Raw genomic sequence first — 115,343 nt, 5'->3', positions numbered from 1 at the left:
GGCGTGAGCAAAGGCATGACATCACGCATAAAGGTTTGGTACGCCCACTCCCGTTGAGCCTGCGTCCAGTGCGCCGTCAACAACAGCCCGATCCCTTCATCCATCAACTTGGGCAATACATCGGCCATCAAGAGCTCGTTCTGTCTATCGATCAACTGATGTGTCGCAGCCTGAACTTTGTCAAAAGCCTGTTGAGGCAAAAACCCATCATCTCCCACCTGATGAGGATTTTGCAAAATCTGTTCTTTCAGGCTGGAAATACGAATTTCAAAAAATTCGTCCAGATTAGAGCTAACAATACAGATATAGCGCAAACGTTCCAGCAAAGGCGTAGTGGAATTTTCGGCCATGGCCAGCACTCGCTCATTAAATTTGAGCAAGGACAACTCACGGTTTAGCAAGGTCGAATCGGGAGAAGGCAGCATGGTGAGATCGTTAAAAAGCCAAAAAAGAAGGATCGTGAGACTTTTACTACATGAATATTACAGTGCGATGACCTGGACGCATGGCTACCCCCCTCACAAGCAGACAGAGCACTTGCACACATCACACCATCGCTGTGGCGAGGTTTTTGATCTAACTTTTCTTAATTTTGCGGTTTACGAAACAAAACCCATGATTAATGTCCTTATAATCGCACAGTAATCATCCCGAGCAATGCCTCATGGAACAACTTCTTGCCGCTGTGGACCTGGGCTCCAACAGCTTTCGTTTATCCATTGGACGAGTCGTTCAGCACAACGGTCATGCCCAGATCTACACCATTGACCGCCTTAATGAATCTGTCCGACTTGCCGCCGGCATGGGCCCGGACAAGTACATCAGTCCCGACGCCATTGAACGCGCTGTCGTCATCCTGAAACGCTTTAACGAACGTCTGGCCGGTTTTCACCCCAATCGCGTTCGTGCCGTGGCCACCAACACCTTTCGAGTGGCACGCAATTTAAGCGAGGTTTTGCCGGCTGCCGAGGCAGCCTTTGGCTTTCCCATCGAGGTCATCTCCGGCCACGAGGAAGCCCGTCTGATTTTCTCCGGCATCAGCAACGAACTGCCCCCCTCCCCCAACCGCCGTCTGATGATTGATATAGGTGGCGGTTCGACTGAAGTGATTATTGGCAAGGGCTTAAAACCCTTGCTGCTGTCCTCCCTGTACATGGGCTGTGTCAGCTATACCGACAAATTCTTTGCCGATGGCGTAATTACCGAAGAGCGCATGAACAATGCAATTCTGACCGCTCGTCGTGAACTGGAAGGCATTACGCGCCAGTACCGCAAGACAGGCTGGCAAGAAGCCTATGGCTCCTCCGGTACCGCCAAGGGTCTGGTTGCTATCTTGCAAGAGAATGGCATGTCCAAAAAGGGCATTACCCTGGAAGGCATGGAACTTTTGCGCAAACGCCTGGTACACGATGGCAAGGTAGACATGCGCAACCTGAGCGGTATCAAGCCTCATCGCGCGCCGGTGCTGGCAGCCGGTCTGGCCATTATGATGGCCGCCTTCCAGGAGCTGAAAATTCGCCAGATGTTGCCCGGTGAAGGCGCTTTGCGAGTAGGGGTGCTCTACGACATGCTGGGTCGAGAGTCCGAGCACGATCAGCGCGACCAGACGGTGCAGCAAATGATGAAACGCTATCAGGTCGATACGCGCCAGTCGCATCGTGTGCACGACGCTGCCATGCGGTTCTTCGGACAGCTGAAGCTGCCCGATACGCCAGAGGTACAGGAGTTGCAACGTCAACTGGGTTGGGCCGCTGATCTGCACGAAGTAGGCCTGAGCATTGCCCATGCGGATTACCACAAGCACACCGCTTATGTGCTGGAACATGCCGATATGCCCGGCTTTTCCAATGACGATCAGATGTTGCTCAGCTTCCTTAGCCTGGGTCATCAAGGCAAGCTGGGCAAGCTCAAACGCTTTGAAAGCAATAACACCTGGTGGCTGACATTATTGAGCCTGCGCTTGGCGGTCATGTTGATGCGCCGCCGTGAAGACAGAGAAACCTTACCGCTAAGCCTGCGGACTCGTGGAAAAACCGTCCAGATTCAGCTGGACCATGAGTGGATGGCCAGCCATCCCCTGACCCAGGCCTCTTTGCTGGCCGAAGTACAGGCCTGGCAAAGTGATATCAATGATCTGAGCCTGGAGCTGGTCTGAACAGGACGCGCTAAGAGTGTAGAGGCTGGGTGGGCTGTCGAACAACAATACACCCGGCCTGTAGCTGCTCTGGCCCAGGCTGACAGACACATTGACTGGCGTGTGGTTCACACTAGCCGGCCAAGCAATAAGTGGGCTGAGCGATACCCAGCAAAGCCACAAGCCAAGCCAAGCCAAGCCAAGCAGATCATCAAAACCTAAAAAACCCCCGAAAGTTGGATTGCTATCCAACTTTCGGGGGTTCTTTTTATTCACAGGCCCTATTCAGGCCCGATTTGCTCCGGCCTGAGCAGTACGCAATCAGACCAGGCCAAAGTGGCGTTTATAGCGTTCGTCCATGGCCTCCAGATCCAGCAAGACAGGAAAGTCTGCCGTATTGAAATCCGGATCCCAGGCTGGCGCTCCACAAATCGTGGCACCCAGCTTCAGGTAGCCTTTGATCAACGGCGGGATACGCGCTGGCAAATCGCTGTTCAGTCGCTCAACCGGATAGCGATTCAAAGGCTGCACATGCGGGATGTGCTTGTTGTCCTGCATGGACTTTTGGGCCACACGCCAGACCTCGGCGGCTGTGACCCCATCATCGCGCAGGCTGACGCTGGCGCAACCCAGCAGGTAGCGATAACCACCGACACGCGTCAGAGCAGCAATACCGCCCCACAGCATCATGATGGCTGAACCAGTACGATAGTCGGGATGGATGCAGGAACGCCCCACTTCGACCATGCTGGGACGCAGCACATCCAGGGCACTGATATCAAACTCAGATTCCGAATAATAACCACCCGCTTTACTTGCGTTTTCAGGGGTCAGCAAGCGATAGGTCCCTACAACCCGGTTCTCCCCGGGCTCGGTAACCATGAAATGCTCGCACCAGGGGTCAAAGCGGTCTATATCCAGACCATTATGCTGGTCTGGAAAGACGGCGTTCATTTCCTGGGTGAAAACCTGAAAACGCAAGCGCTGAAGGCATTCGAGTTCTGCCTGGGTACGAGCCAGACGCAAGGCCAAGCCTCCAACAGTATGCCCTGCCCAAGTATTTCCCCAATCCACTTCAGTACGTTCGCGCTCAAGATTTAGCATCGTGATGACTCCAAACACTTTTATGCATCATGCACAAACAATGTTTCAGGTATTTGATAGCCACATTACTATTTCATTAAATCCACTGCAAGCAAGGTATCAATACCGGCTTGAGCCAGATCGGCTTGCTCGGCCTCTACCATCAAGCGCAGCTTGGGTTCAGTCCCCGATGCGCGAATAAGCACCCGGCCACGGTCACCCAACATTTTCTCCACGTCACGGGTTGCCTGTTGCAAACCTGCATGGTTTTTCCAGTCCTGGCCCGGCTGCAACGGCACGTTGACCATAATTTGTGGGTACATCTTCAAGCCTTCCGTCAGTTCTGGCAGGCTTTTACCGCTATGGCACAGGGCAGTCAGCACTTGCAGGGCGGCAATAATGCCGTCGCCTGTCGTGTGCCAATCCAGGCACAGCAGGTGACCCGAGCTTTCACCACCAAAGACCCAGCCTTTTTGCTGCATCAATTCCAGCACGTAGCGATCACCCACTTTGGCACGCGCAAATTCCACGCCCAATTCCTGCATTTTCTTCTCAAAGCCCAGGTTGGTCATCAAGGTGCCAACCACGCCTTTGACAGGCTGAGACTGCAGATGATCCGCAACAATTAGATACAATAGTTCGTCGCCATTGTAGATGCGTCCCTGGGCATCAACCATTTGCAGGCGGTCCGCATCCCCATCCAGAGCGATACCCAAATCGGCACTGTGCTTGCGCACTTCCTCAGCCAACTTCTCCGGATAGGTCGCACCGACTTCCTGATTGATGTTGAAACCATCAGGCTGAACACCCACGGCAATGACCTCTGCACCCAGCTCACGGAACACATGTGGGGCAATATTGTAGGCAGCGCCATGAGCCGCATCCACCACGATCTTGAGCCCATTCAGGTTCAGGTCGTTCGGGAAGGCACTCTTGCAAAACTCAATGTAACGACCAGCCGAGTCGGCCAGGCGACGGGCACGGCCCAGGGACTCAGACTTCACCCAATGCATGGGCTGGTCAATGGCCTGCTCAATTTTCAGCTCAATCTCGTCAGGCAGCTTGGTGCCCTGTGCGGAGAAAAACTTGATACCGTTGTCGTAATACGGGTTGTGCGAGGCAGAGATCACGATACCGGCCGTCAGGCGCAAGGTGCGCGTCAGATATGCCACAGCAGGCGTAGGCACAGGGCCAGCCAGCAACACGTCAATCCCCGCAGCCGACAAGCCGGCTTCCAGCGCCGATTCCAGCATATAGCCGGAAATACGGGTGTCCTTGCCAATCACTACGGTAGGACGGCCCGTTCCTTCATATTGGGCAGCCAGAACTTGACCGGCAGCGTACCCTAAGCGCAGGGCGAATTCGGGGTTAATGGTCGGGCCACCTACTTCACCACGGACACCATCGGTGCCGAAATATTTACGATCGCTCATTCAGAGACTCCACATTCAACCGCGTTCCACACATCCAGCGCTTCGCGCGTGGCGGCGACATCATGGACGCGCACAATTTTTGCTCCCCGTGCCACACAGGCAAGGGCTGCCGATAGACTGCCAATCAAACGCTCACTGGCGGGTTTTCCCGTGACATGGCCAATCATAGATTTACGCGACAAACCAATAAGCCAGGGGTAACCGGGCACTGCCGCCTGCTGCAAATCCCGTAGTAACTGATAGTTATGTGCCGCTGTTTTACCGAAGCCAAAACCGGGATCCAGCATGATACGCTCGGATTGAATGCCTGCGCTGACTATGGCCTCACATCGTTGTTGCAAAAAATGACGTACATCAACGACCACGTTGTCATAGTGAACCTGTTCTTGCATGGTTTTGGGCTCGCCTTGCATATGCATGATACACAGGCCGCAATCGGAGTCCTTGACCGCCTCTATGGCGCCGGGCATGCGCAAAGCATAAATGTCATTGATCATGTCCGCGCCGGCCGCCAGGCTGGCACGCATGACGTCGGGCTTGAATGTATCCACCGACAAGGCCACACCACTGTCGCGCAAGCCTTCAATCAGAGGGATAACGCGCTCGAGCTCTTGTTCCAGGGAAACGGGTTCGGCACCAGGGCGAGTCGATTCGCCACCAATGTCCAGAATGTCTGCGCCCTCGGCGATTAACTGACGGGCGTGGTCCAGCGCCCGAGGCAAGTCATTATGAGCATTGCCGTCATAAAAGGAGTCTGGGGTGACATTCACAATCCCCATAACCAAAGGGCGCTCCAGCCCAAACTGGAAGCGCCCACAAGACCACTCAGGGTAATTCATGAAATAGGCTTGGCCTACGTAAGTTAAGCAACTGGCGTTGTCGCCGCGGCACCCTCGTCATCGGCTGGTTTAGGACCAGCGGCTGGCGGCGTAGAACCGTCGGAGGAATTGCTGTCATTGCTGTTGGGCACATGAGGAGCCCGTGGTGGCAAACCTTTCATGATGTCGTCGATCTGGTCGGCATCAATGGTTTCCCACTCCAGCAAGGCCTTGGCCATAGCATGCATCTTGTCGCTATTGTCCTCGATCAGCTTGCGGGCAACGGCGTACTGCTCGTCGATAATCTTGCGAATCTCGGAGTCCACTTTCTGCATGGTGGCTTCGGACACGTGCGTTGTCTTGGTAACGCTGCGGCCCAGAAAGACCTCGCCTTCATTCTCGGCGTAGACAACAGGCCCCAGGGAGTCTGTCATGCCGTAGCGAGTCACGATGTCACGAGCAATTTGCGTTGCACGTTCAAAGTCGTTCGATGCGCCTGTGGTCATCTGATTCATGAACACTTCTTCAGCGATACGGCCACCGAACAGAACCGCAATCATGTTCAGCAAGCGCTCTTTATCCATGCTGTAGCGATCGCCTTCGGGCAATTGCATGGTGACACCCAAAGCACGACCACGAGGGATGATAGTGACTTTGTGAACCGGGTCCGTCTTGGGCAGCATGCAAGCTACCAAGGCGTGACCGGCTTCGTGATAAGCAGTGTTGCGACGCTCTTCCTCGGGCATGATCATGGTGCGGCGTTCTGCACCCATGATGATCTTGTCCTTGGCACGCTCAAAGTCTTGCATATCCACAGTCCGACCATTACGGCGCGCTGCGAACAAGGCAGCTTCGTTAACCAGGTTGGCCAGATCAGCGCCAGAGAAACCCGGTGTACCACGAGCCAGCACCACGGCGTCCACGTTGGAGGCCAAAGGCACTTTGCGCATGTGTACTTTCAAAATCTGCTCGCGACCACGAATGTCAGGCAAGCCAACAACGACTTGACGGTCGAAACGGCCAGGACGCAGCAAAGCGGGATCCAGTACGTCAGGACGGTTGGTAGCAGCAATAACCAATACCCCTTGGCCGGTTTCAAAACCGTCCATTTCCACCAGCAACTGGTTCAGGGTCTGTTCGCGTTCGTCGTTACCACCGCCCAGACCTGCGCCACGCTGACGGCCCACAGCATCGATTTCGTCGATAAAGATGATGCAAGGCGATTGCTTCTTGGCTGTCTCGAACATGTCACGCACACGCGATGCGCCCACACCTACAAACATTTCCACGAAGTCGGAACCGGAAATACTGAAGAAAGGCACTTTGGCCTCGCCTGCAATGGCACGTGCCAGCAAGGTTTTACCAGTACCAGGCGAACCGACCATCAAGATGCCACGCGGGATACGGCCACCCAGACGCTGGAAGCGGGTGGGATCACGCAGAAAATCCACCAGCTCCTGCACATCTTCCTTGGCTTCATCGCAGCCAGCCACATCCGCAAAAGTAACAGGATTGGTATTTTCGTCCAGCAAGCGCGCACGCGATTTGCCAAAACTGAATGCCCCACCCTTACCACCACCTTGCATCTGACGCATGAAGAACACCCAAACGCCAATCAAAAGCAGCATGGGGAACCAGGAGATGAACAGACTGGTCAGAAAAGAGGGCTCTTCGCGGGCTTTGCCCGATACCTGCACACCGGATTTCACCAGCTCAGGCACCATCCACAGGTCACCGGGGGACGTCAGCGTGTAGCTGCGGCCAGAGTCCGGCGTGACATGCAGGGTATCGCCCTGAATATCTACCTTGCTGATGCGACCAGAACGGGCATCATTCATGAATTGCGTATAAGTGACGCCATCAGTGGCTGGTGGCCGGCCGTCAAACTGCTTGAAAACAGTAAACAGCACCAGCGCAATAACCATCCAGATCGCGACTTTGGAAAACGAATTGTTCAAAGCCAATCTCCTGCGATTGCGATAACTTGCCAAATACGCTTACACGTACCTGAACAAGCGCCATACATAGTTCATTCTACCCGATTCGAGGGCCAGCAAGTCATAAATTACCTGCCCTTCAAGCCTCGGGCAACGAGAAAGGTTTCGGCGGATTTATCGCGCGAAGCCTTGGGTTTACGCTCGACGACTCTGACAAAATTCTGCTTGAAAGATTCCACGATCTGGGAAAACCCGCTGCCATGGAAGGCTTTGACGATCAGCACACCTTCATCGGTCAGATGCTGCAGGGCAAATTCCTGTGCCAGCTCGCATAAATGCTGGATGCGGGCGGAATCGGCCGATGCCACACCCGACAAGTTGGGGGCCATATCTGAAATCACAAGGTCTACGGCTGCACCCTTCAAGGAATCTTGCAATTGCTCCAGTACCGAGTCCTCGCGAAAATCGCCTTGCATGAACTCTACCCCGGCAATTGGTTCCATTTCCAATATATCCAGTGCGATAATGCGACCATTGAGCACGCCACCGGGGCCGACCATGCGCTCACGTATCAGCTGCGACCAACTGCCCGGTGTAGACCCCAAGTCCACCACCACCTTGCCCTGAACCTGAATCTTCTCCAGATCCAATATTTCACTGAGTTTGAAGGCCGCGCGCGCGCGATACCCCTTTTGTTGCGCCAATTTGACGTAAGGGTCATTTATATGCTGCTGAACCCACTCTTTAGAGAATTTTTTCTTGGCCATTCCCGTACAATCTCTTTATGCCAAAACTCAACCTTACACCTCATGAGCGCAGCGAACTTCGTGCTGCTGCTCACGCTCTGCGCCCAGTTGTCCTGATTGGAGACAATGGCCTGACCGACGCCGTGATCAAAGAGATCACCGTCCACCTGCAGGCCCACCAGCTCATCAAGATCCGTGTGGCCGGTGATGACCGTCAGGCTCGTCTGACCATGTTAGAACAAATCTGCGATGCGCTCGATGCTGCCCCTATTCATCATCTGGGCAAAATCCTGACCATCTACAGACCCAATATTGAACGCCCCCCTGTTTTGGGAGCGCCTGTAGAAAAACCAACCCGTGCGGTGCGTAAACCCTCGGAGCCCTACACGCCCAAGAAACTGGCCGCTTCCGGTGTCCAGCGGACTCGCGGCACAGAGCGTGCCCGCCGTGCAGAAATGAAAGCTGAACGCAGCAGCACCCAGGAGAAAAAAGCCTCGGCCGCACCGCGCAGCGTTCAAAAGTTCTCGACGGGCAAACCGGCTGCTGCACCTCGTAGCAATACCAACCGTCCTGGCAGTGCCATGTCCTTGCGGGCTGGCGCACGTCGCGGACTGGGTGGTTCGGGCAAACGCTAAACTGCCGTAAATTATAAGGCCCCCGCACGATGTACAGGGGCCTTTCTTTTGCGCGCTTGACGGAGCAGCAGAACAAGTCTGCTGCTCAAGGCAAGATCACACGTAGTTGACCGTCAGAATTTCGTATTCACGAATACCGGCGGGCGCCTTGACCTCGACCACATCCCCTTCTGTCTTGCCAATCAAGGCACGAGCCACAGGACTGGAAATGGAGATCTTGTTGGCGCGAATGTCGGCCTCCACATCGCCGACGATCTGGTAAGTCACGGTATTGCCGGACTCCAGGTCCTCGATCTCGACGGTTGCACCAAACACGATGCGGCCATCAGCTTCCAGCGTGGCCGGTTCGATAATCTGGGCATTGGACAAAGTGCCTTCCAGCTCGGCAATGCGGCCTTCGATAAAGCCCTGACGCTCACGCGCAGCATCGTACTCGGCGTTTTCGGACAAATCGCCTTGTGCTCGCGCCTCGGCGATAGCGTTAATTACATCTGGGCGTTCCACCGTCTTGAGGCGGTGTAATTCAACTTGCAAACGTTGTGCGCCCTGCGCAGTCAATGGGATCGCAGACATAGTATTCCTGCTTAACAAGTAAAAGACGCTCCGTAGCGGGAGCGCCTGGAAGATAGGGGGATAACGATGATGGGACAAACAATCAAACAGGTTGAATCGGCCGACTTGAAAGTCCTGCTGACCCTACAGCGCACATTCAAACACACTGCTCAAGCCAAACCTGCCGGCTGCCCCAATATGGCTTTTCCGACACAGTGAAATTCTGTGGCAGAAAAAAACCCCGCGAAGAACCGGGGTGTGAGAGCTATTGTCGGCAAACTGCCTGAAAATAGCAAGCCCCTGGAACTCCTGTGCATAAAAACAGAAGTCGGCAGGGGCGGCTGTTTACAACAAGCTGCCGCACAGCAACTGGCGAAGGAACAATCCCCTTGTCCAGCCCGAGCCAGCATGGATCAGCATTGGGACGACTACACCATGTTCTGGCGACGGCCTCGCAGCAAAGCGTGCAGCAAAATAGCACCAAAGGTGGCACAACCGATACCATCCAGACGGATAACACCGAACTGCAAGGAGAAGTTACCAGCCCCCAGAATCAAGGTGACGGCCGCGACCAGCAAATTACGGTTGTCGCTGAAATCCACCTGATTCACCACCCAGATACGCGCACCAGCAATGGTAATCAAACCAAATACGACGATGGACATGCCACCGAGCACAGGGCCGGGGATGGACTGGATGACGGCGCCGAACTTGGGCGAGAAGCCCAGGAAAATGGCGATCACCGCCGCAAAGGCAAACACCAGCGTGGAGTAGATGCGGGTAGCGGCCATCACGCCGATATTTTCAGCATAGGTTGTCACACCGGTACCACCTACCGAGCCAGACAGCATGGTGGCCACGCCATCACCCACAAAGGCACGACCCAGATAGCCATCCAGATCCTGGCCGGTCATGGCACTAACCGCCTTGATGTGCCCCAGGTTCTCGGCCACCAGAATAATGGCGACCGGCACAATCACCGTCATGGCGTGGGCCTGGAATACAGGGGCGGAAAAACTGGGTAGCCCCAACCAGGCGGCTTGAGCAACAGGAGCAAAATTGATCGCCGTGCCGTAGCCCATCACATTGGTAAATACCCAATACAGCACGCAGGCCAAAGCCAGACCCACCAGAATCAACAGGCGCTGGGCAAGCCCACGGGTATAGACCGCAATACCACCCACACACAACACAGTCATCAAGGCCATCATGGAATCGAAGGTGCCGCTCCCCATGGCGCCCTTGGCAGCGATGGGTGCCAGATTCAGGCCAATCACCGCCACGATCGATCCGGTGACAACAGGAGGCATCCAGTGGTTGATCAAACGCGCTGCGCCACCCTGAGTACGGGCATTGAATACCCAGACCAGAACACCGATCAAGGTGTAGACCAGACCGCAGATAATAATGGCCCCCAAGGCCACGCCAATATTGGGATTGGGGCCACTGCCGGCATAGCCGGTAACGGCAATCACACCACCGATAAATGCAAAGCTGGAACCCAGGTAGCTGGGAACCCGGCCACCGACAAACACAAAGAAAATCAGCGTACCAATACCGGACATCAAGATGGCCAGATTGGGATCAAAGCCCATCAACAAAGGGGCCAGAATCGTGGAGCCAAACATGGCCACCACGTGCTGAGCACCCATGGCAATGTTTTGCGGCGTGGCCAAACACTCGTCGGGCTGCACGACCGCACCGGGTTCGCTGCCGGATACACGGCGCCAACGCGGAAAGTAAGACTGAGACATAGAGGGTTCCAGAGAAGGAAGAAAGAAATACAGCGCAATTCGTTATACGTTGGCCCAGCACACCTGCAAGAGACGGGCCGATTCGTTGAGGCATGATTTTAAACGTGAAAGCCTCAACAAGGCACCTGAAAATAAGGCGGTAAGCGGTAAACCCCAACATAGAGCTGGCAGGTGAACATGCCCAAACGCCTTTGAGCCTCGATGTTCGTGTTATATGCGATATATACCCAGTCTACCTGCCTGCGCTTGACTGGCCCATTACAATAGACAATCAGCCTGCCTTTGGCAGTCCGATTCCCTAGCAGAGTGATTACACCAGCATGAGTACGTCTATTTGTCTGATCCGCCACGGTGAAACCGCCTGGAATGCCGTACGCCGTTTACAAGGCTGGCAGGATATAGAACTGAACGAGACCGGCCGCGAACAGGCCCGTGCCCTGCAAAACTACTTGAGGTCCCCGGCGTTTCGCCTGCCTGTGGACGCCGTCATCAGCAGTGATCTACAACGCGCCTCGGAGACGGCGGCGATTGCCTGTCAGCACTGGGAGATTGAAATTCAGCAAATCCGAGGACTGCGCGAGCGCGGCTTTGGCACACTGGAAGGCCAGGCCTGGGATGCAGTAGGCCGCCATGGCCCGGATCAGCCCGACGATAGCGTCGATATCGACTACGCCGTGGAAGGGGGCGAATCGCTACGCCAGTTTCAGACTCGGGTACTGGGATGTTTTGAAGGACTGGCCCAGGCGCATGCTGGCAAGAGCCTGCTGGTGTTTGCACATGGTGGCGTTATTGATATGGTCTGGCGCAAGCTGAACCAGCAGGCACTCGGTGCCAAGCGTACTCACGCAATTCTGAATACCAGCCTGAATTTCTTCAACATTGATGCAGACTTGAACTGGAGCTGTACCTTGTGGGGCCAGTTGCCACATCTGGACACGGCACTGGACGAACAAACCTAAGCCATACATCGCCATGATCAGGCTGGTATCCGCAGATCGGATCAGCTGCAGCGTTCGATAAACCAGCCTGAGACTTGTGCGGAGTCCTCTCCGCCTGACTCACCTCATCAGTTCCTGACAGTGTTTCCAGCGCCACGCCCGCAAGCTTTATCCTTACGATAGCGACAGCCCTATACCAAGAAGAGCCACAGGCACTCTTGCGGTTGCGGTTGCGGTTGCGGTTGCGGTTGCGGTTGCGGCCAGAAGCATAGCCACGCTGAAGCCAACAAGGACTTCAAAAATCAGCTACAGGGGCAATGATCAGCTTTTTTTATTAAGTCGCGGCTTGCGCGGTGCCTGACGAGCCAGACGGTCATACAGCCAATTAGGCAAAAGACGCATCAGGCGCGAGACAAGTCCCATCTGCCACGGAATGACTCGATAGGACACGCCCTGCTCGATGGTCTTGCGGGCTTTGCGGGCAAAGTCCTCAGCAGGCATCAAAAACGGCATGGAGTAAGGATTATGCGCCGTCATGGCCGTACGAATATAACCGGGCGTAATGGTGACAACAGAGACACCGTACAGCGACAGCTCTAGCCGCAGGCTCTCGCAATAGGCAATCACCGCCGCCTTGGAACTGCTATAAGCCCCCGCGCCGGGCAAGCCCCGTATACCTGCCACACTGGCAACCCCCACCAACGAGCCCTTGCCCGCCGCTTTCATGGTGCCGATAAAGGGTTCGAAGGTCGCCACCATGGCCAGCAGATTCGTATCCACAATGGCTTTGAAAACCGCGAAGTCCTCGGTTTCCTCCGTCAAGGTGCCCGCGCTGATCCCCGCACTGGCAATAACCACATCAATCTTTTGCCCAGTGAACTGTAAAAAGTCCTGAGCGGCCAGATGCAAAGCGTCCCTGTCGCGCACATCCGCTACATAAATACGGTGCTCTCCAGGCAAGCTGTCGGCCAGCGCCTGGAGTTCTTCCTGACGTCTCCCCAGCAAACCCAGGCAGGCACCTTGAGCCGCGTACTCCTGGGCCAGCGCTTTACCTAAACCGCTGCTGGCACCCGTGATAAAGACCGTTTTCATCTCTGGCTGCGCCCGATTATTACAGGAAGATCAAGGCAGCAATACCCAGCACCAGCAGCCATTTAAGGATGTAGTACAGGGTTTCGTTCTTTTTCTTGATGGCCTTGCCGAAACGACGTACCGCGTAGACTGTACCAAAAATACGGTTGATACCGCCGGTACGGTCGCCTTCCTGGTTCGGAGCGGCAGCGGCACGCAATAAGAAGCCACCCACGGCGTGGTTTACGGCTTGTGCCCAGCGATAACGCATGGGACGTTCTACGTCCGCAAACAAAATAATACGGTTCTGATCCGTTTTGTTTTCAGCGTAGTGAATAAAGGTTTCATCAAACACCACGGCTTCACCGTCACGCCAGTGATATCTCTGGCCGTCCACTTCGATATAGCAATCCGGGCTATTGGGCGTCATCAAGCCCATATGAAAGCGCAGCGAACCCGCGTAAGGGTCGCGGTGGCGCGGCAAACGGGCACCCGGCGGCAAAGAGGTGAACATCGCTGCCTTGATCGACGGAATATCCTTGAGCAGGCGAGTCGTCACCGGGCACAGCTCACGCGCCGAAGGGTGGTCGGCGTCATACCACTTCAGGTAAAAACGCGTCCAGCCGGTTTTGAAAAAAGAGTTAAAGCCCGCATCGTTGTACTTGTCAGAGGCCTTGATATGGCCTTCACCAAATAGCTGCTCGGCCTCGGCACGGATTTCGTCGCAGTGCTCGAGCAACTTGTTTAGCTCGGGAAAGTGTTTCAAATCCAGATACGGCTCATTGGGCACTGCCGAAAAACCATACATGAAGACATTCAAAGGGGCCGTGAACGTGGAATGGTCCAGCAACTGGCGGGAAAAGCGGTGCCTGACTCGACCCCTGAAGTGCACAATAACCGTGCACACAATGAACAAGGCAAGAATGAACCATTTCACGACATGATCTCCAAAGAAGAAAACTTCTGCGCTGTGCTGGCCTTGGCCTGCGTGCTGCCCCATGGCCTTGTCTGATACACGAATAAAAAAAGGCGCACCTTAACGGTGCGCCTTTCTGACATGGAGCGACTTAGTGTTTCGCCAGCAGAGCGTGCAGCTCTTGAAGCGCGTAAACCTTCAAGCCATCACCATGACGCAAATACTGCAGGCCTTGTACAGCCGCTACCGCACCAGCAATGGTGGTGTAGTAGGCCAGATTGGCAGCCAGCGCATGTGTACGGATTGTACGCGAATCAACGATCGCGTTGCGACGCTCTTCAACCGTATTGATGACCAGGGAAACCTCGCCGTTCTTGATCATGTCCACAATGTGCGGACGACCTTCGGTAACCTTGTTCACCACTTGAACAGCCAAACCGGCCTGTTCGATGGCGCTTGCAGTACCACGGGTGGCGACAACCTTGAAGCCCAGCGAGATCAGGCCGCGAGCCACTTCCACCGCTTGCGGTTTATCCTGGGCGCGCACACTGATGAAGGCCAAGCCCCCTTCGGGCAGGGTCACGCTGGCAGCCATCTGCGACTTCACAAAGGCTTCAGCAAACGAGGTGCCCACACCCATGACTTCGCCGGTGGACTTCATTTCTGGTCCCAGAATCGTATCCACACCCGGGAACTTCACGAAGGGGAATACGGCCTCTTTCACGCTGTAGTAAGACGGCGTGACTTCTTCGGTAATACCCTGCTCGGCCAGAGTCTGACCTGCCATGGCACGAGCGGCAATCTTGGCCAGTTGCAAACCGGTTGCCTTGGACACGAACGGCACAGTACGCGAAGCACGTGGGTTCACCTCCAGCACGTAGACATCGCCGTCCTGAATGGCGAACTGCACGTTCATCAAGCCCTTCACATTCAAAGCCTTGGCCATGAGTGCGGTCTGACGCTTGATTTCAACCACGGTTTCGTCGCTGAGCGAGTAAGGAGGCAAGCTACAAGCAGAGTCACCGGAGTGAACACCTGCCTGCTCGATGTGTTGCATCACACCGCCCACAAAGACGCGTTCGCCATCGGCCAGGCAGTCCACGTCCACTTCCGTGGCGTTGTTCAGGAAATGATCCAGCAGCACAGGCGAGTCATTGCTGACCTTGACCGCTTCGCGCATGTAGCGCTCCAGGTCTTGCTGTTCGTGCACGATTTCCATGGCACGGCCACCGAGCACGTAGCTTGGGCGTACCACCAGGGGGTAACCAATTTCGGCAGCCAGAGCGATCGCTTCGCCTTCGGTGCGAGCGGTACGGTTTGGCGGCTGACGCAAGCCCAGCTTGTTCAGCAGTTTCTGGAAACGCTCGCGGTCTTCAGCCACGTCAATGGACTCAGGGCTGGTACCGATGATCGGTACACCATTGGCTTCCAGAGCACGTGCCAATTTCAAAGGCGTCTGGCCACCGTACTGAACGATGGTGCCCACTGGTTTTTCGATGTGGACGATTTCCAGGACGTCTTCCAGCGTCAGAGGCTCGAAGTACAGACGGTCGGAGGTGTCGTAGTCGGTCGACACGGTTTCAGGATTGCAGTTGACCATGATGGTTTCGTAACCATCTTCGCGCAATGCCAGCGCAGCGTGCACGCAGCAGTAGTCAAACTCGATACCCTGACCAATACGGTTAGGGCCACCACCCAGAACAATGATCTTCTTCTTGTCCGTAGGATTGGATTCGCACTCTTCCTCGTAGGTCGAGTACATGTACGCCGTATCGGTGGAGAATTCAGCCGCACACGTATCCACGCGCTTGTAGACAGGGCGAACATTCAACTGGTGACGCAGCTTGCGCACTTCCGATTCCACGGTATCCAGCAAGAAAGCCAGACGGCGGTCGGAAAATCCACGGCGCTTCAGACCGAACAAGGTGTCACGGTCCAGATCGGCCAGCGTCTTTTGTTCCAGGGCCAGTTCGATGTCCACGATCTCTTTGATCTGGGCCAGGAACCAGGGGTCAATCTTGGTCAGGTTGTGAACTTCGTCCAGGCTCAGACCTTGAGCGAAAGCGTCGCCCACGTACCAGATACGCTCTGGGCCAGGCTCGCCCAACTCGACCTGCAGTTTTTCGCGGTCGGTGGTTTTCTGGTTCAGACCATCCACACCCACTTCCAGACCACGCAGGGCTTTCTGGAAGGATTCCTGGAAAGTGCGGCCAATCGCCATCACTTCACCCACAGACTTCATTTGGGTGGTCAGACGCGAGTCGGCCTGAGGGAATTTTTCGAAAGCGAAACGTGGCACTTTGGTAACCACGTAGTCGATGGTGGGCTCGAACGAAGCGGGGGTCGCACCGCCGGTGATTTCATTGCGCAGCTCGTCCAGGGTGTAACCCACAGCCAGACGCGCAGCGATCTTGGCGATAGGGAAACCGGTGGCTTTGGAAGCCAGCGCCGAGGAACGGGACACACGTGGGTTCATTTCAATAACGATCATGCGACCGTTATCGGGGTTCACTGCGAACTGCACGTTCGACCCACCCGTATCCACACCGATTTCGCGCAGTACGGCGATCGATGCATTACGCATGATCTGGTATTCGCGGTCGGTCAGGGTTTGGGCAGGAGCCACGGTGATGGAGTCACCGGTGTGCACACCCATGGGGTCCAGATTCTCAATGGAGCACACAATGATGCAGTTGTCGGCGCGGTCACGCACCACTTCCATTTCGAACTCTTTCCAGCCCAGCAGGGATTCTTCAATCAGCAGCTCGTTGGTGGGCGATGCTTCCAGACCACGGCGGCAGATCGTTTCAAACTCTTCCGGGTTGTAGGCAATTCCACCACCCGTACCGCCCAGCGTAAAGCTGGGACGAATAACGACGGGGAAACCGGCTGTGCCGATTTCTTCAGCAATACGCTTTTGAACCGCCCAGGCCTCGTCCATGGAGTGAGCCACGCCGGACTTGGCGGACTCCAGACCAATGGAGGTCATGGCGTCTTTGAACTTCAGGCGGTCTTCAGCTTTTTCGATAGCGGCAGCATTAGCACCGATCAGCTCAACACCATATTTTTCCAGCACGCCATGCTTGGCCAGATCCAAAGCGCAGTTCAGCGCCGTTTGGCCGCCCATGGTAGGCAAGAGCGCATCAGGACGCTCTTTTTCAATGATCTTCTCGACAGCTTGCCAGGTGATGGGCTCGATGTAGGTGACATCAGCCGTATCTGGGTCCGTCATGATGGTGGCCGGGTTGCTGTTGACCAGCACAGTCCGGTAACCCTCGGCCTTCAGGGCTTTACATGCCTGGGCTCCCGAGTAGTCGAATTCGCAAGCCTGACCAATGATGATCGGGCCGGCGCCAATGATAAGAATGCTTTTTAAGTCTGAACGCTTTGGCATAGTGCGGTTTATTTATTGGCCTGGTGAGCAGCCATCAGGCTGATGAATTTGTCGAACAGCGAGGCAATATCGCGCGGGCCGGGAGTCGCTTCAGGGTGACCCTGGAAGCAAAACGCGGGGCGATCTGTCAACTCGAAGCCTTGCAGGCTCTGGTCGAACAAAGAAATGTGCGTGACCTTGGCATTGGCTGGCAAGGTGGCGGCATCGACCGCAAAGCCGTGATTCTGGCTGGTGATGAACACGCGGCCACTAGCCAGTTCCTGCACAGGATGGTTGGCACCGTGGTGACCGTTTTTCATCTTCAAGGTCTGTGCACCAACGGCCAGGCCCATGATCTGATGCCCCAGGCAAATACCAAACACAGGCAGCTTGCGCTCCAGCAAGCCCTTGCAGGCTTCGATGGCGTAATCGCAAGGCTCTGGATCGCCAGGGCCGTTGGACAGGAACACACCATCGGGCTCGTAAGCCAGTACATCGGCCAGTGGCGTTTGCGCCGGCACGACGGTCACTTTGCAGCCACGGTCTGCCATCAAACGCAAGATGTTGGCTTTTACGCCAAAGTCGTAGGCCACCACGTGGAAGCGGTCTGTTGCAGGCTTCCCAAAGCCTTGGCCCAGTTCCCACGAACCTTCGGTCCAATTGTAGGTTTGGTCGGTAGTAACCACTTTGGCCAGATCCTGACCTTTCAGGCCAGGGAAAGAGCGGGCCAGTTCCAGTGCTCGTTCGGCATCATCACCCACCAGAATGCAAGCACCCATGGAGCCTTTCTCACGCAAAATGCGAGTCAGCTTGCGGGTGTCGATACCGGAGATAGCCACAACGCCCTGATCTTTCAGGTAGTCAGGCAAGGACTGGGTGGAGCGGAAGTTGGACAGGCGGGCGGGACAATCGCGAATGACAAGCCCGGCAGCGTGGGCCTTGTTGGATTCGGAGTCCTCTGGATTGACACCGGTATTACCGATGTGCGGATAGGTAAGCGTAACAATTTGACCGCTGTAGCTTGGGTCTGTCAGGATTTCCTGATAGCCCGTCATGGCTGTATTGAAAACGATCTCAGCAACACAGTGCCCCTCGGCACCGATTGATACCCCTTTGAATAGGGTTCCATCCGCCAGGGCTAGGACGGCACTAGTGATAGTGCGGGACTCCTCAGGAAATAAAGACGGCAGCACGTTAAAAACCCCGGATTCTGAAATTAATATTAAACCTTCTAATTATATGCTCAAACGAGGTTTTTCCGGTAGTTTATCGGTAGTAACACTGAAACCAGGCACGAAAACTTGGAAAATCGACTACAGTAATCGATTGGTTTGATGGCTTTGCGATGGACTAGTAACAGACATGACTACTCAGCTTGACTCTCTGCGCCAGTGCACAACCGTAGTGGCCGACACAGGCGATTTTGAAGCGATGCGCGCGTATCGCCCTACCGATGCAACAACCAATCCTTCCCTGATTTTAAAGGCTGTCCAGCAGGCGGCCTATCGGCCTTTGCTTGACCGTGTCATCACCGACCACCCTCATGCCAGCCTGGCTGAAACCAGCGATCTGCTGCTGGTCGCCTTTGGTCGACAAATTCTGGATATTGTGCCGGGCCGCGTCTCTACCGAAGTCGATGCCCGCCTGTCCTTTGATGCCCTGGCCAGCGTCGAGCGCGCCCGCCATATCATCCAGCATTACGAAAAAGCCGGTATCGCCCGCGAACGCGTGCTGATCAAACTAGCCAGCACCTGGGAAGGCATCCAAGCTGCCCGTACATTGCAGGCCGAAGGCATCAACTGCAACCTGACCCTCTTGTTCTGCCTGCCGCAAGCCATTGCCTGCGCCCAGGCCAAAGTCACCCTGATCTCGCCCTTTGTGGGCCGCATCTACGACTGGTTCAAGAAAACTGCCGGCCAGGAATGGGACGAGAGCGCCAACCAGGGCGAGAACGACCCCGGTGTGCGCTCGGTACGCAGCATTTACGAATACTACAAAACCTATGACATCCCCACAGAGATCATGGGTGCCAGCTTTCGCAATGTCGGCCAGATCAAGGCGCTGGCCGGTTGCGATCTACTGACCATCAGCCCCGAACTGCTGGGCCAGTTGGATGCAGCCCAAGGCGAGGTCCCGGCCATGCTGGATGTGGCACGTGCCAAGGCGGTTGCCCCTGAATGGCGTGCCAGCAACGAAATCACCTTCCGCACCGACCTGAACCAGGACGCGATGGCCACTGAAAAGCTGGCCGAAGGCATCCGTCAGTTCACCGCGGACGGTATCAAACTGGATGCCCTGATTCAACAGGCGCGCCAGCAGGCCTGACAAGCCGCCAGGTCCGATTCAGTAAAACAGGCCGCCTATCTTGCGGCCTGTTTTACTATCTATTAAGCATCTAATCGTTTGCTGGCCTTCTCTTTGCTGGGAATGAACGGACAAAAAAAACCGGCTCCTGTTTCAGGAGCCGGTTTTCTTAACACTTGAGCCAAGCAGCAATCAGAGCTTTTCCGTACCGCCACCTTGTGGCCGCCAAGCCAGCAGGCGGTCTTCAAACACACTGACCAGACCGTCCAGGATCAGCGCAAAGACGGTCAGCACCACAATACCGGCGAACACCGTATTCACATCCAGCGTGCCCTCTGCCTGCAGGATCAGATAACCGACCCCACTGGCTGAGCCCAGGTATTCACCCACCACGGCACCCACAAAGGCCAGACCGACCGAGGTGTGCAAGCTGGAAAATACCCAGCTAGTGGCCGAAGGAATGTAGACGTGGCGCAGCAGTTGACGACGGCTGGCACCCAGCATGCGGGCATTGTCCAGCAGTGTGGTGCTGACTTCACGCACACCTTGGTACACGTTGAAGAACACGATAAAGAACACCAGCGTCACCGCCAGAGCTACTTTGGACCAGATACCCAGACCGAACCACATGCCGAAAATCGGCGCCAGAATGACGCGCGGCATGGAGTTGGCAGCGGTCAGATACGGGTCCAGCAAGGCCGCCGCACGGGGCGAGAGCCCCAGCCACAGACCGCAAGCCAGACCAGCAATCGTACCAATGGCAAAAGCCAGCAGTGTTTCGCTCAAGGTCACGCCCAGGTGCAGGTAAATATCACCGTTGGTGACAAACCAGGCCCAGATCACCTTGACCACTTCCAGTGGCTGCCCAAAGAAGAAGGCCACTTTGGGGTCCAGCGTGAAGAAATGCCAGGCGGCCAGAATGACGATGAGCAGCGAGATTTGCCAGCCGCGCAGGGCCAGCTTGGATTGAGTAATAGATTTAGACATATCAGGCACGCTTTTGCTGGGCATAACCCTTCAGGACCTCATCACGCAAGACGGCCCAGATTGCCGCATGCAATTCGACAAAACGGGGGTCGTTGCGCACTTCGGCCACGTCACGAGGGCGTGGAAGATCGACATGAAATTCGCCGATGGGATGCGTGCCCGGCCCAGCCGACAAAACCACCACCCGGTCGCTCATGGCAATGGCTTCGTCCAGGTCGTGAGTAATGAACAGCACGGCTTTACGCTGTGCCATCCAGATCTCCAGCACTTCGTTTTCCATCAACTGACGGGTCTGAATGTCCAGCGCCGAGAACGGCTCGTCCATCAGAATGATGTCGGGATCACGGATCAGGGTCTGGGCCAGCATGACGCGTTTGCGCATGCCACCCGACATTTGATGCGGATAACGATCCTCGAAACCACCCAGCCCAACTCGCTTGAGCCACTCCTGGGCACGGGCGCGAGCCTGATCCTGCGGGACGCCGGCAAACTCCAGACCGGCCATCACGTTGGATTCGGCACTGCGCCAGGGCATCAGTGCTTCGCCCTGGAACATGTAGCCAGCACGCTCGTTCACCCCTTGCAGGGGTTTGCCAAACACTCGGACTTCGCCCGACGAAGGGCTTAGCAAGCCCGCCCCTACGTTCAGGAGCGTGGACTTGCCGCAGCCCGTTGGGCCTACAACCGACACAAACTCGCCTGGAGCAATACTCAGGCTGGCGTCACGAACCGCTGTGTACGTACCTTTGCCATCCCGGGAGGCAAAAACACAGCTGATGTTATCTAAAGAAAGTGCTGCCTCAGACATTGGGGTACTTCTTGTTGGCATTGTCAGCAAATTCATTGGTGTAGATTTTGCTGATATCAATCTTGGATGCGTCCAGATTCGGCACAAAAGCGGCCAGTGCATTCAAGGCGGTAGCAGGACCATCAGCATCTACCAAGCCGTTGGGCGAGAGTGCTTCTTTGTTGGCATCCAGACATTGCTTGTACAGTTCCACGTCACCGAGCAGATAGGTTGCGGGCACGGTCTTGGCAATGGTTTCGGCATCATTGGCCTGAATCCATTTGTCGGCGCGCACGATGGCGTTGGCCAGAGCCTGGGCCGTGTTCGGGTTCTGGGTGATGAAATCTTCAGAAGCGTACAAGCAGGCCGAAGGCATATTGCCACCAAAAATAGCCTTGGTATCGGCAAGGGTACGAGTGTCAGCAATAACACGCACTTCGTTTTCTTTAAGCAAGGTGCCGATCACCGGATCCAGATTGGCCATGGCATCAATCTGGCCCGTACGCATGGCAGTGACGGCACCGGCGCCCGCGCCTACACCGATAAAGGCCACATCCGACGGTTTCAGACCGTTTTGCTCCAGATAAAAGTTGACCATCATATTGGTCGAGGAACCCGGTGCGGTCACACCAATTTTCTTGCCTTTCAGATCGGCTGGCGACGTATAGTCAGCCATCGTCTTGTTGGACACCGCCAACACAATAGCCGGCGCACGCCCCTGCTGCACAAAAGCGCGGTACATCTGCCCTTTGGACTGCAGGTTGATGGTGTGTTCAAAGGCGCCCGACACCACATCGGCACTACCGCCGACGACGGCTTGCAAAGCTTTGGAGCCACCAGCAAAGTCCGCCACTTTGACCTTGAGACCTTCGTCTTCAAAATAACCATTGATCTCGGCAATGGACAATGGCAGATAGTAGATCAGCGCCTTGCCACCGACGGCAATGGTCAGATTTTTTTTCTCGATTTCTTGCGCACGGCCCAGCGATGGCAATGACAGCGCCAAACCCGATGCTCCAACCAGTTTGAGCGCATGACGACGAGTCAGTTTCATGGCAATCCCCTTCTTGTTGTTGGTCATTAATTATTTAGGTTTGATACTTATACTAAAAAACAAAAGGGGGGTATCCCCCCCTTGTCCACCAAGCGGTCAAACCCGATTACGTGGCGCGACGCTCCATCAAGGCCCAGGCAATGGTGCTGGGGTCTACGTACTCCAGCTCGCTGCCGGCTGGCACACCGCGGGCCAGTCGAGTCACTTTCAAACCTTGGCTAGTGAGCATTTCCGCCAGATGATGGGCGGTGGTTTCGCCCTCTGCGGTGAAATTGGTCGCTAGAATCACTTCCTGCACTTGGCCATCACTGGCTCGCTCTAGCAAGCGGTCAAATTGCAAGGCATCCGGCCCTATGCCTTCCAGTGGCGTCAAACGCCCCATCAGCACATAGTAAAGGCCTCGATAGCCATGCGTAGCCTCGATCATGTTTTGATCGGCAGGTGTTTCCACCACACACAACAACGCCGGATCACGGCGGGGATTGGCACAGGTTTCACAAATAGCTTGGACTGTAAAACCATTGCAGCGCTGACAGTGCTGCAGTGCCGTCGTGGCATGTTCAAGAGCCCGGCTTAATTGGTCGGCACCTACCAAGTCATGTTGCAACAAATGGTAGGCCATGCGGCGAGCGCTACGCTCACCCACACCGGGCAGCCGACGCAGAGCCTGGATCAGAGCCCGAAGCGGTTCGGGCTCTGCGATCTGCGGTTCGTTCATTAGAACGGAAGCTTCATACCGGGAGGCAGTGGCAGGCCAGCGGTGACACCCGCCATTTTTTCCTGCGAAGTGGCCTCGGCTTTGCGCTGTGCATCGTTAAAAGCAGCAGCAATCAAATCTTCCAGCATCTCTTTTTCGTCTTCCAGCAGGCTGGGGTCGATAGAGACACGGCGCACATCGTGGCGGCAGTTCATGATGACCTTGACCAGACCACCACCGGAAACGCCCTCGACCTCGATATCGGCCAAGGCTTCCTGGGCCTTTTTCATGTTTTCCTGCATTTGCTGCGCCTGGCGCATCAAGCCGGCAATCTGACCTTTCATCATGGTTTGGTTTTCCTGATTGATAGAAATTGACAATGGGCCATTCAGGCGGCCCGAACCAAAGGAGTGGCCTTGATTGACCCGGCTTTGACGCTGCCGTCAAAGTCCTGGATCAGGCTCAAGACAAAGGGATCCTGGGCAACCTGCTCTTCGGCCTGTCGCTGACGCTCGGCCAACTTGGCCTGCTCCACGGCATGCGCGGTAGCATCGCCTGTATCCCCGTATTCGATCACCAACTGAATGGACTGGGCAAAATATTCCGATAGAACAGTGCGCAAGCGCGCTTTGCCCTGACTGCCTTCAGTAGCCTTGATTTTGGCACGCAGGTGGATTTCCTGGCCTTTCACGCCCAGCCATTCGCTCTGGCGGGCCAGTTCGGCGGCCCAGCCGCTTAAGGGCAAGCTGGTTGCCACGTCGGGCCAGGTTTCCGGTTTCATGCCGCCCAGTCGCACGGTGCGCGGGTTGTCCGAACCGCTCTGCGGCACGGGCAGGCCCAGTTCGGTGTCGGGCATGAAGCGATCAGACATGGACACAGACGGTACATCGCCGTCTTCTTCGGCACGAGCCGCGTCCATATCCAAAGGCTGGTAATTCTCGAATTCTTCGTCCATGCCCTCGGACAACCAGGCGGGCTCCTCCGGGCCGTCCTGGGTAGAGGCGGCTGGCGGCGCTTCTTCTGCCACCGGGTCTACTCGGGCGGCGGCCTGGGCTTGAGACGACATCAGGGGCTGAGCACTGCTCTTGCCCTGGGCTTTGGAGGATTCTGCAGCGGGATCGGCAGAGGAGTCTGCCTGGTCTGCGGAAGTGGACTCGACGGCTGGCGGAGCGGATGGCGTTGATGGCACTTGGGCGGCTTGAACAGCGCTACTGTCAGCAACTGCGGTCGCCGCTTCTTGAGGCGAACTGGTCGCTGAACCGGCTTCAACGCTTGCGTCCGCTGGGGCAGATTCTGAAGTGTCATAGCTGACCCCCGCGCCGGCAGGCTCGGGAGCATCTTCCCAGGCCGGGACAAAGTCGTCGTCAGCAGGGATGGATTCTGCGACTGGCGCTGCTTGGGCTGCATGTGTACTGGCAGGGGCGGCTGCGGTGGCAGAGGCCTGTGCCTGCTCAGATGCGGCCTGTGGATCAATCGCAGGCTGGGGTGTTTGTGTTGCCTGTACTGCTTGTGCCGTTTGCCTTCTCTGTTCTGTTTGCGCCCCCTGCTCAACTTGCTGTGCAGGCGCAGCAGAAGCGGCGGCCTCACGGGGGGTTGCAGAAGCAGCCGGTACCGACGCAGCCTCTGAGGCAGCGGGGGCTGTCGCAGGAGCGGGAGCAGCCTGAGCCGCGCCAGCAGTATCAGACCCCGAAGGCCCTGCTGGCGGTGGCACATACGCCGAGACGGGCTCGGGCAGCAAGGCCAGCATGCGCAAGCACGCCATCACAAAACCGGCGTACTCATCCGGAGCCAAAGACAGCTCCTGACGACTGTGCACCGCGACCGAATAAAACAACTGCACATGATCGGGCGAGAGTGTGGGTGCCAATTGCCGCACCGCCTCCGCCAACGGATCATCATCTGAAATCGTGCCAGGGATGCGCTGCTCGATCGCGATACGGGACAACAAGGTTGCCAAATCCGCCAGAGCCCCCGAATAAGACAAACCACGCATGGCCAGATCATCGGCCACACCCATAATGGCCTGCGCATCATAAGCGACCAGCGCTTGCAGCAATTGCGCCAGGTGGCGTTGATCAATGGTGCCCAGCATGGCTTGCACAGCCTGGGCGCTAAGATCGCCCGCGCTATAGGCAATGGCCTGATCGCTAAGCGATAAGGCATCCCGCATGGAACCATCGGCTGCCTGCGCCAGCAGACGCAAGGCAGGCAACTCGAACTGCATTTCTTCCTGGGTCAGAATGTCCTGCAGGTGGCCCACAATCGCAGGCACGGTCATCTGCTTCAAATTGAATTGCAGACAGCGCGACAAGACGGTGACCGGAATTTTTTGTGGGTCTGTGGTCGCCAGAATGAATTTGACGTGCGCTGGCGGTTCTTCCAGCGTCTTGAGCATGGCGTTGAAGGCGTGCCCGGTCAGCATGTGAACTTCGTCAATCATGTAGACCTTATAGCGGCCCGAGCTGGGGGCGTAGACCGCCTGTTCCAGCAGTTGGGTCATCTCTTCCACACCCCGGTTGGAGGCGGCGTCCAGCTCTACATAATCAATAAAGCGGCCAGCATCAATCTCGGTACACGCGCGGCAAATGCCACAGGGCTTGGAGGTGATGCCGGTTTCGCAGTTCAGCGACTTGGCCAGAATACGCGACAAGGTGGTCTTGCCCACGCCGCGTGTGCCCGTAAACAACCAGGCATGGTGCAGGCGCTGGGTATCCAGGGCGTGCGTCAGAGCGCGCACCACGTGGTCCTGACCAACCAGGGTGTCAAAGGAGCGAGGGCGCCACTTGCGGGCCAGAACGAGATAGGTCATGCGAATTCCGGACGGCGTGAACCATCAATACAAATAAGCGAAAGGAAAAGTGTACCGGATTCGGTGCTGAAGGGAAGCAGATAGACCGGGCGCGCATAACCCGATAAGCAAATGAAGTGGCGAGCCTGACTCCGGCACTGATTCTGCACGGCTGTGGCTGCTTCGTTCCCGACCTGACCAGATTCACCGCCGAACCATGCGGAGGGGCCCGCCGACAAGTAGTGTAGCATTAATACGGCAGCCAAAGATCGGCTCTCGGGAAATAAAGCGCCGCCCGCGCCGGTCGCCCATCCAGAGCCTGCACCTGCTCACAATAACGCTGCAATTGCGGTGCGTAGCGCTCCAACATACGCGCTGCAAAATCATCCTTACTTTCATGCTCGGCGGGCCGCCCCGTCTTGTAATCCACCACCAGCCAGTGATCTTCCTGGGAAATCGCCAAGTCGATAATCGATACCCGACCACTGACATCCAGCAAGGACCACTCCCGGTAGGCGCGGCTGACACCCAGCAACCAGCGACCACGCTCGGTCTGCACGGTTGCGGCAATGGCCTCAAACAAGGACTGGGCAGCCTCATCCAGGTAGGCGGCAGGCACCCCGGCCCGCAGCAACTGGCGACGCATGACGACGCGACCTTGCTGCAAACGCTCTACCGGCCACTGGTCCAAACCTTCACGACCCAGCTTTTCCAGCCAGTCGTGGGCAACCGTCCCAATGGCTTTTTCATGAGTCGTATCCAGGGACCACTGCCAGCTTTGATACTGTGGGCTGGCGGTCTGCAATTGCTCGGGTGGCGCAGCAGGCAAGCTCACCACGCGCTGCAACAATGCCGCAGAACCTTGCCCCGACTCCTCTTGCTGCCTGCCCTGCTCGGCTTGCCAAACCGGCGCCTGTGGCTGCTCCAGGACAGGCCAGACACGGCTTAACAAGGAGCGGCCATCCGGCTCGCGCAGACCCTTGTCCTGGGTAATGCTCAGCTCCGCAAACAAGTGCAACTCCTGACGGGCACGCGTCAGAGCCACGTATAAAAGACGGTGGCTTTCCTGCTCGGCTCGGATACGTTCCCGCGCTGCCAGAAACTGCGACACCGGATCGCGTTGCTCGCTGCCCTTATGGCTGATCGGCCCCAGAATCAGGCGCTCGGCGCTGTGTTCCAGACGAATCAAGGGCTCGGAATCGGCTGCCGACTGCTTGTGCAAGCCAAACAAGATAACAGTTTCAAACTCCAGGCCCTTGGACTTGTGAATCGTCATCACCTCCACGGCCTTGCCCGTCCCTTGCGGGGTGGCATACAAAGACTCCACGCGGGCCTGCAATTGCTGCTGATCGGGCGGTCCATAGGGACACAGCTCCTCCAGCAGCCGCAAAACTTGTTCGGCATCGGCCTGATCGGCCAGGCTTGGATAAACCTGCGGCCCGCCCAAGCGCGTCCAGCATTCCTGCACCCAGGCTGCAAAAGGCATCAAGCCGCTGCGATTACCTTTATCCAGCAAGATCTGGCAAGCGAACAGCAGCCGGTCGCGCTCATTCGCATCCCAATCTTCAAAATCCTGATTGTGTGTGAAGAATTCCAGCCTGGCGGCCGGAGCTTCTCCGCCACCATCCGGGGGCGCCTGTGGCGTCATAGTCATCTTGCCTCGCTTGACCTCGCCGTCAACGGCGAGGTTCGCTCTCAGGCTCGTGGTCAGCTCGGCCAGGGTCTGCGTGGGATGCAAAGCGCACAAACGATGCAGGCTCTCCAAACGCAGGCCGATCAATGGCGAGCGCAACACGGACAGCCAAGCCAGTCGATCTGCCGGGTGAGCCAAGGCACGGACCAATTGCACCAAATCCGCCACCACCGGGCGCTGCTGCAAGGGCTCCAGCTCTACCGCTCGGCACGGTATGCCCTGCTCGCCCAGCTTGCGCACCAAACCCTGCAAGTGCGAACGTGCTCGCACTAGAATTGCCACCGGATGCTCACTATCCTGATAACGTTCCAGAGCTTGAGCCGCGCATTGCACCGCCTCTTGTACCGCACGTTCCTGAGCCGCTTGCTGCGACGGCACGGCATCCTCTCCCCGTGCCACCCGGAAATGCCAGGACGGATGAAACTGCACCGCCCACTCGGGAATATCAGGTTTGAAGGCAGTCGAGTGTTCATACGTGACCATGCCCAGATCCGGATCAGGTCGAGCCGGAAACAGTTGCGCCCCCACCCTATTCACCCACTCCACCAAACGCGGGTGCGAGCGGAAGTTATTGCTGAGATTGAGCGGCTCCAGCTCCACTTCACCTAAACGTCGCGCTTGCCAGACCTGCAGAAACAAACCCACTTCCGCCTTGCGGAAACGGTAAATGGACTGCATGGGGTCGCCCACCAGAAACAGGCTACGCCCATCACCCGGCTCCCAGCCACTGGTCAGGCGCTCCAGCAATTGCACCTGGGATTGGCTGGTGTCCTGAAATTCGTCCACCAGCAAATGACGTATGGACCTATCCATACGCAACAGCAGTTCGCCCGGCTCATCGGCATCGCCCAAGGCTTGCAGAGCACGTTGAGCAATCTCGGTGAAATCGACCTCGGCTTTCTCGGCAAAGCGCAGTTTCAATTGCGCCGCAGCCAGCCATAAAACCTGAATCAGATTGGACAGGACTTCTTGCTGCTGAGGGGAGTATTGTTCGGGCAAAAGGCGTGCACTGGCCAAGCGCGCAATCCAGGGCTCTGCCCCCAGACAATTGCTCAACCATTCAGTCAGAATTTCTTTTTGCGCTGTTTTTGGCGGAAAGCCGTTACGCACGGTCAGGCTTTTGCGCAGATCGCCTTTATCCGTCAGCAACAAGGCTGCCAGACCACGCCAGCGCGGCAAATCGTCCATAACCGGGGCCAGATTGTCGCCTTGCCAATCGGCCAGGGCCAGTACATCGCCGCTTTCCAGATTCGAGGCCGCAAAGCAGGCCAGGGGAGCCAAAGTCCGCGCCCAACCGGGTGGCAGTGAATCGCTTAGCTGCTGCAGTTGCTGCTCCACCACCTCGCGCAAGCTGTCTTGTAACAGCGCCACATCACCGCCCTGCCCCACGGCTGGCAGCCACTGATCGCGGCTGGCCAACATACCGGCCAACAGGGCTTGCGCCTGCAGCAAGTTGACATCCATATGCTCCAGAAAGCGCGCCACGCTAGGGACGCTTTCCGCCATTTCCAGCGTGGCCCAGGCCGCCGCTTCGTAATGCTCCTGTGCCTTATCAGTAATGGCCGGCACCCCGCCCAGCCCCGTAATCCAGGGCATGGCACGCACCAGGTGCGCACACAAGGAGTCAATGGTACGGATACTCAAGCGTGCCGGATAGGCCAGCAAATCCCACTGCTGTTCCTGATTGCGCTGCATGGCCGCGCGCGCCAGCTCCCAACTGCGTACGCGATAGGACTCGGCAGGCCGTTCCTGATTGGCAGCGGCCAGCTTCTCCAGCACTCGCGCATGCATTTCAGCCGCAGCTTTACGGGTGAAGGTAATGGCCACAATTTCTTCTGGCCGCTGCACGCGAGCCAGCAAAGCCAGAATTCGGTCGGTCAGCAGCTCTGTCTTGCCTGAACCGGCAGGGGCTTGGACCAGAAAGGAGGACTCGGGGTCCAGTGCCCGTGCACGGGCGGGGCTATCGCTAGGGACAGTCAGCATGACACCTCTCCTCCATTGTCTTGGAGGTCTTCCTGGAACAAACGTAAAAAGGGCAAAACATCGCAGTACAGCAAATCGTTGCGGTTCCAGATCTGGTTGGCGGCCTGCCCTTGCAGGAACTCATCCGCCAGACCTTCCACCGCCTGTTTCCACTGCGCGATTTGTGCGGTCCACTGCTGGGCACTTTCCAATTCGGTCAGGCCCTCAATATCCATGCCGGGCGCGGCCAAACCACTTAAGCCCACCTGACGAGCATGCAAGCGCACAAAAGCCAAGCCACTGACGGTTCGACCTTCATCCTGCAAGGCCGCGGCATAAAACGGCAATTGCAGATTCACAGGTCTGGGCCGCAGCCAATCTTTATCGGGTCTGAGTTCGCCTATGCCAGTTTTGTAGTCCATCAGCAACTGCTCACCATCGGCCAGATCATCCAGACGATCCAGACGCAGGCTCAAACGCAGTAAGCCACGGCTCCAGCTCAATTCCTGTTCCGTCGCGCCCAAGGCAAACGGCGGACGCTGGGCTTCCTGATGCGCGTATTGACTCAAAACAGCCAGACCCCGCTCCATTTCCAGGCTGCGCAGCACCGGGCCGTAATCGGCCAGCTCTTCCTGAGCGGCCTGATCAATACACACTTGCACCACGTCCAACAGCGAGTCCTCGCCAATCAGTTCGTGCAAGCTGTCCTGATCCTTCACACGCAGCCAGAACAGTTCGACGGCGCGGTGCAGAAACACCCCGCGTGTATTCATATCACCTACACGGGCGTAATCAGGCAAGGCCTGACCATGCAAACGAAACTTCACAAAAGCCCATAAGGGATTGCGGGCCTGCGTATCCAGCACGCTGATTCCGCCGCGTATGCGCTCTTCCAGCTTCAGGCTGGGGCCTTGCTCGTCCAGCAAGGCTTCCTGTGCGACGGCCTGCTCTGCCTGCACCGCCCAAGGCATTTCCAGCACAGGCCAATGCGCGATCAAAGGGCTGGGTCTGAGCTCTTGCTCCCCCTGATTCAAAGGCGCACTGAGCAAGACCTGGTTGCCACAGCGCAGCAAGGCGCTCAACATCCAGCGCGCCCACTCCAGCTCCCGCTCTGGCGTACTGCGCGGGGCTTGCACCCGGCGCAGCACTTGGGCGGGGATCAGGGGATTCGGTTTGACGGCAGCGGGCAAAATATCATCGGTCAGGCCCAGCACCCATACGGCATCCCAACGCCCGCCTTCCGCCTCCAGAAAGCCCAGCACATCCAGACGGGAGCGCGGATCACGCTGTGGCTGGAACAGATTTTCACGGGCCATGCGCGCCAGAGCACTTTGCGCCTTCAAGGCACTGATACGGCCCAAGACAGGGGCTTGCTGCGCCAGTTGCAGCAGCAGGGCCTCCAAAGCTTCCAAGGTTTGAAACTGGGCGCTATCCAAACGATTGGTTCCGGGAAAACCCAAAGCCTCCAGGCATTGACGCATCACTGAAGCCCAGGTATCCACCCCTTGAGCGCCGGCCGACACGGACTCGAAGCGCTCCACCGCCTTGGCCCAGGCCAGGGCCAGTTCGGGCGTATGAAAGCTGAGCATGTCGGCAAATTCTTTACGGCTCACTTGCGTGATGCGATTGTCGCGCCAGGCCTTGTCAATGCGGGCACGGCCGCCCGCTTCAGACTGTTCCGCCTGACACGCTCCCAAACGCAGGGCTTGGCCCAGCATGGCCGGCTCGGCCTGCCCCTTGGTCGCCAGGGTAAACAGGGCTTTCAACCAGGCCAGGGCTGCTTCAACCACGGGCCACTCGGCCAAGGATCGGGCCGCTGCCACGTTATAGGGCAAGGCGCCTTGATCCGTGTGCATGGCTTGCCGCAAGAGGCGATGCACCAGCGGCAGTTGCGTTTCCAACTGCGCCGCCACAATGGCTACCGTGCGATCCGGGTCCTCATCCAATTGACGACGCGCCCATTGCACCGCCAGGCGCCATTCCGTATCCGCATCCTGCGCCTGCACCCGATGAACTTCCGTGGCCTGCGCCTCTTCGTGCTGCAACTGCAGAATCTCCACTCCCATATTCTGCAAACCCATTAAAAGGCTTTGCAGACGCGGCGAGTATTCATGAAAACCATGCAGCACCATATAGCGATGACGCATGTGCAAGGCGCCGGCCTGCACCGCTTTCAGCACGCGCTCGGCAGCCAGATTCGCGTCATCCAGATCCGCCTGCTCCAGGCTTTGCCGGTAGTGAGAGCGCCATTGCATGAAGCGTTCAAAATCTATGCTGGCCTCGCCGGGTTTGAGCTCAATATTCCATTCATCCAGCAGGGTATCGGCTTCACAGGCCAGACGCGCTGCCTGGCCGACATCCAGGAAGTAGCCCTCTTCCTCGCACTGCTCGATGCTGTGTTCCCAGCGCTGCAAGGCGGCGAAGCGATCCATCTGGTGCGCAGCCGGTTGCCATTGCTCGGAAAAGCAGAGCTGATCGCTGGCCTGTGCCAGCCACGCCCCCAAGGGCACGATTTCCGGCACGGCGACCGTCCCGCCCGCTCCAGCCAGACGGGCCGACAAATGTCCCAGCAGGCGGCGCGCGTAGCGCTTGTTCACGGTTAACACAACCGTTTCGGCACTATTGAGCTCCTGCAATTGAGCCATGGAAACAGCAGGGGTGTCATACATAGAGAAAACCAGTTAAGGTTGCAAGGAAACAGGATGGCCAGCAACGCTGATCCGGCCATTGTACCGGCGCTCTATCCCTAGATTGTTCACGCCCTTACACTTATCGCCATGTCTAGTTCAAACACCCCCAATACCGAATTAACCGGCAGCCTGTCGCTGCGTACTGGCGAGCATACCTGGGGTAGCGCCCGCCGTATGGCCTTGCTGGCGGCGATCGCCGAGCAGGGGTCGATCTCTGCCGCCGCCCGCCATATTGGCATCAGCTACAAAGCGGCCTGGGACGCCATCGACATCATGAACAATATGGCGGGCGAGCCTCTGGTGCTGCGTAGCACCGGCGGCCATCGTGGTGGCGGCGCCACCCTGACGCCCAAGGCCATCGAACTGCTAGAGCTGTACCAAACCTACGACCGGCTACATCAACGCTTCATGAGCCGTATTGGTCGTTTAATGCCTTCCGTGGCTACTCAGATGGAGTTACTCCAAACCATGATCATGCAAACTTCGGCTCGCAACCAATTGCCCGGTATCGTTACCACGATCAAGACCGGTGCCGTCAACGACGAAATTCATGTGGATATTGGCCAGGGCCAAACCGTTGTTGCCTCCATTACGCGGGAAAGCACGGAAAACCTGGGCCTGCGTGAAGGGCAAAAAGTTCTGGCCTTTCTGAAAGCATCGTCAATCATGATTGGCACGGGCGACACCCGCAATTCGCTGTCCGCACGCAATCAATTACCCGGCACGATTACCGATGTCATCACCGGTGCCGTCAATGCAGAAGTCCGTCTGGAGCTGCCACAAGGCCTGACAGTGACCGCCAGCATCACCCTGGACAGCACCCAGCGTTTGCATCTGGAAGCGGGCCAATCCGCCTATGCTCTGTTCAAGGCATCCAGCGTAATGATTGCTACGCTGTAAGGGCTTCCAGATCCGCGCTGCGACAACACTCCAAGACGCGTCCGTCGCGAATGCGGTAGACCTCTTGGGCCAGGACTCTGGCATCTTCAGGATCGTGCGTAATCAAGATCGTGGGAATATCGATCTGGCTTTGCAACTGCGCCAGTTCAGCCCGCAAACGAACACGCAAATCCTGATCCAGGGCCGCCAAAGGCTCATCCAACAAGAGCAACTGAGGCTCAATCGCCAAGGCTCGCGCCAAAGCACAGCGTTGCTTTTGCCCGCCCGACAACTGGGCGGGGTAGCTACTTAATACCGACTCCAATTCAAACGCGTCTACCCAACGCTGGGCAGCCGCAGGCATGGCCCGCACGGAGCGGTTGAACAAGCCCCTGTTCAGACCAAAGCAAATATTCTGTGCGGCGGTCAGATGTGGGAACAGGCCGTAGTCCTGAAACAGGTACGCCACCCGACGCTCGCGCGGCTTCAGGTTGATGCCTTTTGCTGAATCAAAGTAGACCTGATCGCCAATCTGAATGCGGCCATGATCGGGCCGCAGCAAGCCCGCCACGCTTTGCACCGTCAAGGACTTGCCCGATCCTGATGGCCCATACAACGCAATATGACGAGCCTCGGTTTGAATCTGAATGTTCAATTCAAAATGACGAGCCTCGCTGACTACGGTGCGTTGAATCTGTACCTTCAGGCTCATTGCATCCCTCTTTTACGGCGTACGTGACGGGGTGACAAAGCACGGGTACTCCACAAAACCAGCACACAGGTAATCGAAATAATAGCAACCAGCACTAAAGCCTGCTGATCTTCCCCTGCCTGCACCGCCTCGTAAATGGCGATGGACATGGTTTGGGTACGCCCCGGTATGCTGCCCGCAATCATCAAGGTTGCACCGAACTCGCCCAAGGCACGGGCAAACGCCAGCAAAACCCCGGCCATAATGCCACGCGCCGCCAAAGGCAGGCTGACACGAAAGAAGATGGCCAAGGGCCTTAAACCCAACACACTGGCGGCATCTTCTAATCGTGGGTCCACATCCTCAAAAGCCGCACGCGCTGCCTTCAATATCATGGGAAAGGCCACGACTGTGGCGGCAATCACCGCACCCTGCCAGGTAAAGATCAGCTCTATCCCCATACTGGAGAGCCATTGCCCTACGGCACTACGCCGACCCAATAGAACCAGCAGGTAATAGCCGATAACCGTAGGCGGCAAGACCATGGGCAAGGTCAGGATGGAATCAAGCAGGTCACACCAACGCGACTGCCAGCGCGACAGCGCATAGGCAATGCCTATGCCCAATACACAAGCGAACAAGGTCGCCCAGCCGGCGACCTTGAGCGATAAGCCCAGGGGAATCCAAAATGAAGTCATCCGGCGATCAACATCCTATCAAGGCTTGGCAAAACCGTATTTTGCCAGCACTTGCTGCCCGGATTCAGACATGACGAAATCTTGAAAGGCCTGAGCCTTGTCACTACGGCCTTCACGCTGCACCAGAGCGATGGGGTAAGTGACAGGTTCAGTCGTCTTGAGCACCTCCAGCACGTGCACCTTGTCTTTCATGATGGCCGCGTCAGTCGCAAACACAAAACCGGCTTCCACCTCACCACGGGCGACGTAATCGAGCACCTGGCGTACGTTCTGACCCAGGATTTCTCGCTGTTTCACGGCATCCCACTGACCCGCTTTTTCCAAGGCAGCCTGGGTATAGCGGCCCACCGGCACCACGGCCGGGTTACCCAAAGCCACACGTTTGACATCTGCTTTGTCCAGATCACCCACGTTTGTCACATTGGCAGGGTTGTCGCTTGGCACAATCAGTACCACCTGATTCTGCACAAAATTCTTGCGGGTAGCAGGGTCCACGACCTGGGCTTCTTCCGCCTTGTTCATGGCCTTTTGGTCTGCCGAGGCAAACACATCGACAGGAGCGCCGTTGACGATTTGCTGCAGCACGACATCCGATGCAGCGAAACTGGTCAGCACTTTGGTGCCGGGATGCTCTGCCTCAAACTGGCCAGCCAGTTCCTTGAAGGCATTGGTCAGGCTGGCAGCGGCGGCAACCACCAATTCATCGGCTTGCGCAGTGCCTTGCAAAAACAGGGATAAGGCAGCGACCGATACGACTCGTTTGAACATTGTTTTCTCCTCCAGGACGGGTGTAACGAATGAGTATAATCAGGAAATATATATAGGTATATAGCGTATATCTACCCATCTGCTGAATGAAGCTCATCACCCCGGAGTGATAGCATGATGGCTTTCCTGCTTCATTCCGGCTCCCAGAGGCACGCTGACAGCCACGCTTTCCGAATTTTTCATCCCCATGACGCAAGCCAGTCTGATTTCCGATTTCATCACCATGCTCTGGTTGCAGGACGGCCTGTCCGCCAACACGCAGCAAGCGTATCGGCAAGACCTGGAGCGCCTGAGGGAGTGGGCTCAGCAAGAGCGCAAAGGCAAAGCGCTGGAGCAACTGCAAGCCAGCGATTTGCGCGAATGGATGGCCAGCCAGGCCGGTCAAAGCAAGGCCAGCACGGCCAACCGCAGGCTGGCCACCTTGCGTCGCTTTTACGATTGGACGGTGCAAGAAGGCATGCGGCAGGACGACCCCTGCCTGGAACTGAGCAGCGCCCGACAAGCCCCGCGTGTCCCGCATACCTTGTCTGAAGAACAGGTAGAGCGCCTGCTGGCCGCACCGGACATACATAATCCCTTGGGGCTGCGTGACCGCTGCATGCTGGAAACCCTGTATGCCAGCGGTTTACGCGTCACCGAACTGACCGAGTTGCCTTTGCAAAATCTGAGCCTGAGCGATGGCGTGCTACGCATAGACCAAGGCAAGGGTGGCAAAGACAGGCTGGTGCCTCTGGGGCAGGAAGCCTTGCACTGGATTGAACGCTATATGCAGCAATCCCGCCCTGCCTTGCTGGGCCAGCGTCGCAGCGATTTTGTATTTATTACCGGGCGCGGCACCTGCATGAGCCGCCAGTCCTTTTGGTTGATCGTCAAGAAATATGCGCTGCAAGCCGGAATTCTGGCCCCCTTGTCCCCGCACGTTTTACGTCACGCTTTCGCCACCCATTTGCTCAATCACGGGGCCGACCTGCGCGTGGTACAGATGCTTTTGGGCCACGCCGACATTTCCACAACCCAGATTTATACTCATGTGGCACGTGAGCGCTTGAAAGCCTTGCACGCAGCCCATCATCCACGCGCCTGAGCGCACTACCAAGATATGGCTAAAGAAAAACACGTCAGCGAAACACCGGCCACGCAGTGGCTACGTAAAAATGGCATTTCCTTTACCGAACATAGCTACAACTATGTCGATCATGGCGGAGCCATGGAAGCAGCAGCCCAACTAGGTCTGGACCTGCACCGGGTGGCCAAGACCCTGATCATGGAAGATGAAAGCGCCAAACCCTTGGTCATCGTGATGCACGGCGACCGAGAAGTCTCTACCAAGAATCTGGCTCGTCAAACGGGCGCAAAGAAAATCGCCCCCTGCAAGCCAGAGGTGGCCCAACGCCATTCGGGCTATATGGTCGGTGGCACCTCGCCTTTTGCCACTCGCAAAGCCATGCCTGTGTGGCTGGAAGAAGAACTGCTGGAGTTCGACACGATTTACATCAATGGTGGCCGACGCGGTTATTTGCTGGGTATCAATCCCCAGGTTCTGATCGACAAACTGGGCGCGCGCCCAGTACAGGCTGGCCTGGAAAAAGGCTGATCCCACTTAGCGGCAGGTATAAAAAAGACGGCGCTGTCAGCCCGTCTTTTTTATATTCCGCGCTTGCTTGAACCATCAAACGCCGCAATAAACAGCCTAGTTCTGCTCCCTGCACCACCACCACCACCACCACCACCACCACCACCACCACCACCACCACCACCACCACCACCTCCTCCTCCTCCTCCTCCTCCTCCTCCTCCCGCAACTGGAACTGGATAGCCGCGCACTGGCAACACTGTCCGCCCAGTCGCTTTTCACCAGACAAGGTGATTGCACCGCTTTGACATTTCGCCAGATAATTCAAATCTGAATAATAAGAGGGGACCCCATGTTTCAATCCTTGCGCCAGCCCGCCGTAATGACGGTGACTTTGGCAGCGGCTGGCATCCTGATGGTTACCATGGGGATACGCCAATCCTTTGGCCTGTTCGTCGGCCCGATTGATAAGGCAAGCGGCATGGGCATTATGTCCATCAGCTTTGCCATGGCCGTGGGCCAGCTTACCTGGGGGGCGATCCAGCCTATTGCCGGTGCCTGCTCCGACCGCTGGGGCCCGGACCGGGTTCTGATCGCGGGCCTGCTGATTCTGGCATTGGGCTGTGCAGTGACTCCCTTTATAGGCACAGGCCTGGGACTGACCTTGACCTTGGGCCTACTGGCCAGCGTTGGCTCGGGTGCGGCCAGCTTCTCTACCTTGATTGGCGCGGCCGCCCAACGAATTCCTGAGCACGCACGCGGCCAGGCCTCTGGCCTGATCAATGCCGGCGGCTCCTTCGGACAATTCGTCTTTGCTCCCGTCGTGCAAAAGCTGATCGGTTGGGTGGGCTGGATGTCGACCTTTTGGGTTCTGGCTCTGACCGCCCTGCTAACCCTGCCCCTGATCCGCAAACTAAGCCCTGGCAGCAAGGCCCAAAAGACAGCCGCCGCCCCCCGCCCCGCTCCTGTTAGCAGCGGTCCGGGACTGGCCGAGACATTGAAAAACGCCATGACAGATCGCAGCTACTTGCTGCTGAGCCTGGGCTTTTTCACCTGCGGTTTTCACATTGCTTTTCTGGTCACCCACCTGCCGGGGGAAATCGACCTGTGCGGACTGCCGCCTTCAGTAGCAAGCTGGTCCTTGGCCTTGATCGGCCTGGCCAATATCTTTGGCAGTATCGCCGCCGGTTCCTGCATTGCCCGCTGGCGCAGCAAATATGTGCTGGCACTAATGTATGCCTCGCGCGCCGTGCTGATCCTGTGGTACTTGATGATGCCTAAAACCGATCTGGTGTTTTACATCTTTGCCATCGGCCTGGGTCTGACCTGGCTGGCGACCGTGCCACCCACCGCCAATATCGTCGCCAAACTGTTTGGCACACGTTATCTGGCCACCCTATTTGGCTTGGCCTTGTTCTCGCACCAGATCGGCGGCTTTTTGGGGGCGTGGCTGGGCGGTATTGCCTTGACTCGGTTTGGTGATTACAGCTGGATGTGGTGGGCTGATATTGTGCTGGCCGTACTGGCTGCCATTGTCAATCTGCCGATACGCGAAGCCAAGATCAAGATGCAGACGGCTTAGGCGTCTCAGGAGTAAAACCCTGCTAAACCCCAGCAAAAGCTGCAGTCCCAAAAAGAACGCTTTTTAACGGCCCCTTCATCAAAAAGACCCGCCATCATTGGCGGGTCTTTTATTTGGCGTACACATACGTCCTCTTTGCACCGGAGCAATACGTCGCCCCACAACAGAGTTCTTAGAACATGGTGTTGCTATTGGCAGCCTGCTCCGGCACGGCCTGAATCACATCCCAATGCTCCACGATCTTGCCGTCTTGCACCCGAAAAATATCAATCACCGCCTGCCCCCGGTCAGCCTTGCCATTGGTCGAATGCACATGCAAATAGACCAGATCCCCATCTGCCGCACTACGCACAATCCGCGCACGAGACTGCGGGTTCTCTTTGAAATAACCACTAAAGTAGCCCACAAAAGGCGCCTTCCCGTCCGGCACTTCCGGGTTGTGCTGGATATAGTCCTGGGCCACCACTGTCGCCGCTTCCTGCACCTGATGCTTGTTAAAGAAGCTATCGTAAAAATTGACCACTAGCGTGCGATTGCTTTCTTCCTGAACCACATCACGAGTCGGCGAATTGGCAGCCAACGCTGCATTTGTGCTCAACAAGAAAGAGCCCGCCAATAAAACTGGAGATACCCATCGGATTGCACCTTTCATCAGCCCCACTCCTTGATCAATAACCTACGGTAAAGCGCTGGCGCGAATGGGCAGGATGTTCAATCTCGTCCACCAAAGCGATGGCGTAATCCTCATAAGAAATCTTGCTGCCTTGGTCGGAGACCAAAAGACTGTCTTGGCCCACACGGAATTTGCCCGTGCGCTGACCGGGACCAAACTCTGCCGAGGGCGACAAGAAAGTCCAATCCAGCTCTTTTTCCTGACGTAGCTGATCCAGAAAGGCAATGCCACCCAAGGCCTCGGTACGGTAGGCATCCGGGAAAGCAGGCTGATCAATCAATCGCTGACCGGGAGCCACTTCCAGACTGGCCGCACCGCCCACCACCAGATAACGCGGCACACCAGCCGCGCGAACTGCCGTGATCAGCTTGGAAGGATCCGACGAGGCGAAACGAACGGCGCTAATCGCCACATCGTGACCCCGCAGTAGCGCGATCAAACCGTCCAGATCATTCACATCACCCTGAACAGCCGTGACATTGGGCAGGCTGGCAATTTTTTCAGGATGGCGAGCAATCGCTGTCACTGTATGACCACGATCAGAGAGTTCTTTCAAAAGGCGCGAACCGACTTCGCCAGAAGCACCTATCAATGCAATACGAGACATAACCGCTCCTTGTGTGCTCAAATAAAGACCTGGTCTATAAAGTAGACCATTAAGCGTGATGCTAGACAGTTTTTTGACAGTCCACAAGAAGTCACGCCGGCCATACTAGGTCACACGGAAGTGACTATTGAACACAGGAGAGCAAGTCGCCATGTCCTCATCAAGCGCCACTACACAGGCTTGCAGCCCGATACAGGAAGAGTTCGAGCAACCTTGCCCCATCCGGGATGTGCTGGACCGAATTGGCGATCAATGGAGTCTGCTGATCCTGGAGTCCCTGGCACCGGGCACGCTGCGCTTTAACGAACTAAGTCGGGAAATCGGCGATATTTCCCGTCAGATGCTCTCGCGCACACTCAAGCGCCTGGAAACGGATGGGTTTGTACAACGAACCTTGTACGCAGAAGTGCCGCCACGCGTGGAATACACACTGACCGAACTGGGGCAGTCCTTTCTGGTGCCCATGCGGGAACTGGTGAAGTGGGCAGACATTCATCATGCGCGTATCTGTCAGGCACGCCGGGAATCCAAATCGGGCTAACAATAGCCGGATGCTCCCGGCGGCGCATTACGCCCCACCTCCTGTATTCACCAGCCCCGTTTGCAAGCAAGGCCTGAACAAGCGGTCCTACCCCTGCCCCGAATGCCAGTGCCCGCCCTAAACCTAAGCCGGAGGGGACGACGCCTTGTCAGCCCCAGGTCGACAACAAAAAAGCCGCATTACGCGGCTTTTTCTATCTACGGGAGCCAAGGCCTCAAGCCGCACTGGCTGGCAAGCCAAACACCCGGTCAAAGGTCCAGCTAAAGATAAAGGAGTAGATCAAGAAGAACACCAGAATGGCCACTTCCATCCGCAGCGCTTCCATCAAGCCAACCTGATACCACCACATATACAAAGGCACGATGGCAATCACCAGGCCAGCCTCAAAACTGACGGCATGCACGCTACGGCGCAACAGGCTGCGGCCTTTGACCGTTTGGCGAGACTCCCAATACTCAAAAGCGGTGTTGAACACGTAGTTCCAAACAATCGCAATCACCGAGATCGCGACGGCAATAGGTGCAGATTCAGAGGCCTTTCCACCGGCAAAATACGCCAGCAAGAAAGAAGAAAAAACAATGGCAAAAAACTCAAACAAACCCACGTAAAACACGCGGCGTTTCCAACCTTGGAGTGTCATGGCTAAGCTGCTTATGCGCACGCCCCTCAGCCCCAAGATCAAGGAGCCAAGAGAACAGTGCGATTAAAAATACGATGGCGGGCCCAGCAGGAATCGAACCTGCAATCTTCCCTTAGGAGGGGAAAGTTATATCCATTTAACTATGGGCCCGGCGGGCTTTTTGTGGAGTGGGCCCAAGCAGGCCAGACGCCACATACACGGCAGGAATTCAGGCTTTACAACATATAAGGGCAGATCCGACGCCTTTTCTTGTCTGCAAAAAACCGGGTGTTTTCCTGCCTGCTGCTACTGAAAGTGCTACAGCAAAAAGGCGGTTCAACCTACCTGTCCTGCCTCTGTGCGCTTGTCAGAAAAGCAGCCGCAAAGTGTACCAGCTAGACCGCAGAGGTGAAAGGTTTGAAACAGCTTCACAAAGCGGCCCCAAGATACGCCAGACAAGCCTAAAAGCATCCAGACCACGAATGACTCCGTAGTCCAAAAACCGCCTCAGCACCCAGTCTGGAAAGGTTTTCCCTACCTTGCCGCTTACTGAAAAAACCCAAGCCCCGCCCACAACGCCATTTTCAGCCCTTTTTAGGACAAACCCCAATCTAAATATGTTGTTAATATATTTATAAAATATTAATATCGATCCCATGCTCTGCCCCTGGCCGTCGGCCTCTGACAGAGCTGGACTATAAAAAAACCACTGGAGACAAACATGAATTCCAAACTTGTTGCATCCACCTTGGCTGGCCTGTTTTTACTAAGCGGCATGGCCTCGACACAGGCAGCCGAAATTAGCTGGCGCGTCCCGACTTCGGTTCCCGAAGGCTCCCCGTTTTATCAGAATTTTCTGGAGCGTTTTGCAAAGAACGTGAAACTCATGACGGGGGACCGTGTCGAGATTCAGCCCTTTGGAGCCGGAGTAATCGTTCCCGCCCTTAAAGTCTTTGAAGCGGTAGAAACAGGCGTGGTAGAAGCGGGCCACTCCACCTCCAGCTATCTGGTCAACCAGGACCCAGCCAATGCCATTTTTGCAGGGTATCCCGGCGGCATGGGGCCTGATGCCTATCGCGTCTGGCTCTATGAAGGCGGCGGCAAGGAAAAGCTGCAGGAACTACGTTCCAAAAATGGCCTGAAAACCATGATTGTGGGGCTGGGCTCCACCGAAGTGCTGGCGCACTCCAATACCCCAATCCGAACCGCTGAAGACCTGAAAGGGCTGAAGTACCGAACCTCCGGCGCCTGGGCCGATGTGATGAAAGACTATTTCGCTGCGGTTCCCACGGTTGTGCCTCCTGGTGATACCTACACCTTGCTGCAACGCAAAGGGGTCGATGCCGTGGAATGGGCAACTCCTTCTTCCAATACCCCAGAAGGTTTTCATCAGGCGGCCAAATACATCGTCGTACCGGGTGTGCACCAGCCTACTTTTATGTGGGAAGTCGTCCTCAAGCAGGAAACCTGGGACAAGGTGCCCGCCGATCTGCAGCCACTCATTGAGGCCGCCGCTGAGCTGACCACGCATCAATCGCTGGACTACTTCTATAACGCCGACATCAAGGCCATGGAGAAGTATCGCCAGGGACGCAACGAAGTCATCACCCTGGATCCGGCCTTCATCAAACAATTGGCCGAGGCTGGCAATGACTGGGTACACAAGAAAGCCGAGGCCCAGGCGCAGTCCGGCAACGACTACATGAAAAATCTGCTGGCGGACTACGATGGTTTTCTGACTCGTTGGCGCAGCGAGAGCAATTACCTGATCCGCGACTAAGTCCTACTTTCTGAAGGAGAGCTGCCATGCTGCAGCCTATTTCAAAACTGATCGACTTTGTTGCCCTTGTCAGTGCCAGGTTGGCGCAGTTGGCTGCAGCCATCCTGGTCACGGCCATGGTGTGGGAAGTCTTTGCCCGCTACGTGCTGCATGCGCCAACAGTCTGGGCCTTCGATATCGCGTACATGATGAACGGAGCCATTTTTCTGCTGGGCATGGCCTGGGTCATGCGTCAGAACGAACACATCAGCATTGATGTGGTTCGCAAGCACTTACCCAAGTCCTTTGCCCGTATTTCAGATGTAGTCCTGTACTTGCTGGTGCTGTTTCCCCTGTTTGCCGTATTGAGCAAAGTTGGCATCAACAAAGCCTGGATGGCCTGGAAGCTGAACGAAGTTGAAATGGTCAGCCCCTGGGCCCCCATGATGTGGCCGTTCTACGCCTGCATTGCCATTGGTCTGGTCGCCTTCACCTTGCAACTGCTGGCGCATGGCTTGCGCTGCACGGTCAACGGGCAAAGCCATACTGAGGTCGAGGTGAACCCATGAACCTATGGATTGCCGGACTGATGTTTCCCGCTCTGTTTCTGCTGGTTTTTCAGGGCATGCCCGTGGCGTTTGCACTGATCCTGCCGGCTTTTCTGGCGGGTTGGTACGCCTTTGGCCCCATGGTCTTTGATCAGATGTACGGTGCTCTGTATGGAGCGGCCACCAACCATATCCTGTCAGCGATTCCCATGTTTGTGCTGATGGGGGCGCTGCTGGAGCGTTCAGGTATTGCTGCCCGCCTGTTTCGCACCATGCAATTATGGCTAGGTGGTCTGCCAGGCGGGCTGGCCATTGCCACCATCGCCATGGCCGCCACCTTTGCCGCCGCAGCCGGTGTGGTGGGGGCGGTAGAGATCATGGTGGGGCTGATGGCCATCCCGGCCATGAAACGCTTTCGCTACAACAACTCCCTGATCGCCGGCACGATCTGCGCCGGCGGGTCGCTGGGCACCATGATCCCTCCGTCGGTGGTCGCAGTCGTCTACGCCTCCCTGGCACAGGTTCCGGTGGGAGAGTTATTTGCTGCCATGCTCTTTCCGGGCCTGTTGATGACCACGCTGTTTGTGGGCTACATCCTGATCGCCACCACGCTCAAACCGGAGCTGGGGCCTCGGGCGGACGACGAGGATATGCGCCGACCATTGGGTGAAAAAATCAGTATTACGATGCGTGGTCTGGTTCCCATGATGCTGCTGATCATCGCCGTTCTGGGCTCCTTGATGAAAGGGATTGCATCGCCCACCGAGGCCGCTGCCCTGGGCGCGGCAGCAGCCGCTGTCCTGTGCATTTTCTACCGTCAGTTCAACTGGGACGTTTTCAGTGGCGCATTACGGATTACGGTACGCATTACCGCGATGATCATGCTGATTGTGGCCGGGGGCACCATGTTTACCGGCGCCTTCGCTGCCAATGGCGGCGCCAAGCTGGTACACATGCTGACCAGTGATCTGGGCCTGGGCAGCACCGGTACGATCATTCTGTTTCTGGGTATCGTATTTTTGCTGGGCTTTGTGCTGGACTGGACTGCCAACGTCCTGATTTGCGTGCCGCTGTTCCTGCCCTTTATTGTGGCAACAGGACTGGATCCCTTGTGGTTTGGCGTCATGGTAATTGTTGTTATTCAAACCAGCTACCTGACACCGCCCCTGGCCTCTTCGATTTTTTACCTTTTGTCCATTGCCCCCAAAGACATGACATACGGACAAGTTTGTCGAGGTGTGGTGCCGTTTATTCTTGCTCAGTTGCTGACCCTGCTGATCGTCGCTCTGTTTCCGGCGATTGCAACCTGGCTGCCCCAGCAAGTGTCCGGCTTTTAACACCCTTTTTATATTGGAGTCTCTGTGAGTAGCGCCCCCATCCCTTCTTCTCGTGCCGCTGAAATCGCCTATCAAGCGATTGAGCAGTTAATTGCCACACTCAAACTGGAGCCTGGTCAGGCCATTGTGGAAAGTGATCTGGTGGAAATGACAGGTTTGGGGCGCACCCCCTTGCGCGAAGCCCTGATGCGCATGGTCGCCCTGGGATTGATCGAGCAGCAACCCCGCCGTGGTCTGCGTGTCAGTGAGATCCGTGTGGCTGAACATTTGACCCTGATTGAAACGCGCCGGGTTCTGGAACGCCTGATTGTGCAGGGCGCCGCCCGCTGGGCAAGCCCGGCGCAGCGCAGCGCCTTGCTCGGCCACGCCCAGGCCATGGTCGATGCCGCCAACGCCAAGGATATCGACGCCTATATGCTGGCCGATCAGCATTTGGACGAAGTCATCCACCAGGCCTGTCGCAACACCTTTGCTGTGCAAGCGGTCACGCCCATGATCGTTCAGTGCAGACGATTCTGGTACGCCTATCAATACGAAGGCGACCTGGAAGCCGGCGCCCAAGCTCATTTCACACTGGCTGAAGGCATCCAGGCTGGAAACCCCGACTTGGCCTTGCAAGGCTCTGAAACGCTAATGGCCTACCTTAGCGCCTTCACCCGCAAGGTCATTGAGTAAACCGATAGACCAACGACTAATAATCTGGAGACATCATGAATCTGAACGGAATTCTCGTTCCCATCGTTACCCCGTTTGACGCCAACAACCAACTAAATGAAGCCGCTCTGGAGCGCCTGGCCGAGTGCTTTATTGAAGCCGGCGTGGGTGGCATCGTGGCTTGTGGCACCACGGGCGAATACTACGCACTGAGCGCACAAGAGCGCCGCCGCGTGCTGGAGATTGTTGCCAACACCGGCCGTGGCCGTACAACACTGATTGCCGGCGTGAACTCCATGTCACCTGCCGAAGCCATCAGCCGAATCCGCGAAGCCGAGGAGTTGGGTTACGAAGCGCTGATGCTCTCCCCCACTCCTTACAGCCTGCCGGGCCAAAATGAAGTGGTGGCGTATTTCAAAGAAGTCGCCGCCGCCACCGAACTGCCTATCGTCATGTACAACTTCCCGGCACGCATCGGCATCCAGATCGAGCTTGAGTCCGTTTACGAACTGGCCAAGGTCAAGAACATTGTGGGTATCAAGGAGAGCAGCGGTAACTTCAGCCGGGTAGTGGCCATGGTCAATGCCAATCTGCCCGATTTTCAGGTGGTGTGTGGTTGTGATGACCAAGCCGCAGACTTCCTGTTCTGGGGCGTCCGTAGCTGGATCAGTGGCGGGGCCAATGTGTTTCCGGCCGAGCAGGTTCAAATGCTCAAAGCGGCAGAACAAGGAGACTGGGACAGCGTGCGCCGCATGATGGCCGCCATGCTGCCCGCCATTGCCGCCATGGAATCGGGTAACTACAACCAAAAAGCCAAACTGGGTTGCGTGCGTCACGGCATTGATGTCGGTTCGGTACGCCTGCCCCTGCTACCCGTCGACGCGCAGGAACGGGATGACTTCCTGGCACAAATCAACGCTTACCAAGTCGAACAGGAGGCTTGAATGTCTACACAGAAAGAGACGGTCTTTGAGTTGGCCCGCGCCGGCAAGCTGCACGCTTCCCATTTGATTCCTGGCCACCCAACCACGGCTGCGGGCTTGCTCGATAACATCAGCCCTATTGACCTGACCGTGATTGGCAAAATCGCCGCTGGCCAAGCCTCGGATGTAGAAGCGGCGGTCACTGCCGCACGCGCAAGTTTTGAATCCGGGCAATGGTCCGAGCTGTCTCCGGCTGACCGTAAGAAGATCATGCTCAAGTGGGTGGCCTTGTTGGAGCAACACGCTGAGGAACTGGCTGCGCTCGATTGTGTGGATGCAGGCAAACCCATTACCGAATGCCTGAACACCGATATGCCGGCCACCATCGACACCTTCAGTTGGTATGCGGAAGCGGCTGATAAATGTTTTGGCCGAATCTCCCCCACTGGCACAGAAGCACTGGGTTTGATCACCAAAGAACCCATTGGTGTGGTGGCCGCCGTATTGCCCTGGAACTTCCCGGCCCAGATGTACGCCTGGAAAGTGGCCCCAGCCCTGGTATGCGGCAACTCGGTGATTGTGAAACCATCCGAGCTGACCAGCCTCAGTGCCTATCGCATGACACAACTGGCGCATCAGGCAGGCATCCCGGAGGGAGCGCTCATTCTGATCACAGGCACAGGAGAAGAAGTAGGAGAACCGTTGGGACGACACGAGGACGTGGACATTGTGTCGTTTACCGGCTCCACCGAAGTGGGACGCCTGTTCCTGAAATACTCTGCGGAAAGCAATCTGAAAGAAGTCGTGCTGGAATGCGGCGGTAAAAGCCCCCAGGTCGTTTTTGAGGACGCCCTGCTGGACGAAGCGGTTCCCTCCATCTTGGCCGCCGCCTTCTGGAACATGAGCGAGAACTGCAGTTGCGGCTCCCGCCTGATCGTACACAGCAGCCTGAAAGACACACTGCTACACAAGCTCAAACAGGGCTTGGACTCCTGGAAAGTGGGCTTGCCTACCGACCCGGATGTGTCTATCGGACCGATGGTCGAAAAAGCGCACTTTGAAAAAGTGGCCAGCTTTCTGCAGAACCCCGGTAAAAACGCCCAACTGGTCCATGGTGGGCGTGTCCACAGTGACTTGGGCAGTGGCTGGTATATCGAACCCACCATCTTCGATCACATCACTCCACAAGACCGCCTGTTCCAGGAGGAAGTGTTCGGCCCCATCCTGGCCGTCACGACCTTCGAGACAGAGGAACAAGCCATCGCCTTGGCGAATGACACCCAATACGGCCTGGCCGCCTCCATCTACACACTGGATGTACGGCGCGCACAACGTGTCTCACGCAAGATCAAAGCAGGCACCGTGTCGGTCAATGGTTTTTCCGAAGGGGATATCACCGCGCCCTTTGGTGGCTTCAAACTGTCCGGTTTTGGCGGCAAGGACAAGGGAATGGAAGCCCTGGATCAGTACCAGCAAACCAAGGCGATCTGGTATGTGAATCAGTAATCCGCTCCTTGCGCGGCTCAGGCAGTAATAAGCAGGCCGCTGTACACGCCGCCCCCCCCCAAACTTCTGGACATGAAAGCGGGGGGCGGTTCTTGTCCGTGAGCGGATCCGGATTCTTGAGCCGGTATGACATCCTGCTTCCAGGTCTCGTCCGGCCCGCTCGGCATAGGGTGTTCACGATGTGACACTGGCCATCAGCCCGCAGCGGGCAAAACAACACTAGTAGAAAAAAGCCCCCCGCTCCAAAGGCACAGTCTTGTCGGTACACACCCGTTTCAGTTCCTGCGCGAACAACTTGTCCACCGGGCGCTGCTGACCGGCCACCCGTGTAAAAAGCGCGATCGGTGACAGCCCCCATTCAAAGGAATACGGCACGATGGCCACCCCGGATACCCGTACCAGTTCCTCGGCAATTTCAGTGGGAACCACGGAGACGGCCCGGGAGTGATTCACGATCAACTCACCGATCAGCTTGGGTGAAGACGTTTCCACGCTGGGCACAGGCTCGGGCAAGCCCGCGCGTAAAAACAGGTTGGCCACCTGCCGCCGCATGGGCGTACTGCGCGGCCCCAGAATCCAGTCCAGATCCTGCAACTGCGACCAGTCCAGCTTGCGACGTCCCAGTCGGCCTGCCAGTTCCCGACTGGCAATCAGACGCGGTTGCTGCGCGTACAAGGCCTCATGGCGCAGCCCTTTCATATTCAGATCCGCAGAGCTGCGCGCCACCACGGCATCCAGGGCATGATCACGCAGTTGTTCCAGCAGGGTTTCCGTCAAACCTTCGGTAATGCTGACAGAAACCACCTGTCCCTGAGGGCGGGTCGCCCGCAAGGCCGTAGAAACCAGTTTGCCGGACACAAAAGGAATCACACCCAGACGCAAATGCGCTTGCCGCCCCATGCTGTGCGCCTGCAAATCCAGACTCAACAATTCCATGTCCTGGACCATCGCCCGAGCGCGTGAAATCACGATCTGACCTTGGGGTGTTGCCTCCATGCCACGGGAGGAGCGCAAAAACAGCGGCGTGCCAAAAACTTGTTCCACCTCGGCCAGGGCCTGGGTCACCGCAGGCTGGCTCATCGCCATTAAATCCGCCACTTTGGTCAGCGACCCCAGGCGTTCGATCTCGATCAGCAAGGCCAAGTGGCGCAGCTTGAGTCGTTGCACCAAGCGATGCGCGATTTCGTTTGATTCCAAGCCCTTACCTCTATCCATAAGCATTTACTAATAGGGCAATAATAAGCCCTAATACCCGGGTCTGTTTAATTATCTACACTTGTTGAAAACCGGCAGTGACGCACTATTCGCCACGCCTTCCCTGGATTTCACCAAACCCCTGTTTGGCGCCTGAGCAAAAGGACACGCAATGAGTTCACCTGTAGATCGACAAGCCGCCCTGGATTACCACGAGTTCCCCATTCCCGGCAAAGTCACTATTGCCGCGACCAAACCTTTGGTCAGCCAGCGTGACCTGGGCCTGGCCTATTCCCCAGGTGTTGCTGCCGCCTGCGAAGAAATCGTGGTTGACCCACAAAATGCCTTCCGCTACACCGGCCGTGGCAACCTGGTGGGCGTGATCTCCAACGGTACTGCCGTGCTGGGCCTGGGCAATATCGGTGCCTTGGCCTCCAAGCCCGTGATGGAAGGCAAGGCCGTTTTATTCAAGAAGTTTGCTGGCCTGGATGTCTTTGATATCGAAATCAACGAAACCGATCCCGACAAACTGGTGGACATCATCGCCGGCCTGGAGCCTACCTTCGGGGGCATCAACCTGGAAGATATCAAGGCACCCGAGTGTTTTGAGGTTGAGCGCAAGCTGCGCGAGCGCATGAACATCCCTGTCTTTCACGACGACCAGCACGGTACCGCCATCTGCGTGTCGGCAGCGTTTCTGAACGGCCTGAAAGTTGTCGGCAAAGACATCAAGAAGATCAAAGTCGTGACCTCCGGTGCCGGTGCGGCCGCTTTGGCGTGCCTGGACCTGATGGTGGACATGGGTCTGCCCGAAGAAAACGTCTGGGTAACGGACATTGATGGTGTGGTCTACAAAGGCCGCCCTGGCCACCAAGTGCCCGAGCTGGCTCGTTTCGCCAAAGAAACCGAGGCCCGCAAGCTGGCGGACGTCATCGAAAACGCCGATGTGTTCCTGGGCCTGTCCGCCGGCGGTGTGCTGAAAGCTGAAATGCTGCAAAAGATGGCAGACCGTCCTTTTGTGATGGCGCTGGCTAACCCCACCCCCGAAATCCTGCCTGAAGTGGCCAAAGCCGCCCGCGACGACGTGATCATGGCAACTGGCCGTTCGGACTTCCCGAACCAGGTCAACAACGTGCTGTGCTTCCCCTACATCTTTCGCGGTGCGCTGGATGTGGGCGCCACCACGATTACCCGTGGCATGGAAAAAGCGGCTGCCCGCGCCATTGCTGCTCTGGCCGAAGAAGAGCAAGACGAAGCAGTAGCCGCAGCCTACGGTGGTTATGGACTGAGTTTTGGCCCCGAGTACCTGATTCCCAAACCCTTTGATCCCCGTCTGATCGTGCGTATCGCCCCCGCCGTGGCCCAGGCGGCCATGGAAGAAGGCGTGGCAACCCGCCCTATCGCCGATCTGGAAGGCTACATTGCCAAGTTGCAACAGTTTGTCTACCACTCCGGCGCATTCATGAAGCCCGTTTTTGCCATCGCCAAGCAACTGGTGCGCGAAGGCGGCAAGGCTCGCATCGTCTTTACCGAGGGCGAAGAGGAGCGTGTGCTGCGTGCCGTACAAGTGATTGTGGATGAGAAATTGGCTCACCCGATTCTGGTGGGCCGCCCTGCCGTACTGCTGTCCCGCATCAAGAAATTCGGTCTGCGCCTGCGTTTGGGCGTGGATGTGGAAGTGACCAATCCAGAATCAGACGACCGCTTCCACCAGTACTGGACCACCTATTGGGAAAAAATGTGCCGTCGCGGGATCAGCAAGGAAATGGCTCGCGTGGAAATGCGTCGCCGCCTGACGCTGATTGGCGCCACCATGGTGCACCTGGGCGATGCCGATGGCATGATTTGCGGCACAATCGGCTCCTACCACAACCACCTGCGCTACATCGACGAGATGATCGGTCGCAAGCCCGACTCCAGCGTGTACGCCGCCATGAACATCCTGCTCCTGGGCGAGCGCACGCTCGCCCTGACCGATACGCACGTCAACGACGACCCGAATGCGCAGGAAATTGCGGAATACACGATTGAAGCGGCCCGCATGTTGAGCACGCTGAGTCTGGAACCCAAGGTAGCCCTGCTGTCGCGCTCTAACTTCGGTTCGGATTCAGCCGCCTCCGGCCCCAAGATGCGCGAAGCGCTCAAGCTGATTCACGAACAGGCACCGGACCTGCAAGTAGAAGGCGAAATGCACGCCGACTGCGCGCTGGACGAGGCCCTGCGTAGCCGCACCTTGCCTAACTCTTCGCTGACAGGCTCTGCCAACCTGCTGGTCTGCCCGAACGTGGATGCCGGCAATATCAGCTACAACCTGCTCAAAACCGCCGCCGGCAGCAACGTCGCCATTGGCCCCTTCCTGATGGGTGCCAATGCTCCTGTGCATATTCTGACTTACAGCTCGACCGTACGCCGCATCATCAACATGACAGCCCTGACCGTGCTGCAAGCCAATCGTGGCTAAGCCTTAGGGCTGACATAAAAAACCGGCCTGCAAAGGCCGGTTTTTTTATTACTACCTCTGATTCAAACCTTATTCCAGCTTGATATTGCCTTTCTTGACCACGTCGTGGGCCCAGTCGTACTGCTCTTTGATTTCCTTGGCGAACTCTTCAGGCGAATTACCCGAAGGTGTTGCTCCCTGCTTTTCCAGGGCAGCAATAATTTCAGGCTTTTTCAAGGCCTCAACAGCGGCTGCATGCAACTTGGCAACAATTTCAGGAGGCGTACCCTTAGGGGCCAGCAGACCATACCAGGCTGGACTATTTAGCTGCGGGTAACCTTCCTCAGCCAGGGTCGGCACATCTTTGAGCACAGGCAGACGTTCGGGCCAGGCAATCGCCAGGGCGCGTAAATTACCAGCCTGAATCTGAGCCATGGAGGAAGGCAAGTTATCAAACATGGCGTTGATCTGGCCACCAACGGCATCGGTCACAGCAGGACCGGAGCCCCGGTAAGGCACATGGACGATGTCTGTGCCGGTTGCCAGCTTGAAGGCTTCACCAAACAAGTGCAACACCGAGCATGTCCCGGAGCTGCCATAAGAATATTTACCGGGATTCGCTTTCAACTGCTGCACGAACTCTTTGAAGTTTTGTGCCGGAAATTTGGGATTGACCTCGATCACGTTGGGCAGGTTGGCAAAGTTGCTGACCGGCAAAAAGTCTTTCAAGGGATCATAGGGCAGATCATTGGGACGGCAGGCGGGGTTCACGGCCAAGGTCGAGACAGTCGCGATCGACAAGGTGTAGCCGTCAGGTTTAGCGCGAGCCGCCTCTGCCGCTCCAATAGCGCCACCGGCACCACCCTTGTTTTCTATCACCATGGACTGACCCAACACTTCGCTCATGCCCTTGGTCACAATACGCGCCACAATATCGGTGGAGCCACCGGGCGCAAACGGAACAATGACGCGAATCGCCTGATTAGGGTAATCCGCTTGAGCGTGCGCGACATTGGCCGTGCCGATCATGGACAAACTTGCACAAAGGGATAGCAGTGCAAATTTCTTGGGAAACTTCTCTATCATGGGAACATCTCCTCTTTCGTCTTTTTGTAGATCCATCCCCTGGGTAAGGGGAACCAAACAATAATAGCGCAGCTAATCCCCAACCATTGTTAATTGTGAAAGCAGATACTTACAGGGGATATACCTATATCTGCCTTTAACGACCGTCATTATGACCACCATTTTTCCGCTGATCCTGCCCGATTTTCTGTTGATTGCACTGGGGGCTTTGTTGCTGCACCGCTTCCATTTCAGTCGGGATTTTTTCCAGGGTGCTGAAAAACTAGTCTATTACGTGCTGTTTCCTGCACTGCTGTTTGATTCCATTACCCGTATCCCCCTCAATTTGGCTGACACGTGGCCTCTATTAGTGGCTGCCGCTGTTTTAATTTCTGTCGGCACCTTACTGGCCTGGCTGGCCCTGCCTATTCTGAAACCCGAACTTTTGCAGCATGCGGCCCTGACCCAATGTGCATTTCGCTTCAATACCTATTTAGGGATGTCCCTGGCCAGCGCGATTGCTGGCCCACCGGGAGTGGCGGTCATGGCCTTGCTGGTAGGTTTTTCGGTTCCCATGGCCAATATGGTGGCCGTCACCGTGCTGGCGCGTGGGCAACAAGGCCGCATCGCAATCGAACTGCTTAAAAATCCCCTGATCCTGTCTACCGTAGCGGCATTGGCCTGGAATCTGGCTGGTTTGTCCGTACCAGGCCCGGTTCAATTGGCCTTTAGCCGCTTGGGGGCCTGCGCCTTGGGGATTGGTTTACTGTGTGTCGGTGCCGCCCTATCGCTGCAAGGCTCGCGCCGGGCGGGCGCACTGATCAGCTGGATCACGGCCATCAAACTGCTGGCTTTGCCCCTGGCTGCCTTGGCGACTGCCTGGGTGTTGGATATGAGCCCACTGGAGCGCCAGATGTTACTGGTGTTTGCCGCTCTGCCTACGGCCTCTTCTGCCCACGTCCTGGCTGCCCGTATGGGGGCCGATAGCCGCATGGTCGCGCTAACCATGTCGATCGGCACTATACTAGCGGGCTTGACCATTCCGCTGTGGTTATCCCTTGCTACCTGATCCTCGCCTATGAATCCGCATGCGTTGACCCTGTCCTTGCCTGACGAGGACGCCACCACCGCCTTGGCCGAGCGACTTGCTCCCTTGCTTAGCGGTCAGGTGCCTGGCGTACCCCTGGGGGGCCGAATTCACCTTCATGGTGATCTGGGCGCCGGTAAAACCCACTTCGTTCGCGCCCTGTTACGAGCCTGCGGTGTTACCGGTCGTATCAAAAGCCCCAGCTACGCTTTACTTGAAAGTTATAAAGTTTCTAGCTTATACTTCTATCATCTTGATTTCTATAGATTTAGCGATCCACGAGAATGGGTCGATGCAGGTTTTCGCGATATTTTGCAAGACAATGCCGTTGTGCTGATCGAATGGCCCGAAAAAGCAGGGGATTTATTGCCCGAGCCCGATCTGGATTTACACCTGGATTATTGCGGTGACGGTCGTTTGGCCACTCTGGATGCACACAGCGCCAAAGGAACGCTATGGATTACGACACTCGCCCCCAGCCTGCAGAAGTAGCCCCCGCCGGCAAGGCCCGTCGCCGATTCGTCGCCACGGCCACTACCCTGTTCCTGCTTCCTGTCATCCCGCGACTGGCGAACGCCAGCACCATCGTGGCCGTCCGTACCTGGCCGGCTGACGAATACACCCGCGTCACCCTGGAAATGGATAGCGAGCTCAAGGCCGAGCACTTCACGCTGGAAAATCCCCATCGCATGGTGGTGGACATCCAGGGACTGACCATGAACCGCACTATCGAGGAGCTGGTTTCCAAAGTCCGTCCTAACGATCCCTATATTCGCTCGGTGCGTGTGGGCCAGAACCGGCCCGACGTCGTGCGTCTGGTACTGGATCTGAAACAGCCCATCGCCCCCCAGATCTTTACACTCAAGCCCGTTGGTGAATACAAGTACCGTCTGGTTCTGGACTTGTACCCGCGCGTGGCCCAGGACCCGCTACTGGCCCTGCAAATTCAGGACGACGATGACCCCTTGGCTTCCGTGCTGGAAAGCCTGGCTCAAAATTCGCCTGACGCTCCAGTGCCAACTGTCCGAGGGCAATCCCTGCCACCCGCTGTGGCGCGGACTCCCCCACCCGTCAGCACCCCGCCCCGCGCTCCTTCGCCGGCGGCAACACCTGGCACACCCAATCGTCCTTTGTTGATTGCACTGGACCCCGGTCATGGCGGAGAGGATCCCGGTGCCATTGGTCCGGGTGGTACACGTGAGAAAGATGTGGTGCTAAACATCGCTCGACGTTTGAAGCGCCTGATTGATGCGCAGCCCAATATGCGTACGTATTTGACGCGGGATTCAGACTTTTTCGTCCCGCTGCAAGTACGTGTGCAAAAAGCTCGCCGGGTAAAGGCGGATCTGTTTATCAGTATTCACGCAGATGCCTGGATCAAACCTAGCGCGCGTGGCTCGTCCGTGTACGCCTTGTCTCAAAACGGGGCAACCAGCTCGGCGGCCCGTTGGCTGGCAAAAAAAGAGAATGATGCCGACTTGATCGGTGGTCTGAACCTGGGTTCCCATAACCGGCAGGTCGCGCAAATTTTGCTGGACCTGTCTACGGCTGCCCAGATCAACGATTCGGTAAAAGTGGGTTCGCGTCTACTGGGCGAGATCGGCAAGATTAACCGCCTGCATAAACGTCGTGTCGAGCGCGCCGGTTTTGCTGTATTGAAAGCCCCCGATATTCCTTCAATTCTGATTGAAACGGCATTTATCAGTAATCCGGAAGAAGAACGTCTGCTACGTAGTTCCTCGCATCAAGACAAGATCGCCCAGGCTATTTTGACGGGCATTCGAGGCTATTTTGCCGAATTCCCGGCATTGGCCAGCCGCAGTTGAACCGTAAAGCCCCACACAAAAAGCGCACCAGATTTCTGCTGCGCTTTTTTTGATCTTTGGCAATGCCCACCAGCGTAAACTCATTTCATCAGGCCCCGTAGTCGCTACACTAGCCGTATTTCTTTTTACGGCGCCGTTACGTGAAAACAGGTTAACCAGTACTCATTTCCAAGAGATAGTCGATGAGACAAACAAGGGCTCTATCCACTTTCTTGCGCCATTCCAACAAAGCCTCATTGTGCCTGTACAGTCCGGCTCCTTACCCGTCTCCCCTGCCCTTCATTCCAGGCCAGGGTAGTCCGCGCGCCTGTCGCGAATCACCTCCCTGATCGGCTCACCCTGCAGCCATGTGCTGGTCGGCTCAACGACCAGGCACACACACCCTGCCATGTCCTCCGAGCGTTCTTGCATTGGCTTCAAACGACAAGGAAAAAATCATGAAATCCCCCCCCTGCCTGCTTATTGTGTACCTATGCCTGTCCCTGATAGCCGGGCCAGCCCGTGCTGATGACGACTGCGATGTCCCAGTACAGCAATGGCAAAGCCGGGATGCGGCCCTGGAGCATGCCGCTCGTCTGGGCTGGCAGGTGCAACGCCTGAAAATTGACGACGGCTGCTATGAAATTCGCGGCCGGGATGCTCAAGGCCGTTCGTTCAAAGCCAAGCTTGACCCGCAAACGCTACGCATCGTGAAAATGAAAGTGCGCGAGGGTCACGACAAGCCGGAGCGCGAACGTGAGCGCGAAAGGAATCACTGAAGCCTGCACTTGGCCGCCGTCCTTCCTGCCCTCAACCCTGAAGTTGTTTCCCTTTGATCACACCGGAGAACCATCATGTCCAAGCGTTTTCTTCTCACCACCCTGGCTGCAGCCTGTACCGTGGCCCTGCCCTCTTTAGCGCAGGGCCGTACCGTGGCACTTTCCACTACCCTCAAAGACTACGGCGGTGACGGGGCCTATTTGGCCGTCTACCTGACCGATGCCCAGGGCGCGTATGTACGCACACTGTGGGTCGCCGGCGGCAAAGCCAAATACTACAAGCATCTGGCAGACTGGAATCGCTTGTCCGCCAGCGATGGCCAACGCCTGCAAGGAGTAACCGGCGCCAGCGTCGGTGCCGGGCGCACTCTGGAGGTGACAGCAGAACTGGAGGATGCCCTGATTGACGCCGGCTACGAGCTCCGTGTCGATGCCGCCGCCGAAGACATGCGGGATAGCCCATCAGAAATCCGTGTTCCCCTGACTGCCGCCAACGCGGGCTCGCCACAGACAGGCAAACAATATATTCAATCCCTGACCTATCAGTTGCAGTAAGGAACCTACATGATCTGGCGATTCGTCCATCGATGGCTGGGACTGGTAGCAGGCACCCTCGCGCTGGTACTGGCCATCACAGGCACGATGTTGGCACTTGAGCCCTTGCGCAACGCCCTGCAGGCCGCTCCCACCGAGTCCGACCTGCCGCTTGCCACACTGGTGGAGCGCGTAAAGAGCACTGTCCCTGGCGCAGAAGAAATTCGTCATCTGCCATCAGGCATCTTCGTGGTCTATGCGTTTGAGAACGGACAAGCCCGGGCCATACGTGTGGACCCGGCAGACGGCAAAATCCTGGGAGACTACCAGGCCTCCCTGCTGCCGCGTTGGGTCAAAAACCTGCATCGCACTTTCTTGATGGACGACCCAGGACGCATTACAGCAGCCATGGTTGCTCTGGCCATGTTGACCCTGTCTGTGTCCGGACTGGTGTTGCTGCTGCGTCGAATGGGTGGCTGGCGGGGACTTACCGGGCCCGTGCGTGGCACCCTCCCCCAACGCCTGCATGTACTGAGCGGCAGGGTCATTTTATTGATCCTGGCCCTGTCCTCAGCCACGGCCCTTTACATGAGCGCCAGCACGTTCGAGCTGATCACGCTAAGTCCGAGCACGGAGCCCGAAGTGAGCTCGCAAGCCACCGGACAGCCGCCGCTTCCACCGGGCCAGATCGACCTGTTGCAGACTTTACGTGTGCAGGATCTGCAACGGCTCAATCTACCAACACATGAGGACCCTCAAGACACTTGGCGCGTTCTCACTGTTCAGGGCCAAGGCTGGGCGGACCAGTACCAAGGTCAGACCTTGGCCTGGGAGCCGTCGACCCTGGCACAACGCCTCTACGACTGGATCTTGCTCTTGCATACCGGAGATGGAGCCTGGCTGTGGGCCATTTTTCTTGGCCTATCGGCAGCGTGCATACCCTTGTTCTGGTACACAGGTATCCTAATGTGGTGGCAAGCGCGCCGCAGCCGTCCCACGCTTAAAGGCAATAGCCCACTGGCCCAGGCCGACAGTCTGATTTTTGTCGCCAGTGAGGGCGGCAGTACCTGGGGGTTTGCGCAAGCGCTGCACGACGCACTCAAAGCCATGGGTCGTCAGGTACATACCACCACGCTGGAGAACTGGCGAGTACCACCAACGGCCCGCCAGGTATATATCCTGGCCGCCACTTACGGTGAAGGCCAGCCGCCCGCCCACGCACAAAAAGCACTCAAACAGATCGCCAGCCAGCCGCCCACTGACGCTCAAGTCGCGGTTTTAGGGTTTGGGGATAGACAGTTTCCTGACTTTTGCGGATTTGCCAACACGCTCGAGCACGCCTTGCGGGAGCGGGGATGGAAACCTTTGCTGGCGCTAGAGCGTATTCATCAGCAATCTCCCCAGGAGTTTGCTCGTTGGGGACGAAGCCTTTCTGACGCGCTGGGGCAAGCTGTGCCGCTTGCCTACCAGCCTCGTTTGCCGCGCATGGCAACCCTGACACTGCTGTCACGCCAGGACTTTCCCGGTGCTACGGGTCAGCCCGCCGTCATCCTGCGCTTTGCGCTGCCCGACCAGCCAGTGCCCCGCTTCGCAGCCGGAGACCTGCTGGGCGTTCTTCCTCCCGGCGAACAGTCAGTCCCACGCTACTACTCACTGGCCTCAGGCAAACAGGATGGGTTCGTGGAAATCTGTGTGCGATACACAAGCGGTGGTGTTTGCTCTCCGTATTTGCATCGCCTGCAGATCGGAGATCAGATTCAAGCCTTCATCCGGCCCAACCCCGGCTTCACGCTGACCGGCTCCCGAAGCCCAGTGGTGTTGATTGGCGCGGGCACCGGGGTGGCTCCGTTGGCCGGTTTCATTCGCGACAATAGGCGACATCGTCCCATGTACCTGTATTACGGTACTCGTGATTCCAAACAGGATTATTATTTTGAGAAGGAGCTCAAAGACTGGCAGACCCAAGGCCATCTACACCAATTGCACACAAGCTTCTCCCGAATGCCTGATGGTGGCGGTTATGTACAGAACGCCGTACAGCGTGACGCCCAACAGATCCGCACCCTTCTGGAAAAAGGCGCGCTTGTGCGTGTTTGTGGCAGCCGCCCCATGGCTCAGGCAATCAGACAAGAACTGGACACTATTCTGATGGATATGGGCAAAAACCTGGCCTGGCTCAAGGAGAACGGGCGCTATGCCGAAGACCTCTTCTGACGTTCGACGCCTGACACTGAACGGCCCAACCATGGGCACGCGCTGGTCCGCCCTTGTGGAAACGACCGATGCCGTGGAGGTAGCAGACCTGCAACAAGCGCTGGCAGAGGCCGTTCACCAAGTGGATCGGCAAATGTCCCCGTGGCTGCCCGACAGCGAGCTAAATCGGCTCAACCGGACCCCTCCCGGTACATGGCTGGACCTGCCCCCAGAAATACTTGAGGTGTTAGCCTATGCCCTGGAGATCAATCGTCGCAGCCAGGGCGCTTTTGACCCTGGCCTGGGGGACCTGGTAGATGCCTGGGGTTTTGGCCCCGCCCGACATGAGCCCGATGCTGCCGCCATCCGTCGTGCCGCTCAAGCAGGCTCTACCCCCGCTTACGAAACACTGGAACTGGATATGGCCGCCGGCCGCGCCATCAAACACGCTCCCCTACAGCTAGACCTGTGCGGGATCGCCAAAGGCTATGCAGTAGACCGCATGGCCCTGGTGCTGCGTCAGCACGGCCTTGATCACGCCTTGCTGGCCCTGGACGGAGAACTTCGCGCCCTGAACAGCCAGTGTCAAGGCCAGCCTTGGGCGGTAGCGGTCGAATACCCCCAGGATGGACGGCGCTCCACTCACAGCGTGGTTGAACTGGATAATCTGTCCATCGCCACCTCGGGCGATTATCGGCGTTTTTTACAGCTCGGTGATATCCGAGTCGCACACACCATGGATAGCAGGCATCGCGCACCTGTGCGCAACGATATCGCGTCCGTAACTGTTCTGGCGCCAGACTGCATGCGGGCCGATGCCTGGGCCACCGCCTTGCTGGTCAGCGGCAGCGATGGCATGGCCTTGGCACAACGCATGGGCATAGAAGCGCTTTGGCTACTGCGTCGTGACAATCGTTTGACCACCGTTGGCCTGGGGCGGTTTAGCGAAGCGCCAGCATCGCCAGCAAAGGCATGATGAAAAACGGGACGCCTTAGCGTCCCGTTTTCGCACGGCCCAGTCGTATCAGGCAGCGGACTCGACAGCCTATAAAGCGGCATCACCCTTGCTCTTGCGTTTGAAGATCTTCCACAAGGCCCCGGCCACAACAGGCACCGCGGCAGCCGCAATACCAATCAGCACGATAGTATTCAAATGCGCCTTGATGAAAGGCACGTTACCAAAGAAGTAGCCCAGCGTAATCAAGCTGCAAATCCATAAAACCGCGCCTGTCATGTTGTACATCTGAAAGCGCCAGGCATTCATGTGCCCCACTCCCGCCACAAAAGGCGCGAAGGTACGGAACAGAGGCAGGAAGCGGGAAATGACGATGGTCTTGCCACCATGCTTTTCATAGAAAGCATGGGTTTTGACCAGCGCACGGCGATCCAGGAATCGGGATTCCTGGGTAAAGACTTTCGGGCCTATATACCGCCCCACGTGATAGTTCACGGTATTGCCCAGCACCGCCGCCACGATCAGCAGGCCACCGAGCATCACCGGGTCCAGCATGCCCGAGGCACCGAAGGCTCCGGCAATAAACAGCAAAGAGTCGCCCGGCAGGAAAGGCAGAACCACAAGCCCGGTCTCGCCAAATATAATCAAGAACAGAACAAGATAAATCCAGGCCCCATACTGCTCGACCCACACCCCCAGGTATTGGTCAATATGAAGGATCATGCTGAGTAAATCGGGCATAGTTCCACGCCAAAATAACAATCCAGCCAGCCCAATACTGACCAGACCGACACCATAGATCAAGCGGTTAAAATAAGCCGCTACCGTTTGAAACCCGTTGAACGTGTATGGTTCAACCCTGAATACACACAAGGCCAGCCGCCCTATGTCATCAAGACGCCGTATTATCCCACTCCCTGACTTGCTTGTAAGCCAAATTGCAGCCGGTGAGGTTATCGAGCGCCCGGCATCTGTCCTGAAGGAACTGCTGGAAAACGCCATTGACGCCGGTGCCAGTGCCATCGAAATTCGTCTGGACGGCGGTGGTATCCGCCGCATCTCTGTCAGCGACGATGGTCACGGCATCACGCAAGAAGAATTGCCCTTGGCGCTGCTGCAACATGCTACCAGCAAGATTCGCTCGCTCGAAGAGTTGGAGTCTGTGGCATCCATGGGTTTTCGGGGTGAGGCCCTGCCCTCGATTGCCTCGGTCGCCCGTCTGACGATCAATTCGCGCACCCAGGACGACCCACACGCCTGGGAGTACTCGCTAGGCCAAAGTGAACCTCAACCGGCCTCTGGGCAGATCGGCACGCATGTGGATGTACGCCAGCTCTTTGACGAGATCCCCGCCCGTCGCAAGTTTCTGCGTACGGAAGGCACGGAGTACGGCCATTGCGTGACTGCGCTGGAGCGCATTGCCCTGGCACAGCCACAAATCGCTTTTCGCCTGTTTCACAATGACAAACCCCAGCGCCACTGGCGCAGTGGCACGCTAGAGCAGCGCCTGCTGGATATCTTGGGCAAAGAGTTTATTGAGCAAAGCCTGCCCGTCGCCCAGGAACAAGGCCTGATCAGCTTGCGTGGTCTGGTGATTCACCCTGCCCACGCTCGCCCAAGTGGAGACAAGCAGTTCCTGTTTGTGAATGGCCGCTTTGTGCGCGATCGTACCGTGTCTCATGCCATACGCAGTGCGTATGCCGATGTACTGCATGGGGATCGCCAACCCGCCTATGCCCTGTTTCTGGACATTGCCCCCTCCACACTGGATGTAAACGTACACCCGGCCAAGCACGAAGTCCGCTTCCGTGACAGTGGTGCCGTGTACCGCTTTGTGCTGCAATCCGTGGGACAAACCTTGGCGCAAGGCAGTATGGCCGGTGAAACGCCTATTGCCGCCATGCCTTTGCCTGAAGGTGCCACCCAGCCCCAAGCGCCAGATACACCCTACCCTTCCCCCGTTCCTGGCGCAGCAGGCGGCTCCTATACCAGCGGCGACCCCGCCATGCCATATAGCCATCCGGCTCGCCAAGGCTGGCAATCCAGCTTCAACATGCGCGAACCTTCCGGAGGTGGTGCAGACTGGAAAAGCATGTACCGCCCGATTGAGCCTGTTTCCAGCAACACCCCCGTCACCGACTATCAAAGCGACACGGATAGCGCGACCGACGAATTTCCCTTGGGCATGGCGCTGGGCCAATTGCACGGTATCTACATTCTGTCGGAAACCCGTCAAGGCATGATTCTGGTGGACATGCACGCCGCCCACGAACGTGTGGTCTACGAACAGTTAAAGCAGGCGCTGGATGGTCGTGAGCTACCTCGCCAAGACTTGCTGGTCCCCGTGGTCTTTGGCTGCTCGGAAAGCGATATCGCTTTACTGGATGAGCATCAGGAGACCCTGGCCGAGCTGGGTCTGAGCATGAGCCCGGCAGGCCCCACCACGATGGCCGTGCGCGCCGTCCCTGCCCTCCTGGCGCAAGGCGATATCGAATCCCTGGCCCGTGCCGTGCTGCGCGATCTGGCGCAGGTAGGATCGTCACGCCATCTGGATGAACAGCGCAACGAACTGCTCTCGACCATGGCCTGCCACGGTGCGGTACGTGCCAATCGCCGCCTGAGCATTCCCGAGATGAACGCTTTGCTTCGCAAGATGGAACAAACTGATCGGGCCGACTTGTGCAATCACGGCCGCCCCACCTGGTTCCAATGGAAGCTCAGCGAGCTGGACAAACTTTTTATGCGTGGACAATGAACGATTTACCCATTCTGTGCCTGGCCGGCCCGACGGCCAGCGGCAAAAGCGCAAGCACGCATATCCTGGCGCAACACTGGCCAATTGAAGTGATTGTGATGGACTCGGCCACGATTTATCGTGACATGGATATTGGCACCGCCAAGCCCAGCGCCCAGGAACAAGCGGCTATCCCCCACCACTTGCTGGATATTCGCGACCCAGTTGAAAGTTATTCGGCGGCGGAATTCGCCACCGATGCCACCCGACTGATTCAGGAGATTCAGGCACGCGGGCATTATCCCGTCCTATGTGGCGGCACCATGCTGTATTACAAAGCCTTGCGTGAGGGCTTGAACGACTTGCCACAGGCCGACCCTGCCATTCGCCAGCAACTGGATGAACGCGCCCAGGAAATTGGCTGGCCCGGCATGCACGCGGAACTGACCCGCATCGACCCGGTAACAGCCGCCCGACTGGCTCCACGCGATAGCCAGCGCATTCAACGTGCGCTGGAGATTTTCCATATCAGCGGCAAGACCATGAGCGACTGGCTCAAGGACAAGGCCCAGCCTCAAGAAGGCAGCCATCGGTACGTCACCCTGAGCCTGGAACCGGAAGACCGATCCTGGCTGCATAAACGTATTGCGGTTCGCTATCAAGACATGATCAAACAAGGGCTGCTGCAGGAAGTGGAGAAGCTTTATCAGCGCCCTGACTTGCATCCCGGCCTGCCCTCTATTCGCTGTGTAGGCTATCGGCAACTGTGGTCATATCTGGACGGCGAAGTCAGCCTGGACCTGGCCATTGAACAGGCGATTGCCGCGACTCGCCAACTGGCCAAACGCCAATTGACCTGGCTGCGATCCGAACCCGAGCGTCTGCAATTCAACTGCCAGAACCCGCAAGCTGCCGAGCAGATTGTGCAAGCGACGCGCCAGATCTGGCCAGCTTGATACTCAGATAACAGCCTCGTTTTTACGAACAGTCCCTGGCAGCCGGATAGCATCCAACTGCCAGGGACTGTTCAAAAAGACCGCTTTTTTTATCCAAACTCCGTTTTTACACCGAAGCGCCGTTCAGCTTGGGCTGGATTTGAGTGCGCATCGCCAGGTACTGGAACGCACCGCCCAACAAGGCACCAATCAACCAACCATAACCGGCCATATTCGCCAGTGCGGGTACCCACACCGTCGCCACCGAAAACACGGCCGCCAGGAAAAAGGCGGTCATGGCACGCTTGTTCCAACCATTCTGGAAGTAGTAGGCACCACTTTCTTTCAGGGAGAACAGATCCGACACCACCACCCGCTGTCTGCGAATCAAGTAAAAGTCCACAATCATGATGCCGTACAAGGGAGCCAGCAAGGCACCCAAGGTATCCACAAAGCCGGTAATCCCAATGGCGCTGATCAGCGGCAACCACAGAGCACCGATAAAGAAAGCAATGACAGCAGTCAGAATGCCGCCCATCTTTGCGGAGATCAGCTCGGGCTTAAGATTGGCCAGGTCAAAAGCAGGCGGAATGAAGTTCGCCACCAGGTTGATACCGACGGTGGCGGCAAAGAAGGTCAAAGCCGCAATGACCGTCAGAACCAGGCTATCGACACGATCCACAATATCGGTGGGGTTGGTCAAGGTTTCACCAAACAGCACAGCCGTGCCAGCGGTAATGAACAAGGCCAGGAAGGAGAACACGGCCAGACTGACAGGCAAGCCCATGAAGTTACCGATACGCATGCTGCGCTCGTCTTTCACAAAACGCGAGAAGTCACCGTAATTGATCACGACAGCGGCAAAGTACGCCACCATGGTCCCCACCACCGCACCAAAGGCCATCAAGGGGCCGCCTTCATAAGTGCCCTTACCGGCAAAAATCTCGCCTACTTTATCAAGCAGACCGCTGCCTGCCTTGTACCAAATCACCGCCAGCAGCGCGAACATCACCAGGTACACCAAGGGACCTGCCCAATTCAGGAAGCGCGTAATCCACTTCATGCCCATCAGAAAAATACCCAGTTGCAAGACACAGACCACGATGTAAGACAACCAGCCCACCCAATCCAGCCCCAGGAACAGGGCACCTCCGGGGTGGCCGAGCAAGGCATTGAACAACAAAGCCAAGGCGGTAGAGGCAAAGTAGGTCTGCACGCCGTACCAGAAGATAGCCACAATCCCGCGTACCAGGGCAGGAAACTTGGCGCCCTTCACCCCCATGCTGATACGGGCGATCACAGGATAGGGAACGCCATACAACACGCTGGGTTTACCGCTCAGGTTCACTAGGCCCATCACAATAAAACCGGCCAGCAAGATACCGGCAAACACGGCCCAGCCATTGAGCCCATAAGAAATAAACAAGGTGGCGGCCAGGGTATAGCCAAACAGACTTTGAATATCGTTGGACCAGACGTTGAAAATCTCGAACCAGCCCCACAAGCGTTTTTGTCGCGGCAAAGGCGCCAGATCCTCGTTATGCAAGGATGGATGCGGGTCCTTCAAGGATAAATCGCTATGCTCCATTTTTCTTCCCCTCAGAAATTGCTTCTAACATTTCAGCTAATATTTCTATGCTCTTGCCGCTACTGTAGGAGCCTTGCTGGCCGGGGAACATTATGGAATGTACGAGTAATACTTAAATTCGGATTAGCTCGAAAAACAGCATAATTACTTTCATATAAACCTTATTTGAAAATCAAATACACCAGATTCGATGCGCTAATACAGCGGGCTTCGGGAGCAGACGCAGAAATAAAAAAAGCCAGCTCATTGAGCTGGCTTTTCTATTCACGGAAAGATCCGAGGGTTTCAGACCACTTCAGTCTGCGCCTGACCTTCCTGACGTTCCAGGATTTCGCCCAGTTGGTAGACGGTTTCGCCTTGCTCGGACAAGGTGGCGCTGATGGCCTCTGCCTTGTCTGCAGGAACGATGATGATCATGCCAATACCACAGTTGAACACGCGGTACATTTCTTCGTCGGCCACGTTACCGTTGCTTTGCAACCACTGGAACAAGGCAGGCATGGTCCAGGAATCGCGCTTCAGGCGGGCAGTCAGGTGCTTTTGCAGAATGCGTGGCACGTTCTCCAGCAAACCGCCGCCCGTGATGTGAGCCAAGCCCTTGATGTCTGCACCGTGGGCAGCCAAGGCGGCCAGCACGGATTTCACGTAAATGCGGGTGGGTTCCATAACCACGTCAGCCAAAGGACGGCCATCCAGCTCGTCGGTAGGCTTGGCATTGGCGTGCTTGAGAATCTTGCGAATCAAAGAGTAGCCATTGGAGTGAGCACCGCTGGATGCCAGGCCCAGAACCACGTCACCGGGGACAATGGACTTGCCGTCGATAATGCGCGATTTCTCCACCGCACCCACCGCAAAACCGGCCAGGTCGTATTCGCCTTCGGGGTACATGCCGGGCATCTCTGCCGTTTCGCCACCGATCAGGGCGCAAGCGGACAGTTCACAACCCTTGGCAATGCCACCCACCACTTGAGCCGCCGTATCGACTGACAGCTTGCCGCAGGCAAAATAATCCAGAAAGTACAAGGGTTCTGCGCCCTGGACTAGAATGTCGTTGACACTCATGGCCACCAGGTCTATACCCACAGTGTCGTGGCGCTGCCAGTCAAATGCCAGGCGTAGTTTGGTACCAACACCGTCGGTGCCGGACACCAGAACGGGCTCTTTAAGGTGGGTAGGCACTTCAAACAAAGCGCCAAAGCCTCCGATTCCAGCCATGACGCCTGCACGCATGGTTTTGGCAGCCAGTGGTTTAATACGATCGACCAGGGCATCGCCCGCGTCGATATCCACGCCTGCATCGCGGTAGGTCAAGGAAACAGAAGTAGTGTTTTTCATGGGAAAAGCCGTGGGATATGTGAAAATTGCGAGTTGGACGAAATTGTACGACACATGACCGAGCAACTGATTCTGGATATATCTCCAGCACCGCCTGCCTCTTTGGACAACTTTGTTGCCGGAGCGAATCAGGCTGCGTTGCAGGCTCTGCGTCAGTGCAGTCCAGGACGCGCGGTTTACCTGTGGGGACCGCCCGGCGCAGGTCGAACACATCTGCTGCGGGCGATGGCCAGTCAAGACGACAGCCGCTATTTTAGTTCAGATACTCCCTCCCAGCCCATCTTTGACATCGCCACGGATGACAAAGCCCCTCCCAGCCTCTTGGCCATCGACGATATCGAACGTTTTGACAAGCACGGACAGGCTGCCGTATTTGCACTGTACAATCGCTGGCGCGAGTCGGCCACCCGGCCCGACGCCTTCACGCTGCTGGTCTCCGGCGACCGGGCACCCAAAACCATGTCAGTACGCGAGGACTTGCGAACACGACTGGGCTGGGACCTGGTATTCAGACTGGAATACCTGTCGGACGCCCACCGGGCCGAAGCCATGCAACAGCGGGCCGCTGCCCGTGGGCTGCAACTGCAAGCGGAAGTGCTCAGTTGGATACTGACTCACTACGATCGCGATATGAACCGCTTGAGCGCACTGATCGATGCGCTGGACAACTATTCACTGGTAAAGAAACGCCCCATCACTTTACCCCTGCTCAAAGAACTTCTGGCCAACAGCCAGACCCAATCTTCTAGTTGAGTCATGACTGCTTCTTCTTTTATTGCCCTGTTTGATCTGGACCACACTCTGCTTCCTTTAGATAGCGATTACCAGTGGGCTGACTTCCTGGCCCGTACTGGCCGCGTCGGTGACCCCGCCGAAGCCATCCGTCTGAATGAAGACCTGATGGAACGCTATAACCAGGGATTATTGACGGCCGAAGAATCGGCCGAATTCATGTTGGGCCTGCTCACCAACGCCAGCCAGGAAGAGTTGCTGGCCTGGCAAGACGAATTCATGCAGGCCGTGATCCTGCCCTCGATCAGCCCCGCTGCCCGCGAGCTGCTGGCCCAGCATCAGGACCAGGGCCATCTGGTAGCGATTGTGACGGCCACCAACGAATTTGTGACGCGTCCCATTGCCGCCGCACTGGACGTAGACCACTTGATCGCCACTACCCCTGAAATGAAAGATGGCCGCTACACCGGCAAGATCAGCGGTGTGCCCAGCTTTCAGGCTGGCAAGATTACCCGTGTGGAGCAATGGCTCCAAACCATGGGCAAATCTCTGGCTGACTTCGAGCGCAGCTGGTTCTACAGCGATTCGCCCAATGATCTGCCCCTGATGGAAGTGGTGACCGACCCTGTGGCGACCAACCCCAGCGACAAGCTGCGCGCCGTGGCGACCGAACGTAATTGGCTCGTCATCGATTTGTTCGCTGACATGATGGACAGCAAATCGTAAAATCAGACGCATGCTCAAGCGAACAATAAAAACATTTGTCGACCGGCTGCTCAAACCAGCCAAAAGCGCGCGTCCCAAAGGGCCGCGCCGCTACACACGTGAAGAACATGGCATAGACCGGCGTCTGGTCTCACGCCATGCCATCAAAGTGTGCGAAGTGCTGAACCACGAAGGCTATCAAGCCTATGTCGTGGGCGGCGCGGTGCGCGATTTGCTGGTGGGCCTGGAACCCAAGGACTTTGACGTGGCGACCAACGCCACGCCCGAGCAAATCCGCCCCCTGTTCCGTCGCGCCCGCATTATTGGCCGCCGCTTCCGCCTGGTTCACGTGGTGTTTGGCCAGGAAATCATCGAAACCTCGACGTTCCGGGCTGACGATAGCGGCAAGCAGACCGACGAACATGGCCGGATCCTGCGCGACAACGAGTACGGCACCATCGAAGACGATGCCGCCCGCCGTGATTTCACGCTGAACGCGCTTTACTACGATCCTCTGACCGAAACCGTTATCGACTACCACAACGGGGTAGCCGATCTGAAAGACCGTCAGGTACGTATTATTGGTGATGCGCAAACCCGCTATCGTGAAGACCCGGTCCGCATGCTACGCGCCGTGCGCTTTGCCTCCAAGCTGGATGCCACCATCGAACCCACGACCGACGCGCCGATTCGTTCCTTGTCGCGCCTGATCGAGAACGTGCCCGAATCCCGTCTGGCTGACGAAACCCTCAAGTTGCTGAACTGCGGCCATGCCATGGACTGCATCCAGCGCCTGCAGGCGCTGGGTCTGCACAGCAAGCTCTTGCCCATGGTGGAACCAGTTCAACGTCTGCCTGGTGGCTCAGAATTTCTGGATATGGCCCTGGCCCGTACCGATACCCGCGTTCGCGCCGGTAAATCGGTCAGCCCCAGCTTTATCTATGCCTGCCTGCTCTGGAAACTGGTCAAGCAGGAGTGGGACCGACGCAGCGCTCAGGACATGCATCCCCAGCAAGCCTTGCTGGAGGCCGCCGACCTAATCCTGGAAAAACAAAGCCGCATCATGCCGATTCAAAAGCGCTTCCAGTCGGATATGCGCGAAATCTGGTTCATGCAGCCCCGTTTTGAACGCATCGCCAACCGCGCCATCTGGCGCATGACGGAACAACCTCGTTTCCGTGCCGCTGTGGACTTTTTACAACTACGCGCCGAAGCCAAAGAGATCGATAGCGTACAGGCACAATGGTGGATGGATCTGGCTGATGCGGGCGATGAAGAGCGCAGCGCCATGATCGCCGTGCGCAAACCTGCTGGCACCGCCGCCACTGGCTCGCGCAGTGGTCAGCGCCGCACACGTCGTCGCCGCTCCAATGCCAAGCGCAGCAACTCAGCAGGCGCAAACGAGTCGTGATCCCAGGCAACACCACCGTTTTTGTGGCTATGGGCGCAAATCTGGGTGAGGCACGGCAAACTCTGGAAACAGCAGCGGCTGAACTGGCCGCTACTGCTGGCATCCAGGATCTGACGCTGGCCCATTTCTACAGCACGGCTCCCGTCGATTCCAGTGGCCCGGATTACGTCAATACTGTCGTCCGCTTCACCTGCACCCTAGCACCCGAGGCCTTGTTGGATCTTCTGCAAGCCATCGAGCACGAGCACGGCCGCACACGCCTGTACCGTAATGCACCCCGTACCCTGGATCTGGACTTGCTGCTTTACGGGCAAGAGCAGATCAATACGGAACGGCTGATCGTGCCACATCCCCGCATGCACGAGCGTGCCTTTGTGCTGGTTCCGCTGGCAGACCTGGCTCCTGAACTTGAACTGGCCCAAGGCCACATAAGCACCCTGCTGGACTCGGTGAAAGACCAGGGCATCTGGCGCCTGGACTAATTGCACGCAGGATCAACTTGCCACCTTTTTGCGTCATCAATGCGTGACAAGGCTGCTAGTGACTGAAATAAGGGGTGACTACACCCCGGCCAGCTCCTTGGAGCGAGCAAGAAAGACTCCCTGCAAACGCTGTACAGGCCGCTGTCATCGACACCGGCCTATTAACGTTTTTTTTGCGCGCTAGGCGTCCAAGAGCTTGATCAGCGCGTCCTGATGATTGGATCGGGCTTCCAGCAGTTGCCGCCCTTCTTCGGTCAACATGGCAATCAAAGGAGCGGGAAAAGGGGAAGGAGTTTGCGTCGTTTGCGGGATGGCTTGGACTAATCCCAGCGACTGTAATTGTTCAAAAACGGCTTGTTTCTTGTGCCAAGGAGTTTGGCGTAAGCGCACGAGCTCAAGAGTGTTCCAAATAGTGGGGTTGAGCTGCGGAATAGTTGTGGAGCGCTGAAGTTGCGTCATACAAGGCCCTTAATTAAGACCACCCATACCGACATTGTGTGCCCATAAGGGGAGGTCAGCCAGAAAGCATCCCTATACCGTACAACATAACAATGTACAGAATATTTCAAGGAGTTCTGACAAACATCGTCGCAGTGCTGCTCCAAGTCACCAATAAGCAATAACCCGCGCTTGCGCCCTTGCTGGACCGGGAAAATCAGTCTGGGCCCTGTTTTTTCGCACAGCTTTTATGTCGCAAAATTATTCCGAACAGCAGCAAAAACACAACAAAAGAGGCCAAGCCAGCCAGCCCCAGATTTGCACTCAAGCCATAGGCGTCCACAAACTGCCCACCCAGCCAGGAGCCAAGCGCTATGCCGATATTGAAGACAGCTACGTACAACGCAGTGGCGACCTCAACAGCATTGGCTGCAGCCTTCATCATCCAGCTCATCAGCCCAACCGACACCCCGCCATAGGCCAGGCCCCAAAGCAGCAAAATCACACCTCCACCCAGCGGTGAACCACCCACTGTCAAGAAAAGCAAAGCAGTGATGCTTATACCCAACGCTATCGCCATCAAGCTGGCTTCAGTGCGTTGCGCCGCCGAAATCCCGATCAGGAAATTGCCCACAATCCCGGCCACACCATAAGCGAACAACAAGCCCCCTATCCATTCAGAGCCTATGCCGGAAACAGACAGCAAAAGAGGACGCACAAAGGTAAACGCGCTGAAATGCCCCGCAACCAGCATCAAGGTCAGCAGCAAGCCAAACCATAACCGCCGATTGCCAAATTGCTCGACGAACTGACGCCATGTGGTCGAGCACGACACGAACAGAGGAGGAATCACGGCCAGATGGAAGATCAGCACCGAAGCGCTCAGTAGCGCCATGCCGCCAAAGGCCCAGCGCCACCCGAGCAGATCGCCCATCAAGGCGCCTAAGGGCACGCCCAATACAGAAGCCGCGGCGACCCCACCGAAGATGATCGAGGTTGCCAACCCCACAGACTGAGCCGGAACCAGACGAGAGGCCAACCCCCCCGCAATGGCCCAGATCCCTCCCATGCAAAAGCCGACCAGTACACGGGCAGCCAGCATCCAGACAATGCTGGGAGCCAGGGCAGACGCAATATTGGCCACCACCAACAAGGCCAGCAAACCGCACAGGATGCGTCGCCTATCCACGCCACCAGAAACCAACACCACCAGCGGCGCAAACAAAGCGGCCAATAAGGCAGGTAAGGAAATCAACAAACCAGCCGTCCCCGTAGAGGTCTGCAAGCTGTCTGCAATGGGGGTCAACAAACCTACGGGCAACATTTCTGTGGTGACCACTGAAAAGGTGGCCAAGCCAACAGCGCCAACCGCCAACCAGGACTGCCGCTTGCCGGGCTGCCCGGCCATGGATAGAGAAGAGGTATTCATCGCTAAATATTCAAGGAAAGAAGGCTAAACAGCGCAGGAACGAGCCGTTACAGGTTTGCGCAAACGTTGATGGCTGAACAAGGCAAGCAAGACGATCAAGGCAGCGGCATAGAGCGCGACCATAAAACCAGAACTAGCTCCGCCCTGATCCACCATCTGTCCCGAAGCGGCAGCCCCCATGGCCACACCAATATTCAGACCAGCCAGCAACCAGGTCATGCCCTCGGTTAACTGCTGCTCCGGCACCACACGCTCAACCAGCGACATGGCAACAATCATGGTGGGAGCGAAAAACAGACCAGCCAGCAAGACCGCCCCTGCCAACTGAGCCACGCTGGCCACCAGCCATAAAGGCAAGGTCGTGGCAGCGGTAGCCAAACCACCTACTAAAAGCAGACGATGCAAAGGAATATTCAGCTTCAAACCACCAAACACCAGACCCGCCACGCAAGAACCCAAGGCATAAGCCGATAGCACCAGACTGGCCGCCCCCGGCTGCCCCATCTGCTCGGCAAAAGCCACGCTGACAATATCCACGGTGCCCACGATCACCCCCATGGCGACCATCAACAGGGCCAATAGACGCACACTATTCAGACGCAGGACCGAAGGGCGACTGCCCTGCTCCTGCATCTGGATTGGTGGTTCACTGCCTTTTTGCAGCAGAAGGGCCGACACGCCGACTACCAGCAATAGCGCAGCAGCCAGCACACCGGCTTGCGGAAACACCAAAACAGCCAAGCCCACCGACAAAGGCGGCCCGGCAATAAAGGTGACTTCATCCAGCACGGTTTCCAACGAATATGCCGTTTGCAAACGATCCTGACCACGGTAAATCGCCGTCCAGCGTGCACGCACCATGGCCGACATGCTGGGCATGAAACCGGCCAGCACCGCGCCTGCAAACAAGATCCAATCAGGCGCTTGCCACCAGCTCGCCCCCAACAAGAGCAGCAGGCCCAGCACACTGATGGCTGTTGCCAGCGGCAGGACACGACTTTGCCCACGCTGGTCCACCCAACGGGACACTTGCGGCGACAACAGCGCATAGGTCAGGACAAAAGTGGCGGACACCGCCCCCGCCAAGGCATAGCTGCCCCGCAATTGCGACAGCATGGTGATGATTCCTATCCCTATCATGGGCAGCGGAATCCGGGCCAGCAGCCCGGCCAGGGCAAAACCCCGTGTGCCGGGCGCGGCAAAAAGTTCTCGATAAGGCTGAGCCATTACATTCTCCGTGGACGCCCGCTTGCCACGACACGGTGATGCGTCGACAATACATACAAGGCGTATGTTTAAAATGATATATACATACGTCTCGCATGTAAATATACATTCAGTCCGTATGTAAGGAGAAACTATGGCACGCCGTACCCGCGCCGAGATGGAAGAAACCCGCGCCACCCTGCTGGCCACCGCCCGCACTTTCTTTGCAGAGCGTGGTTATGCCGACACATCCATGGACGAATTGACGGCCCAAGCAGGTCTGACACGCGGCGCGCTCTACCATCACTTCGGCGACAAAAAAGGTTTGCTGGCGGCGGTGGTCGATCAGATCGATGCAGAAATGGATGAACGCCTGCAGGCTATTTCAAACAATGCCGAGGATGCCTGGGACGGGTTTGTACGCCGCTGCCATGCCTATCTGGAAATGGCACTGGAGCCGGAAATGCAGCGCATTGTCTTGTGTGATGCCAAAGCCGTACTGGGTGGCGCCTCACCCGAATCACATCAATATTGTGTCGGTTCCATGGAAGGCCTGATTCAGGCACTGATGGATCAAGGCCGGATTGAACAGGCCGATCCCCACGCCCTGGCTTCCCTGATTTACGGCAGTCTGGCTGAAGCCGCATTCTGGATTGCCCAGGGAGAGGATGGCGATGCCCGCTTGGTGAAGGGGCTGGCAGCAATGGATTTGTTGCTGCGCGGCTTGCTGATCAAGTCCTGAACGGGTGATGCTCAAAGCAGCCAGAGTCCCGGCAAAGAGCAGGCCTGGGAGTATCTGCTTCTAGCGACAGGCAGATCAACAAATCGAATTCTGTTTTACGCGACTTCTTGAGCGGCGAGAAATATACGGTCCTGGTTTTTGCGGCGATGATGAGCCGTCCCAAAAGCCGAAACGTCCTGGCAAGCAAGTAAAGGCCACATAAACGCCAGCCATAAAAAAAACCCGCATTGAATGTTGTGCTGACACTGCTTTTACAAGCAGACCAGAAACACTCATGCGGGTTTTTCATCGACAAAGCCGGGAAGCCCAAGCTTCCCACTTCACGTCTTACACAGCGACCAAAGAGATCTCTGCAATACGCTTGCGCCACTCGGCCGGGCCAGTGTTGTGCACGGACACGCCTTGCGAATCCACGGCTACGGTCACAGGCATATCCTGGACCTCGAACTCGTAAATGGCTTCCATGCCCAGGTCTTCAAAAGCCACCACTTTCGCGTTGCGAATAGCCTTGGATACCAGGTACGCGGAACCACCCACGGCCATCAGGTAGGCCGATTTGTGGGCACGAATCGCTTCAATCGCGGTTGGGCCACGCTCGGCCTTACCGATCATGGAGATCAGGCCGGTTTTGGCCAGCATCATCTCGGTGAACTTGTCCATGCGAGTGGCGGTGGTTGGGCCTGCTGGACCCACGGCTTCGTCACGCACAGGATCAACCGGGCCCACGTAGTAAATCACGCGGTTGGTGAAGTCCACTGGCAGGGACTCGCCCTTTTCCAGCATGTCCTGAATACGCTTGTGAGCGGCGTCACGGCCCGTCAACATCTTGCCCGACAGCAGCAAGGTCTGACCTGGCGTCCAGGAAGCCACTTCTTCAGGAGTCAGCTCGTCCAGATTCACCTGGCGGGACTTGTTGTAATCCGGTGCCCAGTGAATGTCAGGCCAGGCCGACAGCGGTGGAGGTGCCAGCTCGGCTGGGCCATTGCCATCCAGCGAGAAATGCACGTGACGGGTCGCCGCACAGTTGGGGATCATGGCGACAGGCTTGGAAGCGGCGTGGGTCGGGAAGGTGTTGATCTTCACGTCCAGCACGGTGGTCAAACCACCCAGACCCTGAGCGCCAATACCCAAGGCATTGACCTTCTCGTAGAGCTCGATACGCAGCTCTTCCAGCTTGCTTTGCGGGCCGCGTTGCAGCAGCTCGTACATATCGATGTCTTCCATCAGGGCTTCTTTGGCCATCAGCATGGCTTTTTCGGCTGTGCCGCCAACGCCAATACCCAGCATGCCCGGAGGACACCAGCCAGCGCCCATCGTAGGAACGGTCTTGAGTACCCAATCAACCAGAGAATCGCTGGGGTTGAGCATCACGAACTTGCTCTTGTTTTCTGAACCACCACCCTTGGCTGCCACTTGAATGTCGACCTGATCCCCAGCGATCAGTTCGACATTCACAATACAGGGTGTGTTGTCGCGCGTGTTCTTGCGCGTGAACAAGGGGTCGTTCAGGATGGAGGCCCGCAGCGGGTTATCCGGATTCAAATAACCGCGACGTACCCCCTCGTCACAGAGCTCCTGCAAGGAGCGCTTGGTATCAAAGCGCACACCCATGCCCACTTTCAGGAATACGTTCACCACCCCGGTGTCCTGACAGATGGGGCGGTGGCCCTCGGCACACATGCGCGAGTTGGTCAGAATCTGGGCGATGGCATCTTTGGCCGCCGGGTTCTGCTCGCGCTCGTAGGCGCGGGCCAGATGCTCCAGATAGTCGGTGGGATGGTAGTAACTGATGAACTGCACCGCATCAGCGATGGACTGAATCAGATCGTCTTCTTTGATCGTGGTCATGGTGGCGTCTATATAAAAAACGGAATGAACAAGGGGAAACTATTTGCCCTGCCAGACAGGCTCGCGCTTTTCAGCGAAGGCCGTCGCGCCTTCCTTGGCGTCTGCAGAGGTGAAGATGGCAGCGATACGAGGGCGTTGCAGATCAAACAGATCCGACTGACGCCAGTCGCGCGACTGGGAAATAATGCTCTTGGCAGTTTGCACAGCCAAAGGACCATTGGCAGCAATCTGCTCGGCCAGTGCCAGGGCCTGCTCAGTGGCTTTGCCTGGCTCGGCCAGACGGCTGACCAACCCAAGTTCTGCCATACGGGCCGCGGGGTACATCCCGCCGGTCAACACCATTTCCATGGCCATATGGTAAGGAACGCGGCTTGGCAAACGCACCATGCCGCCCGATCCAGGAACGATGCCGCGTTTCACTTCAGGCAGACCAAAGTTGGCGCTGTCGGCCGCAACAATCAGGTCGCAGGACAAGGCAATTTCAAAACCACCGGCCAGACAGTAGCCTTCCACAGCGGCAATCAATGGCTTGGCAGGCGGGCGCTCGCAAATACCGGCAAAGCCGCGGTCGCCTACATAAGGGCGCTGCCCCGTCTTGGCAAAGGCTTTCAGATCCATACCGGCGCAGAACGTATTGTTAGCGCCGGTCAGCACGCCTACGGCAATGCTGGGGTCGGCATCAAACTCATCCAGAGCCTGAGCCAGCGCCTGCGCCGTTTCCAGGTTGATGGCATTGCGTGCCTCGGGACGGTTCAAGGTAATCAACAACACCTTGCCGATACGTTCAAGCGTGACAAGTTCACTCATGGACCTAGCCTCCTATAGACTGCTGCCCGGGATTGTGTTTCAAGATCGGGTCAGCAAATAAGCCGTATTTGGACAAACGCATATGATACGTCTAAAAACAACTTGACCGCCCGGTACACAGCGGCCTTGCCCATGGCCCGGACGGCCAAAATAGCCCATTGCGGGCGCTTTTCTGCTGCAAGGGCGCAGTTCACGCTAAAATAGAAAAATTTTGCAGCTTCTCGCTTTACTGGCCATTGCTCATGCTCACCTTTCAGCAAATCATACTTACGCTCCAGCAATACTGGGACAAGCACGGATGCGCTCTGCTTCAGCCCTACGACATGGAAGTCGGTGCCGGAACCTCTCATACGGCAACCTTTTTACGGGCTATTGGTCCCGAACCCTGGCGCGCTGCCTATGTACAACCTTCGCGCCGCCCCAAAGACGGGCGCTACGGGGACAACCCCAACCGCCTGCAACACTATTACCAGTTTCAGGTCGTGCTCAAGCCCGCACCTGAAAACATTCTGGATCTGTATATCGGCTCGCTGGAAGCCTTGGGCATCAATCCCAAGGCGCACGACATCCGTTTTGTTGAAGACGACTGGGAAAACCCGACACTGGGCGCCTGGGGTCTGGGCTGGGAAGTCTGGCTCAACGGGATGGAAGTCACCCAGTTCACCTACTTCCAGCAAGTAGGCGGCCTGGATTGCACGCCGACCACGGGCGAAATCACCTATGGTCTGGAACGTCTGGCCATGTACTTGCAAGGCGTGGAAAGCGTCTACGATCTGGTCTGGACCGAAGGTCACAACGGCCAGCGCATTTACTACCGCGACGTGTTCCACCAGAACGAAGTCGAGCAATCCACCTACAATTTCGAGCACGCCAGCACCGATGTGCTGTTTGCGCATTTCAACGACTACGAAGCCGAAGCCAAGCGCATCATTGACGTGCCGCTGGCCCTGCCCGCTTACGAGCAAACGCTGAAAGCGGCCCATACCTTCAATATGCTCGATGCACGCGGCGCCATCAGTGTGACTGAGCGCGCTGCCTATATTGGCCGTATCCGCAATCTGTCCCGCGCTGTCGCACAGGCTTACTACGACTCCCGCGAACGCCTAGGTTTCCCCATGCTGAGCAACACATCCTCGGAGGCCAAGTAATGAACGCCTCCACGACACAGCCTTTGCTGATTGAACTGTTCACTGAAGAACTGCCCCCCAAAGCGCTGCAACAGCTAGGTCAGGCCTTTAGTGAAGGTCTGCAAAAAGTATTGGGCGAGCAAGCCCTGCTGGCACCGAACTGTGAAGTGCGTGCCTACGCGACGCCACGCCGCTTGGCTGCCTGGTTCAGCGCTGCTTACCAGCAAGCTAAAGACCAGCCTTACACCGAAAAACTGATGCCCGCCCATATTGGCCTGGATGCCAACGGCGAGATCGCCCCGGCTCTGGCCAAACGCCTGGCTGCCAAAGGTCTGGAACATCTGAAAGCCAGCGACCTGCTGCGCGAATCCGATGGCAAGCAGGATTACCTGTACGCCAGCGGCATAGCCACCGGCGCGGCGCTGAAAGACGGCCTGCAAGAAGCCCTGGAATGGTCCATTACCCACCTGCCCATCCCTAAAGTGATGCGCTACCAGTTGGCCGATGGTGTCAGCAGCGTGCGCTTTGTGCGCCCTGCCCATGGTCTGGTCGCCCTGTGGGGTTCGGACATCGTTCCCGTCAGCGCCCTGGGTCTGCAAGCCGGTCGTCAAACACACGGCCACCGCTTCATGTGCGATGCCCCCTTCGACATCCGTGATGCCGATAGCTGGGCCACCCAAGTCCAGGAACAAGGCTGGGTCGTTCCGTCCTTCGAGACACGCCGCGAACAGATTCGCACCGACCTGGAAGCTGAAGCCAAACGCCTGAACTCCACCTTGGGCGACGATCCCGAAGTGGAAGCGTTGCTGAACGAAGTCACCGCTCTGGTCGAATACCCCACCGTGTACGTGGGCCAGTTCGACGAGCAATTCCTGCAAGTGCCTTCCGAGTGCCTGATTCTGACCATGCGTCTGAATCAAAAGTATTTCCCACTGTTTGACCCCGCCACCCAAAAACTGACCAATCGCTTTTTGATCGTCAGCAATATGAAGGTGGACGATCCCAGCAACATCATTGAAGGTAACGAGCGCGTGGTTCGCCCCCGTCTGGCGGACGCCCAGTTCTTCTTTGAAACTGATCGCAAACAGACTCTGGCCGAGCGTGTTCCTACACTGGCTGGCAGCGTGTACCACAACAAGCTGGGTTCACAACTGGACCGTATCGAACGCTTGCAGTCCGTCGCTGGCTACATCGCCAAGCAGTTGGGTGCCAATCAAGAGCACGCCCGTCGTGCCGCGCTTCTGGCCAAGGCGGACTTGAACTCCAATATGGTGGGCGAATTCCCCGAACTGCAAGGTGTGATGGGTGCTTACTACGCCCAAGGCGATGGCGAGCCCGAGGACATCGTGCTGGCGATTCGTGAGCAATACCGTCACCGTCTGGACCAGCCAGTCACAGAAGCCAGCCTGACCCAGGCCATTCTGTTCCTGGCCGAGCGCGCCGAGGTTCTGGTCGGTATCTGGGGCATTGGTCTGGCTCCTACAGGTGAACGCGACCCCTACGCCCTGCGCCGCGCGGCTCTGGGCCTGATCAGCGCCTACGAACAGCTACAAGCCGGTGCCCAGTTGAAGGCCAATAGCCTGAATCTGGATACGCTGCTGAACACCACGGCATCCTTCTTCAAGGACGTTGCCCTGGCTGCTGACACGGTAGACGCGGTTCAAACCTTCATTTACGAACGCTACCGTAACCAGCTCAGCAACGATTACGAGCGCAGCGTGGTGGATGCCGTGCTGGCTTTGCGCCCACCGCTGGAACAGGTTCACGCCCGTATCCAAGCTTGCGCCTCCTTCGCCCAACGCCCTGAAGCCGAGAGTCTGGCTGCCGCCAACAAGCGTGTCAGCAATCTGCTCAAGAAAGCCGAAGGTAAACTGGCCACGCTGGACGACAAACTGCTGGTCGAACCTGCCGAGCGCGAGCTGGCTGCCAAGATTGAGCAATTGCAGCCTGTTGCTCAGGCCCAATTTGAAGCCGGCGAGTTTGACGCGTCCCTGGCCACCCTGGCTCAGGCCCGTGGTGCTGTGGATACCTTCTTCCAGGACGTCATGGTCATGGCAGAAGATCCAGCCGTCCGTGCCAACCGTCTGGCCTTGCTGGCCAAGCTGCACGCACTGATGAACCAGGTTGCTGATCTTTCCAGGCTAGCTAACTAGTGAAACTTGCCATCATTGATCGGGACGGTGTCATCAACCATGACAGCGATGCCTTTATCAAAAGCCCACAAGAGTGGGAAGCCATTCCAGGCAGTCTGGAGGCCTTGGCACGCCTGACCGAAAACGGCTGGAAGGTGGTCATTGCCACCAACCAGTCCGGTCTGGCGCGTGGTTTGTTCTCCATGACCACGCTAAACGCCATCCATGCCAAGATGCGCCGCGAACTGGCCTTGCTGGGTGGTTTTATCGACGCCATCTTTATTTGCCCGCACGGCCCTGATGATGGCTGCACCTGTCGCAAACCAGCCCCTGGCATGTTTCACGATATCGCACACCGCTATGAAGTGAACCTGAAAACCGTACCCTCGGTGGGCGATTCCTTACGCGATCTGCAGGCGGCCAGCCAAGCCGGTTGTGCTCCCTGGTTGGTCCAGACTGGCAAAGGCATGCGTACTCTAGAGAAAGGCGGCTTGCCCGACGGCACGCGCGTCGAGGCCGATCTGGCCGCTGTTGTCGACAAATGGCTCCACGGAAACTGATATGGGCATTATCCGCGCTTCACTCTATCAACTCTTTTTGTTGATTACCGTCATCCCCTATGCCTTTGTCAGCCTGCTGATGGCACCGCTGCCACTGGATATACGCTACCGCGTAACCACCGGCTGGCCGCGTCTGGCGGTCTGGGGGGCCCGCACGATTTTGGGCATACGCTGGCAGACCAAGGGCTGGGAAAACCTGCCCGATGGCAAGGCCATCATCCTGTCCAAGCACCAGTCAGCCTGGGAAACATTGTTCTTTCCGTCCTACATGCCGCGACAGGTGTGTTTTGTTTACAAGCGCGAGCTACACAAAGTCCCCTTCTTCGGTTGGGGATTGGCCTTGTTGCGCATGATCCCGATTGATCGCGCCAAAGGCCGGGATGCCTTTGAACAAGTCATCAAGGTCGGGCAGCAGCGCATTGACGAGGGCCGCTGGCCCCTCTTGTTCCCGGAAGGGACTCGCACCGCCCCTGGCACAACAGGCCGCTACAAAATGGGGGGAGCCTTGCTGGCCACCCGTACCGGCACACCGGTCATCCCCGTCGCCCACAATGCGGGCGAATGCTGGCGTCGCAATGCCTTTATCAAGACGCCGGGCTTGGTTACTATCTCTTTTGGGCCTCCCATTGATCCCACCGGGCTGAGCCCTGAAGAAGTCAACCAACGCGTACAGACATGGATTGAAACCGAAATGCGCGTCTTGAACCCGGAACGCTATGACGGTCCCCCCGCAACTGGCTCTGTTTCCTGACACGGCCTTTCCCCACCCGGCGCAGCGGCAAGAAAAGCCGCCCGCTGGTTCTGCTTTGCCGCCCAACCAGGTCTTGACCATCCGGCCTGACACCTTGCCCGAAGGCGTTCAGTGGCAACAAGTCGAACTGGATGGCCACACCATTGGCTATCAACTCAAACGCTCTCGACGTCGCACCCTGGGTCTGACCATTAACGACAGTGGCCTGACCGTTGCCATGCCTTCCTGGGTAAAGCTCAGCCAGGCCGAACAAGTCCTGCACAGCAAAAGCGCCTGGATACTGCGCAAGCTGCGCGAATACCAACAGCGTCGCGAACAATTGGCCTTGCAAAGCCTGCAATGGGTTGATGGCGATACCCTGCCCTTTATGGGCGTACCCATTCGCCTTAGCCTGAACCCACAGATTCAACAAGTTCAGTTTGAAGGCCTGATCAGCCAAGCCCAACACGGCCAGCGCTTGTCCCTGCCCTTACCCGTCGATGCCGAGGCCCAGCGCGTTCAGGAGCTGACCCAAGCCTGGCTGCAAAAACAGGCCCGGCTCTGGTTTGAGCAGCGTCTGGCGCATTATCTGGAATTGTCAGGCCTGAGCGCCAGAAAACTGCGTCTGGCCGCCCCCGCCAAACGCTGGGGATCCTGCAACAGTGACGGCACGATCATGCTGAACTGGCGCCTGATACACTTTCACCCATCCATCATTGATTACGTCGTCGCTCACGAGGTCGCGCATCTGCAAGAGATGAATCACGGCCCACGTTTCTGGGCTTTAGTCGAATCGCTCTACCCTGATTTTGTCAATGCGCGCAATCAGTTACGACAATATGATCCAGTCACCCTGCCCCTGCTTTAGGGCCTGTTGACATTAAAAGGAGCCTCACATGAATATGCAAACACGCGCATGGCAAGACGCGAAGCACAGCCGTAGCGGGACTACGGCGAGCATTCGCAACGCAGGCAGGCGCCCGTTTGCATATTCACCCTTTCGGGCTGGCCGGTATTCAGACAGCATACGTTGTTGCCCATGCCTTGCGTGGAACCACCACGCGGCGGCCTGTGCGCCTAGCCTGCTGCCTGAATACCGGCCAGTGTGGGGCCTCCTTTTAATGTCAACAGGCCCTAAGGCAGGCTGAACTCTAGGAGCTCTACCTTATGCGTATCCTGCACACCATGCTGCGTGTCGGCAATCTGGACCGTTCTTTGGCCTTTTACACCGAAGTACTGGGCATGAAATTGCTGCGCCAGTCCGACTACCCGGACGGCCGCTTCACCCTGGCTTTTGTGGGCTATCAGGACGAGTCCGAAGCCGCCGTACTGGAGCTGACCCACAACTGGGACACCCCCTCCTACGATCTGGGTAATGGCTATGGCCACATCGCCCTGGAAGTGCCTGATGCCTACAAAGCCTGTGAGGACATCAAGGCGCGCGGCGGCAAGGTCGTACGCGAGGCCGGTCCCATGAAGCACGGCACCACCGTGATTGCGTTTGTGGAAGACCCGGACGGCTACAAGATTGAACTGATCCAGGCCAAAGGGCGCGTGGATTAAAAAACAGAACCGGCCGTAGCAGGCCGGTTTTTTTATGGCGCCCCTGGACACTCTACGACTGGTGATTGCCTCCCTACGACTGCTTGTACTTACTACGCTCTAGGGCAGCCAGATACTACAGTCATCGTAAGGCCTTCTTCGCTCCACCTGCTGTTCAGATTTGAAGACGGCTAATCCCCAGCGATCAAACTAGGTCCAAAACAAGGTTGATCGCTTCCCGATCAGGTGGTTTCAAGTTCAAAATCAGAGCCAAGCGACTCGAGTCCTATTTTGCGACTATTTGTGCCAACACCCTTACATAGCGTAGCCGCTAAAACCCGCCTGGATTCTGCGACAATCTAGCTTGGCTTGTCCCTGCCCTGTTTACTGCCAACACTATGCTCAATACTCTTTGGCTGCTTTTCTTCCTGATCGCCGCCGTCAGCGGTTTTTACCAGTGGCTGGTCGGGGGCAATAGCGAAATTTTCGCGCAGATGGTGCGCAGCTTGTTCGATATGGCCGCCCTGTCCGTGCAACTGATGCTGCTGCTTTTTGGCACGCTCACCCTGTGGTTGGGTTTCTTGAAGATTGCCGAGAAAGCCGGGCTGATCGACACCTTGGCTCGCTGGCTGGGACCACTGTTCAGCCGCCTGATGCCTGGCGTGCCTGCCGGTCACCCCGCTTTGGGCTTGATCACCCTGAACTTCGCCGCCAATGGCCTGGGCCTGGACAATGCCGCCACGCCCATAGGTTTGCGGGCCATGAAGTCGCTGCAAACACTGAACCCGCATCCGGACACCGCCACCAACGCTCAGATCCTGTTTCTGGTGCTGAATGCCTCGTCACTGACGCTGATTCCCATCAGCATTTTCATGTACCGGGCTCAACAAGGCGCACCGGACCCCACGATGGTGTTTCTGCCCATTCTGCTGGCCACCACCGCCTCCTCACTGGCCGGATTGCTCAGCGTGGCCCTGGTGCAGCGCCTGCGTCTGTTTGATCCGGTGCTGATGTTGTGGTTTGGGGTATTTGCGCTGATCCTGGGCTCTTTCATGGCCTTGCTAGCCACACTTAGCGCTGCGGCTATCCAGTCGCTTTCTTCCTTGCTGGGTAACCTGACCCTGCTGTCCATTATCTGGCTGTTTCTGCTTATCGGATGGCGCCGCAAGGTGCCGCTCTATGAAACCTTTGTAGAAGGCGCCAAAGAGGGCTTTGGCGTCGCCAAGGATCTACTGCCTTATCTGGTTGCCATGTTGTGTGCAGTAGGCGTGCTGCGTAGCTCTGGTGCCCTGGATATCGTGCTGGACATGATCCGCTGGCTGGTCAACCTGATCGGGCTGGATACACGCTTTATTGATGCCCTGCCTACCGCCTTGGTCAAGCCCTTCTCGGCCGGTGCCGCTCGCGCCTTGCTGATCGAAACCATGCAGCATCACGGTGTAGACAGCTTCCCCGCGCTACTGGGCGCAACGGTGCAAGGCAGTACCGAAACCACGTTCTATGTGCTGGCCGTGTATTTTGGTGCGGTAGGCATACAACGTGCTCGCCACGCCGTTTCCTGCGCCTTGATTGCCGATCTGGCTGGCGTACTGGCCGCCATCGCTGTTTGTTATTGGTTCTTCGGCTAGGAGCCAAGGCTCAGCGTGAGAGTCAGAAGCATCGCCCCAGCAGACTCAGCCAAGAAGGATTGATTATCGCAGTAAGGTGTGGCCTTAACAGGGCCCACCATGAAAAACACCCCAAAACAGGATCAAGGTCCAATTTTTGGAGTGTCATTCATTAGGGAGTGTTGTGCATCTGGCGGCTTATAGAACGCCCTTATCCATCAGGTGATCGGCCAGCGCAATGTACTTTTCCAAGGACAAATCAGCAGGCCGACTGGTCGGCGCAATTTCCAAGGCCTCCCAATCAATATGGGGTGTCCAGTCACCCAGACCACCGCGCAACATCTTGCGCTTTTGCGCGAACGCGCGGGCCACAACCTGGCTGAACACCTTTGCATCACGGGCCTGGGCACGGTCAGCGGGCAAAGGCACCATGCGCACCACGGCGGACACCACTCGCGGCGGTGGGTTGAAAGCCTCGGGCGGCACTTCAAATAGCTTGGTCATGCGATAGCGTGCCTGCAACATCACCGACAATCGGCTGTAATCCGAGGAGCCGGGTTTGGCGACCATGCGGTCGATCACTTCCCGTTGCAGCATGAAATGCTGGTCCAGCACGGCATCGGCATAGTCCAGCAAATGAAACAGCAAAGGACTGGAAATGTTGTAAGGCAGGTTGCCCACAATACGCAGATTCGGGCCCAAGGCACCGAAATCCACGCTCAAGGCATCAGCCTCAATGATTTCCAGCTTGTTGGGCGAATAATGATGACGCAGGCGAGCCGCCAGATCGCGGTCAATCTCGACCACGCGCAAGCGCTCCAGCGCCTGCGTCAATGGTCGGGTCAGGGCCGACAGGCCCGGACCAATTTCCACCATATTATCGACAGGCCGAGGGCCAATCGCACGGATGATCTGGTCGATGATGGCCTCATCTTCCAGAAAGTTCTGTCCAAAGCGCTTGCGCGCCTGATGCTGGGCCATACCTGTCCTTAGCGACGGCGGGTGCTGGACTCGGGGTCCAAACGGTTATCAATGTAAGCACGGCCACGCAAGCTGTTCAGCCAGTCCTCAAAAGCAGGCTCGGCGCGCTGCTGGAACAGGGCCTGACGAGCCTGCATACGCTTGTACTCGTTTTCCATATTGCGGGTACGGCGCTCGATAACCTGGATCAAGTGCCAGCCAAACTGGGACTCGACCACGGCGGTATCGTTGCCAGGTTGCAACTTGTCCATGGCTTGCTCGAACGGAGGTACTGTCTCACCGGGCGAGAGCCAACCCAAATCACCACCTTGTGGCGCACTGCTGTCTTCCGAGTAACGCTTGGCCAGATCCTGGAAGGACTCACCGTTGCGTAAACGCACTTGCAATTGCTCAATACGTTGACGGGCCTGCTCGGAGGTCATGACCTTGGAGAGCTTGACCAGAATGTGGCGAGCATGCGTCTGAGTCACCATCATGGGACCCGATTGGGCCGATGTCGCACTGGCCACAGGCGAGGTATTGCTTGGCGCAGCGCCGCCACGCTCCAGCACCTTCAGAATGTGAAAACCTTGACCACTGCGGATCAGGTTGGAAACCTGGCCGGGAGCCAGGTTATGAACAGCTTGTGCGAACAAATCAGGCCAGTCGGACAGTGAACGGCTTCCCATCACACCGCCATTCAGGGCTTCCTGACCGTCCGAGTTGGACGCAGCCAAACCCGCAAAGTCTGCCCCCGAACGAGCTTGGGCCAACAGACCTTCAGCTTTGGTACGCAAACGGGCTTCTTCACTCGCGTTGGCGCCTTCAGGCACCCGCACAAGAATCTGCGCCAGGGCAACGGGCGCATTCTGGCTTTGTGCAGCGGACTGCCCCAAATTACCCAAACCCGCACCACCTTGAGAGCGCAGATAAATATCGATATCGGCATCCGTAATATTGATGCTGCTGTCGACCGCACGCATACGCAACTGATCCAGCAGAATTTCCTGCTTCAGATTGGCACGATACTGTTCCCAAGTAATGCCATTTTTTTCAATCTCGGCACGCAACTGGGCTTCAGTCATATTGTTGCGCGAGGAAATCATGCGTATGCCTTCATCCACCTGCTGAGGGCCGACAGAAATGCCCATGGCACGCGCTTCCTGCTGCTCCAGACGCTCGTTGATCAGACGTTGTAAAACCTGTTTACGCAAAACGTCTTGCTCAGGAGTCGGAATTTTTTGGCGTTTGAGCTGTTCCAGCACTTGAGCCGCTTCCAGATCAACTTGACGCAAGGTAATAACCTCGTCATTGACCACGGCAGCAATGCCGTCCACAAACTGGGAGGCGGCAGCCGGTGCTGCCTTGTTTGCAGCGGGCTTGGATTGCGCCTGAGCCATGTGAGCCGTACCCAGCCCCATGACGGCCATCAAAGCCAATGACAGGCTGCGGTTTTTCAAGCTGAAACGCATATTATTCATACCTCTCATGAATCATTTTTTCCTGTACGGGGTCCGAGATGGGTTCATAGCCGATCACGCGATCACGCAACATTTTGATAGGGTCGTTGCCAATGCCGCCCAAACCGGACAGCTCCAGCTGGAAGAACATGGCTTTATTGGTTTCCCTGGCCGAAACCGCATAGCGTTGCAGAACCACTCGCGCCGCCCAGCAGCAATCACCTTTGTACTCCAAGCCCAACACCGTCTGTGTACCACGGCTTTCCTGAATGGAGTAATCGTAACGCCCCACCGCATACAGCTTGTTGCTCAAGGGCCATTGGCCCGTCATGGAGACGTATTCCTTGCCACGATGATCTTCCTCGGTAGGCGTAAAAAAAGGATCCACAACCTGACGCGGGTCACGTTCATAACGATAATTCACACCCAGTGTGGCCAGACGTTTGGGACGCCAACGAATACCGGAAGCCAGACGGTTGCGGCGTTTTTCGTCAGGGTTAAATTGTGCATCGAAATTGACCGAGAACGTATTGGTCAAGGCGGCACTGGCACCGACCAGGTAGTCCGAACGGGTGCTGGTACGCGCCTTTTCATCGCCCAAGGTGACAGTTTGCTTATCAAAATACAAACGCTGAGCAGCCTGCAGAACCAGACGCTCGTAGCCGGTGTCGGCATCCAACCAACGGGAAGTCAAACCCACCGTCACCTGGTTCGCATTGGAAATACGGTCCCAACCACCCGAGAAGATGTTTTCGCTAAAGGCCTGGGCAAAGTTGAAACTGGCCAGACTGGTGTCGTACAAGGGCAGCGTAGACTGGTCGCGATAAGGCACATATAAATAGTACACACGCGGCTCTAGGGTCTGGATGGAGTCATTGCCAAACAAGGTGGTGTCGCGCTCGAAAGTCATGCCCGAATCCAGAGACAGAATGGGCAGCACGCGACTTTGCGTACGGGAGCGGTCTGCGAACCTGGCCATATTGGGGTCACCCACATACCAGTCCGTCTGGTATTGACTCATGTGCAAGCCCGCTTTCGGCGTGATATACCAGCCTGGGCGAACGACAGGGTAAGCCACCGTCGTATAGGACGAGAAACGCGTACCATCTGGAGCCAGACGGGTGCTGCGCATATTGTCGAACTCGCTCAGGTTACCGCTGTAAAACGGCAAGCGGAAACGGGTTGCGTAGTTATCGCTGACCACATCAAAGCCACCCCAGTTATAACGGGATGCTCCCAAATACCATTCAGGCAATTTGTCGTATTGTGGTTGGCGGTAACCGGTACTGGAGTCCTGCAAGGTCTGATAACGTGTCGCACTGACGTGGGAGCGGAAATATTTGGAACCGCCCCACCCCAGCGTCACTGTGCTGGCCAGATCCTGAATAGTCGAATCATTCAGGCCAAAACTGCTGAAGTCACGAAAGTAATCGTCATCCGACACCCGGCGAATATCGGCATTCAGATAAAAGCTGGCGGGCAGGCTCTGGCGATACTGCCCCATGAACAGCCAACGTTTGTAGCCCAGCTCGTTGTCATCAGGCAGGTAGTTACCCGTCAGCTCTCCGGAGAAGCTGTCACCCAGGTAACGGAATTCACCGCCCAGCATGACACCGCGCTTGCTCATGAGGCGCGGCGTCAGGGTAGCATCGTAATTCGGCGCCAGATTCAAATAATACGGCACGCTCAGGTCCAAACCACCGCGCGTAGTCATGCCGTAAGTAGGCAACAGAAAACCCGACTTGCGCTCTTTACGCAACGGGAAGGTCAAGTAGGGGGAGTACAACAGGGGGACACCCTTGAAATACAGGACGCCATTACGCGCCACCCCTTCATTTTCCTTGGAATACAGGTCTACTTTGGACGACTGGATATACCAGGACGGCTCAGGACATGGGCAACCCGAATAATTCACGTCAGACAAACGCATATGATTAGAGCTGAGAATGTCAGCCTGCGTCGCCGTTCCCCTGCCACCCGTTGCACCCAACCAGAACTCCGGCGATGACATGCGCCCGGTATCGGCATCCAGGTTGTAATCAAATTCCTGGCTGCGCACCAAAGCGCCGTCACGCATGATCAAGCCATTGCCACGGACTTGCACCTGGCCGGTTTTTTCCTGATAGTCGATCCGATCACCTTTGACCACAGAGTCAATGCGCCGAACCTGAGCACCGCCTTCCAGACGCAACGTACCGTCCTGTAGCGTTTTCATCTGATCGCCTATTAAATAGACAGCCATGTCCTCTTCCTGGAGTTTGCGCACTTGCAAACCGGGGGACGTCTTTAAAGACGGACGCACGGACGACTCAGCCTGGGCGACCCCCATGCCTGTCATCATCAACACGATATACCACGCCGCAACTCGCACTAAGACTGCGCCTCCAGTTGTGTCCTGCCATTTGTTCGCACCAGATGAAAAACCCTGGCGACCCGGTATTATAGTTAAGCCTGCCGTTTAGCGGCACTGCTAAACACTAATCCGTTACGATCTTCTGCTTCCTTTATTTATGTCTGCTTCTATTTCTGCCGCTACCGACCCTCGTTTGCAGCAAGCAATCTCTTGGCTGAACACCCTGAAATCCCGCTTTGGGCTGGATGTCGACAGCCTGCAAATGGCCTCCAGCGACGCCAGCTTTCGCCGTTACTTTCGCCTTCAGGCCCAGGACCGCAGCGTCGTTTTGATGGATGCCCCCCCCGCCACTGAAGACTGCAAACCCTTTATACACGTTACCGAACTGCTGGCACCTACTGGTATTCATGTGCCCGAGATCCTGGCGGCTGATACCGAGCAAGGTTTCTTGCTATTGAGCGACCTGGGCCAGGACAATTTCCAGACCGCCCTGAAAAACCCCTTGCCACAAAGCGAGCTGGACAAACTGTACCGCAGTACGCTGCTGACCCTGGTGAAATTGCAACAAGCGGACACCACGGGCTTGCCTGAGTACAACGAACAGCGCCTGCTAGAAGAGCTGCAAGTATTCCCCGAATGGTACATACAGAAGCACCGCCAGTTTGAGCTGAATGAAAAAGATCAGGCCATGTTGCGCAAGACCTTTGCCGAACTGGTTCAGGGCAATGTGCAAAGCGCTACTGTACTCGTGCACCGGGATTTCCACAGCCCTAATTTGATGATGCCCCTGCCCGGCCAGACAGAGCCTGGCGTCATTGACTATCAGGATGCCTTGGCCGGCCCCATCACTTATGACATTGCCTCTTTAGTCATGGACGCGCGCGTAACCTGGACAGAGGAGCAGCAACTGGACTGGGCAATTCGCTATTGGCAAGCCGCCATGGAGGCCGGTCTGGATGTCCCCGCCGACTTCGCCGTCTTCCACCAGCAATACGAATGGATGGGCCTGCAACGCAATCTGCGTATTCTGGGTGTCTTTGCCCGCCTTTCTCTGCGTGACGGCAAACACCATTACCTGGATCACATGCCCCGCCTGCTCGGGTATGTACACCAAGTGGCCAGCCGCTACGAAAGCTTCAACGGTTTGCTGCGCCTCTTGAACCGTCTGGAAGGCCGCCAAACTGTTTTAGGCATGACGGTCTGATGCGCGCCATGATTCTGGCGGCGGGTCGAGGCGAGCGCATGCGCCCCTTAACCGACACCTGCCCCAAGCCTCTGATTCCGGCCGGCGGCCAGCCACTGATCATCTGGCATTTGCGTGCGCTGGCCAAAGCGGGCTTTCGTGACGTCATCATCAACCACGCCTGGTTGGGCGAGCAGATTGAATCCACCCTGGGGGACGGCAGCCAATGGGGACTGCGCCTGAGCTACTCACCAGAAGAAACCGCCCTGGAAACGGCCGGTGGCATTGCCAGGGCACTGGATTTTTTCCAAGGCCAGCCTTTCTTGTTAATGAATGGCGATATCTGGTGTGATTGGGATCCGGCACAGGCCTTTGCCATGGCCGAGCGCCTGCAAGCCGGCCCGGAGCAGGCCTGGTTGATCCTGACCCCCAACCCACCCCACCACCCCGAAGGCGACTTTGGCATGCAGCAAGGACAATTGCATCTATGCGCCAAAGCCTGTGCGGCAGCCCGTAGCGCCACCTTGAGCGGCATAGGAGTCTACAAGCCCGGACTCTTTGCGCACCTGCCTAAAGATCAGCCAGCCAAAGCCGCTCCTTTGTTACACGCCGCCATTGATCGCCATCAAGTACTGGGCAGCCTGCATCCAGGTTTCTGGATGGATGTGGGCACCCCCGAACGATTAAGCCAGCTAAACCAACACTTGGAATCGTTAGCACCCTCACAGTAAACTGATAGTTTGCAGGCTGGTTGGCAGACGTTTCCAAGCACAACAAAGGGCAACAAAGCCAACCAGTCCCGCCTCCTTAGCCCCAATGACGTCTATGCTAATGGGTTTTGTAATCAGGACTTGATTTGTCTCAAGTCCCTTGTCTGACAGGAACGTCTGTTCTCATGCTTGGTTCCTCCAAACGCACCGTATTCAAGCCCACCGCCTACGGCTCCAGCCGTCGAAAACGCCGTATTCCACGCTGGTTTGTCCTGCTGTTGACAGGCATTGCCCTGGGTGCGGGCGGTCTGCTGTTCTTGCAACAAAGTTATGGCCCCACGCGCCTGACCGTAGAGCAGTCCGAACAGTTGCACTATGATCTGAACAGTGCCAACGCCGAGAAGCAACGTTTGCAAGCTCAGTTGAACCAGACCAGCCGCGAGCTGGAAGACGTCAGCCAAAACGAGGACAAACTTGGCAAACAGACCAGCGACCTGCAAGCCATGGTCACCAAACTGGAAAAAGACATTGCCCTGTTTGCCGATGCCATGCCGCCAGACCCGCGCGGGACCTCGCCCGGCATCCGCGCTGCCGAATTCACCATCAAGGAAGGCCAACTGAATCACTTTGTGCTGCTGATGCAAGACAAGGGCAAAGAAACCGAATTTAGCGGCACGATGGAACTGGTTGCAGCGGGTCGTTACAGCAATGGCCGCTCTGGCAATGTGGACCTGCCTGGCCAGACCGTCAGCGTAGGCCGTTATGCCTACATCAATGGCTCCGCCGAACTGCCCGCCGGCTTTACGCCGCGCCAGGTCACGATACGCATCAAACCAGATGGCTCGAACCGCGTCGTGGCCACACGTACCATCTACGTCACTCCATCGAAATAACAACCCTTGCCCGTCTGTCACGTACAGGCAGGCAATGACAAAAAAGCCCTTCAGGTCCTTGGCTCCATCGCCAAAACCCTGAAGGGCTTTTTTATGCCCAACGATCCCGACAGACGCTTTAAGCTACATGCTGCAAAAAGTCTTTAAGGCGTTGGCTAGGAGGATCACTGAGCAGCTCGGCAGGCGGCCCATCATGCGCTACCCGGCCCTGATCAATAAAAATCAGACGGCTGCCCACACGACGCGCAAAATCCATCTCGTGGGTTACCACCACCATAGTCATGCCTTCCTCTGCCAGCAATTGCATGACCTTGAGCACCTCCTGGCGCAGCTCCGGGTCCAGCGCAGAGGTTGGCTCATCAAACAGCATCAACTTAGGCTTGATCGCCAATGCACGGGCGATAGCCACTCGCTGCTGCTGACCACCGGACAACTCATTCGGGTAATGATTGACGCGCTCGGCCAAGCCCACCTTGGCTAACAGCTCCATCGCTTCCTTACGCGCCTGGGCGCGATCCATGCCCCGCGTATGCACTGGCCCGAACATGACATTTTCCAACGCACTCATCTGCGGAAACAGATTGAACTGCTGAAACACCATGCCAGCTTCCCGGCGCAGCTCCCGCACTTGGGCTGGCGTACCATTCACGCTCAAGCCATTGACCACAATGTCGCCCGCCTGAATGTCTTCCAGCTTGTTGATGCACCGTAAAAAAGTCGACTTCCCCGAACCCGAGGGGCCGACCACCACAACCACTTCGCCCTTATCAATCGTCAGACTGATATCGTCGAGCACGATATTGTCTCCAAAGCGCTTGGTTACCTGCTTGAACTCGACAATACTCATACAATCCTCATACGGTGTTCAATCAACTTCAGAGTCAGGGCAATCAGGCCAGTCAGGATCAGATAGATCACGGCAACCGCCCCCCAAATCTCCACCGAACGAAAGTTATTCGCAATAATCTCCTGACCCTGGCGAGTCAGTTCGGCCACACCGATCACAATAAACAGCGATGAATCCTTCAGGCTGATAATGCACTGGTTACCCATGGCCGGAATCATGCGGCGAAATGCCACGGGCCCAATGATGTGCCGCAAAATCTTGTAAAACGGCAAGCCCATCGCCTCGCCTGCCTCTTTCAGCCCCTTGGGTACCGATTGCAAGGCACCACGTACGATCTCGGAAATATAGGCTCCGGAATTGATCATCAAGGTAAAAATGGCGGCAGTCAGTCCATCAATGCGGATGTTGGCCAGCAGGGGCAGCGCAAAGTAGATAAACATTACCTGCACGACAATCGGCGTGCCGCGGATAAGCAGCACATAGACCTGGCACAGAAAGGACAGAACCAGCAGCAGATAGCGCCTGAAAAAAGCCAGCAAGAACAGGGCCATCAATGCCTGCAGCGAACTCCAGATCCAGGCCGGCACAAAGCTCAACCAATTACCTGTCAGCCAGGACAGGCCCTTGATCACAAAACCGAGCACAAACAGCCCCAGGATGAACCATGCTGCCCGGCGCCAAGTGACCGGCACCCGAACATAGGTGGTAATCACCCCGGTCAGAAAACCCAATACAGCGCCACCCATCAAACCCGACAGGGTAATGAGCAGCGTCATTTTTGTACCTTCCAGAAGGCTGGGTAAAGCCCCCCAGATAGCGTCCCATTCAAAAGTCACAGTGCTACCTTTGTCTTTGAATAAACGCTCGCAACAGAGCGTCAAAAAATAAAAGCGGTGATCCCGTTACGACACGCGATCACCGCCTGGCATGCGCTTGGCTCCGCGCTGTTTAATCAGGCTGCTTGCCAAACCATTTTTGGTAGATTTTGTCGTAAGTGCCGTCAGCACGAATGTCTTTCAGAGCCTGGTTCACAACCGGAACCAGTTCGCTGTTCTTGGGAAAGCCAATACCGTAGAAGTCACCACTTTTCACAGCGCCAGTGACCTTCACACGGTCCTTGCCGCCGGTCTGGGCGTAATACTGCACATTGGGGGTATCGTGCACCACGGCATCCACACGGCCTGTTGCCAGCTCCAGGAAGGCGTTGTCGATATTGGGAAACAGCTTGAGCTTGGCAGTCGGCACCGAACGCTGCATGAAGTCCACAGTGGCCGTACCGATCTTCACAGCCACCGTTTTGCCTTCCAGGTCGGCGGCGGTCTTGATGGCGGAGTTATCGGTGTTGACCAAAATAGCCAGACCGCTTTCGTAGTAAGGATCGGAGAAATCAATCACTTGCTTGCGGTCATCACGGATGGTGATCCCGGCCAGCGCGGCATCCAAATTGCGCGTTTGCAAACCTGGAATAATGCCGTTGAAATCCATGGGTTGGAAGCGGTAATTCAGATTGGCTTTTTTTGCGACCGCATCCCACAAGTCGATATCAAAGCCTGTGTACTTACCGTTCTGCTTGAACTCAAAAGGCACAAACGCCGTATCGGTTGCGACCACCAGCTCTTTGCCTTGTTGCGCCAAGGCCTGCCCAGCGGGCAAAGCCAAAGCCAGGGCCAAGCCGGCCATCAGGGTTTTCATTTTCTTATTGAACATCCGTTACTCCTCTGTAGGGACTGACCCACAATCAGCCAGTTCGATGTTTACCCAAGTCTGGTACAGGCTCATGACCTGGCCCAGCGTTGATCTATGCTACCCGAAGCAGCCCAACTCTTCGTATTTAATAGTTTTAAAAAAAGAAAAACCTCGGGAAATCCCGAGGTTTTTCAGACAATGAGCCGTATCAAAACTCACATTCAGAACGCAGGAACAATGGCCCCCTTGTATTTGTCTGCAATGAATTTCTTTACATCTTCGCTATGCAAAGCCTGGATCAGCTTGGCTACACGTGGGTCGTCCTTGGACTTGGCAGCCACCGCGATCAAATTGGCGTAAGGAGAGTCTGCACCTTCAATAGCCAAAGCATCCTTGGTGGGGTTCAGACCCGCTTCCAGCGCGTAGTTGGTGTTGATCAGAGCGATATCCACATCAGCCAGTACGCGCGGCAAGGTAGCAGCTTCCAGTTCCTTGAACTTCAGCTTCTTGGGGTTCTGGTCCACATCACGCGAGGTCGCCAGAATATTGGAAGGATCCTTCAGGGTCAGAACACCTGCTTTTTGCAGCAACAGCAAAGCACGAGCGCCATTGGACGGATCGTTAGGGATTGCCACCAGTGCGCCTTCTTTCAGCTCGTCCAGGCTCTTGATCTTGGTGGAGTAAGCACCAAAGGGCTCAACGTGAACCACGGCCACCGACACCAGATCGGTTTTGTGTTCTTTGTTGAAGGTATCCAGGTAAGGCTTGTGCTGGAAGAAGTTGGCATCGATATGGCCGTCAGCCACTTGCTGGTTGGGCTGCACGTAATCGGTGAACACCTTGATATCCAGGTTCACGCCTTCCTTGGCCAAAGCAGGCTTGACAAACTCCAGCAGCTCGGCGTGTGGCACAGGGGTAGCAGCAACCGACAAGGTCTCGGCGGCTTGGGCCACACTGGCCAGCAGAGCCGACACGGACAAGGCCAGAACGGGAACAAATTTCTTCAAAGACATGAGCGACTCCAGTTTCAGAAAGGCAAGACTATCACGATAGCTGCCAGAACTTATTTTCGGCTCAAACGAGCCACCATGGCGTCTCCAAACACCTGCAGGAGTTGCACCAGCACCACCAGAATAGTCACGGTAACCACCATGACATCCGTTTGATATCGTTGATAACCAAAGCGCAGGGCCAGGTCACCCAGACCACCACCGCCAATCACCCCGGACATGGCTGAATAGCCCACCAGTGCAATCGCAGTCACAATCAGGGCTGCCACAATGCCGGTCGTCGCTTCGGGCAATAAAGCCAGTAAAACCGTCTGACGAGAGTTGGCTCCCATGGCACGGCAGGCCTCATTCACACCAGGATCCAGTTCACGCAAAACATTTTCTACCAAGCGGGCAAAAAACGGCGCCGCACTCAAGACCAAAGGCGGAATCGCGCCCTGCACTCCCAAAGACGTACCGGCCAAAATGCGCGTCAAGGGAATAATGACGATCAAGAGAATCAGGAACGGCACGGAACGCAAAATGTTCACGATCAGGGACAAGCTCTGGTAGATCCAGGCATTGTCCAACATCTGCTTGCGGCTGGTCAGAAACAGCAGCACGCCTAATGGCAAACCAATAATTGCGGTAAAGCCCAGCGAAATACCTGTCATCAACAAGGTATCAATCGTGGCCTCACCAATCAGCGCCCAATCCAAGTTGCTAAAGTTCATGGCCGCAATACCTCAAATTGGACATTCAATTCAGTCAGCAAGGCATCCAGCCCTGCCTTAGCCTGCGCATCCCCTTGTACGGCCACAACCAGTTGGCCGTAAGGCTCGGTTTTGATGCGACCAATGGCCCCCTGCAATATGCTCACATTCAGCCCCAGTTGGCTGGTAATGCGGCTAATCAAAGGCTCGGTCGTGGCCACACCACGCACACTCAGGCGCATGACACTACCGGGCACACCCTCTGCCAATGCATGCCAGTCGTCAGCGTTCACGCCACTTTCGCTGAGCAGGGACTGCGTGGTGGGATGATGCGGATGCAGAAACACATCCAGCACTTCGCCACACTCTACAATCTGGCCGGCGTCAATCACCGCCACCCGGTCACAGACGGAGCGAATGACATCCATACCGTGGGTAATCAAGACAATCGTCAGCCCCAGTTCCTGATTGATCTCGCGCAGCAAGCGCAAGATGGACTGGGTAGTTTCTGGATCCAGCGCCGAGGTGGCTTCGTCACAGAGCAAAAGCTGCGGTCGATTAGCCAGGGCACGCGCAATACCGACACGCTGCTGCTGTCCGCCCGATAACTGACGGGGATACTTGTTGGCATGATCCTTCAAGCCCACTAGCTCCAACACTTCCAGAGCACGAGCGTGGCGTTGAACACGACCTACCCCTGCCAAGCGCAGAGGAAAGCAGACATTATCCAGAACCGTGCGGGAGTGAAGCAAATTAAAATGCTGGAACACCATGCCCACGCCTTGTCGGAAAGCGCGCAACTGCGCGCCCGAAAAACGTGTGATGTCCTGATCCTGTACCCAGACCTGGCCTGAACTGGGTTGCTCAAGCAGATTGAGCATGCGGATCAGCGTACTTTTCCCAGCACCCGAGCGACCAATAATACCGAAGACCTCTCCTTGGTGAATCTGCAAGGAAACGTCGTTCAAAGCATGAACGGTCCTGCCTGCCAAAGAATAGGTTTTTGAGATGTGTTCAAGACGAATCAAAATGAACTCAGCCTAGTTAGTCAGTCGAGTTATAAAAGCCTGAGCTGTAAGCGAAATTTACCATAAAGCAAATTTGACAATGACCAGATAGATATAACCCTTGGAAATATTGAAACCATACTGAGGGCTGCACTGTATAGCAAGATTTCCGACCGGCCAATGCGCGGACGTGACCTTGGCTGTGCAAGGCAAGCGCCCAAAGAAAAAGGCCGCTAAGCGCGGCCTTGTTTCTACGTTTCAGTGTAGTGGTGGGTCGTGCGCGACTCGAACGCGCGACCAACGGATTAAAAGTCCGCTGCTCTACCAACTGAGCTAACGACCCCCTACTGAAAGATGAAATTATGACCCGATTCCAAGGGCTCGTCAAGCACTAAATGCAAAATAATCAGAAAAAAAGCATTTTTCTTCAAAAAAGATGAAAACAGCGGCTTTCAACGCCCCAGTCTCAACACTTTTCTCTGTTTCAGAAACAAAATTTGAACTTCTATTCAACAGAGTTTTGTGCTGAAAATAGAAAATGCCTCCCGACACGGGGGCTAACCCCACTGCCGGAAGGCATTCAAAGACAATCAGGTTCGTCTAAGACTTAACGGGCACGAGAAATACGAACCTCGGCACCACGGCGTTTGACCTCCAGCCCTTCGGACGGCAGGATCTTCAATCCCTCCAGACCTTTGATGTAGCTGGAGCCTTGCATCTGCATGACGCGGATCTTGTTGCGCATCACAACCGGGCTGTGCTCGGGCATGCCAAACATCCAGACCTCATCAAGCAAGCGGGCCGAGTTAAATTCAGAGGTGTGCTTGACCACCGGTCCCAGACACAGCATATGTCCTTCGCGACCAAAGACCGGCAAACGATCCAGACCCACTGTCATTTTCACGGTCGTGCCACCCTCGTAGCGCCAACCGGTACTCAGATCCCACCAGGCATCGCCTTCAGGCAGATAGACCTCAACATCCTGCCCCGGCTGCAAGACAGGAGCCACCAGCAAGGCAGGGCCCAATAAATACTGGGTGTCCCACAAACGCGCCTGAGCATCTGCCGGGAAGCTTTGAGCCATAGAGCGCTGTACAGGCAAGCCGGTACGCACAGCGTCCTCAATAATGCCCAATACATAAGGCACCAGACGAAAACGCCACTCCAACCAATGGGCAACCTGAGCCTGCGTTTCTTCGTCAAACGCATCAGGCCGCAAAGCAGGAATACCTTGCAGGCTGAAATTCGCCGAGAAAACCGACATGGCCAGCCACCGCAGGTACAACTCTGGCGTCATTTCGCTGGTCGATGCTGCCGCATTGCCCCAACCATGAATATGGATAGGCACGCCACTATTGCCGGTGGCCAGGGCTGACTTCAAGGATTCCGTCAGACCCGCCCAGGTATTTTCGACCTGAGGACCCAATTGCCAGGCAAAGCGCTGACAAGATGGACTCAGGTCGCGGCTGGCGACCACCCCTTCTTGCGGCGTCTTGTGACCAGCAACCGCGTCGAACAAGGCTTGACGTGCCAGCACAGGATAAATCGCACGCAACAAAGCGCCAGACTCGCCTCCCCGGCTGGTAACGGCATCAGGAATGTCAAAGCGGGCATTGCACAGCACGGCCCCCAGGCCATCGTCGACCATCTGACGCTGACGCTCGGTCCACATGCGAAATACGTCTTTGTGAGTCAGGTCCAGCAAGCCGTAATCGCGGCCACCGCTAAGCGCGTCGCCCGGGAATACATAGGCGCAGCCGTCATCATCATTGATGAGCAACCAGCCGCGATCTTCCCACTCCTCAAACAAGCTGGTGCCCGCCTGTACGCAGGGACGCGTCCAGGCAGCCAGTTGCAACTGATCATTGTGCAAGGCAGAGAACGCCTCGCGGGGATCAGCCATGCGGGCGGCGTCCCACTCCAGCGTCGGTTTGTCCTGCTGGAAATCGTACGGCTCAGGAGGCGGCAAGACGGCCACATCCAGTGCAATACCCTGCTCGCGGCACTGATTGGCCAACTCACGCAAGGACGTTACGTCTTGCGCTTGAGCGCCATCCAGCCACAAGCCCATAGGCGTGACACCGGGTTGACCCGCACGGCCCGTCAATGCGGAGTACTGGTTGATGATTTCGCTGGGATCGCCCAGGAACAGGAAAAAATCCAGTTCGGCAGCGTGTACGCGAGCGCGGTACGCATCCAAATCCTGCTGGCCCAGATCGTGTTCCACCCGCTCGAAGGTATTGATGTACAGCCCCCAGCCTTGCGTGCTCCAGAGCAAAGGCAGGCTGCGATCATCCGGACGATCGGTATCGATCATTTCCTCGCGGCGGTCCAGCTCGCCCAAGGTTTCGCCCAGACCATACAAGGCATCTTCCTCGGCCAGGGCCAGATCCAGCTGCCAACAGCGGCTGGGCTCTTGCACCAGTGTCAGCGGTTGCGCCGCACTGCTCAAGAGCAGTTGATCGCCGCGCCGGACCTCGAAGCGCCAGGGATTGGACTGAATATGCAAGGCGACTTCGCCCTGCTCAATCCGCCAGCCGGAATCGGCTGTTTCCAGTTGAAATTCGCTGACCGCCTCATGGCGGGCCAGCAGCATATCGCCCAAAGCTTTGGCACGGGTACTGAGCTTTTCGTTATCGAGCCGGGCAAGCGGCATACAGCGGAAACGAAAAACACCCGGCGCATGAGCTTCGATGCGCAGCGCAAAATCGGTTTCGACAAAAGCGAAATCGGCCAAGGCCGGTTTCGTCGTCAACAAACTCAGATGATTAAACAATTGTGTCACGTCGTCAGAGTGGAGCGAACGGCACGATGCTGATCGCAGGGTCACGCTCAAGATTACTTAACAAGGCCACTATTTTGACGTATTTGCGCTACAAAGGAAAATGTTGCTTCAAATTTCGCCGAAATAATTCGAAAAACGGGCCTTAGCGAGGTATTAAAGCTTGCTCCAAACGCCGCTCCAAAGGAATAGGTTCCTCCAGACAATAAGCGGCAAACAAACTGGCTGCCAGCAGGCTCCAGCTCAAACCACGTGAGCCGTAAGCCGCAGCCATAAACAAACCGGGCTGGCCCGGCACAAAACCCATCACGGGCAAATGGTCACTTAAGGCACAACGCCAACCGGCCCAACCCTGTTCGGGTATCTCCCCCCTCACAGCAGGATTGGCCAGCATGGCAGAAACTTTTTCGATATTTTGCTGATGTCCCTGGTGGCTGACCTGGGCAGATTCACCAAAACGCTCGTAGGTGCTACCGATGACTTGCCCCTGCGGGTCAACAGGCAGGATATAGCCCTGGCCACTTAAAGTCACTCCACCTTGCGTCAACGCCTGCTCAACAGATAAATACGTCACCTGCCCGGCCAGACGCTGCATGGCTGCCAAGCGAGGCATGGGATGCGCCGCCAGCAGCTCGTCTGGCAACAGGCTCAGGCTTTGGGCCGCTGCCGCTATCACGACACGATTGCTGCTTTCCAGGCATTGTCCCCGCTGATTGCAGACATCCCACGCATTCGGCCCCTGGCCGGCTTGCAAGAACACATGCTCTGGAAGGCATTGAATCAAAGGGTGATCCAGCAGACAGGCGACCAGTGCACTGGGATCCACCACCATGCCTTGCGGGAAATACAGGCCACCGCCTTGCAAAGGCACTCCGGCCAAGGCCGAGCCCTGCTCGCGATCCAGCCATTGCACCCAGTCCTGATCCAAAGCCAAACGCGCCAACGCCTGCTGAATATCCGCATCGCTATTGCCCGCCTGACCAAATACCAGCGTCCCTACTCGGCGCGGGCGTGCCGCCTCTGGCAAGCCTTTCCAGCCTTGCCAGGCATGCAGCACAGCATTGCGGCTCAACCGGGCCAAGGGAGCATCATCCAGAGCGAATACCGGAGAGATGGCAGCCAGACGGTGACCTTGATGCGTGGCATCCAGGCCCCGGCTCAAGGCCGGATCACAAACCAGAACAGGCACACCTTTACGCGCCAGTTCCCAGGCACACGCCGCCCCCGCCAAACCAGCACCGATCACTACCACCCGCCCCTGTTGCGGCGGCAAGCTGCCGCGTCGTCCCAGATGGGGACGCAAGCGAGCGCGAATAGTGCACCACTTGCCCCCGGCACCGGGGACTTTTTCCACTTCAAACCCTACCGAGGCCAGATCACGTCGCACCTGCCCTGCACAGCACCAGGAAGCCGCTGTCGCCCCTGGCGCAGCCAGACGCACCAGTTGCCCCAGAACCGAACGCGACCACATGGCAGGATTGCCACGGGGAGCAAAACCATCCAGGTAAAACGCGTCGGCATGGCATTGCAGCTCGCGCATCATGGTTTCAGCTTGCCCAAAGGCCAGGGTCAGCGTGACCCGCCCCTCATCCAGCTCCAGCCTGTGTATACCCGGCACCAGTATGGGCCAGGCTGCCAGCAACTCCTGGGCTTGAGCCTGCAACTGCTCGGGCAAGCGAGCATACAGAGTCGCCAAATCGGCCTGGCGAAAGGGGTGAGCCTCTACCGAGACGAAATGCAGCCTCTGGCTGCGTTGCGGATCCTGACGCCAAGCCTGCCAGGTCGCCAGAAAGCTGGCTCCCAGTCCAAAGCCGGTTTCACAAATCGTGAATTGAGATCGCCCCCGCCAACGCTCGGGCAACCCATTGCCTTGCAGAAAAACCCGCCGGGCTTGGCCCAAGGGGCCATCTGCCGGGTGATAGCTATCCTGATACAGAGCACTGACAGGCACGTCGTGCTCATTGAATTCCAAATCGGCCGGGACCAAAGGCTCAAACGCAAAGGCAGCCATTAATTTTCCTGCCCATCACAACACTCACACACGCTCTAACCCCTTAAACTGGCCTTAATCAAACTGACACCAACAAACACGTACAATCAAAAGTCTTTCTTTCAGACTCTTCTTTTTAAAACCGGATTGCCATGCCATTGTCACGTTTACCGCTCAGCGCCTGCCTGGACGCTGCTGTTACTGCAGCCCATGCCGCCGCCGCTATTTTACAAGCCTATGCGTCGGACCGTAGCTCTCTGGTGATCAGCAACAAAATGCACAACGATCTGGTGTCACAAGCCGATCACGAAGCCGAACAGGCCTGCATCAGTGTGTTGATGGAACGCACTCCAGACATTGATATCGTGGCCGAAGAAAGCGGCGGTGTGAATACAGGCCGCCCCACCTGGTATATCGACCCGCTCGATGGCACCACCAATTTCTTGCACGGCATCCCGCACTATGCCGTTTCGGTCGCCCTGATTGCGCCTGCTGGCACCCAAATGGACAACGGCGTTCTAGCCCAGGACACCCCAGTCATTGCCGTGGTCTACGACCCCAATCGCGAAGAGCTGTTTACAGCCATGTACGGGGTGGGCGCCTGGTTAAATGGCAGCCGTATTCAAACATCCTCATCGAAAAAACTGGCGGATTCGGTATTGGCCACCGGCTTTCCATTTCGCGACTTTTCTTTTTCCGACCAGTACATGCCCAGCCTGAACGCCGCCATTACCGGCAGCCGTGGGGTACGTCGCATGGGTGCCGCCGCGCTGGATCTGGCCTGGGTCGCTTGCGGCCGTTACGACGGATACTGGGAAATGGGCCTGGCCCCCTGGGACGTTGCCGCGGGTACTTTGCTGGTGCGTGAAGCCAAGGGCGTGTGCCAGGACCTGTATCAGGAAGAGCCCTGGCCCGTCAGTGGCCACGTCTACGCAGGCAATGCCCACATTGCCGATGAATTGCTGGACATGGTGCGTCCCTCGCTGACACAGCGTCCAACCAAACCCAAGCCTTAACGCCTTATTCGGGGCCAGTTGCCAAACTTCCTGCTCCGATCTTCATCGCCCGATAAAAAAGCGAGCCATTTAAAACGGCTCGCTTTTTTCATGCAGATCAGGTTGCAGGCCAGGTTTAGCAATTTGCTGAATAATCGCCCCTTCCTCCAAACCGCCAAATCAAGCCTGCGCTTCAGGCTTGGCTTCCTCATCCCGCAGGACGCGGCGCAAGATCTTGCCCACATTGCTCTTGGGCAGTTCATCACGGAACTCAATGATACGGGGACGCTTGTACGCCGTCAGGCGCTCTTTGCACCATTGCTTGATATCGGCTTCAGTCAGTGATGAATTACGTTTGACCACAAACAGCTTGATGCTTTCACCGCTATGCTCGCTGGGCACTCCGACCGCCGCCACTTCCAGCACATCGGGATGAGCCGCAACCACGTCCTCAATTTCGTTCGGATAAACGTTAAAGCCCGACACCAGAATCATGTCTTTCTTGCGATCCACCAGGCGAATTCGTCCCTGCTGATCCATGACACCAATATCACCCGTTTTCAGGAAACCATTAGGCGTAAAGACATTGGCGGTTTCCTCGGGCTGATTCCAGTAAGCCGACATTACCTGGGGCCCTTTGACGGCCAGCTCGCCCTGCTCACCCATCGCCACTGGCTGGCCTTGCTCATCGAGCAAGAGCACATCGGTAGACGGCAAGGGAAAGCCAATCGTACCGCTGTACTCGCGCGAGTCCGTCGCATTGACCGCCACCACAGGCGAAGTTTCCGACAGGCCGTAGCCTTCTATCAAGGGGCAGCCTGTCACGGCCAGCCAGCGCTCGGCCACGGCCTTTTGCAAAGCGGCACCACCGGCCAGGCACAGCTTGAGTTGTGCAAACGGCAAAGTACGGAATTTTTCGTGATTCGCCAGCGCATTGAACAAGGTATTGACGGCGGGGACAACTTCGGGCGGATTGCGTTTCCAGGCCTTGTATACCGAATTCAGATCACGTGGATTCATCACCAGCACCATATGCATACCCGCATACATGGCGAACAAGCCACAAACGGTCAGCGCGAAGATGTGATACAGCGGCAAGGCCACCATCATGGTGTAGGCAGGGCCCTTGAAGTCACCCAAAGCGGGAAAGCCCACGGCCTCCACCTGTAAAACGTTGGCCATCAGATTGCGTTGGCTCAGCATGGCGCCTTTAGGGCGGCCCGTTGTACCACCCGTGTATTGCAGCAGCGCCAAATCATCAGGTTTGGCGGGCTGACGGCTCAGGCTCAATTTGCTGCCCCGATCCAGCACTGCTTCCAGACGCTGCGAACCGGGCAAAGAATAAGACGGCACCATACGTTTCAAATAACGCACGGCAAAATTCACCACACTGCCCTTAAGTCCCATCAGGTCGCCCACGGTGCTCACCACCACATGGGCGGGCTTCACATTCGCCGGAACCTGCTGGAGCACATGCGCAAAATTCTCCAGAATCACAATAACCTGGGCCTGACTATCGGCCAGTTGAAACTCAAGCTCACGTTCGGTGTATTGGGGGTTGGTATTGACGCCCACCATGCCCGCTCGCATCGTGCCCAGCAAGCAAATAAGGAAAGGTAGCCCATTGGGCAACATCAGCATGACACGGCTGCCACGCTCCAGGCCCTGGGCTTGCAACCAGGCGGCAAACGCATCTGCGCTGCGGTCCAGATGCTCGTAGGAAATGTCATGCCCCATAAAGGTCAGCGCAGTCCTGTCCTTATGCTTTTTCATGGCGGCATCCAGACAATCGATCAAGGTCTGCTCGGCGCCTAGCTGAATGTCATGGGGCACGGAGGCCGGATAATGCTCGAGCCAAGGTTTTTGCTGAGTATCCAAGGGCTTGTCACCTAATACGTGTTTATTTATGGTTAACTCTACTCTACTTTATTGTTCAAGCCCAAGGACAAGCCCGCATCATGAAGCTGTTTGATCCCATTTCCGCCTGGTCCCATGAAATTGCGGCCATCCGGCGTGATCTCCACACCTACCCCGAACTGGCTTTCGAGGAAACCCGGACGGCCGATCAGGTCGCGTCCTGGCTGGAGAAATGGGACATTCCGGTGCATCGCGGACTGGGTGGCACAGGTGTTGTTGGTATCTTGAAGGGCACCGGCGGCCAGGGCCCATCGGTGGGGCTACGTGCCGATATGGACGCCCTGCCCATGCAGGAGCTGAACGAGTTTGAACACAAAAGCCGCCACGACGGCAAGATGCACGCCTGTGGACACGATGGACATACCGCCATGCTGCTGGGCGCAGCTCGCTACCTGTCCGAACACCGCGATTTTGCTGGCACTATTTATCTGATTTTTCAGCCTGCCGAAGAGGGCTTTGGCGGCGCACGCGAGATGATCAAGGACGGCCTGTTCTCGCTTTTCCCCATGCAAGCGGTATTTGGCCTGCACAACTGGCCCGGTATGCCTGCCGGCACCTTCGGCGTTTTACCTGGCGCCATGATGGCCTCCAGCAATACCTTTGAAATTCGCATTGAAGGCAAAGGAGCCCATGGTGGCATGCCCCATCTGGGCGTGGACCCTATCATGGCAGCGGTGCAACTGGCGCAAAGCCTGCAAACCATCGTCAGCCGCAATGTGGATCCGCTAGAGCCTGTCGTGTTGAGCATTACCCAGATTCACGCAGGCTCTGCCGACAACGTCATTCCCAACGAGGCCGTCATGCGCGGCACGGTACGCACCTTTTCCACCGAAGCCCTGGATCTGGTCGAGACCCGTATGCGCGAACTGTGCGAACAAAGCTGTGCGGCCCAAGGCTGCAAGGCCGAATTCGACTTTGACCGCCGCTACCCTCCCACCATCAATGATCCCGAACAAGCAGCCTTTTGCGCGCAAGTCATCCGGGAACTGGCCGGCCCCGACAAGCTGCGTCAGGACATCCGCCCTTCCATGGGTGCCGAAGACTTCTCCTTCATGTTGCAGGAAGTCCCCGGCTGCTATGTCTGGTTAGGCAATGGCGATGGCGATCATCGCAGCCCTGGTCACGGCATGGGTCCGTGCATGCTGCACAACGGTAGCTACGATTTCAACGACGCCCTGATCCCCATTGGTGCCAGCTACTGGGCCAAGCTGGCCCTGGACTGGCTGGCACAACATCATTGATGCTTTAACAAATGTTTCATAGCGGGGTTAAAGCTTGCCGTTACAATGGCAAGTTCTATTGTTGACGGCGTGCGCCCGCGCGCTACGGGCATCGGTCCCACCACCCTTTCCTCCTATACGGGAGTATTTGTGACTACTTCAAGCAACATCTCTTCGCTCCCGGACGGAGCCCCCACCCTGCGCGTCATGCCCATGCCCACCGACGCCAATATTCACGGCGATGTATTCGGTGGCTGGATCATGTCTCAGGTGGACATTGCCGGAGCAATTCCTGCAACACGACGTGCCCAAGGCCGGGTTGCCACGATTTCCGTCAATGCCTTCACCTTCAAACAGCCCGTGTTTGTGGGTGACTTGCTCAGCTTCTACACAGAAATCATCAAAACTGGCCGCACCTCCATTACGGTGTCGGTGGAAGTGTATGCAGAACGCAAACGCCTGCAACTGGAAACGGTCAAGGTAACGGAAGCCACGCTGACGTATGTGGCCACCGATGACGAGCGCCGCAGCCGCCCGCTGCCCCCTCTCTAAGCATTTGTGACAGGCAGGCCTATGCAGGAAAACCTGGTACACCCTACTTCGCCCAGTGACACTCCCAAGCCACGCCGCCTGGAGCCCGAGGACGCGCAGCAGGCACTTTACCGCCTGAAAAACATCCTCAAACGCCAAGAGGTGGTCGAGTCACTGGCTCAACGCCAGTTCGAGGACGACGACCGTTCCAACCTGCTTGAAGGCCTGATTCATCGCCAGCATGAAAGCGAGATCAAGGCCATCCTGAACGATCTGCATCCGGCCGACATTGCTTTCATTCTGGAGTCCTTGCCCGAGCTGGAACGCCAGGCCATTTGGCAACTGGTGGATGCCGAGCACGATGCTGACGTGCTGCTGGAAGTGGCGGACTGGGCCCGTGAGTCGCTGATTCGCTCCATGGATGCGGCAGACCTGATCGCCGCCGCCGGCAATATGGATGCCGACGAAATCGCCGATCTGGTGCCCGACCTGCCGCCCGATGTGGTGGCCGCCGTGCAGCACGGCCTGACGGACGAAGAACGTGCGCAACTGATCGAAGCCATGGGCTACCCCGAAGATACGGTGGGTGCCATCATGGACTTTGACATGGTGCGCGTGCGCGAGGACGTGACCCTGGAAGTGGTCTTGCGTTACCTGCGTCGCCTGCAGGAATTACCAGACCACACTGACCAGATCTTCGTGGTAGACCGTGCCGATAAACTGCAGGGCACCCTGTCGCTGACACGTCTGCTGGTCAGCGAACCCGAAACTCTGGTGTCCTCGGCCATGTCCACCGACTACCTGACTCTGAATCCATTGGACTCGGACTCGGATGCCGCCGGGGCATTTGAGCGCTATGACTTGGTGTCCGCCCCGGTGGTGGACGATATTGGCCGCCTGATTGGCCGAGTCACCATTGACGAGGTCGTGGACGTGCTGCAAGAGGACTCGGAAGAGCAGGCTCTGTCTCGCGCCGGTCTGCAAGAGGATGACATTTTCGCCCCCATCCGCACCGCTATCCGCAACCGGGCCCCCTGGCTACTGATCAACCTCTGTACGGCGGCCACAGCCTCTTTCATTGCCTCGCGCTTTGAGGACACCGTCAGCCACATTGTGATCCTGGCGTTCCTGATGTCGATTGTGGCCGGTATTGGCGGCAACTCCGGCAACCAGACCATGACCATGATTATTCGTGCCATTGCTACTGGCCGTGTCACCGGTTCCAACGTCATCCCACTGATCAAGCGCGAGCTGCTGGTGACCTTTCTGGTCGGGGTCTGTGGCAGTGCAGTAACCGCTTTCTTTGCCTGGTTTATCTCCGGCTCCATTGCCATTGCTGCGGTGATGATGGCCGCCATGATCGGCAATATGCTGATTGGGGCCGCACTGGGTGTGCTAATCCCGATCCTGCGCGACCGCTTTGGCAATGACCCGGCCGTAGGTTCCTCGGTACTGCTGACCTTTGCAACAGACTCGCTGGGGTTTTTGCTGTTCCTGGGACTGGCGACGGTGTTTTTGCTGTAGGTGGCCAGCAGGCATGATTAGAAAAACCGGCTTCTGGCCGGTTTTTTTATCTGCCTCAAAGGGCTTCGATCACGTCTTTTAATCTTTTAACACCAGGAAACTCGGAAATCCGAACACCGGGACGCCGGAACGCCGGACCGCCGGAACACCCAAGTATCGCGGCGTTGGCCCGTTGGCCCGTTGGCCCGTTGGCCCGTTGGCCCGTTGGCCCGTTGGCCCGTTGGCCCGTTGGCCCGTTGGCTTTCAGTATGTTTGCTTCATCTCATTAAGCACAAGCTCTTTATCCTTCTCAGGGGAAAATCTTGATAGCCAATCCCACAAGTGGCCTCAAACTCAGACGCCAAGCACCTGACGCAAGCGCCAAACTGACCTTCCAAGCAACTAAGAACGGGGGGACGACGATCGGGCCTCTTCCAAAAAGACCTCCAGACTCTCCTTCGTCTCCACAACCTGACTTCGTTGTAACGACTCAGTCTGTGCCGTATGTTCAAAGAAATCCAGCACGCCATTGGTCACTCTGGGTGCAATGCCTGCCAGATCCAGTTGGCGGCGTACTTGCAGAACTTCGTCACGGCGGCGCACACCATGAACCAGATGGCTGCGCAAACAGGATTCCATGAAGTCCTGCAAGCCCCGCTGGTTCAAATCCTCCAGCACCTCATACAGTTCGTCCCGCAGCCCCATTTGCTCGGCCAGCATCAGAGTTTCAATCCCCAACGCTTCCAAGCCCTTAGTCATCAGGCTGCGCAACAGCTTCAAGCGCATCGCATCCCCGGCCTGCCCCGACAAAATACGCACAGGAGCCCCCTGAGCCTGCCAAAACGCCGCAGCCCTGCCAGCCCCTTGTCCGGCGGCCAACAACGCCGTCTGAGCGCCTGTAGAGGGCACAGAGCCCATAATCGCCAGGTCAGCCAGCTCGACTCCATGCTGTCGCGCTAAGACATCCATGCTTTCCATCGCCTGAGGCTCGGCTGTACACAAATCCATATACAGCGTCCCTGCGGACAAATACGGCATGACAGTCTTGGCCACCACGTCTGCCTGTGTACCCGTCACGGCGGACAACACCCCATCCAGATCCTGCCAGTGTGCATTCGTCTGCAAACACAGCTGCGCCCCTAACTGTTGAGCCAGTTCACGAGCGGCAGCACTTTCCCGGCGCACCAGGATAAACGGCACCTGCACACCGGCAGCCTTCAAGGCTGCGCTATAAAAACGCGCAACTTCGCCCGCCCCGATCAAGGCAACACGATGCAATAAGGGAGATAGTGTCATAGAGAAAATACGCAGAAAAACGATAGGCAGCAGCCGGTAGCATCAGGCTGCGCCCTGTAGCTTACAGGGAAAAATGGCCATGAATGAGCGCGATGCAGCAATCCAGAAGCCTAGCTACACAAGCGAGGCCACCACCCAAGAAAAAACCCCATGGCTTATAGCACATGGGGTTTTATCTAACAGCCGGTAGGCCGAGGGGCTTGAGACTGCATCAGCTCAAACGGCCGTGGCACTGCTTGTACTTCTTGCCGCTACCGCAAGGACAAGGGTCGTTACGGCCTACACGTGGCACTTCGCCCTTGGCCGCCTCATCCAGACCGGGGTCTTCACCACTCAGGGCGGCATCATAGTCCGAATGATGGAAACGAACATTGGAATTGGCTGGAGGCGCCTCGACAGCGGCTTCCTCGATTTGCTCCGGTGTCTGGATACGCACCGTCATCAGCACTTTGACTACTTCGTCACGTACACGGTCCAGCATGTCGGAGAACAGCTCAAAGGCTTCGCGCTTGTATTCCTGTTTGGGGTCTTTCTGGGCATAGCCGCGCAGATGAATACCCTGACGCAGATGATCCAAAGCCTGCAAATGACCACGCCATTGCGTGTCAATGGACTGCAAAAGCACGGAGCGCTCGAAATTGCCCCAGTTAGGTTGACCCACTTGGTCAATCTTGGCTTGCAACAGGCGCTGAGATTCTACGATGACGCGATCATGCAGGTCGTCGTCGTTAAGATTGGATTCTTTCTCCAGCATTTCAGCCAAAGGCAGCTCAATCTGGAAGGTGCTTTGCAAATCAGCCGTCAGGCCGGGAATATCCCATTGCTCTTCCATCGTGTCTTGCGGCACGTATTCACGGAACAGACGGCTGACAGCGGCTTCGCGCAGGCTGCTGATGGTGTCGGTAATGTCAGCGGACTCCAGCACTTCGTTACGCTGGGCGTAGATCACCTTGCGTTGATCGTTGGCCACATCGTCATACTGCAGCAGCTGTTTACGGATATCGAAGTTGCGGGCCTCGACCTTGCGCTGGGCGGACTCGATGGAACGGGTCACCATACGGGCTTCGATCGGCTCGCCCTCTGGCAAACGCAGGCGCTCCATGATGGCGCGCACACGATCGCCAGCGAAGATGCGCATCAGCGAATCTTCCAGCGACAGGTAAAAGCGCGAGGAACCTGGGTCACCCTGACGACCGGCACGACCACGCAGTTGGTTGTCGATACGGCGGGACTCGTGACGCTCGGTACCAATAATGCGCAAACCGCCGGCCTGTTTGACCTGCTGGTTCAAGGGCTCCCACGCAGCGCGAATAGCCTGGATCTTGGCTTCTTTCTGTTCGGCGCTCAGAGACTCGTCTTCACGAACCTGGGCAATCGGACGCTCGATGCTGCCACCCAACACAATGTCAGTACCACGACCGGCCATATTGGTCGCGATGGTGACATGGCCCGGCATACCGGCTTCAGCCACGATATCGGCTTCACGGGCGTGTTGCTTGGCGTTCAGCACCTCGTGCTTGACGCCTGCGGCATTCAAGCGTGTGGAAATCAGCTCGGAGTTTTCAATGCTGGTGGTACCCACCAAAACAGGCTGACCACGTTCGTGGCAGTCCTGGATATCTTTCAGAATGGCGTTGAACTTCTCGTCATCGGTCTTGAAGACCTGGTCGTTCTGGTCCTTGCGGGCCAGCGGACGATTCGGTGGAATGATGACGGTTTCAAGGCTGTAGATTTCCTGGAACTCGTAGGCTTCCGTATCTGCTGTACCGGTCATGCCAGCCAGCTTGTCATACATGCGGAAGTAGTTCTGGAAGGTAATCGACGCCAGGGTCTGGTTTTCGTTCTGGATACGAACGCCTTCCTTGGCCTCCACAGCCTGATGCAAGCCATCGGACCAGCGGCGACCGGCCATCAAACGGCCCGTGAATTCGTCCACGATCACCACTTCACCGTCCTGAACCACGTATTGCTGGTCGCGGAAGAACAGGTTGTGGGCGCGCAGGGCGACCATCAAATGGTGCATCAAAGAAATATGGCGTGGCTCGTACAGCGATTCGCCTTCGGGCAGCAGGCCGATTTCAGTCAAAATCTGCTCGGCACGCTCGTGACCGGCTTCGGAAATATGAACTTGCTGGCCCTTTTCATCGACCCAGAAGTCGCCTTCGGGCTCGGGCTCGTGTGGACGAGGCTCTTGCGTCATGCGTGTCAGCATGGGCGGGACCACGTTCATGCGCACGTACAGCTCGGTATTGTCTTCGGCCTGGCCGGAGATGATCAGCGGTGTACGGGCTTCGTCGATCAGGATGGAGTCAACTTCGTCGACAATCGCGTAGGACAAACCGCGCTGGCGGCGATCCTCTGCGCGGTATTCCATATTGTCGCGCAGGTAGTCAAAACCAAATTCGTTATTGGTACCGTAGGTAATGTCGGCCTGGTAGGCAGCAATCTTCTCGGCATTGTCTTGCTGGGGAACCACTACACCCACGCTCAAACCCAGGAAGTTGTACAGACGGCCCATCCAGTTCGCATCGCGTCGTGCCAGGTAATCATTGACGGTCACCACATGCACGCCCTTGCCGGACAGTGCATTCAGGTACACGGCCAAGGTCGCAGTCAGGGTTTTACCCTCACCCGTACGCATTTCGGAAATCTTGCCGTTGTGCAAAGCAATGGCACCGAGCATCTGTACGTCAAAGTGGCGCATGCCAAATACACGGATACCTGCTTCGCGCACCACAGCAAAGGCTTCGGGCAAGAGCGAGTTAAGCGAGGCGCCATCCTGAACACGTTGGCGCAGCTCCTGCGTCTTGGCTGCCAAGGCCTCGTCACTCAGACCCTGCATGGCAGGCTCAAGAGCATTAATCTGGGCGACCTGCTTACGGTACTGTTTGAGCAGTCGGTCGTTACGACTGCCAATAAGCTTTTTCAGCAATGAAACCATTCTTGTGTCGTCAATGTAGGCGAGGCCGCAAGGGCTTGAATCTGTGCCTCGAGCCTATCTCTGGTTAAAAGGGATGCGCAAGCAAACAATCAGTTTAACGCACATGCTGCAAGACGGAGCTACTTGTCCGAATCCAATTGCGCGATCTGCTGTTCTACGTACTCACGCGCCGGCAGAAAAAGCTTGGGGTCCAGGGCATGCCCGGCCATGCGCACTTCAAAATGCAGGTGCGAACCAGTGGACTGTCCGGTCGATCCGACACGGGCAATCAACTGCCCTTTTTCTACTACGTCGCCTAATTTAACAACGATTGATGACGCATGGGCGTATCGCGTGCTCATGCCATTGCCATGATTGATTTCCACCAGCTTGCCGTAGCCTGTCATGTAACGGGCTTCGGACACGACTCCACCGGAGGCCGCGTAAATAGGCGTACCTTTGGGAGCGGGAAAATCCAAACCTTCGTGCAAGGCGTGACGACCCGAAATCGGGTGACGACGCCAGCCAAAGGAGGACGCCACCTCGTCGTAATCCACCGGGCGGTAATTGGGCAGGCGGGCCTCATTGCCGGTTCGCTCGGTAAGCACACTGTCCAACATCTGGAACCAGTCCTGCTGCTCGGACATCTGTTTGGCCAGATTATCCAGCTGCTCGCCCAAACGGTCAGCACTCCAGACCAGATCGGCACCGTCCATGCTGTCCATGACGGCCAGATCCTGCACCGGCATGGCACCGGCCAGCTCCGGATCGGTATACTCGATACCGGCGGCTTTGGCCACGCGTTTGCTGACACCGTCCATCTCGATCAGTTTGGCCTGCAAACCGCCGACTTTTTCAGCCAGACGGGTAACGTTGTCCTGCATGGCGGCGGCCTGGCTTTGGGCCATATCCGTATCCAGCGACATGCCGCTGCGATCCCCCCAGTGCGACTGCACCAGAGCTCCCGCCGCTGCGGAAACGCCCAGCGATACCAAAGCCACCAGGGCAATCACCGTACGGCGCACCCCTTTGGCTTTGGCATCTAAGGACGTATAGTCTTTATGTTGATCCACTCTCGTATAACCTCGAACATGACCTGGAAGCCCCCTTTTTCCTCATCCGCGCCAAAACGCAGTAGCGGGCAAAGCCACGCTTTGGGTTGGCTGGCTAGCGACCAGCAAGGTTCCCAGGTACTGGAAATGGCCCGGCAGCTGATGGCGGCACAGACCCATGTAAGCAAAGCCTTGCCACCAGCTTTAGGCAAGGCTTGTAAAGTAGCCCGTATAGACAGACAGCAATTGACGCTGGCAGTTCCCAGCGCGGCGCATGCGGCCAAGCTACGCCAGCTTTTACCTACAGTCATACGGAAGATGAATGCCGCTGGCTGGAACATTAACGAGGCGCTGGTTCACGTGCAAGCCCATTTGTTTGCAAGCGTGACAGAAAAGCCCACACGCCAGGTACAAGTCCTGGACGAGCGGGCCCTGGAATCATTCGAAAAGCTCCATGATTCATTGCCTCAAGGTCCCTTGGCGCAAGCCATCGAACGCTTGCTGCGCCATCATCGTGGCTAAACAAAGCACCACGATCGAAACCCTAGACAAGTATCAGGCGAATTTCCACTCGCTGGAAAATGCATGGGGCGCGCTGGCAGCGGACTCGAAAGTCACCAGTTCCCAGCTATCCTGAGCGGCGAGCAAGGCGCGCGCCAACTGATTGTTCAAACCATGACCAGATTTACACGCCACATAGCGCGCAATCAGGGGATGGCCAATCAGGTACAAGTCGCCAATAGCATCCAAAATCTTGTGCTTGACGAACTCGTCCTCGTAACGCAGACCATCGCTGTTTAAGACGCGGTACTCGTCCATGACGATAGCATTGTCCAAACTGCCACCACGGGCAAGACCTGCCGCACGCAAGGCTTCCACTTCGCTGGCGAACCCGAAGGTGCGCGCACGGGAAATGGTCTTCACATACGAGTCATGCGCAAAATCCACCTCGGCAAAATTGGCCGTTGCATCAATAGCCGGGTGATGAAAATCGATAGAGAACTGAAGGGCAAAGCCTTCATAGGGCTCCAGACGAGCCCATTTAATGTCCTGTCCCTCGCCCTCAGAAACTTCTATAGGCTTGAGGACACGCAAAAACTTCTTGGCCGCTTCCTGCTCTTGCAAACCCGCTGAACGCAACAAGTACACAAACGTACCGGCGCTGCCATCCATGATGGGGACTTCTTCAGCCGTCAGGTCCACGTGCAGATTATCGATGCCCAGACCAGCAATGGCCGACATCAAATGCTCCACGGTCGACACCCGGACATTATCCTTGATCAGCACCGAAGCCATACGTGTGCCACCGACCTTGTCTGCCTGAGCGGGTAAATCCACGATTTCGGGCAAATCAACACGATGAAACACAATACCCGTGTCAGGCGCAGCAGGACGCAGTGTCAGTTCGACACGACGACCAGAGTGCAAGCCGACTCCTTTGGTACTGATGACATTTTTGATGGTGCGCTGACGAAGCATAGCTATTCTTGTATTTGTAAAGTGTTGTTCGCAAAGACTATTGTAACCGTAATACGGGTTATCCACTATAGGCTTTCTTCAAACCTGCGTCATTGCCAAGCATCAAACACCAGAGCACGACAAAGCACTTACACCCCCTGAGCGCGAACGCCCAGGGGGAGTCGTGGGAGAAATCAAATTGGCGACTCGGGTAATCGCCGAACCTGATTTTTAATCAGCCTGCTTGCGCAAAAACGCCGGAATATCGAAGTGATCCATACCGGCGGTCTCCAACGCGCGCACCTGAGCCGAAGCCTGGCTGCGTGGGTTGCGAATGACAGCAGGTACATCAGCGTTGGCGTAATCAGCGCCGATGACAGGCATATTGTCCGTACCTGTACGTAACACTTCTTCGTTGTTTTGTACCAACTGTGGGCGCGCTTGTTTGCGACCCAGGCCGGTAGCCACAACAGTAACACGCAGGCTGTCACCCATGGACTCGTCGTAAGCGGTACCGAAGATAACGGTGGCATCTTCTGCCGCATAGCCACGAATCGTGTCCATGATTTCGCGCGTTTCGCGCATCTTCAGGGACGAGGAGGACGTAATGTTCACCAACATGCCGCGGGCACCGTGCAGATCCACCCCTTCCAGCAATGGGCAAGCGATGGCACGCTCAGCCGCCTCACGAGCGCGGTTCGAGCCGGAAGCCACTGCCGTACCCATCATGGCCTGGCCTTGCTCGCCCATAATGGTTTTCACGTCTTCAAAGTCGACGTTCACGTTACCTTCAACATTGATGATCTCGGCAATACCAGCGCAGGCATTGTGCAAGACATCGTCAGCGGCCTTGAAGCAATCGGACTGCGTGGCGTCCTCATCCATCAAGTCATACAGGTTTTCGTTCAATACAACGATCAGAGAGTGAACGTGCTTGCTCAACTCCTCGATCCCTTCTTCGGCCATGCGCAAGCGGCGGTTGCCTTCAAAGGAGAAAGGTTTGGTGACCACACCCACGGTCAAAAT

General features: G+C 56.7%; 99 protein-coding genes, 2 tRNA genes and 1 other RNA gene (2 of these 102 running past the window's edge). 45 read left to right on the top strand and 57 right to left on the bottom strand.

Going from position 1 to position 115,343, the window contains the following annotated elements; translation table 11 throughout:
* A protein-coding gene (gene ppk1, locus LNA76_RS11385; protein WP_094195840.1) for a polyphosphate kinase 1 crosses the window boundary here: on the bottom strand, positions 1–425 show its 5' portion. Its footprint begins 1,648 nt before the window's first position; 425 of the gene's 2,073 nt are visible here — the first part of the coding sequence; its start codon is at positions 423–425; the stop codon falls past the left edge of the window.
* 239 nt (positions 426–664) lie between these two features.
* On the opposite strand from ppk1, the gene LNA76_RS11380 reads away from it, so the two are divergent.
* Entirely contained in the window at positions 665–2,155 is a 1,491-nt protein-coding gene (locus tag LNA76_RS11380; RefSeq protein ID WP_230019095.1) for a Ppx/GppA phosphatase family protein, read from the top strand.
* A gap of 300 nt (positions 2,156–2,455) precedes the next feature.
* Here the strand turns inward: LNA76_RS11380 and LNA76_RS11375 are convergent, their stop codons facing one another.
* The 5 genes from LNA76_RS11375 to LNA76_RS11355 form a co-directional block, all read right to left on the bottom strand.
* Entirely contained in the window at positions 2,456–3,238 is a 783-nt protein-coding gene (locus tag LNA76_RS11375; RefSeq protein ID WP_094195838.1) for a GNAT family N-acetyltransferase, read from the bottom strand.
* Positions 3,239–3,306: 68 nt separating this feature from the next.
* Positions 3,307–4,650: a phosphoglucosamine mutase gene (glmM, locus tag LNA76_RS11370; RefSeq protein ID WP_108727992.1), complete on the bottom strand. Its 1,344-nt coding sequence runs from the start codon at positions 4,648–4,650 to the stop codon at positions 3,307–3,309.
* The gene (gene folP / locus LNA76_RS11365; protein WP_162496907.1) at positions 4,647–5,489 is read right to left on the bottom strand and encodes a dihydropteroate synthase; all 843 of its coding nucleotides are present in this window, start codon (positions 5,487–5,489) and stop codon (positions 4,647–4,649) included. The genes glmM and folP overlap by 4 nt, the downstream gene beginning before the upstream one ends.
* A gap of 23 nt (positions 5,490–5,512) precedes the next feature.
* Positions 5,513–7,426: an ATP-dependent zinc metalloprotease FtsH gene (gene ftsH, locus LNA76_RS11360; RefSeq protein ID WP_094195836.1), complete on the bottom strand. Its 1,914-nt coding sequence runs from the start codon at positions 7,424–7,426 to the stop codon at positions 5,513–5,515.
* A gap of 107 nt (positions 7,427–7,533) precedes the next feature.
* Positions 7,534–8,172, bottom strand: a complete 639-nt coding sequence (locus LNA76_RS11355) for an RlmE family RNA methyltransferase (RefSeq protein ID WP_094195835.1) — start codon at positions 8,170–8,172, stop codon at positions 7,534–7,536.
* A gap of 17 nt (positions 8,173–8,189) precedes the next feature.
* On the opposite strand from LNA76_RS11355, the gene LNA76_RS11350 reads away from it, so the two are divergent.
* Positions 8,190–8,786 carry a YhbY family RNA-binding protein gene (locus tag LNA76_RS11350; RefSeq protein WP_094195834.1) on the top strand — a complete coding sequence of 199 codons (597 nt, stop codon included), beginning with the start codon at positions 8,190–8,192 and terminating at the stop codon, positions 8,784–8,786.
* Between the two features lie 96 nt (positions 8,787–8,882).
* On the opposite strand, the gene greA is transcribed toward LNA76_RS11350, so the two are convergent.
* Both greA and LNA76_RS11340 read right to left on the bottom strand, forming a co-directional pair.
* On the bottom strand, positions 8,883–9,359 hold the full coding sequence (greA, locus tag LNA76_RS11345) for a transcription elongation factor GreA (protein ID WP_094195833.1): 477 nt from the start codon (positions 9,357–9,359) through the stop codon (positions 8,883–8,885).
* Positions 9,360–9,766: 407 nt separating this feature from the next.
* Entirely contained in the window at positions 9,767–11,092 is a 1,326-nt protein-coding gene (locus LNA76_RS11340; RefSeq protein ID WP_094195832.1) for a solute carrier family 23 protein, read from the bottom strand.
* 320 nt (positions 11,093–11,412) lie between these two features.
* On the opposite strand from LNA76_RS11340, the gene LNA76_RS11335 reads away from it, so the two are divergent.
* A complete protein-coding gene (locus tag LNA76_RS11335) occupies positions 11,413–12,051 on the top strand; it encodes a histidine phosphatase family protein (protein ID WP_230019094.1) in 639 nt (212 codons plus the stop codon).
* Positions 12,052–12,351: 300 nt separating this feature from the next.
* On the opposite strand, the gene LNA76_RS11330 is transcribed toward LNA76_RS11335, so the two are convergent.
* The 4 genes from LNA76_RS11330 to carA form a co-directional block, all read right to left on the bottom strand.
* Positions 12,352–13,122 (bottom strand): SDR family oxidoreductase, encoded by a 771-nt coding sequence (locus LNA76_RS11330; RefSeq protein ID WP_230019093.1) that lies wholly within the window; start codon positions 13,120–13,122, stop codon positions 12,352–12,354.
* A gap of 19 nt (positions 13,123–13,141) precedes the next feature.
* Positions 13,142–14,038, bottom strand: a complete 897-nt coding sequence (lpxO, locus tag LNA76_RS11325; RefSeq protein ID WP_230019092.1) for a lipid A hydroxylase LpxO — start codon at positions 14,036–14,038, stop codon at positions 13,142–13,144.
* Between the two features lie 130 nt (positions 14,039–14,168).
* On the bottom strand, positions 14,169–17,411 hold the full coding sequence (gene carB / locus LNA76_RS11320; protein ID WP_094195829.1) for a carbamoyl-phosphate synthase large subunit: 3,243 nt from the start codon (positions 17,409–17,411) through the stop codon (positions 14,169–14,171).
* Between the two features lie 8 nt (positions 17,412–17,419).
* Positions 17,420–18,583, bottom strand: a complete 1,164-nt coding sequence (gene carA, locus LNA76_RS11315; RefSeq protein ID WP_162496908.1) for a glutamine-hydrolyzing carbamoyl-phosphate synthase small subunit — start codon at positions 18,581–18,583, stop codon at positions 17,420–17,422.
* A 169-nt stretch (positions 18,584–18,752) separates the two neighbouring features.
* Here carA and tal point away from each other — a divergent pair, with 169 nt between their 5' ends.
* Entirely contained in the window at positions 18,753–19,715 is a 963-nt protein-coding gene (gene tal / locus LNA76_RS11310; RefSeq protein WP_125277006.1) for a transaldolase, read from the top strand.
* 171 nt (positions 19,716–19,886) lie between these two features.
* Here the strand turns inward: tal and LNA76_RS11305 are convergent, their stop codons facing one another.
* The 9 genes from LNA76_RS11305 to LNA76_RS11265 all read right to left on the bottom strand — a co-directional run bounded on the left by LNA76_RS11305 (position 19,887) and on the right by LNA76_RS11265 (position 32,331).
* Positions 19,887–20,681, bottom strand: a complete 795-nt coding sequence (locus tag LNA76_RS11305) for an ABC transporter permease (RefSeq protein ID WP_094198271.1) — start codon at positions 20,679–20,681, stop codon at positions 19,887–19,889.
* 1 nt (position 20,682) lies between these two features.
* Positions 20,683–21,489 (bottom strand): ABC transporter ATP-binding protein, encoded by an 807-nt coding sequence (locus LNA76_RS11300; protein ID WP_094195827.1) that lies wholly within the window; start codon positions 21,487–21,489, stop codon positions 20,683–20,685.
* Entirely contained in the window at positions 21,482–22,522 is a 1,041-nt protein-coding gene (locus tag LNA76_RS11295) for an ABC transporter substrate-binding protein (protein ID WP_125277007.1), read from the bottom strand. Before LNA76_RS11295 ends, LNA76_RS11300 begins: the two co-directional genes overlap by 8 nt.
* A 106-nt stretch (positions 22,523–22,628) precedes the next feature.
* Positions 22,629–23,240 carry a recombination mediator RecR gene (gene recR, locus LNA76_RS11290; RefSeq protein ID WP_094195826.1) on the bottom strand — a complete coding sequence of 204 codons (612 nt, stop codon included), beginning with the start codon at positions 23,238–23,240 and terminating at the stop codon, positions 22,629–22,631.
* The gene (locus LNA76_RS11285; protein ID WP_094195825.1) at positions 23,240–23,566 is read right to left on the bottom strand and encodes a YbaB/EbfC family nucleoid-associated protein; all 327 of its coding nucleotides are present in this window, start codon (positions 23,564–23,566) and stop codon (positions 23,240–23,242) included. The genes recR and LNA76_RS11285 overlap by 1 nt, the downstream gene beginning before the upstream one ends.
* 41 nt (positions 23,567–23,607) lie before the next feature.
* Positions 23,608–26,028 (bottom strand): DNA polymerase III subunit gamma/tau, encoded by a 2,421-nt coding sequence (dnaX, locus tag LNA76_RS11280; RefSeq protein ID WP_230019091.1) that lies wholly within the window; start codon positions 26,026–26,028, stop codon positions 23,608–23,610.
* Between the two features lie 115 nt (positions 26,029–26,143).
* Positions 26,144–26,241, bottom strand: an RNA gene (ffs, locus tag LNA76_RS11275) — signal recognition particle sRNA small type.
* Positions 26,242–26,257: 16 nt separating this feature from the next.
* Entirely contained in the window at positions 26,258–29,683 is a 3,426-nt protein-coding gene (locus LNA76_RS11270; protein WP_230019090.1) for a UvrD-helicase domain-containing protein, read from the bottom strand.
* On the bottom strand, positions 29,677–32,331 hold the full coding sequence (locus LNA76_RS11265; RefSeq protein WP_108728000.1) for a hypothetical protein: 2,655 nt from the start codon (positions 32,329–32,331) through the stop codon (positions 29,677–29,679). The genes LNA76_RS11270 and LNA76_RS11265 overlap by 7 nt, the downstream gene beginning before the upstream one ends.
* Positions 32,332–32,439: 108 nt before the next feature.
* Here LNA76_RS11265 and LNA76_RS11260 point away from each other — a divergent pair, with 108 nt between their 5' ends.
* Positions 32,440–33,252: a TOBE domain-containing protein gene (locus LNA76_RS11260; protein WP_094195821.1), complete on the top strand. Its 813-nt coding sequence runs from the start codon at positions 32,440–32,442 to the stop codon at positions 33,250–33,252.
* On the opposite strand, the gene LNA76_RS11255 is transcribed toward LNA76_RS11260, so the two are convergent.
* From LNA76_RS11255 to modA, 3 genes are read right to left on the bottom strand one after another with little or no spacing between them, the layout of a single operon-like run.
* Positions 33,242–33,943 carry a sulfate/molybdate ABC transporter ATP-binding protein gene (locus LNA76_RS11255; protein ID WP_108728001.1) on the bottom strand — a complete coding sequence of 234 codons (702 nt, stop codon included), beginning with the start codon at positions 33,941–33,943 and terminating at the stop codon, positions 33,242–33,244. The genes LNA76_RS11260 and LNA76_RS11255 overlap by 11 nt on opposite strands.
* Positions 33,940–34,620 (bottom strand): molybdate ABC transporter permease subunit, encoded by a 681-nt coding sequence (modB, locus tag LNA76_RS11250; RefSeq protein WP_094195819.1) that lies wholly within the window; start codon positions 34,618–34,620, stop codon positions 33,940–33,942. Before modB ends, LNA76_RS11255 begins: the two co-directional genes overlap by 4 nt.
* Before the next feature lie 18 nt (positions 34,621–34,638).
* Complete coding sequence (gene modA, locus LNA76_RS11245; protein ID WP_094195818.1) at positions 34,639–35,388, bottom strand: molybdate ABC transporter substrate-binding protein; 750 nt, start codon at positions 35,386–35,388, stop codon at positions 34,639–34,641.
* 187 nt (positions 35,389–35,575) lie between these two features.
* Here modA and xerD point away from each other — a divergent pair, with 187 nt between their 5' ends.
* Both xerD and ybaK read left to right on the top strand, forming a co-directional pair.
* A complete protein-coding gene (xerD, locus tag LNA76_RS11240) occupies positions 35,576–36,472 on the top strand; it encodes a site-specific tyrosine recombinase XerD (protein ID WP_094195817.1) in 897 nt (298 codons plus the stop codon).
* Positions 36,473–36,487: 15 nt separating this feature from the next.
* The gene (gene ybaK / locus LNA76_RS11235) at positions 36,488–36,982 is read left to right on the top strand and encodes a Cys-tRNA(Pro) deacylase (RefSeq protein WP_094195816.1); all 495 of its coding nucleotides are present in this window, start codon (positions 36,488–36,490) and stop codon (positions 36,980–36,982) included.
* Here the strand turns inward: ybaK and LNA76_RS11230 are convergent.
* Complete coding sequence (locus tag LNA76_RS11230; protein ID WP_230019089.1) at positions 36,915–37,322, bottom strand: hypothetical protein; 408 nt, start codon at positions 37,320–37,322, stop codon at positions 36,915–36,917. The genes ybaK and LNA76_RS11230 overlap by 68 nt on opposite strands.
* On the opposite strand from LNA76_RS11230, the gene LNA76_RS11225 reads away from it, so the two are divergent.
* Positions 37,314–38,543, top strand: a complete 1,230-nt coding sequence (locus LNA76_RS11225; protein WP_125277012.1) for an MFS transporter — start codon at positions 37,314–37,316, stop codon at positions 38,541–38,543. The genes LNA76_RS11230 and LNA76_RS11225 overlap by 9 nt on opposite strands.
* A 172-nt stretch (positions 38,544–38,715) precedes the next feature.
* Here LNA76_RS11225 and LNA76_RS11220 read toward each other — a convergent pair whose 3' ends face one another.
* Together LNA76_RS11220 and LNA76_RS11215 are read right to left on the bottom strand one after the other, a co-directional pair.
* The gene (locus tag LNA76_RS11220; RefSeq protein WP_166727024.1) at positions 38,716–39,195 is read right to left on the bottom strand and encodes a nuclear transport factor 2 family protein; all 480 of its coding nucleotides are present in this window, start codon (positions 39,193–39,195) and stop codon (positions 38,716–38,718) included.
* Positions 39,196–39,211: 16 nt separating this feature from the next.
* Positions 39,212–39,823 carry an NAD(P)-dependent oxidoreductase gene (locus tag LNA76_RS11215; protein WP_230019088.1) on the bottom strand — a complete coding sequence of 204 codons (612 nt, stop codon included), beginning with the start codon at positions 39,821–39,823 and terminating at the stop codon, positions 39,212–39,214.
* A 151-nt stretch (positions 39,824–39,974) separates the two neighbouring features.
* Between LNA76_RS11215 and LNA76_RS11210 the strand changes: the two genes are divergently transcribed.
* On the top strand, positions 39,975–40,364 hold the full coding sequence (locus LNA76_RS11210) for a winged helix-turn-helix transcriptional regulator (RefSeq protein WP_230019087.1): 390 nt from the start codon (positions 39,975–39,977) through the stop codon (positions 40,362–40,364).
* Between the two features lie 214 nt (positions 40,365–40,578).
* Here the strand turns inward: LNA76_RS11210 and LNA76_RS11205 are convergent, their stop codons facing one another.
* Both LNA76_RS11205 and LNA76_RS11200 read right to left on the bottom strand, forming a co-directional pair.
* The gene (locus LNA76_RS11205; RefSeq protein ID WP_094195811.1) at positions 40,579–41,004 is read right to left on the bottom strand and encodes a PACE efflux transporter; all 426 of its coding nucleotides are present in this window, start codon (positions 41,002–41,004) and stop codon (positions 40,579–40,581) included.
* Positions 41,005–41,079: 75 nt separating this feature from the next.
* Positions 41,080–41,154: transfer RNA gene (locus LNA76_RS11200), tRNA-Arg, on the bottom strand.
* 550 nt (positions 41,155–41,704) lie between these two features.
* Between LNA76_RS11200 and dctP the strand changes: the two genes are divergently transcribed.
* From dctP to LNA76_RS11170, 6 genes are read left to right on the top strand one after another with little or no spacing between them, the layout of a single operon-like run.
* Positions 41,705–42,763 (top strand): TRAP transporter substrate-binding protein DctP, encoded by a 1,059-nt coding sequence (gene dctP / locus LNA76_RS11195; RefSeq protein ID WP_094195810.1) that lies wholly within the window; start codon positions 41,705–41,707, stop codon positions 42,761–42,763.
* A 26-nt stretch (positions 42,764–42,789) separates the two neighbouring features.
* A complete protein-coding gene (locus LNA76_RS11190; protein WP_230019086.1) occupies positions 42,790–43,311 on the top strand; it encodes a TRAP transporter small permease subunit in 522 nt (173 codons plus the stop codon).
* The gene (locus tag LNA76_RS11185) at positions 43,308–44,627 is read left to right on the top strand and encodes a TRAP transporter large permease (RefSeq protein WP_230019085.1); all 1,320 of its coding nucleotides are present in this window, start codon (positions 43,308–43,310) and stop codon (positions 44,625–44,627) included. The genes LNA76_RS11190 and LNA76_RS11185 overlap by 4 nt, the downstream gene beginning before the upstream one ends.
* Positions 44,628–44,651: 24 nt before the next feature.
* Positions 44,652–45,302: a GntR family transcriptional regulator gene (locus LNA76_RS11180; RefSeq protein WP_230019084.1), complete on the top strand. Its 651-nt coding sequence runs from the start codon at positions 44,652–44,654 to the stop codon at positions 45,300–45,302.
* A 35-nt stretch (positions 45,303–45,337) separates the two neighbouring features.
* Positions 45,338–46,225 (top strand): 4-hydroxy-tetrahydrodipicolinate synthase, encoded by an 888-nt coding sequence (gene dapA / locus LNA76_RS11175; protein ID WP_230019083.1) that lies wholly within the window; start codon positions 45,338–45,340, stop codon positions 46,223–46,225.
* Positions 46,226–47,710 (top strand): aldehyde dehydrogenase, encoded by a 1,485-nt coding sequence (locus tag LNA76_RS11170; RefSeq protein ID WP_230019082.1) that lies wholly within the window; start codon positions 46,226–46,228, stop codon positions 47,708–47,710. It begins immediately after the preceding gene.
* A 219-nt stretch (positions 47,711–47,929) separates the two neighbouring features.
* On the opposite strand, the gene LNA76_RS11165 is transcribed toward LNA76_RS11170, so the two are convergent.
* Complete coding sequence (locus LNA76_RS11165; RefSeq protein ID WP_094195804.1) at positions 47,930–48,925, bottom strand: LysR substrate-binding domain-containing protein; 996 nt, start codon at positions 48,923–48,925, stop codon at positions 47,930–47,932.
* Positions 48,926–49,076: 151 nt separating this feature from the next.
* Between LNA76_RS11165 and LNA76_RS11160 the strand changes: the two genes are divergently transcribed.
* The gene (locus tag LNA76_RS11160) at positions 49,077–51,365 is read left to right on the top strand and encodes an NADP-dependent malic enzyme (protein WP_094195803.1); all 2,289 of its coding nucleotides are present in this window, start codon (positions 49,077–49,079) and stop codon (positions 51,363–51,365) included.
* Positions 51,366–51,434: 69 nt separating this feature from the next.
* Here the strand turns inward: LNA76_RS11160 and LNA76_RS11155 are convergent, their stop codons facing one another.
* Entirely contained in the window at positions 51,435–52,373 is a 939-nt protein-coding gene (locus LNA76_RS11155) for a tripartite tricarboxylate transporter substrate binding protein BugE (protein ID WP_230019188.1), read from the bottom strand.
* A 208-nt stretch (positions 52,374–52,581) separates the two neighbouring features.
* On the opposite strand from LNA76_RS11155, the gene LNA76_RS11150 reads away from it, so the two are divergent.
* From LNA76_RS11150 to LNA76_RS11120, 7 genes are all read left to right on the top strand, one after another.
* Positions 52,582–53,478 (top strand): AEC family transporter, encoded by an 897-nt coding sequence (locus LNA76_RS11150; protein ID WP_094195801.1) that lies wholly within the window; start codon positions 52,582–52,584, stop codon positions 53,476–53,478.
* A 9-nt stretch (positions 53,479–53,487) separates the two neighbouring features.
* A complete protein-coding gene (tsaE, locus tag LNA76_RS11145) occupies positions 53,488–53,988 on the top strand; it encodes a tRNA (adenosine(37)-N6)-threonylcarbamoyltransferase complex ATPase subunit type 1 TsaE (RefSeq protein ID WP_094195800.1) in 501 nt (166 codons plus the stop codon).
* The gene (locus LNA76_RS11140; RefSeq protein WP_094195799.1) at positions 53,952–55,322 is read left to right on the top strand and encodes an N-acetylmuramoyl-L-alanine amidase; all 1,371 of its coding nucleotides are present in this window, start codon (positions 53,952–53,954) and stop codon (positions 55,320–55,322) included. The genes tsaE and LNA76_RS11140 overlap by 37 nt, the downstream gene beginning before the upstream one ends.
* A 437-nt stretch (positions 55,323–55,759) precedes the next feature.
* The gene (locus LNA76_RS11135) at positions 55,760–56,080 is read left to right on the top strand and encodes a PepSY domain-containing protein (RefSeq protein WP_094195798.1); all 321 of its coding nucleotides are present in this window, start codon (positions 55,760–55,762) and stop codon (positions 56,078–56,080) included.
* Between the two features lie 75 nt (positions 56,081–56,155).
* A complete protein-coding gene (locus LNA76_RS11130) occupies positions 56,156–56,635 on the top strand; it encodes a DUF2271 domain-containing protein (RefSeq protein ID WP_094195797.1) in 480 nt (159 codons plus the stop codon).
* 9 nt (positions 56,636–56,644) lie between these two features.
* Positions 56,645–58,828, top strand: coding sequence for a PepSY domain-containing protein (locus LNA76_RS11125; protein ID WP_108728013.1), 2,184 nt, complete (start codon positions 56,645–56,647; stop codon positions 58,826–58,828).
* Positions 58,809–59,783 carry an FAD:protein FMN transferase gene (locus LNA76_RS11120; protein ID WP_230019081.1) on the top strand — a complete coding sequence of 325 codons (975 nt, stop codon included), beginning with the start codon at positions 58,809–58,811 and terminating at the stop codon, positions 59,781–59,783. Before LNA76_RS11125 ends, LNA76_RS11120 begins: the two co-directional genes overlap by 20 nt.
* A 69-nt stretch (positions 59,784–59,852) precedes the next feature.
* On the opposite strand, the gene LNA76_RS11115 is transcribed toward LNA76_RS11120, so the two are convergent.
* Complete coding sequence (locus LNA76_RS11115; RefSeq protein WP_094195794.1) at positions 59,853–60,503, bottom strand: VTT domain-containing protein; 651 nt, start codon at positions 60,501–60,503, stop codon at positions 59,853–59,855.
* A gap of 145 nt (positions 60,504–60,648) precedes the next feature.
* On the opposite strand from LNA76_RS11115, the gene mutL reads away from it, so the two are divergent.
* Positions 60,649–62,517: a DNA mismatch repair endonuclease MutL gene (mutL, locus tag LNA76_RS11110; RefSeq protein ID WP_230019080.1), complete on the top strand. Its 1,869-nt coding sequence runs from the start codon at positions 60,649–60,651 to the stop codon at positions 62,515–62,517.
* The gene (gene miaA / locus LNA76_RS11105) at positions 62,514–63,452 is read left to right on the top strand and encodes a tRNA (adenosine(37)-N6)-dimethylallyltransferase MiaA (protein WP_230019079.1); all 939 of its coding nucleotides are present in this window, start codon (positions 62,514–62,516) and stop codon (positions 63,450–63,452) included. The genes mutL and miaA overlap by 4 nt, the downstream gene beginning before the upstream one ends.
* 106 nt (positions 63,453–63,558) lie before the next feature.
* On the opposite strand, the gene LNA76_RS11100 is transcribed toward miaA, so the two are convergent.
* Both LNA76_RS11100 and purM read right to left on the bottom strand, forming a co-directional pair.
* A complete protein-coding gene (locus LNA76_RS11100) occupies positions 63,559–65,019 on the bottom strand; it encodes an NCS1 family nucleobase:cation symporter-1 (protein WP_230019078.1) in 1,461 nt (486 codons plus the stop codon).
* A gap of 285 nt (positions 65,020–65,304) precedes the next feature.
* Positions 65,305–66,354: a phosphoribosylformylglycinamidine cyclo-ligase gene (purM, locus tag LNA76_RS11095; protein ID WP_094195791.1), complete on the bottom strand. Its 1,050-nt coding sequence runs from the start codon at positions 66,352–66,354 to the stop codon at positions 65,305–65,307.
* A gap of 54 nt (positions 66,355–66,408) precedes the next feature.
* Between purM and hda the strand changes: the two genes are divergently transcribed.
* From hda to folK, 4 genes are read left to right on the top strand one after another with little or no spacing between them, the layout of a single operon-like run.
* On the top strand, positions 66,409–67,107 hold the full coding sequence (gene hda, locus LNA76_RS11090; RefSeq protein WP_094195790.1) for a DnaA regulatory inactivator Hda: 699 nt from the start codon (positions 66,409–66,411) through the stop codon (positions 67,105–67,107).
* 3 nt (positions 67,108–67,110) lie between these two features.
* Positions 67,111–67,812: an HAD family hydrolase gene (locus tag LNA76_RS11085; RefSeq protein WP_094195789.1), complete on the top strand. Its 702-nt coding sequence runs from the start codon at positions 67,111–67,113 to the stop codon at positions 67,810–67,812.
* 10 nt (positions 67,813–67,822) lie between these two features.
* Positions 67,823–69,202, top strand: a complete 1,380-nt coding sequence (gene pcnB / locus LNA76_RS11080; protein WP_108728017.1) for a polynucleotide adenylyltransferase PcnB — start codon at positions 67,823–67,825, stop codon at positions 69,200–69,202.
* A 29-nt stretch (positions 69,203–69,231) separates the two neighbouring features.
* Positions 69,232–69,684 carry a 2-amino-4-hydroxy-6-hydroxymethyldihydropteridine diphosphokinase gene (gene folK / locus LNA76_RS11075; RefSeq protein WP_230019187.1) on the top strand — a complete coding sequence of 151 codons (453 nt, stop codon included), beginning with the start codon at positions 69,232–69,234 and terminating at the stop codon, positions 69,682–69,684.
* 180 nt (positions 69,685–69,864) lie between these two features.
* On the opposite strand, the gene LNA76_RS11070 is transcribed toward folK, so the two are convergent.
* The 3 genes from LNA76_RS11070 to LNA76_RS11060 form a co-directional block, all read right to left on the bottom strand.
* Positions 69,865–70,143 (bottom strand): hypothetical protein, encoded by a 279-nt coding sequence (locus tag LNA76_RS11070; RefSeq protein ID WP_230019077.1) that lies wholly within the window; start codon positions 70,141–70,143, stop codon positions 69,865–69,867.
* A 196-nt stretch (positions 70,144–70,339) separates the two neighbouring features.
* Entirely contained in the window at positions 70,340–71,551 is a 1,212-nt protein-coding gene (locus tag LNA76_RS11065) for an MFS transporter (protein ID WP_230019076.1), read from the bottom strand.
* A 24-nt stretch (positions 71,552–71,575) separates the two neighbouring features.
* On the bottom strand, positions 71,576–72,778 hold the full coding sequence (locus LNA76_RS11060; protein WP_230019075.1) for an MFS transporter: 1,203 nt from the start codon (positions 72,776–72,778) through the stop codon (positions 71,576–71,578).
* 133 nt (positions 72,779–72,911) lie between these two features.
* On the opposite strand from LNA76_RS11060, the gene LNA76_RS11055 reads away from it, so the two are divergent.
* The gene (locus tag LNA76_RS11055) at positions 72,912–73,499 is read left to right on the top strand and encodes a TetR/AcrR family transcriptional regulator (RefSeq protein WP_230019074.1); all 588 of its coding nucleotides are present in this window, start codon (positions 72,912–72,914) and stop codon (positions 73,497–73,499) included.
* A gap of 327 nt (positions 73,500–73,826) precedes the next feature.
* Here LNA76_RS11055 and LNA76_RS11050 read toward each other — a convergent pair whose 3' ends face one another.
* Both LNA76_RS11050 and LNA76_RS11045 read right to left on the bottom strand, forming a co-directional pair.
* Positions 73,827–75,347 carry a fumarate hydratase gene (locus tag LNA76_RS11050; RefSeq protein WP_042483647.1) on the bottom strand — a complete coding sequence of 507 codons (1,521 nt, stop codon included), beginning with the start codon at positions 75,345–75,347 and terminating at the stop codon, positions 73,827–73,829.
* A gap of 39 nt (positions 75,348–75,386) precedes the next feature.
* Complete coding sequence (locus LNA76_RS11045) at positions 75,387–76,154, bottom strand: crotonase/enoyl-CoA hydratase family protein (protein WP_094195784.1); 768 nt, start codon at positions 76,152–76,154, stop codon at positions 75,387–75,389.
* Positions 76,155–76,396: 242 nt separating this feature from the next.
* Here LNA76_RS11045 and glyQ point away from each other — a divergent pair, with 242 nt between their 5' ends.
* The 7 genes from glyQ to LNA76_RS11010 all read left to right on the top strand — a co-directional run bounded on the left by glyQ (position 76,397) and on the right by LNA76_RS11010 (position 83,873).
* On the top strand, positions 76,397–77,302 hold the full coding sequence (gene glyQ, locus LNA76_RS11040) for a glycine--tRNA ligase subunit alpha (protein WP_094195782.1): 906 nt from the start codon (positions 76,397–76,399) through the stop codon (positions 77,300–77,302).
* Positions 77,302–79,434 carry a glycine--tRNA ligase subunit beta gene (glyS, locus tag LNA76_RS11035; protein ID WP_230019073.1) on the top strand — a complete coding sequence of 711 codons (2,133 nt, stop codon included), beginning with the start codon at positions 77,302–77,304 and terminating at the stop codon, positions 79,432–79,434. Before glyQ ends, glyS begins: the two co-directional genes overlap by 1 nt.
* The gene (gene gmhB / locus LNA76_RS11030; RefSeq protein WP_094195780.1) at positions 79,434–79,973 is read left to right on the top strand and encodes a D-glycero-beta-D-manno-heptose 1,7-bisphosphate 7-phosphatase; all 540 of its coding nucleotides are present in this window, start codon (positions 79,434–79,436) and stop codon (positions 79,971–79,973) included. The genes glyS and gmhB overlap by 1 nt, the downstream gene beginning before the upstream one ends.
* A gap of 1 nt (position 79,974) precedes the next feature.
* Positions 79,975–80,724, top strand: a complete 750-nt coding sequence (locus LNA76_RS11025; protein WP_094195779.1) for a lysophospholipid acyltransferase family protein — start codon at positions 79,975–79,977, stop codon at positions 80,722–80,724.
* Positions 80,690–81,571, top strand: a complete 882-nt coding sequence (locus LNA76_RS11020; RefSeq protein WP_125277026.1) for a M48 family metallopeptidase — start codon at positions 80,690–80,692, stop codon at positions 81,569–81,571. Before LNA76_RS11025 ends, LNA76_RS11020 begins: the two co-directional genes overlap by 35 nt.
* Before the next feature lie 299 nt (positions 81,572–81,870).
* Positions 81,871–82,266, top strand: a complete 396-nt coding sequence (gene gloA / locus LNA76_RS11015; RefSeq protein WP_003803488.1) for a lactoylglutathione lyase — start codon at positions 81,871–81,873, stop codon at positions 82,264–82,266.
* A 377-nt stretch (positions 82,267–82,643) separates the two neighbouring features.
* Positions 82,644–83,873 (top strand): nucleoside recognition domain-containing protein, encoded by a 1,230-nt coding sequence (locus tag LNA76_RS11010; protein ID WP_094195777.1) that lies wholly within the window; start codon positions 82,644–82,646, stop codon positions 83,871–83,873.
* Between the two features lie 177 nt (positions 83,874–84,050).
* On the opposite strand, the gene rsmA is transcribed toward LNA76_RS11010, so the two are convergent.
* The 3 genes from rsmA to LNA76_RS10995 are packed head-to-tail and all read right to left on the bottom strand — an operon-like array spanning position 84,051 to position 88,643.
* Positions 84,051–84,833: a 16S rRNA (adenine(1518)-N(6)/adenine(1519)-N(6))-dimethyltransferase RsmA gene (gene rsmA, locus LNA76_RS11005; protein ID WP_094195776.1), complete on the bottom strand. Its 783-nt coding sequence runs from the start codon at positions 84,831–84,833 to the stop codon at positions 84,051–84,053.
* 8 nt (positions 84,834–84,841) lie between these two features.
* Positions 84,842–86,293 carry a peptidylprolyl isomerase gene (locus LNA76_RS11000; RefSeq protein ID WP_108728023.1) on the bottom strand — a complete coding sequence of 484 codons (1,452 nt, stop codon included), beginning with the start codon at positions 86,291–86,293 and terminating at the stop codon, positions 84,842–84,844.
* Positions 86,286–88,643 (bottom strand): LPS-assembly protein LptD, encoded by a 2,358-nt coding sequence (locus LNA76_RS10995; RefSeq protein WP_321267893.1) that lies wholly within the window; start codon positions 88,641–88,643, stop codon positions 86,286–86,288. Before LNA76_RS10995 ends, LNA76_RS11000 begins: the two co-directional genes overlap by 8 nt.
* Before the next feature lie 139 nt (positions 88,644–88,782).
* On the opposite strand from LNA76_RS10995, the gene LNA76_RS10990 reads away from it, so the two are divergent.
* The 3 genes from LNA76_RS10990 to LNA76_RS10980 all read left to right on the top strand — a co-directional run bounded on the left by LNA76_RS10990 (position 88,783) and on the right by LNA76_RS10980 (position 91,411).
* Complete coding sequence (locus tag LNA76_RS10990; RefSeq protein ID WP_094195774.1) at positions 88,783–89,829, top strand: aminoglycoside phosphotransferase family protein; 1,047 nt, start codon at positions 88,783–88,785, stop codon at positions 89,827–89,829.
* Positions 89,829–90,539, top strand: a complete 711-nt coding sequence (gene murU, locus LNA76_RS10985; protein WP_230019071.1) for an N-acetylmuramate alpha-1-phosphate uridylyltransferase MurU — start codon at positions 89,829–89,831, stop codon at positions 90,537–90,539. Before LNA76_RS10990 ends, murU begins: the two co-directional genes overlap by 1 nt.
* A 164-nt stretch (positions 90,540–90,703) precedes the next feature.
* The gene (locus LNA76_RS10980) at positions 90,704–91,411 is read left to right on the top strand and encodes a hypothetical protein (protein ID WP_094195772.1); all 708 of its coding nucleotides are present in this window, start codon (positions 90,704–90,706) and stop codon (positions 91,409–91,411) included.
* Positions 91,412–91,529: 118 nt separating this feature from the next.
* On the opposite strand, the gene glnQ is transcribed toward LNA76_RS10980, so the two are convergent.
* From glnQ to mnmC, 9 genes are all read right to left on the bottom strand, one after another.
* Positions 91,530–92,258: a glutamine ABC transporter ATP-binding protein GlnQ gene (gene glnQ, locus LNA76_RS10975; RefSeq protein ID WP_094195771.1), complete on the bottom strand. Its 729-nt coding sequence runs from the start codon at positions 92,256–92,258 to the stop codon at positions 91,530–91,532.
* Positions 92,255–93,094: an ABC transporter permease subunit gene (locus LNA76_RS10970; protein ID WP_395013623.1), complete on the bottom strand. Its 840-nt coding sequence runs from the start codon at positions 93,092–93,094 to the stop codon at positions 92,255–92,257. The genes glnQ and LNA76_RS10970 overlap by 4 nt, the downstream gene beginning before the upstream one ends.
* Positions 93,095–93,206: 112 nt before the next feature.
* Positions 93,207–93,938, bottom strand: coding sequence for a glutamine ABC transporter substrate-binding protein GlnH (gene glnH, locus LNA76_RS10965; RefSeq protein ID WP_395013717.1), 732 nt, complete (start codon positions 93,936–93,938; stop codon positions 93,207–93,209).
* 227 nt (positions 93,939–94,165) lie between these two features.
* Positions 94,166–94,957 carry a MetQ/NlpA family ABC transporter substrate-binding protein gene (locus tag LNA76_RS10960; protein WP_094195768.1) on the bottom strand — a complete coding sequence of 264 codons (792 nt, stop codon included), beginning with the start codon at positions 94,955–94,957 and terminating at the stop codon, positions 94,166–94,168.
* 50 nt (positions 94,958–95,007) lie between these two features.
* On the bottom strand, positions 95,008–95,667 hold the full coding sequence (locus LNA76_RS10955; RefSeq protein ID WP_022983463.1) for a methionine ABC transporter permease: 660 nt from the start codon (positions 95,665–95,667) through the stop codon (positions 95,008–95,010).
* On the bottom strand, positions 95,664–96,674 hold the full coding sequence (locus LNA76_RS10950; protein WP_108728026.1) for a methionine ABC transporter ATP-binding protein: 1,011 nt from the start codon (positions 96,672–96,674) through the stop codon (positions 95,664–95,666). The genes LNA76_RS10955 and LNA76_RS10950 overlap by 4 nt, the downstream gene beginning before the upstream one ends.
* Positions 96,675–96,920: 246 nt before the next feature.
* A tRNA-Lys gene (locus LNA76_RS10945) sits at positions 96,921–96,996 on the bottom strand.
* A gap of 264 nt (positions 96,997–97,260) precedes the next feature.
* Complete coding sequence (locus tag LNA76_RS10940) at positions 97,261–99,429, bottom strand: glycoside hydrolase family 31 protein (protein ID WP_230019070.1); 2,169 nt, start codon at positions 99,427–99,429, stop codon at positions 97,261–97,263.
* A gap of 151 nt (positions 99,430–99,580) precedes the next feature.
* The gene (mnmC, locus tag LNA76_RS10935) at positions 99,581–101,446 is read right to left on the bottom strand and encodes an FAD-dependent 5-carboxymethylaminomethyl-2-thiouridine(34) oxidoreductase MnmC (RefSeq protein ID WP_230019069.1); all 1,866 of its coding nucleotides are present in this window, start codon (positions 101,444–101,446) and stop codon (positions 99,581–99,583) included.
* A 131-nt stretch (positions 101,447–101,577) separates the two neighbouring features.
* Between mnmC and LNA76_RS10930 the strand changes: the two genes are divergently transcribed.
* On the top strand, positions 101,578–102,441 hold the full coding sequence (locus LNA76_RS10930) for an inositol monophosphatase family protein (RefSeq protein ID WP_230019068.1): 864 nt from the start codon (positions 101,578–101,580) through the stop codon (positions 102,439–102,441).
* A 159-nt stretch (positions 102,442–102,600) separates the two neighbouring features.
* On the opposite strand, the gene LNA76_RS10925 is transcribed toward LNA76_RS10930, so the two are convergent.
* Positions 102,601–104,298, bottom strand: a complete 1,698-nt coding sequence (locus LNA76_RS10925; protein ID WP_230019067.1) for an AMP-binding protein — start codon at positions 104,296–104,298, stop codon at positions 102,601–102,603.
* Between the two features lie 80 nt (positions 104,299–104,378).
* Between LNA76_RS10925 and LNA76_RS10920 the strand changes: the two genes are divergently transcribed.
* The 3 genes from LNA76_RS10920 (at position 104,379) to mgtE (ending at position 107,612) form a co-directional block, all read left to right on the top strand.
* Positions 104,379–105,578 (top strand): M20 aminoacylase family protein, encoded by a 1,200-nt coding sequence (locus tag LNA76_RS10920; protein WP_108728030.1) that lies wholly within the window; start codon positions 104,379–104,381, stop codon positions 105,576–105,578.
* A 186-nt stretch (positions 105,579–105,764) separates the two neighbouring features.
* Entirely contained in the window at positions 105,765–106,109 is a 345-nt protein-coding gene (locus LNA76_RS10915) for an acyl-CoA thioesterase (protein ID WP_003803527.1), read from the top strand.
* Positions 106,110–106,130: 21 nt separating this feature from the next.
* On the top strand, positions 106,131–107,612 hold the full coding sequence (gene mgtE / locus LNA76_RS10910; RefSeq protein ID WP_230019066.1) for a magnesium transporter: 1,482 nt from the start codon (positions 106,131–106,133) through the stop codon (positions 107,610–107,612).
* Positions 107,613–107,993: 381 nt separating this feature from the next.
* Here the strand turns inward: mgtE and LNA76_RS10905 are convergent, their stop codons facing one another.
* The 3 genes from LNA76_RS10905 to LNA76_RS10895 all read right to left on the bottom strand — a co-directional run bounded on the left by LNA76_RS10905 (position 107,994) and on the right by LNA76_RS10895 (position 112,880).
* Entirely contained in the window at positions 107,994–108,887 is an 894-nt protein-coding gene (locus LNA76_RS10905) for a DUF1932 domain-containing protein (protein WP_094195761.1), read from the bottom strand.
* A gap of 211 nt (positions 108,888–109,098) precedes the next feature.
* A complete protein-coding gene (secA, locus tag LNA76_RS10900) occupies positions 109,099–111,828 on the bottom strand; it encodes a preprotein translocase subunit SecA (RefSeq protein WP_230019065.1) in 2,730 nt (909 codons plus the stop codon).
* Positions 111,829–111,947: 119 nt separating this feature from the next.
* Complete coding sequence (locus tag LNA76_RS10895) at positions 111,948–112,880, bottom strand: M23 family metallopeptidase (protein WP_230019064.1); 933 nt, start codon at positions 112,878–112,880, stop codon at positions 111,948–111,950.
* An 18-nt stretch (positions 112,881–112,898) separates the two neighbouring features.
* Between LNA76_RS10895 and LNA76_RS10890 the strand changes: the two genes are divergently transcribed.
* On the top strand, positions 112,899–113,381 hold the full coding sequence (locus LNA76_RS10890; protein WP_164461430.1) for a DciA family protein: 483 nt from the start codon (positions 112,899–112,901) through the stop codon (positions 113,379–113,381).
* Between the two features lie 33 nt (positions 113,382–113,414).
* Here the strand turns inward: LNA76_RS10890 and lpxC are convergent, their stop codons facing one another.
* Together lpxC and ftsZ are read right to left on the bottom strand one after the other, a co-directional pair.
* Positions 113,415–114,338, bottom strand: a complete 924-nt coding sequence (gene lpxC, locus LNA76_RS10885; RefSeq protein WP_094195758.1) for a UDP-3-O-acyl-N-acetylglucosamine deacetylase — start codon at positions 114,336–114,338, stop codon at positions 113,415–113,417.
* A 210-nt stretch (positions 114,339–114,548) separates the two neighbouring features.
* A protein-coding gene (ftsZ, locus tag LNA76_RS10880; protein WP_094195757.1) for a cell division protein FtsZ crosses the window boundary here: on the bottom strand, positions 114,549–115,343 show its 3' portion. It continues 372 nt past the right edge of the window; the window shows 795 of its 1,167 coding nt (coding positions 373–1,167); its start codon lies beyond the right edge, outside the window — the gene reads right to left on this strand; it ends in the stop codon at positions 114,549–114,551.

The sequence above is a fragment of the Alcaligenes sp. MMA genome, from assembly GCF_020907215.1.
GTDB classification, from domain to species: Bacteria; Pseudomonadota; Gammaproteobacteria; order Burkholderiales; family Burkholderiaceae_B; genus Alcaligenes; species Alcaligenes aquatilis.
This window is presented reverse-complemented; position numbering and strand designations above follow the sequence as displayed.

Excerpts from the sequence above, each read along its gene's own strand:
- LNA76_RS11380 (WP_230019095.1), top strand. The coding sequence starts at position 665 with ATGGAACAACTTCTTGCCGCTGTGGACCTGGGCTCCAACAGCTTTCGT.
- LNA76_RS11375 (WP_094195838.1), bottom strand. The coding sequence starts at position 3,238 with ATGCTAAATCTTGAGCGCGAACGTACTGAAGTGGATTGGGGAAATACT.
- glmM (WP_108727992.1), bottom strand. The coding sequence starts at position 4,650 with ATGAGCGATCGTAAATATTTCGGCACCGATGGTGTCCGTGGTGAAGTA.
- folP (WP_162496907.1), bottom strand. The coding sequence starts at position 5,489 with ATGAATTACCCTGAGTGGTCTTGTGGGCGCTTCCAGTTTGGGCTGGAG.
- LNA76_RS11355 (WP_094195835.1), bottom strand. The coding sequence starts at position 8,172 with ATGGCCAAGAAAAAATTCTCTAAAGAGTGGGTTCAGCAGCATATAAAT.
- LNA76_RS11350 (WP_094195834.1), top strand. The coding sequence starts at position 8,190 with ATGCCAAAACTCAACCTTACACCTCATGAGCGCAGCGAACTTCGTGCT.
- greA (WP_094195833.1), bottom strand. The coding sequence starts at position 9,359 with ATGTCTGCGATCCCATTGACTGCGCAGGGCGCACAACGTTTGCAAGTT.
- LNA76_RS11340 (WP_094195832.1), bottom strand. The coding sequence starts at position 11,092 with ATGTCTCAGTCTTACTTTCCGCGTTGGCGCCGTGTATCCGGCAGCGAA.
- LNA76_RS11335 (WP_230019094.1), top strand. The coding sequence starts at position 11,413 with ATGAGTACGTCTATTTGTCTGATCCGCCACGGTGAAACCGCCTGGAAT.
- LNA76_RS11330 (WP_230019093.1), bottom strand. The coding sequence starts at position 13,122 with ATGAAAACGGTCTTTATCACGGGTGCCAGCAGCGGTTTAGGTAAAGCG.
- carB (WP_094195829.1), bottom strand. The coding sequence starts at position 17,411 with ATGCCAAAGCGTTCAGACTTAAAAAGCATTCTTATCATTGGCGCCGGC.
- tal (WP_125277006.1), top strand. The coding sequence starts at position 18,753 with ATGACTACTCAGCTTGACTCTCTGCGCCAGTGCACAACCGTAGTGGCC.
- LNA76_RS11305 (WP_094198271.1), bottom strand. The coding sequence starts at position 20,681 with ATGTCTAAATCTATTACTCAATCCAAGCTGGCCCTGCGCGGCTGGCAA.
- LNA76_RS11300 (WP_094195827.1), bottom strand. The coding sequence starts at position 21,489 with ATGTCTGAGGCAGCACTTTCTTTAGATAACATCAGCTGTGTTTTTGCC.
- LNA76_RS11295 (WP_125277007.1), bottom strand. The coding sequence starts at position 22,522 with ATGAAACTGACTCGTCGTCATGCGCTCAAACTGGTTGGAGCATCGGGT.
- recR (WP_094195826.1), bottom strand. The coding sequence starts at position 23,240 with ATGAACGAACCGCAGATCGCAGAGCCCGAACCGCTTCGGGCTCTGATC.
- LNA76_RS11285 (WP_094195825.1), bottom strand. The coding sequence starts at position 23,566 with ATGATGAAAGGTCAGATTGCCGGCTTGATGCGCCAGGCGCAGCAAATG.
- dnaX (WP_230019091.1), bottom strand. The coding sequence starts at position 26,028 with ATGACCTATCTCGTTCTGGCCCGCAAGTGGCGCCCTCGCTCCTTTGAC.
- LNA76_RS11270 (WP_230019090.1), bottom strand. The coding sequence starts at position 29,683 with ATGCTGACTGTCCCTAGCGATAGCCCCGCCCGTGCACGGGCACTGGAC.
- LNA76_RS11265 (WP_108728000.1), bottom strand. The coding sequence starts at position 32,331 with ATGTATGACACCCCTGCTGTTTCCATGGCTCAATTGCAGGAGCTCAAT.
- LNA76_RS11260 (WP_094195821.1), top strand. The coding sequence starts at position 32,440 with ATGTCTAGTTCAAACACCCCCAATACCGAATTAACCGGCAGCCTGTCG.
- LNA76_RS11255 (WP_108728001.1), bottom strand. The coding sequence starts at position 33,943 with ATGAGCCTGAAGGTACAGATTCAACGCACCGTAGTCAGCGAGGCTCGT.
- modB (WP_094195819.1), bottom strand. The coding sequence starts at position 34,620 with ATGACTTCATTTTGGATTCCCCTGGGCTTATCGCTCAAGGTCGCCGGC.
- modA (WP_094195818.1), bottom strand. The coding sequence starts at position 35,388 with ATGTTCAAACGAGTCGTATCGGTCGCTGCCTTATCCCTGTTTTTGCAA.
- xerD (WP_094195817.1), top strand. The coding sequence starts at position 35,576 with ATGACGCAAGCCAGTCTGATTTCCGATTTCATCACCATGCTCTGGTTG.
- ybaK (WP_094195816.1), top strand. The coding sequence starts at position 36,488 with ATGGCTAAAGAAAAACACGTCAGCGAAACACCGGCCACGCAGTGGCTA.
- LNA76_RS11225 (WP_125277012.1), top strand. The coding sequence starts at position 37,314 with ATGTTTCAATCCTTGCGCCAGCCCGCCGTAATGACGGTGACTTTGGCA.
- LNA76_RS11220 (WP_166727024.1), bottom strand. The coding sequence starts at position 39,195 with ATGAAAGGTGCAATCCGATGGGTATCTCCAGTTTTATTGGCGGGCTCT.
- LNA76_RS11215 (WP_230019088.1), bottom strand. The coding sequence starts at position 39,823 with ATGTCTCGTATTGCATTGATAGGTGCTTCTGGCGAAGTCGGTTCGCGC.
- LNA76_RS11210 (WP_230019087.1), top strand. The coding sequence starts at position 39,975 with ATGTCCTCATCAAGCGCCACTACACAGGCTTGCAGCCCGATACAGGAA.
- LNA76_RS11205 (WP_094195811.1), bottom strand. The coding sequence starts at position 41,004 with ATGACACTCCAAGGTTGGAAACGCCGCGTGTTTTACGTGGGTTTGTTT.
- dctP (WP_094195810.1), top strand. The coding sequence starts at position 41,705 with ATGAATTCCAAACTTGTTGCATCCACCTTGGCTGGCCTGTTTTTACTA.
- LNA76_RS11190 (WP_230019086.1), top strand. The coding sequence starts at position 42,790 with ATGCTGCAGCCTATTTCAAAACTGATCGACTTTGTTGCCCTTGTCAGT.
- LNA76_RS11185 (WP_230019085.1), top strand. The coding sequence starts at position 43,308 with ATGAACCTATGGATTGCCGGACTGATGTTTCCCGCTCTGTTTCTGCTG.
- dapA (WP_230019083.1), top strand. The coding sequence starts at position 45,338 with ATGAATCTGAACGGAATTCTCGTTCCCATCGTTACCCCGTTTGACGCC.
- LNA76_RS11170 (WP_230019082.1), top strand. The coding sequence starts at position 46,226 with ATGTCTACACAGAAAGAGACGGTCTTTGAGTTGGCCCGCGCCGGCAAG.
- LNA76_RS11165 (WP_094195804.1), bottom strand. The coding sequence starts at position 48,925 with ATGGATAGAGGTAAGGGCTTGGAATCAAACGAAATCGCGCATCGCTTG.
- LNA76_RS11160 (WP_094195803.1), top strand. The coding sequence starts at position 49,077 with ATGAGTTCACCTGTAGATCGACAAGCCGCCCTGGATTACCACGAGTTC.
- LNA76_RS11155 (WP_230019188.1), bottom strand. The coding sequence starts at position 52,373 with ATGATCGGCACGGCCAATGTCGCGCACGCTCAAGCGGATTACCCTAAT.
- LNA76_RS11150 (WP_094195801.1), top strand. The coding sequence starts at position 52,582 with ATGACCACCATTTTTCCGCTGATCCTGCCCGATTTTCTGTTGATTGCA.
- tsaE (WP_094195800.1), top strand. The coding sequence starts at position 53,488 with ATGAATCCGCATGCGTTGACCCTGTCCTTGCCTGACGAGGACGCCACC.
- LNA76_RS11140 (WP_094195799.1), top strand. The coding sequence starts at position 53,952 with ATGGATTACGACACTCGCCCCCAGCCTGCAGAAGTAGCCCCCGCCGGC.
- LNA76_RS11135 (WP_094195798.1), top strand. The coding sequence starts at position 55,760 with ATGAAATCCCCCCCCTGCCTGCTTATTGTGTACCTATGCCTGTCCCTG.
- LNA76_RS11130 (WP_094195797.1), top strand. The coding sequence starts at position 56,156 with ATGTCCAAGCGTTTTCTTCTCACCACCCTGGCTGCAGCCTGTACCGTG.
- LNA76_RS11125 (WP_108728013.1), top strand. The coding sequence starts at position 56,645 with ATGATCTGGCGATTCGTCCATCGATGGCTGGGACTGGTAGCAGGCACC.
- LNA76_RS11120 (WP_230019081.1), top strand. The coding sequence starts at position 58,809 with ATGCCGAAGACCTCTTCTGACGTTCGACGCCTGACACTGAACGGCCCA.
- LNA76_RS11115 (WP_094195794.1), bottom strand. The coding sequence starts at position 60,503 with ATGCCCGATTTACTCAGCATGATCCTTCATATTGACCAATACCTGGGG.
- mutL (WP_230019080.1), top strand. The coding sequence starts at position 60,649 with ATGTCATCAAGACGCCGTATTATCCCACTCCCTGACTTGCTTGTAAGC.
- miaA (WP_230019079.1), top strand. The coding sequence starts at position 62,514 with ATGAACGATTTACCCATTCTGTGCCTGGCCGGCCCGACGGCCAGCGGC.
- LNA76_RS11100 (WP_230019078.1), bottom strand. The coding sequence starts at position 65,019 with ATGGAGCATAGCGATTTATCCTTGAAGGACCCGCATCCATCCTTGCAT.
- purM (WP_094195791.1), bottom strand. The coding sequence starts at position 66,354 with ATGAAAAACACTACTTCTGTTTCCTTGACCTACCGCGATGCAGGCGTG.
- hda (WP_094195790.1), top strand. The coding sequence starts at position 66,409 with ATGACCGAGCAACTGATTCTGGATATATCTCCAGCACCGCCTGCCTCT.
- LNA76_RS11085 (WP_094195789.1), top strand. The coding sequence starts at position 67,111 with ATGACTGCTTCTTCTTTTATTGCCCTGTTTGATCTGGACCACACTCTG.
- pcnB (WP_108728017.1), top strand. The coding sequence starts at position 67,823 with ATGCTCAAGCGAACAATAAAAACATTTGTCGACCGGCTGCTCAAACCA.
- folK (WP_230019187.1), top strand. The coding sequence starts at position 69,232 with ATGGGCGCAAATCTGGGTGAGGCACGGCAAACTCTGGAAACAGCAGCG.
- LNA76_RS11070 (WP_230019077.1), bottom strand. The coding sequence starts at position 70,143 with ATGACGCAACTTCAGCGCTCCACAACTATTCCGCAGCTCAACCCCACT.
- LNA76_RS11065 (WP_230019076.1), bottom strand. The coding sequence starts at position 71,551 with ATGAATACCTCTTCTCTATCCATGGCCGGGCAGCCCGGCAAGCGGCAG.
- LNA76_RS11060 (WP_230019075.1), bottom strand. The coding sequence starts at position 72,778 with ATGGCTCAGCCTTATCGAGAACTTTTTGCCGCGCCCGGCACACGGGGT.
- LNA76_RS11055 (WP_230019074.1), top strand. The coding sequence starts at position 72,912 with ATGGCACGCCGTACCCGCGCCGAGATGGAAGAAACCCGCGCCACCCTG.
- LNA76_RS11050 (WP_042483647.1), bottom strand. The coding sequence starts at position 75,347 with ATGACCACGATCAAAGAAGACGATCTGATTCAGTCCATCGCTGATGCG.
- LNA76_RS11045 (WP_094195784.1), bottom strand. The coding sequence starts at position 76,154 with ATGAGTGAACTTGTCACGCTTGAACGTATCGGCAAGGTGTTGTTGATT.
- glyQ (WP_094195782.1), top strand. The coding sequence starts at position 76,397 with ATGCTCACCTTTCAGCAAATCATACTTACGCTCCAGCAATACTGGGAC.
- glyS (WP_230019073.1), top strand. The coding sequence starts at position 77,302 with ATGAACGCCTCCACGACACAGCCTTTGCTGATTGAACTGTTCACTGAA.
- LNA76_RS11025 (WP_094195779.1), top strand. The coding sequence starts at position 79,975 with ATGGGCATTATCCGCGCTTCACTCTATCAACTCTTTTTGTTGATTACC.
- LNA76_RS11020 (WP_125277026.1), top strand. The coding sequence starts at position 80,690 with ATGACGGTCCCCCCGCAACTGGCTCTGTTTCCTGACACGGCCTTTCCC.
- gloA (WP_003803488.1), top strand. The coding sequence starts at position 81,871 with ATGCGTATCCTGCACACCATGCTGCGTGTCGGCAATCTGGACCGTTCT.
- LNA76_RS11010 (WP_094195777.1), top strand. The coding sequence starts at position 82,644 with ATGCTCAATACTCTTTGGCTGCTTTTCTTCCTGATCGCCGCCGTCAGC.
- rsmA (WP_094195776.1), bottom strand. The coding sequence starts at position 84,833 with ATGGCCCAGCATCAGGCGCGCAAGCGCTTTGGACAGAACTTTCTGGAA.
- LNA76_RS11000 (WP_108728023.1), bottom strand. The coding sequence starts at position 86,293 with ATGAATAATATGCGTTTCAGCTTGAAAAACCGCAGCCTGTCATTGGCT.
- LNA76_RS10990 (WP_094195774.1), top strand. The coding sequence starts at position 88,783 with ATGTCTGCTTCTATTTCTGCCGCTACCGACCCTCGTTTGCAGCAAGCA.
- murU (WP_230019071.1), top strand. The coding sequence starts at position 89,829 with ATGCGCGCCATGATTCTGGCGGCGGGTCGAGGCGAGCGCATGCGCCCC.
- LNA76_RS10980 (WP_094195772.1), top strand. The coding sequence starts at position 90,704 with ATGCTTGGTTCCTCCAAACGCACCGTATTCAAGCCCACCGCCTACGGC.
- glnQ (WP_094195771.1), bottom strand. The coding sequence starts at position 92,258 with ATGAGTATTGTCGAGTTCAAGCAGGTAACCAAGCGCTTTGGAGACAAT.
- glnH (WP_395013717.1), bottom strand. The coding sequence starts at position 93,938 with ATGGCCGGCTTGGCCCTGGCTTTGGCTTTGCCCGCTGGGCAGGCCTTG.
- LNA76_RS10960 (WP_094195768.1), bottom strand. The coding sequence starts at position 94,957 with ATGTCTTTGAAGAAATTTGTTCCCGTTCTGGCCTTGTCCGTGTCGGCT.
- LNA76_RS10955 (WP_022983463.1), bottom strand. The coding sequence starts at position 95,667 with ATGAACTTTAGCAACTTGGATTGGGCGCTGATTGGTGAGGCCACGATT.
- mnmC (WP_230019069.1), bottom strand. The coding sequence starts at position 101,446 with ATGGCTGCCTTTGCGTTTGAGCCTTTGGTCCCGGCCGATTTGGAATTC.
- LNA76_RS10930 (WP_230019068.1), top strand. The coding sequence starts at position 101,578 with ATGCCATTGTCACGTTTACCGCTCAGCGCCTGCCTGGACGCTGCTGTT.
- LNA76_RS10920 (WP_108728030.1), top strand. The coding sequence starts at position 104,379 with ATGAAGCTGTTTGATCCCATTTCCGCCTGGTCCCATGAAATTGCGGCC.
- LNA76_RS10915 (WP_003803527.1), top strand. The coding sequence starts at position 105,765 with ATGCCCATGCCCACCGACGCCAATATTCACGGCGATGTATTCGGTGGC.
- mgtE (WP_230019066.1), top strand. The coding sequence starts at position 106,131 with ATGCAGGAAAACCTGGTACACCCTACTTCGCCCAGTGACACTCCCAAG.
- LNA76_RS10905 (WP_094195761.1), bottom strand. The coding sequence starts at position 108,887 with ATGACACTATCTCCCTTATTGCATCGTGTTGCCTTGATCGGGGCGGGC.
- secA (WP_230019065.1), bottom strand. The coding sequence starts at position 111,828 with ATGGTTTCATTGCTGAAAAAGCTTATTGGCAGTCGTAACGACCGACTG.
- LNA76_RS10890 (WP_164461430.1), top strand. The coding sequence starts at position 112,899 with ATGACCTGGAAGCCCCCTTTTTCCTCATCCGCGCCAAAACGCAGTAGC.
- lpxC (WP_094195758.1), bottom strand. The coding sequence starts at position 114,338 with ATGCTTCGTCAGCGCACCATCAAAAATGTCATCAGTACCAAAGGAGTC.